This window comes from Paenibacillus sp. FSL P2-0136 (genome assembly GCF_037975325.1).
GTDB lineage: Bacteria > Bacillota > Bacilli > Paenibacillales > Paenibacillaceae > Paenibacillus_AQ > Paenibacillus_AQ silagei.
Map to the genome: position 1 here is coordinate 5,533,538 of NZ_CP150244.1, position 115,343 is coordinate 5,648,880.

Annotated in this window: 95 protein-coding genes, 2 rRNA genes, 2 pseudogenes, 1 riboswitch and 1 other annotated feature (2 of these 101 running past the window's edge); of the genes and pseudogenes, 13 read left to right on the forward strand and 86 right to left on the reverse strand. The window is 52.9% G+C overall.

Going from position 1 to position 115,343, the window contains the following annotated elements; translation table 11 throughout:
- From NYE26_RS23440 to NYE26_RS23615, 36 genes are all read right to left on the reverse strand, one after another.
- Positions 1-441, reverse strand: a 23S ribosomal RNA gene (locus NYE26_RS23440) (it extends 2,486 nt beyond the left edge of the window).
- Positions 442-689: 248 nt separating this feature from the next.
- Positions 690-2,250: ribosomal RNA gene (locus NYE26_RS23445) — 16S ribosomal RNA — on the reverse strand.
- Together the 16S and 23S rRNA genes form the textbook arrangement of a ribosomal RNA operon.
- 463 nt (positions 2,251-2,713) lie before the next feature.
- Positions 2,714-4,258 carry a LysM peptidoglycan-binding domain-containing protein gene (locus NYE26_RS23450; RefSeq protein WP_339250487.1) on the reverse strand — a complete coding sequence of 515 codons (1,545 nt, stop codon included), beginning with the start codon at positions 4,256-4,258 and terminating at the stop codon, positions 2,714-2,716.
- A 214-nt stretch (positions 4,259-4,472) separates the two neighbouring features.
- A complete protein-coding gene (gene ilvE / locus NYE26_RS23455) occupies positions 4,473-5,354 on the reverse strand; it encodes a branched-chain-amino-acid transaminase (RefSeq protein ID WP_209877020.1) in 882 nt (293 codons plus the stop codon).
- A gap of 4 nt (positions 5,355-5,358) precedes the next feature.
- Positions 5,359-6,246 carry a prephenate dehydratase gene (gene pheA / locus NYE26_RS23460; protein WP_209877018.1) on the reverse strand — a complete coding sequence of 296 codons (888 nt, stop codon included), beginning with the start codon at positions 6,244-6,246 and terminating at the stop codon, positions 5,359-5,361.
- Positions 6,243-7,223 carry a homoserine kinase gene (gene thrB / locus NYE26_RS23465; protein ID WP_339250492.1) on the reverse strand — a complete coding sequence of 327 codons (981 nt, stop codon included), beginning with the start codon at positions 7,221-7,223 and terminating at the stop codon, positions 6,243-6,245. The genes pheA and thrB overlap by 4 nt, the downstream gene beginning before the upstream one ends.
- A 64-nt stretch (positions 7,224-7,287) precedes the next feature.
- A complete protein-coding gene (locus tag NYE26_RS23470; RefSeq protein ID WP_036725890.1) occupies positions 7,288-8,574 on the reverse strand; it encodes a homoserine dehydrogenase in 1,287 nt (428 codons plus the stop codon).
- A gap of 8 nt (positions 8,575-8,582) precedes the next feature.
- Positions 8,583-9,020, reverse strand: a complete 438-nt coding sequence (locus NYE26_RS23475; RefSeq protein ID WP_036698990.1) for an ACT domain-containing protein — start codon at positions 9,018-9,020, stop codon at positions 8,583-8,585.
- 147 nt (positions 9,021-9,167) lie between these two features.
- Positions 9,168-9,926 carry a hypothetical protein gene (locus NYE26_RS23480; protein WP_339250495.1) on the reverse strand — a complete coding sequence of 253 codons (759 nt, stop codon included), beginning with the start codon at positions 9,924-9,926 and terminating at the stop codon, positions 9,168-9,170.
- A 15-nt stretch (positions 9,927-9,941) separates the two neighbouring features.
- On the reverse strand, positions 9,942-10,688 hold the full coding sequence (locus NYE26_RS23485; protein WP_339250497.1) for a hypothetical protein: 747 nt from the start codon (positions 10,686-10,688) through the stop codon (positions 9,942-9,944).
- A 5-nt stretch (positions 10,689-10,693) separates the two neighbouring features.
- Positions 10,694-11,872 carry an SPFH domain-containing protein gene (locus NYE26_RS23490; RefSeq protein ID WP_339250499.1) on the reverse strand — a complete coding sequence of 393 codons (1,179 nt, stop codon included), beginning with the start codon at positions 11,870-11,872 and terminating at the stop codon, positions 10,694-10,696.
- 213 nt (positions 11,873-12,085) lie between these two features.
- Entirely contained in the window at positions 12,086-13,393 is a 1,308-nt protein-coding gene (obgE, locus tag NYE26_RS23495; RefSeq protein ID WP_339250501.1) for a GTPase ObgE, read from the reverse strand.
- A gap of 15 nt (positions 13,394-13,408) precedes the next feature.
- Entirely contained in the window at positions 13,409-14,149 is a 741-nt protein-coding gene (locus tag NYE26_RS23500; RefSeq protein ID WP_036725898.1) for a Spo0B domain-containing protein, read from the reverse strand.
- Positions 14,150-14,388: 239 nt separating this feature from the next.
- Entirely contained in the window at positions 14,389-14,700 is a 312-nt protein-coding gene (rpmA, locus tag NYE26_RS23505; RefSeq protein WP_020429282.1) for a 50S ribosomal protein L27, read from the reverse strand.
- A 17-nt stretch (positions 14,701-14,717) separates the two neighbouring features.
- The gene (locus NYE26_RS23510; RefSeq protein WP_036725900.1) at positions 14,718-15,053 is read right to left on the reverse strand and encodes a ribosomal-processing cysteine protease Prp; all 336 of its coding nucleotides are present in this window, start codon (positions 15,051-15,053) and stop codon (positions 14,718-14,720) included.
- Positions 15,054-15,065: 12 nt separating this feature from the next.
- A complete protein-coding gene (gene rplU / locus NYE26_RS23515) occupies positions 15,066-15,377 on the reverse strand; it encodes a 50S ribosomal protein L21 (RefSeq protein WP_036698983.1) in 312 nt (103 codons plus the stop codon).
- A gap of 201 nt (positions 15,378-15,578) precedes the next feature.
- On the reverse strand, positions 15,579-16,820 hold the full coding sequence (locus tag NYE26_RS23520) for an Rne/Rng family ribonuclease (RefSeq protein ID WP_036725903.1): 1,242 nt from the start codon (positions 16,818-16,820) through the stop codon (positions 15,579-15,581).
- A 34-nt stretch (positions 16,821-16,854) separates the two neighbouring features.
- On the reverse strand, positions 16,855-17,697 hold the full coding sequence (locus NYE26_RS23525; RefSeq protein ID WP_339250505.1) for a M50 family metallopeptidase: 843 nt from the start codon (positions 17,695-17,697) through the stop codon (positions 16,855-16,857).
- Complete coding sequence (locus NYE26_RS23530; protein WP_036725905.1) at positions 17,690-18,556, reverse strand: M23 family metallopeptidase; 867 nt, start codon at positions 18,554-18,556, stop codon at positions 17,690-17,692. The genes NYE26_RS23525 and NYE26_RS23530 overlap by 8 nt, the downstream gene beginning before the upstream one ends.
- Positions 18,557-18,722: 166 nt before the next feature.
- On the reverse strand, positions 18,723-19,517 hold the full coding sequence (gene minD / locus NYE26_RS23535; protein ID WP_036725909.1) for a septum site-determining protein MinD: 795 nt from the start codon (positions 19,515-19,517) through the stop codon (positions 18,723-18,725).
- Positions 19,518-19,522: 5 nt separating this feature from the next.
- Positions 19,523-20,182, reverse strand: a complete 660-nt coding sequence (gene minC / locus NYE26_RS23540; RefSeq protein WP_036698972.1) for a septum site-determining protein MinC — start codon at positions 20,180-20,182, stop codon at positions 19,523-19,525.
- Positions 20,183-20,263: 81 nt separating this feature from the next.
- Positions 20,264-20,794, reverse strand: a complete 531-nt coding sequence (gene mreD / locus NYE26_RS23545) for a rod shape-determining protein MreD (RefSeq protein WP_081751172.1) — start codon at positions 20,792-20,794, stop codon at positions 20,264-20,266.
- The gene (gene mreC / locus NYE26_RS23550) at positions 20,794-21,663 is read right to left on the reverse strand and encodes a rod shape-determining protein MreC (protein WP_339250510.1); all 870 of its coding nucleotides are present in this window, start codon (positions 21,661-21,663) and stop codon (positions 20,794-20,796) included. Before mreC ends, mreD begins: the two co-directional genes overlap by 1 nt.
- Before the next feature lie 67 nt (positions 21,664-21,730).
- Positions 21,731-22,765 carry a rod shape-determining protein gene (locus NYE26_RS23555; protein ID WP_036725912.1) on the reverse strand — a complete coding sequence of 345 codons (1,035 nt, stop codon included), beginning with the start codon at positions 22,763-22,765 and terminating at the stop codon, positions 21,731-21,733.
- Between the two features lie 39 nt (positions 22,766-22,804).
- Entirely contained in the window at positions 22,805-23,494 is a 690-nt protein-coding gene (gene radC, locus NYE26_RS23560) for a DNA repair protein RadC (protein ID WP_036725914.1), read from the reverse strand.
- 26 nt (positions 23,495-23,520) lie between these two features.
- Positions 23,521-24,123 (reverse strand): Maf family protein, encoded by a 603-nt coding sequence (locus NYE26_RS23565; protein WP_209877001.1) that lies wholly within the window; start codon positions 24,121-24,123, stop codon positions 23,521-23,523.
- A 37-nt stretch (positions 24,124-24,160) separates the two neighbouring features.
- The gene (locus NYE26_RS23570) at positions 24,161-24,406 is read right to left on the reverse strand and encodes a DUF4321 domain-containing protein (protein ID WP_036698966.1); all 246 of its coding nucleotides are present in this window, start codon (positions 24,404-24,406) and stop codon (positions 24,161-24,163) included.
- Positions 24,407-24,633: 227 nt separating this feature from the next.
- Positions 24,634-25,989, reverse strand: coding sequence for an SPOR domain-containing protein (locus NYE26_RS23575; RefSeq protein WP_339250515.1), 1,356 nt, complete (start codon positions 25,987-25,989; stop codon positions 24,634-24,636).
- Between the two features lie 76 nt (positions 25,990-26,065).
- Complete coding sequence (locus tag NYE26_RS23580; protein WP_339250517.1) at positions 26,066-27,253, reverse strand: glycosyltransferase; 1,188 nt, start codon at positions 27,251-27,253, stop codon at positions 26,066-26,068.
- 175 nt (positions 27,254-27,428) lie between these two features.
- Positions 27,429-28,610 (reverse strand): glycosyltransferase family 4 protein, encoded by a 1,182-nt coding sequence (locus tag NYE26_RS23585; RefSeq protein WP_339250519.1) that lies wholly within the window; start codon positions 28,608-28,610, stop codon positions 27,429-27,431.
- Positions 28,611-28,838: 228 nt separating this feature from the next.
- Positions 28,839-30,215, reverse strand: coding sequence for a UDP-N-acetylmuramate--L-alanine ligase (gene murC / locus NYE26_RS23590; protein ID WP_036725920.1), 1,377 nt, complete (start codon positions 30,213-30,215; stop codon positions 28,839-28,841).
- 7 nt (positions 30,216-30,222) lie between these two features.
- A complete protein-coding gene (locus NYE26_RS23595) occupies positions 30,223-31,599 on the reverse strand; it encodes a folylpolyglutamate synthase/dihydrofolate synthase family protein (RefSeq protein ID WP_339250522.1) in 1,377 nt (458 codons plus the stop codon).
- Between the two features lie 5 nt (positions 31,600-31,604).
- The gene (locus tag NYE26_RS23600) at positions 31,605-34,241 is read right to left on the reverse strand and encodes a valine--tRNA ligase (RefSeq protein ID WP_339257599.1); all 2,637 of its coding nucleotides are present in this window, start codon (positions 34,239-34,241) and stop codon (positions 31,605-31,607) included.
- Positions 34,242-34,400: 159 nt separating this feature from the next.
- Positions 34,401-34,685: a binding site (T-box leader), on the reverse strand.
- Positions 34,686-34,777: 92 nt separating this feature from the next.
- On the reverse strand, positions 34,778-35,440 hold the full coding sequence (locus tag NYE26_RS23605; RefSeq protein WP_339250524.1) for a stalk domain-containing protein: 663 nt from the start codon (positions 35,438-35,440) through the stop codon (positions 34,778-34,780).
- Positions 35,441-36,045: 605 nt separating this feature from the next.
- Positions 36,046-37,410, reverse strand: coding sequence for a LysM peptidoglycan-binding domain-containing protein (locus NYE26_RS23610; RefSeq protein WP_339250526.1), 1,365 nt, complete (start codon positions 37,408-37,410; stop codon positions 36,046-36,048).
- A 135-nt stretch (positions 37,411-37,545) separates the two neighbouring features.
- Positions 37,546-38,967: a glycosyltransferase family 4 protein gene (locus NYE26_RS23615; RefSeq protein WP_339250528.1), complete on the reverse strand. Its 1,422-nt coding sequence runs from the start codon at positions 38,965-38,967 to the stop codon at positions 37,546-37,548.
- A 195-nt stretch (positions 38,968-39,162) separates the two neighbouring features.
- On the opposite strand from NYE26_RS23615, the gene NYE26_RS23620 reads away from it, so the two are divergent.
- Positions 39,163-40,404 carry a GGDEF domain-containing protein gene (locus NYE26_RS23620; protein WP_339250530.1) on the forward strand — a complete coding sequence of 414 codons (1,242 nt, stop codon included), beginning with the start codon at positions 39,163-39,165 and terminating at the stop codon, positions 40,402-40,404.
- A gap of 667 nt (positions 40,405-41,071) precedes the next feature.
- On the opposite strand, the gene NYE26_RS23625 is transcribed toward NYE26_RS23620, so the two are convergent.
- From NYE26_RS23625 to hemC, 8 genes and pseudogenes are all read right to left on the reverse strand, one after another.
- Entirely contained in the window at positions 41,072-41,932 is an 861-nt protein-coding gene (locus NYE26_RS23625; RefSeq protein ID WP_339250532.1) for a neutral zinc metallopeptidase, read from the reverse strand.
- 194 nt (positions 41,933-42,126) lie between these two features.
- On the reverse strand, positions 42,127-42,678 hold the full coding sequence (locus tag NYE26_RS23630; RefSeq protein WP_339250534.1) for a hypothetical protein: 552 nt from the start codon (positions 42,676-42,678) through the stop codon (positions 42,127-42,129).
- A gap of 182 nt (positions 42,679-42,860) precedes the next feature.
- Entirely contained in the window at positions 42,861-43,280 is a 420-nt protein-coding gene (locus tag NYE26_RS23635) for a hypothetical protein (protein WP_339250536.1), read from the reverse strand.
- Positions 43,281-44,062: 782 nt separating this feature from the next.
- A pseudogene (locus NYE26_RS23640) lies at positions 44,063-44,788 on the reverse strand (RNA pseudouridine synthase); the annotation flags it as partial.
- 125 nt (positions 44,789-44,913) lie between these two features.
- Entirely contained in the window at positions 44,914-46,215 is a 1,302-nt protein-coding gene (gene hemL, locus NYE26_RS23645) for a glutamate-1-semialdehyde 2,1-aminomutase (RefSeq protein ID WP_339250538.1), read from the reverse strand.
- Between the two features lie 18 nt (positions 46,216-46,233).
- On the reverse strand, positions 46,234-47,232 hold the full coding sequence (gene hemB / locus NYE26_RS23650) for a porphobilinogen synthase (RefSeq protein WP_339250540.1): 999 nt from the start codon (positions 47,230-47,232) through the stop codon (positions 46,234-46,236).
- A gap of 142 nt (positions 47,233-47,374) precedes the next feature.
- On the reverse strand, positions 47,375-48,922 hold the full coding sequence (cobA, locus tag NYE26_RS23655) for a uroporphyrinogen-III C-methyltransferase (protein ID WP_339250542.1): 1,548 nt from the start codon (positions 48,920-48,922) through the stop codon (positions 47,375-47,377).
- Positions 48,923-49,013: 91 nt separating this feature from the next.
- Positions 49,014-49,958, reverse strand: coding sequence for a hydroxymethylbilane synthase (gene hemC / locus NYE26_RS23660; protein WP_339250544.1), 945 nt, complete (start codon positions 49,956-49,958; stop codon positions 49,014-49,016).
- Positions 49,959-50,001: 43 nt separating this feature from the next.
- Here hemC and NYE26_RS23665 point away from each other — a divergent pair, with 43 nt between their 5' ends.
- Positions 50,002-50,448 (forward strand): hypothetical protein, encoded by a 447-nt coding sequence (locus tag NYE26_RS23665; RefSeq protein WP_339250546.1) that lies wholly within the window; start codon positions 50,002-50,004, stop codon positions 50,446-50,448.
- On the opposite strand, the gene NYE26_RS23670 is transcribed toward NYE26_RS23665, so the two are convergent.
- The 5 genes from NYE26_RS23670 to hemA form a co-directional block, all read right to left on the reverse strand.
- A complete protein-coding gene (locus NYE26_RS23670; protein ID WP_339250548.1) occupies positions 50,445-51,170 on the reverse strand; it encodes an NAD(P)-dependent oxidoreductase in 726 nt (241 codons plus the stop codon). The genes NYE26_RS23665 and NYE26_RS23670 overlap by 4 nt on opposite strands.
- An 82-nt stretch (positions 51,171-51,252) precedes the next feature.
- On the reverse strand, positions 51,253-51,402 hold the full coding sequence (locus tag NYE26_RS23675; protein WP_339250550.1) for a hypothetical protein: 150 nt from the start codon (positions 51,400-51,402) through the stop codon (positions 51,253-51,255).
- A gap of 5 nt (positions 51,403-51,407) precedes the next feature.
- A complete protein-coding gene (locus NYE26_RS23680) occupies positions 51,408-51,557 on the reverse strand; it encodes a hypothetical protein (protein ID WP_339250552.1) in 150 nt (49 codons plus the stop codon).
- Between the two features lie 51 nt (positions 51,558-51,608).
- Complete coding sequence (ccsA, locus tag NYE26_RS23685; RefSeq protein WP_209877043.1) at positions 51,609-52,436, reverse strand: cytochrome c biogenesis protein CcsA; 828 nt, start codon at positions 52,434-52,436, stop codon at positions 51,609-51,611.
- Between the two features lie 5 nt (positions 52,437-52,441).
- A complete protein-coding gene (gene hemA / locus NYE26_RS23690) occupies positions 52,442-53,833 on the reverse strand; it encodes a glutamyl-tRNA reductase (RefSeq protein ID WP_036725939.1) in 1,392 nt (463 codons plus the stop codon).
- Between the two features lie 331 nt (positions 53,834-54,164).
- Positions 54,165-54,267: riboswitch (purine riboswitch) on the forward strand.
- 124 nt (positions 54,268-54,391) lie between these two features.
- Between hemA and NYE26_RS23695 the strand changes: the two genes are divergently transcribed.
- The 3 genes from NYE26_RS23695 to hpt are packed head-to-tail and all read left to right on the forward strand — an operon-like array spanning position 54,392 to position 57,059.
- Complete coding sequence (locus tag NYE26_RS23695) at positions 54,392-54,952, forward strand: phosphoribosyltransferase (protein ID WP_209876966.1); 561 nt, start codon at positions 54,392-54,394, stop codon at positions 54,950-54,952.
- A 34-nt stretch (positions 54,953-54,986) separates the two neighbouring features.
- The gene (locus NYE26_RS23700; RefSeq protein WP_339250555.1) at positions 54,987-56,501 is read left to right on the forward strand and encodes an IMP dehydrogenase; all 1,515 of its coding nucleotides are present in this window, start codon (positions 54,987-54,989) and stop codon (positions 56,499-56,501) included.
- Positions 56,502-56,531: 30 nt separating this feature from the next.
- Positions 56,532-57,059 (forward strand): hypoxanthine phosphoribosyltransferase, encoded by a 528-nt coding sequence (gene hpt, locus NYE26_RS23705; protein WP_036725945.1) that lies wholly within the window; start codon positions 56,532-56,534, stop codon positions 57,057-57,059.
- 133 nt (positions 57,060-57,192) lie between these two features.
- Here the strand turns inward: hpt and NYE26_RS23710 are convergent, their stop codons facing one another.
- From NYE26_RS23710 to NYE26_RS23810, 21 genes are all read right to left on the reverse strand, one after another.
- Entirely contained in the window at positions 57,193-58,056 is an 864-nt protein-coding gene (locus NYE26_RS23710) for an IS3 family transposase (RefSeq protein ID WP_084648871.1), read from the reverse strand.
- Positions 58,053-58,385, reverse strand: a complete 333-nt coding sequence (locus NYE26_RS23715) for a transposase (RefSeq protein WP_036732259.1) — start codon at positions 58,383-58,385, stop codon at positions 58,053-58,055. The genes NYE26_RS23710 and NYE26_RS23715 overlap by 4 nt, the downstream gene beginning before the upstream one ends.
- A 391-nt stretch (positions 58,386-58,776) precedes the next feature.
- Entirely contained in the window at positions 58,777-60,339 is a 1,563-nt protein-coding gene (locus tag NYE26_RS23720) for a glycoside hydrolase family 76 protein (protein WP_339250556.1), read from the reverse strand.
- A gap of 56 nt (positions 60,340-60,395) precedes the next feature.
- Complete coding sequence (locus tag NYE26_RS23725) at positions 60,396-61,454, reverse strand: glycoside hydrolase family 76 protein (RefSeq protein ID WP_339250557.1); 1,059 nt, start codon at positions 61,452-61,454, stop codon at positions 60,396-60,398.
- A gap of 18 nt (positions 61,455-61,472) precedes the next feature.
- Positions 61,473-62,549: a glycoside hydrolase family 76 protein gene (locus NYE26_RS23730; protein WP_339250559.1), complete on the reverse strand. Its 1,077-nt coding sequence runs from the start codon at positions 62,547-62,549 to the stop codon at positions 61,473-61,475.
- Positions 62,550-62,591: 42 nt separating this feature from the next.
- A complete protein-coding gene (locus tag NYE26_RS23735) occupies positions 62,592-63,479 on the reverse strand; it encodes a carbohydrate ABC transporter permease (RefSeq protein WP_036725951.1) in 888 nt (295 codons plus the stop codon).
- A 34-nt stretch (positions 63,480-63,513) separates the two neighbouring features.
- Complete coding sequence (locus tag NYE26_RS23740; protein ID WP_339250561.1) at positions 63,514-64,401, reverse strand: sugar ABC transporter permease; 888 nt, start codon at positions 64,399-64,401, stop codon at positions 63,514-63,516.
- 75 nt (positions 64,402-64,476) lie between these two features.
- The gene (locus tag NYE26_RS23745; RefSeq protein ID WP_339250562.1) at positions 64,477-65,778 is read right to left on the reverse strand and encodes an ABC transporter substrate-binding protein; all 1,302 of its coding nucleotides are present in this window, start codon (positions 65,776-65,778) and stop codon (positions 64,477-64,479) included.
- A gap of 49 nt (positions 65,779-65,827) precedes the next feature.
- On the reverse strand, positions 65,828-67,114 hold the full coding sequence (locus NYE26_RS23750; RefSeq protein ID WP_339257601.1) for a glycoside hydrolase family 125 protein: 1,287 nt from the start codon (positions 67,112-67,114) through the stop codon (positions 65,828-65,830).
- 248 nt (positions 67,115-67,362) lie between these two features.
- Complete coding sequence (locus NYE26_RS23755; RefSeq protein ID WP_339250564.1) at positions 67,363-68,520, reverse strand: GntR family transcriptional regulator; 1,158 nt, start codon at positions 68,518-68,520, stop codon at positions 67,363-67,365.
- A 95-nt stretch (positions 68,521-68,615) separates the two neighbouring features.
- Entirely contained in the window at positions 68,616-69,776 is a 1,161-nt protein-coding gene (locus NYE26_RS23760; protein WP_339250566.1) for a glycoside hydrolase family 88 protein, read from the reverse strand.
- Entirely contained in the window at positions 69,769-71,136 is a 1,368-nt protein-coding gene (locus tag NYE26_RS23765; RefSeq protein WP_339250568.1) for a hypothetical protein, read from the reverse strand. Before NYE26_RS23765 ends, NYE26_RS23760 begins: the two co-directional genes overlap by 8 nt.
- A 71-nt stretch (positions 71,137-71,207) precedes the next feature.
- Positions 71,208-72,983, reverse strand: coding sequence for a sensor histidine kinase (locus NYE26_RS23770; protein WP_339250570.1), 1,776 nt, complete (start codon positions 72,981-72,983; stop codon positions 71,208-71,210).
- Positions 72,980-74,596 (reverse strand): response regulator, encoded by a 1,617-nt coding sequence (locus tag NYE26_RS23775; protein WP_339250572.1) that lies wholly within the window; start codon positions 74,594-74,596, stop codon positions 72,980-72,982. Before NYE26_RS23775 ends, NYE26_RS23770 begins: the two co-directional genes overlap by 4 nt.
- A 50-nt stretch (positions 74,597-74,646) precedes the next feature.
- The gene (locus NYE26_RS23780; protein ID WP_339250574.1) at positions 74,647-76,245 is read right to left on the reverse strand and encodes an extracellular solute-binding protein; all 1,599 of its coding nucleotides are present in this window, start codon (positions 76,243-76,245) and stop codon (positions 74,647-74,649) included.
- A 100-nt stretch (positions 76,246-76,345) separates the two neighbouring features.
- Positions 76,346-77,212 (reverse strand): carbohydrate ABC transporter permease, encoded by an 867-nt coding sequence (locus tag NYE26_RS23785; protein ID WP_339250576.1) that lies wholly within the window; start codon positions 77,210-77,212, stop codon positions 76,346-76,348.
- An 11-nt stretch (positions 77,213-77,223) separates the two neighbouring features.
- The gene (locus NYE26_RS23790; protein ID WP_339250578.1) at positions 77,224-78,183 is read right to left on the reverse strand and encodes an ABC transporter permease subunit; all 960 of its coding nucleotides are present in this window, start codon (positions 78,181-78,183) and stop codon (positions 77,224-77,226) included.
- 269 nt (positions 78,184-78,452) lie between these two features.
- On the reverse strand, positions 78,453-78,719 hold the full coding sequence (locus tag NYE26_RS23795; protein WP_339250580.1) for a hypothetical protein: 267 nt from the start codon (positions 78,717-78,719) through the stop codon (positions 78,453-78,455).
- A gap of 129 nt (positions 78,720-78,848) precedes the next feature.
- Positions 78,849-79,181: a DUF3139 domain-containing protein gene (locus tag NYE26_RS23800; RefSeq protein WP_339250582.1), complete on the reverse strand. Its 333-nt coding sequence runs from the start codon at positions 79,179-79,181 to the stop codon at positions 78,849-78,851.
- Positions 79,182-79,583: 402 nt separating this feature from the next.
- Positions 79,584-80,363: a glucose 1-dehydrogenase gene (locus tag NYE26_RS23805; protein ID WP_339250584.1), complete on the reverse strand. Its 780-nt coding sequence runs from the start codon at positions 80,361-80,363 to the stop codon at positions 79,584-79,586.
- Positions 80,364-80,479: 116 nt separating this feature from the next.
- Complete coding sequence (locus NYE26_RS23810) at positions 80,480-80,797, reverse strand: hypothetical protein (RefSeq protein WP_339250586.1); 318 nt, start codon at positions 80,795-80,797, stop codon at positions 80,480-80,482.
- Between the two features lie 187 nt (positions 80,798-80,984).
- Here NYE26_RS23810 and NYE26_RS23815 point away from each other — a divergent pair, with 187 nt between their 5' ends.
- Entirely contained in the window at positions 80,985-81,395 is a 411-nt protein-coding gene (locus NYE26_RS23815; protein ID WP_339250588.1) for a hypothetical protein, read from the forward strand.
- A gap of 110 nt (positions 81,396-81,505) precedes the next feature.
- Here the strand turns inward: NYE26_RS23815 and NYE26_RS23820 are convergent, their stop codons facing one another.
- Positions 81,506-82,696: a hypothetical protein gene (locus NYE26_RS23820; protein ID WP_339250590.1), complete on the reverse strand. Its 1,191-nt coding sequence runs from the start codon at positions 82,694-82,696 to the stop codon at positions 81,506-81,508.
- A gap of 206 nt (positions 82,697-82,902) precedes the next feature.
- On the opposite strand from NYE26_RS23820, the gene NYE26_RS23825 reads away from it, so the two are divergent.
- On the forward strand, positions 82,903-83,082 hold the full coding sequence (locus tag NYE26_RS23825; protein ID WP_036697495.1) for a hypothetical protein: 180 nt from the start codon (positions 82,903-82,905) through the stop codon (positions 83,080-83,082).
- Positions 83,083-83,155: 73 nt separating this feature from the next.
- Here the strand turns inward: NYE26_RS23825 and NYE26_RS23830 are convergent, their stop codons facing one another.
- From NYE26_RS23830 to NYE26_RS23850, 5 genes are all read right to left on the reverse strand, one after another.
- The gene (locus NYE26_RS23830) at positions 83,156-84,034 is read right to left on the reverse strand and encodes a sugar phosphate isomerase/epimerase family protein (protein WP_339250593.1); all 879 of its coding nucleotides are present in this window, start codon (positions 84,032-84,034) and stop codon (positions 83,156-83,158) included.
- Between the two features lie 56 nt (positions 84,035-84,090).
- Positions 84,091-85,113: a LacI family DNA-binding transcriptional regulator gene (locus NYE26_RS23835; protein ID WP_339250595.1), complete on the reverse strand. Its 1,023-nt coding sequence runs from the start codon at positions 85,111-85,113 to the stop codon at positions 84,091-84,093.
- A 65-nt stretch (positions 85,114-85,178) separates the two neighbouring features.
- Positions 85,179-86,753 carry a DUF3502 domain-containing protein gene (locus NYE26_RS23840; protein ID WP_339250597.1) on the reverse strand — a complete coding sequence of 525 codons (1,575 nt, stop codon included), beginning with the start codon at positions 86,751-86,753 and terminating at the stop codon, positions 85,179-85,181.
- 79 nt (positions 86,754-86,832) lie between these two features.
- Positions 86,833-87,729: a carbohydrate ABC transporter permease gene (locus NYE26_RS23845; protein WP_036725974.1), complete on the reverse strand. Its 897-nt coding sequence runs from the start codon at positions 87,727-87,729 to the stop codon at positions 86,833-86,835.
- Between the two features lie 27 nt (positions 87,730-87,756).
- The gene (locus tag NYE26_RS23850; protein WP_036725975.1) at positions 87,757-88,692 is read right to left on the reverse strand and encodes an ABC transporter permease subunit; all 936 of its coding nucleotides are present in this window, start codon (positions 88,690-88,692) and stop codon (positions 87,757-87,759) included.
- Between the two features lie 407 nt (positions 88,693-89,099).
- Here NYE26_RS23850 and NYE26_RS23855 point away from each other — a divergent pair, with 407 nt between their 5' ends.
- Both NYE26_RS23855 and bglX read left to right on the forward strand, forming a co-directional pair.
- The gene (locus NYE26_RS23855; protein WP_339250600.1) at positions 89,100-92,453 is read left to right on the forward strand and encodes a cellobiose phosphorylase; all 3,354 of its coding nucleotides are present in this window, start codon (positions 89,100-89,102) and stop codon (positions 92,451-92,453) included.
- Entirely contained in the window at positions 92,422-94,656 is a 2,235-nt protein-coding gene (bglX, locus tag NYE26_RS23860; RefSeq protein WP_339250602.1) for a beta-glucosidase BglX, read from the forward strand. Before NYE26_RS23855 ends, bglX begins: the two co-directional genes overlap by 32 nt.
- Positions 94,657-94,741: 85 nt before the next feature.
- On the opposite strand, the gene NYE26_RS23865 is transcribed toward bglX, so the two are convergent.
- The gene (locus NYE26_RS23865) at positions 94,742-95,512 is read right to left on the reverse strand and encodes a DeoR/GlpR family DNA-binding transcription regulator (RefSeq protein ID WP_339250604.1); all 771 of its coding nucleotides are present in this window, start codon (positions 95,510-95,512) and stop codon (positions 94,742-94,744) included.
- 888 nt (positions 95,513-96,400) lie between these two features.
- On the opposite strand from NYE26_RS23865, the gene NYE26_RS23870 reads away from it, so the two are divergent.
- From NYE26_RS23870 to NYE26_RS23880, 3 genes are all read left to right on the forward strand, one after another.
- Entirely contained in the window at positions 96,401-97,369 is a 969-nt protein-coding gene (locus NYE26_RS23870) for a metallophosphoesterase family protein (RefSeq protein WP_339250606.1), read from the forward strand.
- A 25-nt stretch (positions 97,370-97,394) separates the two neighbouring features.
- Positions 97,395-98,267, forward strand: coding sequence for an EamA family transporter (locus NYE26_RS23875; protein ID WP_036725981.1), 873 nt, complete (start codon positions 97,395-97,397; stop codon positions 98,265-98,267).
- Between the two features lie 69 nt (positions 98,268-98,336).
- Positions 98,337-101,492 (forward strand): ATP-binding protein, encoded by a 3,156-nt coding sequence (locus NYE26_RS23880; RefSeq protein ID WP_339250608.1) that lies wholly within the window; start codon positions 98,337-98,339, stop codon positions 101,490-101,492.
- Positions 101,493-101,587: 95 nt separating this feature from the next.
- Here NYE26_RS23880 and NYE26_RS23885 read toward each other — a convergent pair whose 3' ends face one another.
- The 5 genes from NYE26_RS23885 to NYE26_RS23905 all read right to left on the reverse strand — a co-directional run bounded on the left by NYE26_RS23885 (position 101,588) and on the right by NYE26_RS23905 (position 111,753).
- On the reverse strand, positions 101,588-106,858 hold the full coding sequence (locus tag NYE26_RS23885; protein WP_339250610.1) for an S-layer homology domain-containing protein: 5,271 nt from the start codon (positions 106,856-106,858) through the stop codon (positions 101,588-101,590).
- Between the two features lie 261 nt (positions 106,859-107,119).
- Entirely contained in the window at positions 107,120-108,904 is a 1,785-nt protein-coding gene (locus NYE26_RS23890) for an aminopeptidase P family protein (protein WP_339250612.1), read from the reverse strand.
- Positions 108,905-108,981: 77 nt separating this feature from the next.
- On the reverse strand, positions 108,982-109,134 hold the full coding sequence (locus NYE26_RS23895; RefSeq protein WP_155991469.1) for a hypothetical protein: 153 nt from the start codon (positions 109,132-109,134) through the stop codon (positions 108,982-108,984).
- A gap of 165 nt (positions 109,135-109,299) precedes the next feature.
- Complete coding sequence (locus NYE26_RS23900; protein WP_339250614.1) at positions 109,300-110,661, reverse strand: helix-turn-helix transcriptional regulator; 1,362 nt, start codon at positions 110,659-110,661, stop codon at positions 109,300-109,302.
- Between the two features lie 165 nt (positions 110,662-110,826).
- Positions 110,827-111,753: a YafY family protein gene (locus NYE26_RS23905; protein ID WP_339250616.1), complete on the reverse strand. Its 927-nt coding sequence runs from the start codon at positions 111,751-111,753 to the stop codon at positions 110,827-110,829.
- Between the two features lie 174 nt (positions 111,754-111,927).
- Here NYE26_RS23905 and NYE26_RS23910 point away from each other — a divergent pair, with 174 nt between their 5' ends.
- Positions 111,928-112,623 carry a nuclear transport factor 2 family protein gene (locus NYE26_RS23910; RefSeq protein WP_339250618.1) on the forward strand — a complete coding sequence of 232 codons (696 nt, stop codon included), beginning with the start codon at positions 111,928-111,930 and terminating at the stop codon, positions 112,621-112,623.
- A gap of 252 nt (positions 112,624-112,875) precedes the next feature.
- Here the strand turns inward: NYE26_RS23910 and NYE26_RS23915 are convergent, their stop codons facing one another.
- The 4 genes and pseudogenes from NYE26_RS23915 to NYE26_RS23930 all read right to left on the reverse strand — a co-directional run.
- Positions 112,876-113,526, reverse strand: coding sequence for a YdcF family protein (locus tag NYE26_RS23915; protein ID WP_339250620.1), 651 nt, complete (start codon positions 113,524-113,526; stop codon positions 112,876-112,878).
- Positions 113,527-113,529: 3 nt separating this feature from the next.
- Positions 113,530-113,706: pseudogene (locus tag NYE26_RS23920) on the reverse strand (dTDP-glucose 4,6-dehydratase); the annotation flags it as partial.
- A 111-nt stretch (positions 113,707-113,817) separates the two neighbouring features.
- A complete protein-coding gene (locus NYE26_RS23925; protein ID WP_339250622.1) occupies positions 113,818-115,329 on the reverse strand; it encodes a hypothetical protein in 1,512 nt (503 codons plus the stop codon).
- Positions 115,330-115,340: 11 nt separating this feature from the next.
- Positions 115,341-115,343 carry the end of a hypothetical protein gene (locus tag NYE26_RS23930; RefSeq protein ID WP_339250624.1) on the reverse strand. Its footprint extends 1,272 nt past the window's final position, so only the last 3 of its 1,275 coding nucleotides appear in the window; the start codon falls outside the window, past its right edge; it ends in the stop codon at positions 115,341-115,343.

Below are 115,343 nucleotides of genomic sequence, written 5' to 3' on the forward strand. Positions count from 1 at the left end.
GGGTTTCACGTGCCCCGCACTACTCGGGATCCGTCTCGGAGAGAACACAGTTTAGGCTACAGGGCTTTTACCTCTATCGCGGGCCTTTCCAGACCTCTTCGCCTACCATATTCCTTTGTAACTCCATGTGAGACGTCCCACAACCCCAAGAGGCAAGCCTCTTGGTTTAGGCTGTTCCGCGTTCGCTCGCCGCTACTGACGGAATCACTATTGTTTTCTCTTCCTCAGGGTACTTAGATGTTTCAGTTCCCCTGGTCTGCCTCTGCGTATCCTATGTATTCAGATACGAGTAACTGCGAATTACCACAGCTGGGTTTCCCCATTCGGACACCCCCGGATCAAAGCTTGCTTACAGCTCCCCGAGGCAGTTTCGTTGTTCGCCACGTCCTTCGTCGGCTCCTGGCGCCTAGGCATCCTCCGTGTGCTCTTAGTAGCTTAACCAATGCGTTTTCCCTAAGAAAAATCGCTAGTATCGCCATTAATATGAAACTTGTGTAAACAAGTTCAGCTTAAAGGAATGTTCTAAAACGCAAATTCGTTTCGGTATCCAGTTTTCAAGGATCAAGTTAAAGATGAGAGCTTAAACTCTCAAAACTGACCAACGAGTGAGTATTCGAACCCAAGGGTTCTATTGTGGAAGCAAAGCTTCCGATTTGAATGTTTCCGTTGCAGGAAACGATTCTCCATAGAAAGGAGGTGATCCAGCCGCACCTTCCGATACGGCTACCTTGTTACGACTTCACCCCAATCATCTACCCCACCTTCGGCGGCTGGCTCCCTTGCGGGTTACCCCACCGACTTCGGGTGTTGTAAACTCTCGTGGTGTGACGGGCGGTGTGTACAAGACCCGGGAACGTATTCACCGCGGCATGCTGATCCGCGATTACTAGCAATTCCGACTTCATGCAGGCGAGTTGCAGCCTGCAATCCGAACTGAGACCGGCTTTGCTGGGATTGGCTCCACCTCGCGGCTTCGCTTCCCGTTGTACCGGCCATTGTAGTACGTGTGTAGCCCAGGTCATAAGGGGCATGATGATTTGACGTCATCCCCACCTTCCTCCGGTTTGTCACCGGCAGTCACTCTAGAGTGCCCAGCTTCACCTGCTGGCAACTAAAGTCAAGGGTTGCGCTCGTTGCGGGACTTAACCCAACATCTCACGACACGAGCTGACGACAACCATGCACCACCTGTCTCAACTTTCCCCGAAGGGCACCTGATGCATCTCTGCTTCGTTAGTTGGATGTCAAGACCTGGTAAGGTTCTTCGCGTTGCTTCGAATTAAACCACATACTCCACTGCTTGTGCGGGTCCCCGTCAATTCCTTTGAGTTTCAGTCTTGCGACCGTACTCCCCAGGCGGAGTGCTTACTGTGTTAACTTCGGCACCAAGGGTATCGAAACCCCTAACACCTAGCACTCATCGTTTACGGCGTGGACTACCAGGGTATCTAATCCTGTTTGCTCCCCACGCTTTCGCGCCTCAGCGTCAGTTACAGCCCAGAAAGTCGCCTTCGCCACTGGTGTTCCTCCACATATCTACGCATTTCACCGCTACACGTGGAATTCCACTTTCCTCTTCTGTACTCAAGTCACCCAGTTTCCAGTGCGACCTCAGGTTGAGCCCAAGGTTTAAACACCAGACTTAAATAACCGCCTGCGCGCGCTTTACGCCCAATAATTCCGGACAACGCTTGCCCCCTACGTATTACCGCGGCTGCTGGCACGTAGTTAGCCGGGGCTTTCTTCTCAGGTACCGTCACTCCGGCAGCAGTTACTCTACCGGACGTTCTTCCCTGGCAACAGAGCTTTACGATCCGAAAACCTTCATCACTCACGCGGCATTGCTCCGTCAGGCTTGCGCCCATTGCGGAAGATTCCCTACTGCTGCCTCCCGTAGGAGTCTGGGCCGTGTCTCAGTCCCAGTGTGGCCGTTCACCCTCTCAGGTCGGCTACGCATCGTCGCCTTGGTGGGCCGTTACCCCACCAACTAGCTAATGCGCCGCAGGCCCATCCCCAAGCAGCAGATTGCTCCGCCTTTCATTCTTCTCTCAGGAGAAAAAAGAAATTATCCGGTATTAGCTACCGTTTCCGGTAGTTATCCCAGGCTTGAGGGCAGGTTGCCTACGTGTTACTCACCCGTCCGCCGCTAAGTCTGAAAGGAAGCAAGCTTCCTCTCAAACTCCGCTCGACTTGCATGTATTAGGCATGCCGCCAGCGTTCGTCCTGAGCCAGGATCAAACTCTCCAAATTGGTATTTAGAAAGAGCGATTGCTCATTTTGAAACATCTGACGAGAATTTACATTCTCATTTTTGGATCTCACCGAAGTGATCTCCAGATACTCACTCGTTGTTCAGTTTTCAAAGATCAAGCTCGTTGTTAGTGTCGATTATCTCGTCACCAGCAACTCTTATAATATAACATGTTCTTCTTCTGAATGCAACACTTATTTTCGATGAAGCAAAGTGTGTATTCATCAGAGCAACATGTCCAACCTTGTGCAAGGCACCCGCCTTGCGATTGGATATATAATATAACATTATATATCCCTGCTAACAACCCTTAATTTCTACTATTTTCGAGATAGTACTATAGACTTTCATAGATATCCTATACAAGCCTCTGTACCTGTATAACCATGCCCCAAAAGCACATGCCGGCCCTCATATCTAGCAGGACCTGCATGTGCAACTCTCATCTTAGGGACTATCCTCTTAATTGGGAATCCAAGGAGTCTGATTCTTCTTATCTGTACTTGAACGTCCGCTTGAGCTCGAACGCGGCTTGGAGTGGGCCTTATCCTTGGCGGCAGAGTTCTGGCTGGAGGTTTTCGCTTTTGCCGCTGCCGGTTTGGATTTCCCTGGTTTTGTATCCTTTGCTGTTGTGGCCTCAGTGCGCCCCTTATCCGGCACCTCCTCCGCTTCCTCCACTACAGGCTCAGGAATCTGAATCTCGGGTACGCGGTTGTGGGCGAAATTCTCCATGCCCGGATAAGCCGGATATGGCGGAATATTCGATAGCATAGGCTGTTCATACATCGGTGACACCGCGTTAGGCATGGCATTCATTCCTCCAGCATAAGGAGAAACCATCCCCATCTGCGGCATGCCGTACACCGGATACCCGTTATACATCGGCTGCTCATAAGGATAGGGCTGAATCGACATTGCGCCGCATCCGCAGGAAGGCCACGGAAGATTAACCTGCTCACTCTGGTACTGCGGAGCAAACGCAGCATTGTCACTGACAGGGCTGACTGCTGACATATTCACATTGTTATAATCCGGTTCTGCATTAGGATACCATGCTCCGGGGTATTGTCCAGGCGGACAAGGATTAACCGGCTGAGCATAGAACGGCGGGCATTCCGGCATAAACGCTGCAGGCTGAACATAACTTGGAGCGTTATTCATATTGTTCATATTCATATTGTTCATATTCATATTGGCCATTGGCTCATATACGGGATACACGGGTGCATAATTCATAAAATACGGATTCTCGCTAAGGCCGGGATAGCCATCGCTCTTTCCCAAGGGCGAGGTTTTACCCTCATCCCAGGCGGCAGGCTGAACCTCTGACTTATGATGCACTTCTTTGGTTTTCTCTTCCTGCGCGGGAACAGAGATTTGCACATACAAGCTTTGTTTCTCATAGACGGCTTCCTGAACGGGCTTGACTTCCGGCGCTTTGTTAGGTGCAGGGTTAGGTGCAGGAACCGCCAACGGAATAGGGACTGCTTCTGCAGCAGGTGCAGGAATTGGCGCTGGTGCGGGAGCCGGCTTTTCGATGACACCAGTGTAGGTTTTACCGCCAATCGCCGTTTTATCGACCACTGCCGGAGCGGTGGACTGAGCCTGAATTGGGGTCGTATTAGCTTTTACCGGATCGATGGATTGGGCCTGGATTGGAGAGGTACTGACTTTCTTAGGGATATTCACGACTTCACCCGTCATCAGTGCATTAGGGTTCTTAAGCTGCGGGTTGGCATCAATCATATCCTTGAGTGTAACTCCCCAAGCCTTGGAGAGCTTCCATAAGGTATCGCCTTGCTTGACTGTATGCTTATAGTAGATATCGTTGTTGTCCGGAACAGGCAGAGCTACGGGCGCAGCCGGGATCTTGACCTTGTCTCCTACAGCAAGCACATCTGGATTGGTGATTTGCGGATTGGCCTCGATTATTTTTTGCAGCGGCACTCCATACTTCTGTGATAACGCGAACAGCGAATCACCTTGCTTAACAATGTGTATTTTCACGCAGCATTTACCTCCTAAAAGTATCTATTGATCGGCACTGCACCCCGGTTCAGGGATGATAGCCCTCCAGATTCGGTAGTTGCGGTACAGCCGCCTCCTTCGTTACTACATCTTATGCAGCCCATGGGCGAATGACATCCCTATATGCAAAAAAAATCCTTCCATGCTTGGCATGAAAGGATTTTTCTCTATTCGCTCACGCGAAATTTCTGTACTATTCCCAAACCTTATATCCGTCTTTATCAACCACATTGCGGAATTCTTCCAGCAATTGCAGGGTAATCGGCCCGGCCTGGCCGGAACCAATGACTCTGCCGTCGATCTCACGGGCAGCAATAACTTCAGCCGCTGTTCCGGTGAAGAAGACTTCATCGGCAATATAGACATCATGCATGGTGAACGGCTCTTCCTTCAGCGGCAGTCCCAGCTTCTCACACAGCTCAATGATCGCCAGACGGGTGATTCCCTCCAGGGCACCCAGGTAACAAGGCGGTGTATAGACTACCCCTCTTTTGATAATGAAGATATTATCGCCGGAGCCTTCGGTTACATATCCTTGAGCGTTCATCATGATCGCTTCATCGGCTTCCGCCAGATTCGACTGAATCTTCACCAGAATATTGTTGAGATAGTTCAGCGATTTGATCTTCGGATTCAGCGCATCCGGGATATTGCGGCGCTGGGACACCGAAACGGCACGAAGTCCGTTCAGATAAGCCTGTTCCGGGTAGATCGCGAGCTGCTCAACAATGATGATCACACTTGCTTTGGGGCAGCGGCGCGGATCAAGACCCAGGTTGCCGGGACCGCGTGATACGATCAGCCGGATGTAGCCGTCCCTCATTTCGTTCAGGCGGATTGTCTCGGCCATGGCCTCCAGCATCTCATCATAGGCCAGCGGAATGTCCAGCATAATCGACTTCGCCGAATCATACAGCCTGTCCAGATGCTCCTTGCACTTGAAGATGTTGCCGTTATAAATACGGATACCTTCAAAAATTCCGTCTCCATATAAAAAACCGTGATCGAATACGGACACCATTGCCTTGTCCTTCGTTACATGTTGTCCATCCAGATAGATCCATTGCTCAGCCATGAACTTACTGCACCTCCGCTTTCTCTTCCTCATAGGTGTATGTGGGATAGGACCCCAGAATCCGTACCTGACAGCCCAAGGCTTTGATCTCTTCAATCGCACCCGGGAGCAGTACCGATTCTATCGGTTCCAGCACATCAATATAGAAATAATAAGTACCCAGCTTCTTCTTCGTCGGCCGTGATTCAATACGGGACAAGTTCAGCTTACGCCAGGCAAAAGCAGCCAGCACCTGATGCAGTGCACCAGGGAAATCCTCGGGCAGCGTAACAAGAATACTCGTCTTGTCTCCACTGCTCTTCTGTGGAAGCTCCAGCTTCTGCGGACCAACCAGCACGAACCGTGTGTAATTGTTATTATGGTCTGTAATCTGGCGTTCCACAACCTCCAGCCCGTGCGTAGCGGCTCCAAGCGCGGTACCGATGGCAGCCCAGCCTTTGCCGGGATTGCCCTTCACAATCTCCACCGCTTCAGAGGTGCTTCCCACAGACTCCAGCTCAGCCCAGGGCATAGCCTTACGGATGAACTGCGTGCATTGCGCCATAGCCACCGGATGGGACAGGATCTTGACAATCTTGGTATAATCCTTGTCCCCGTTCTCCTTCGTGAATTCCTGCGGACAGCTGATCAGATTCTGTATCGACGGGAAAATCCACTCCGCCTGCATCGGCAGATTCACTTCATTAATGAGCCAGTCGATATGCAGGCTGACCGAGCCCTCTATCGTGTTCTCAATCGGAATGACACTGTAATCGGTGACTCCGCCAGCCGTGGACAGAAAGACATCGGATATGAGCTTATGATGCTCCAGTTGAACAGGGTTACCGCCAAATAAATGCAGCAGCGCTTCATGCGAGACGGAGCCCTGAGGCAATAACGCTATTGATTTCATGACTGTAATTCTCCTTTTATCATATCCAAAAATGATTCGTTTTGCATCCCGTTTCTTTCAAGCAGCTCTGCCGTGACACCTGTGGTGCATGGGGACAGCCATACGGTACGGGCAGAGATTCCGTTCTCCTGCATGGTCTCTGTCAAAAACAGCTCCAGCTCCTGCTTCCGCGCCTCCTTGCGGTCCACCATGCACAGCAATGTCGGGCCTGCACCACTAAGCGCAATGCCCAGCGCACCATGGCCGGGCGCTTCCGCCAGCAGCTTCTCCATCCCCGGCACCAGCGGTGCACGGTAGGGCTGATGCAGCCGGTCCTGCATCGCGGTGCCAATCAGGTCCAGCCGTCCTGCGGCTAACGCTGCGGTAAGCAGCGAGGTATGGCTGATGTTGTGAACCGCATCGCTCACCGTTACCTCCGCAGGCAGCGCCTCTCTGGCCTTGACGGTCTCCAGCTCGAATTCAGGAATGACTACCAGGAATTCCAGCTCCTGCGGCGGCTCAATGCGGATGTAATCGGCATGTTCGCCGTCCCACACGGCCGTAATAATTCCCCCGAAAAGCGAGGCTCCGACATTATCGGGATGCTTCTCGATCGCTGTAGCCATATCGAACAGCTTCGCCTGACTCAGCGGTGAACCTATCATAGCATTCGCCGCAGCCAGCGCGCCAATAATGGCCGAAGCACTGCTGCCCAGCCCGCGGGTGAGCGGGATTTCCGAATACATGGAGATGGACAACTCCGGAACCTGGACCCCGGCCTCTGCAAATACCATTTGCGCAACCTTGTAGAGCAGATTGCTTTTGTCCCGGGGAAGACCGGCCATCTCATCTCCATACAGATGAAACACCGTTTCAGCGGCTTCCTCCATTTCAATCCAGGCATACAGCGACAGAGCCATGCCCAGCGTATCGAAGCCCGGACCGAGGTTGGCCGTGCTCGCAGGAACCTTCACTCTAGACCTTCCGTAAATACTCATGGCGGGTAAATCTCCTTCATTATATTTGCGCGCAAGCCCTGTGTTCCATGGACACCTGCGATAGTTAGCCTTCTACACGGTAATGGCTTTTGATGCGGTGAATGACATTCAGTTGCTCCAGATGGCGCAGCACTTTGTTCATACTCGCTCTGCTGGCGTTATGTGTGACAATGATAATTTCGGCATCAGGATTATTAGGATTGGCCTGTTGCACAACGGAATCCAGACTCACATCATATTCGGCAAACACCTGGGTAATCTTCGCCAGTACACCCGCCTTGTCATCGACATGAAGCAGCAGGAAGTTCTTGTAATAAATATCCTCGTCGCTCTTCAGCTTCTTCTGCTTGTACGGCACAATCTGCTTAAGCCCGTTGACCCCCAGCTTCAGGTTCTTGATGACCGCTACCAGATCCGCCACAATCGAGGTTGCCGTAGGCATCGCCCCTGCCCCCGCACCGTAGAACATCGTCTCCCCTACAGCCTCACCATATACATATACCGCATTAAAGACGCCGTTCACGGAGGCAATCGGGTGGTTCGTACGGATCATTGTAGGCTGGACGCTAATACTGAATTCTTCATCCTGGCGTTCTGCAATCCCGAGCAGCTTCATCTCGTACCCCAGCCGTTTGGCAAAAGCCATATCCTCCTTGCTGACGCCGGAAATCCCGCTTACACTGACGTCGCTCAGCTCTACATTGGTCCGGAAGCCCAGCGTGCCCAGAATGGCCATCTTGCGGGCTGCATCCAGTCCCTCCACATCGGACGTCGGATCAGACTCGGCATATCCCAGCTCCTGCGCTTCCTGCAGTGCGTCGAGGTAAGATGCGCCTTCCTGGCTCATTTTGCTGAGGATGTAGTTGGTTGTCCCGTTCACAATCCCCATAATCTTCATAATCTTATCCGAGGAAAAGCCTTCGATCAGCGTGCGGATAATCGGTATGCCTCCCGCCACGCTTGCTTCATAGAACACATCGCACTGCTTCTCCTGTGCCTTGGCCAGAATCTCCGAGCCGTGCAGGGCCATCAGGTCCTTGTTGGCTGTTACGATATGCTTGCCGCGCTCCAGTGCCTCCAGAATGTACTCCTTCGTCCCGGCGACCCCGCCCATGACCTCAACAATGACATCAATCTCCGGGTCGCGGATAACGGCCCATGGATCATCGGTAATCTTGGACGGGTCCACTTCGATATCACGCGGCTTCTCCGTATTCTTCACGGCAATCCGTTCAATCAGGATCGGCGAGCCGACCTGGCTGCTCAAATCCTCCTGATTTCCTTCCACAATACGGACAACGCCCGTACCCACAGTACCCAGACCCAGCAGACCTACTTTAACCGGCTTCATTCGTATTCTCACCCCTGACCAATAATTAACGCACGCTTCACACCGGGAATTGCCTTGAGACTGTCCAGCAAGTCGCCCAGCTCTTCATTCAGATGGGAGATCTCGACAGAGATCACCACGTTCGCCCGTCCTTGCAGCGGGATACTCTGATGGATTGTCAGCACATTCGCCCCGTGAACAGCCACCGAACCGAGCACCTTGGACAACATGCCCGACTCGTGCTCCAGATCAATCGAGATCGTCACAATGCGCTCGCGCTCCAGCTGATGAATTAAGTGTATCCCATCTTTGTATTTATAAAAAGCACTGCGGCTAAGCCCGACCTGTTCCACGCCCTCGTGTACGGTTTTGGCATCTCCTGCTTCCAGCAGCTGCTTGACCTGCATGGTCTTCAGCACCGCATCGGGCAAAATGTCCTCCCGGACCAAATAATAGCGTTCTTTCACGAACGTCCTCACCCCAAAGACTTTTGTATGTACATAGTGGACATTATACGGGATTGAAGGCTTTTATTGCAATAACTTTCTGCAAACATGCGGAAAAGGCTGTTCCCCTATCAGCTAGGAGGAACAGCCTTCACCTGCAGAACCCGGTCAGCTGTAGGCAATGGTCGTCCCGCAGTAATCACAGCTGGTAGACTGGCCCGGAGCGACCGTATTCTGTGCCCCGCAGCCGGGACAGCGCACAGATTTCGGAAGCTGCTGCGTTCTCGGCTGCTGATAGGACGGCTGCCCTGCAGGCGGCGTGAAGGGCGATGCTGCTGCTGCCTGCCCCGCCTGGGCCTGCGGCGCTGCATCCGCTCCCTCATGGAAGAGAAGCCCGGAGTCTAGCACCCCGTACTTCTGCATATAGAGAAGGTCTCTATTCACATCCCCTTCACTTTGCCCGGTACGGTCCGCCAGATTCCCGGTATAACGGACTCTCTCCACCGTGATCAGATGTACATACTGATTGGCGAGCTGCGAGAAGCGGAATCTGGCTTTGGCTGCGCTTCTGGCAAATACGGCCGCAGGCAGAAGCGTTATCAATGAGAACATAATTAACATTCCAATTAACGTACCAGTATCAACGGCGACTTCACTGAAGATGGAATTGACGACAATTCCCATCAACTGCACGAAGCCGCCCACAAATACATGGAACAACAGACTAAAATTGACGGGCTTGCGGTAATTTTTATAATGGGTGCTCAGCATGCGTACCAGCGCAAGCGCAAGTCCCAACGGCATAAACAAATATCCGGCGCCGATAGTTACAATATCAAAAGTAGTCCGCTCATACTTAGGCAGACTATCAGAGGGCTGTCCTTCCCGGCCCGGCAACAGTCCCCCCAGCTCATTCCCTATCCCCATTACTGTCTATTCCTCCTATTTAAGCGCCGCCAGCTCCAGATTACGCCGCTGGAGCGTGCCGGCAATACTCTCCGTTAATTCCTCTGTCTCCGTGTCCCAGCGGGCCGGCAGCTCCTTCAGGACAAGCAGCAGCGCCACATGGTCATGCAGCAGAGAGATCTGCTGCCTAATGATGTCTTCCGTGGCATACAATCCCGGTCTCGATACCGGGTCACTGTAGCGGAATTTCTCCTCCAGAGAATCAATCAGTTCTACCAGCCTGCTTGCCTCAGAATGCTTCCAGGTGCCGGCAATCCCTCTGATCTCCTGCAGCTCCTGCATGTGAGTACGCAGACTCCGCGAAGCGTCCGCAGCTCTGCGCTCCCCGGATGCGGCATTCCGCCCATATCCCCCTGTAGCCACAAGTACGATGGAAGCTACAATCAGGATCAGCAGCTGCTCTCCCGCATACCAGAGCGGACTCAGCTCCAGAAGCCAGTCCAGCAGAATAGCCGAAGCAAGTACCGCAGCCAGATAGAATGCTATAATTACAGCTCCGCTTATGAATACCGGTGAAGTCCGGCCCGCTTCAGGAGCACTGCGCAGCCAGAGCATGCAATATACATAGACCACAGTCTCTGCCATACCTACAGCAAGCAGAGTCACTACGAAGCGCAGCAGCGATTCCGAGAATCCAAACGTGAAGAAGGTACCCGCAGTAACTGCCAGAACAGCAACATAAATGCCAGTAACGAGACCCGTATATGACCTCTGCCTCTGCATCCCGCTCACCCGTTAGCCGCTCTGGTACCGCACTCTGGACAGAATTTCTGTCCAGGCTTCAGCTCATGCCCGCAGCCCGTACACTTCAGGATCAGGCCCTCTCCACAATGCGGACAGAATTTGGCACCTGGGATGACCGCCTTACCGCAGCTATGACATACCTTATCCTCCACCGCCGGCGGGGATTGCAGACTGCGGCCGCAGCCGGTACAGAAGCGTGCATCTGCCGGATTAAGGGTTCGACAGTCCGAGCAAGATTTAGAAGCAGCAGGAGGTGCCGGCTGGCTGCCCGTACTGCCGTCCAGAGACATGCTACGGGTCATCCGGGTAGCTATCTCAGCGGCAGGCCCGGCCAGCCCAAAGCCCATGCCGAGCCCCAGCCCCGCATTCATCATGCCCACGCCTGCATTGCCCGGATTGCCTGCTGCCTCCTCCATAGCATCGAAGCTTCGTTCCTGCTGGTAGGTGAAGCCGATAATGTCCATCTCCGCTTTTTTGGCCAAGGCTTCCTTGAGACGCTGGGTTGCCGGATCATCATCGGGAATATTGATCGAATCAATATAGAAATTATTAAGTTCAATACCGCTGTCCAGGAACGAGGAGGACAAGCGCCCCTGAATATGCTTGGAGATTTCAACCACGTAGGCGTTGATCTCCAGGATGCTGATTTTTTTGTGCACCAGATAAGAAGAAATAAGTTCGTTAATATTAGACATCAGCAGACCGCGGAAATAATTAATCATCGTATCCTGATCGAAGACCGGCAGCGTCCCTACCAGCTTCAGCAGGAATTTACGGGGATCTTCGATCCGCACGCCAAACTGACCGAAGGCCCGGACCGCTACCATGATCTTGTACTTAGGGTCCTGCAGCTGCAGCGGTGCACTGGTCCCCCACTTCACATTCATGGAGTTCAGCTTGTTCACAAACCATATCTCTGCGGTGAACGGAGACTTGCCGCCGAACGGCAGGTTCACCACATTCGACAGAATCGGAATATTCGCTGTGCTTAAGGTATGGCGTCCGGCTGTGAAGGAATCCAGCGCCTCTCCACCCTTGAACAGAATCGCTTCCTGGGATTCATTCACAATCAGCTGTGTCCAGGTCCCCAGCTCCTGATTCGGATACTTCCAGGCGAAGACACCCGGAGGTCCGTCATATTTGACTACTTCAATAATTGCCATCTGTCCATTCCCTCTTTCCTGACAGGTATGTATGATATACGCAGATTACACCCTTTGGATTCAACTTAACGTCACTTATATAATGATTGTAGTAAATTAATTCAGATATATAAAGAAAACTTTATTAGCAAAAATAGCTTTGCCACCTGTTATGCAATAAAAAAAGGCCGCATCCCCCTCTCGGAAGATACAGCCGGTAACCTTGCTTCTCTATTAATAGTAGCTGCTGTTCTCGACAAATTCGAATTCAAAATCAGCAATGCGCACGATCGTACCTTCCACAGCGCCGCGTCTGCGCAGCTCGGCATCCACACCCATGTGACGCAAAGTACGGGCCAGCCTGAGAATGGCATCATGTGTGCTTAGCTGCATCCTCTTAATCATCCGCTCAATCCTCGGACTGTTGACTACAAAGGCCTCGTTGTCACGGGTAATCGTGAATGAGTTATCCTCTTCCGCTTCCAGCTTATACACCTTGCGCTCTTTGCCGGCCACTTCTTCCACCACCGGAGCCACAGGAATACTGTCAAGAATATCTGTAGCACGGTAGAGCAGCTCCTGAACGCCCTGACGGGTCAGTGAAGAGATCGGCATAATCTCAAGGTCCGGGCGAAGCTCCGCGACACGCTCACGGAAGGAAGCCAGGTTCTCCTCGGAATCAGGCATATCCATCTTGTTCGCGGCCACGATCTGCGGACGGTCAATCAGCGCCGCATTGTACTGCCTCAGCTCATCGTTAATCAGTACCCAGTCTTCAAAAGGATCGCGGCCTTCCGAGCCGGACATATCCACGACATGAATGATGATACGCGTGCGTTCAACGTGGCGCAGGAACTCATGCCCCAGGCCCACTCCTTCACTCGCGCCTTCAATCAGTCCAGGCAGATCCGCCATGACAAAGCTGCGGCCGTCTCCGACATCCACTACACCCAGATTCGGGGTAATGGTGGTAAAGTGGTACGCTCCGATCTTCGGCTGGGCAGCAGACACGACCGACAGCAGCGTAGATTTACCCACGCTAGGGAAGCCTACAAGGCCTACGTCGGCCATGACCTTCAGCTCCATTACGATGTAACGCTCCTGACCCTCTTCCCCATTCTCAGCCAGCTCCGGTGCCGTATTGTTCGCCGTCGCAAACCGGGTATTCCCCCGGCCGCCACGGCCGCCACGGGCCACTACAACCTGTTGTCCATGACGGGTTAGATCGGCAAGGATCTCCTGGGTATCATCATCAATCAACACGGTTCCAGGTGGAATCCGCACGATCATATGATCGGCGTTGGCCCCGTGCTGGCTCTTGTTACGCCCCTTAATTCCCTTATCAGCCTTGAAGTGCCGCTGATAACGGAAATCCATCAAGGTCCGTAAGCCTTCATCCACGCGGAAGATCACATCTCCCCCGCGGCCGCCATCTCCGCCGGCAGGACCGCCATCCGGCACATACTTCTCCCGGCGAAATGCTACGAGACCATCTCCGCCGTCTCCGCCTTTTACATAAACCTTAGCCTTATCTACGAACATAAATGTTCACCTTCCTTACATCTCCAGCGGTAACCGCAGTTCCACATTACCCTTGGCAGGCTGAACCTGCTCCGCCTTCATGATTTTTCCTTGTACTATATTATAAATTTGCCCCTGAAGCAGTTCGGGATTGTCTTGCTCTCCCTCACCTTTGAAAGAGATCAGAATGTCTCTTCCCTCCTGTGAAAAGCTGAGCTCAAGCTTCCGCGTGTCTCCATGCTGTGTTATTCCGCTGTACTGGTACGCTCTAACCGTCTGCATAACTACCGAAGTCAGCTCAGCTCCTGCCTCTGGACTCAGCTTGTCCTCCAGCTGGAGCCCTTCCTCTACCTGTATGTCCAGCTCCAGACTGCTTCTGAACGTACGGAAGGATTGCAAATAGAACACCAGGGAAGGTACTCCCAATTTGGCAATACGGCTGTCCAGCGCAATACGCTCCTTTATTCTTTCCACACATTGTACGGATTTATCAGGCTTGCCCAGCTGGATATATCCGTAAAGCACCTGCAGATCATTCATCCAGTCATGACGATGATGATTCAGTGTCCGGTTTGCCGCCTGCTGCAGAGTATTCTCCTGTATACGCAGTTCCTCTTCATATTGACGCCGGTTGTAAACAAAGCTGAATGCAAGCACTGCCGCTACCCAGACTCCGAGCAGCAGGCATGTGAAAAGGGAGGTTTGCCAATACACGAGACCTAAAGGAAACACTGCGGATAACATGACTGCCCAGACCTTACTTTTCCAGGATTTCATTCTTTCTCCCCGTCCCTTGGTTCGCAAAATTGATTCCAATGTAAGCACTGCTTATCTTGCTTCATATTCACCATTTCCCAGTATAACACAGGCTTTCTCCGCAATCACCAGAATCCCACCACAAAGTGAGGCTTAAGCTTCGATGCTTACTCAGGTACTTTGCGGGACCCCGAAACAATTTCAAAAAAAGCCCCCGGCACTGATGCCGGAGGCTTCTCATCTTCATAGGTTCCGTAAGCTTACGCTTCCAGTGCCGCTGCTACCGGAGCGACATCCACCGGATACACGCTCACTTTTTTGCGGTCGCGTCCCCAACGTTCGAACTTCACTACGCCGTCCACAAGTGCGAACAGTGTGTCATCTTTACCGATGCCCACGTTCGTGCCCGGGTGGATTTTGGTTCCGCGTTGACGAACCAAGATGTTGCCGCCGGTTACTGCTTGACCGTCAGCCCGTTTCACGCCAAGACGCTTAGAATGGGAATCACGTCCGTTCTTTGTGGAACCAACACCTTTTTTCGATGCGAATAATTGAAGATCCAATTTCAACATGTTGTCAACCTCCTTCTTCAAATGATGACTTCCTGTATCTGAATATATTTCCTGTAGGATTTAGCAATATCCTTGAGCATCAGCACCATGGATTCCAGCAAGAGCTGCACCTTGGCGGAGACTTCGGGATCATTCACGGGAACCAGGGTTCCGCTTAAGAATCCATCCTTCATCGAAGTATCCAGAACAACTCCGGTCAGGCTTTCAATCGCATTCACAGTTCCAACGGTAACCGTCGAAACACCCGCGCAGACGATATCCTTGCCATTCCTTGCGTATTCCGCATGCCCCTTGACGGCAAAACCGACAATGACACCTTGAGCAGAAGCCCGTGTAATCCGCACGTTAATCATTAACGCACCTTCTTACGCTTGAATCTTCTCGATAGTTACTTTGGTGTACGGTTGACGATGGCCTTGTTTCTTGTGGTAGTTCTTCTTAGGTTTGTATTTGTAAACTACAACCTTATGACCCTTACCATGCTTCTCGACTTTGGCTGTTACAGACGCGCCGCTTACCAGCGGAGTTCCTGCAGTCAAACCACCTTCGTTAGAAACAGCCAAGACACGGTCAAACGTTACGCTTGCGCCGTCTTCAGCTTCCAGCTTCTCAATGAACAAAACATCGCCCTCTTGGACTTTGTATTGTTTACCGCCAGTTTCGATAATTGCATACATTGTACTTGCACCTCCTCATGTCTCAGACTCGCCTAGTCAAGGTGGCAATCCCCGTAGGAATTACGCTTCATCTACCCGATCGGAGCGGTTACAGCATGTGCAGGAATGGAACAACCAAACACATACTTGAAGATATTATCATACATATGATCCCTAGTCAATATCCCCTTACAAAACATATACAACCTGACCATCTCTTCCCTACTCCAGCCACGTCCCAACCTTGCCTGTACCGCCGCAGCACTGGCAGATCACCGGGGCAAACCCGGCGGAATCATGTCTGGCCTTCTTACGGGTCATCTCCAGCAGACCGAGATGGGTCCAGCCGAGAATATGCGTCTTGGTCCGGTCCCGGCTGATAATGCTCTCCAGCTTGTCCGTCACCTGCCTGCGGTGCTCTTCCCGCTCCATATCAATGAAATCAACAATAATAATACCGCCCGTATCCCGGAGCCGGACAAGCCGCCCGATCTCCTCCGCAGCCAGCAGGTTGGTCCGCGTTACCGTATCCTCAAGGTTCGTCCCGCCAGTGTACTGCGCTGTGTTGACGTCAATCACAGTCAAGGCCTCTGTCTCATCCCAGATGAGCGTAGCCCCGCCTTCGAGGATGATTTTACGGCTGAAGCTCTTGTGCAGTTGATCTGTCACCCCGTAAGCAGAGAAAATGGACTCCTGCCCCCTGTAGAATCCCACAGGCTTGTACCCTTCAGGAGCCATATCCGTCAGGAAGGCTTCCGCCTCCTTAACCGCCTTGGCCGAATCAATCAGCAGCTCATCACGCTGCGGATTGAAGGCATCCCGGATGAACCGCTGGACGATACTCAGATCGCAGTGCAGCAGAGCGGGTGCCTCCACTTCCTTGGAACGCCGGGTAATCATTTCCCACTGCGCCCGCAGAAAAGCCAGATCTCCCTCCACGGCATCCAGCGGCTCGTCCTCGGAGACGGTGCGCATAATGAGTCCTTCCTCACCCTGGCGCAGCCGCTCACCGATACCTTTGAGCCGGCTGCGCTCCGATTCCCGGCTTATTTTCTTGGAGACCCCGACATATTCGGCAAAGGGCATGTACACCATCCAGCGTCCGGGCAGTGTATAATGCGTGGTTACCCGCGCGCCCTTGCCGCCCCGCGGTTCTTTTCTCACCTGGACGACAATCTCCTGACCGGGCTGCAGCAGCATCTCAATCGAAGGCTTGACGGCCGGCTGCTTGTCCAGATGGGGATGCAATACATCATCTACGTATAGGAACGCATTCTTTTTCTGTCCGATATCTACAAAGGCCGCCTGCATACCAGGCAGCACATTCATTACCCGGCCTTTATAATAACTCCCGACCAGACCTTGCTGCTGATCGCGTTCAGCCGCATATTCCACCAGCCTCCCGTTCTCCAGAAGTGCCATGCGGGTAATATGCTGTGTACAGTGAACGATCATTTGTTTCATGGCTTCACCTCTGGTTTGAATCGTTACTCGCTTGTTACTTTCCGAAATACGAAGCAATCAGACGCTGCTCCGGCACAACGGCTACGATATCTCTGTCGTTATTCATCACATAGATATAATGATAATGGTTACGTTTAAATAGACGCAATATCTCATCCAAAGGTTTCGCGAGCGAGGCAACTATTGGGCGGGCAATGTTCTCCGCCACTAGATACCGCTCATAAATCCGCTCACGGTTCATCAAAAAACCAACAAACCGGTACGGCAAATTGCGCTGATCCGTCCAATTAGAATAGAGCAGAAACGCTCCGATCATCAGCAGGTTAAGGCGGAGGCCGTCCCCGTTCCCAAGCGGAAGCAGGGCGTACCCTATCACAAGCAGGCTGGCCGCAATACTGACTCTGCCGGTCCACAGCAGCGTGTAATAATACGGAAGCAGCAGACTCAGGGCTGCCTGAAGGATTTTGCCACCGTCCAGCGGAAGCACCGGCAGCAGATTGAACAGAGCGATCATGGCGTTGGCTCCGATAAAATAATCCAGATAGGCGATATTTCCATACTCCACCTGCTTAAGCGCCAGCGCCATCAGAATCATAATTCCGTTCTGCAGCGGACCGGCCAGGGCAATCCCGATCTCACGGACAGCCGTAAGCCGCCCATGATCCTCTATAACCGCAACGCCGCCGAATGGCAGCAGCTTCACCGATCTCACGTTAATTCCGGCCAGCAGCGCCGCACATACATGTCCAAGCTCATGAATGAATACGATCAGGAACAAGGTTAGCAGCTCCAGGAACTGTCCGGTAAGCACGGATACCATGAGAATCAGCACAAAGAGCGGATGCAGTGACAATTCAATGCCGCAGACCCTAATCAAACGATACCACTTCGGCCGGATCAATATAAGTCTTGTCTTTCATAACTGCAAAAAACAGCAACGGAACCCGGGCATCCTCCGTCCCCTGAATCCAGCCTATTTCGTCTCCGCTCTGTACCCAGTCATCCACCGCGAGCCGTGTCCCGCTCAAATGACCGTATTCTGCCGTGATCTCCCCGGTATGCCGGACCGTAATACGGATGCCTCCCCGGGCTTCTTTTGAAACGGCCAGCACACGGCCCGTATCTACACTTTTCACCGTGACACTGGCACTTGAATCGTCTGCCGGGATAATTTCAATGCCATTAAGCGAAGTGGCAAAAGGACGCACAATACTTCCCGCAAGCGGAGCGCTAAGCTCATGGGCGGCTGTCACCTTCTCCGCCGGTACCTGTTCATCTCCGAAAATCGGAATAAAGGACGGGGCTCCATTGAAATGTTCCTCGTACCACACCTGTGCTGCTGCAAAATCCATATCATTGCTAAGGATGTCTGTAATAAAGTACTGTGCCTTCACGGCCCATGGCTCCTGCACGGCAAAAATGCCCCATACTGCGCCGAAGACCAGAAGACTGGCCACCGTCCGCCGCAGCAGACCAGCACGGAAGCCCTGCCCCGGTCCCCTCCCGTCTTCCTCTTCCCAGTGGTTACGCTGCTGCTTCCACACCGTCTCGGGGTCAGGCTCAGGGGAAGAGGCCAATTCATTCCTGTCCCCAGCCCCCCATTCTCTGAAGGAGGGAGGACTGTCAGACAGCCGGAACCGCTCTGGTGCTGGTGCTGCTCCGGCTGCCGGCTTCTCCTCCAGCAGATTTTGTATACGCTTCTTGCGGCGGTTCTTGGACTCTCTCGGGTATTCCATAATGATCCCTCCGGCGGGCTTGTTTTACTTCCATTTTATGAGTGGCGGAAGCCGCTTTAGAACAAGCCCTGTCCAAGTTACTGCACAACAAAAATAAACCCGCTGCTGATGTCTCAGCAGCGGGCTCTTAACAGAAGATAGCCGTGTATAAGTGCGTGGCCGGGATTCAGCCCATTCCAAAAAATTTCTTGAGCTTCTTAAAGGCGCCCGTCTTCTGGTCAAGCTGCATCAGCGGCACCGCATCGCCAAGAATACGCCGGGCAATATTACGGTAGGCGATCGCTGCTAAGGAGTCCGGGTTCATCACGGTAGGCTCCCCGTTGTTCGCCGCCCGGATGACCTGTTCATCATCGGGTACAATCCCGATCAGATCAATATTAAGCACCTGCAGAATATCCTCGATATCAAGCATATCCCCGGACTTGATCAAGCCCTGACGAATCCGGTTGACCACCAGCTTCGGAGATTCTACCGATGACTGCTCCAGGAGACCGATAATCCGGTCCGCATCCCGCACCGCAGCATGCTCCGGAGTGGTAACTACAATTGCTTTGTCAGCACCGGCAATTGCATTGCGGAAGCCGTGCTCAATTCCCGCCGGACAATCGATCAGAACATATTCGTACTCCTTCTTAAGCTCAAGAATGATATCCCTAACCTGCTCCGGTGTAACGGCTGTCTTGTCCTTGGTCTGGGCTGCGGGCAGCATGTACAGCTCATCAAAGCGCTTGTCCTTGACCAGCGCCTGATTCAGCCGGCAGCGGCCTTCCGCCACATCGACCAGATCATAGATGATCCGGTTTTCCAGCCCCATGACAACATCCAGATTCCGCAGTCCAATGTCGGTATCCACCAGACATACTTTTTTGCCCTGCAAGGCGAGTGCGGTACCAATGTTGGCTGTTGTGGTTGTCTTGCCAACTCCGCCTTTGCCCGAGGTTACGACAATCGCTTCTCCCATGGAGGCTACACCCCTTTAAACACATTTAAATCCTGACGTAACTTCACTATATTATGAATTTTGTCGATTTGCATAGCACCGCCTGATAAGTAGGCAAATTCCATGCTGCTCTCCCGGGTTCCCCATTCATCCGGAGGCCTGCTGATAATCTCAGCAATCCGGAGCTGGGTAGGCGCGAGCAGCGAAGCGGCAATAATGGCCTCCTGATTACCGTTGATTCCGGCGTGTGCCATCCCTTTGAGTGCTCCAAGAATATAGATATCCCCTGAACAGGTAATGGTCCCTCCCGGATTCACATCCCCGAGGAACAGCAGATTGCCCTCATGATGCAGCACCTGGCCCGAGCGGAGCATTCCGCTCATCATGAACAAGGCTTCCGTATCCTTCTCTTCAGGATCTTCAATAGCTTCAACCGAACGGATTAACAGATTCCCCTGACTCTTGAGGATCTCCAGTACCGCCTCTTTATCTTCTTCAGTAACAGCACGGTTGCCCAGCTTAATATCCACATGCACAATCGGTCCGGTCAGAATATTTTGATGGCTGTGCTCCAGCTTGTAGCGAAGCTCGCTTAAGAGATCTTCAAAGGGACACTTGTCGTCTAGCAGGAATACCAGGCCATCCTTGATGCCCTTAATCCTTACGTGCTTGGATTTAACTGTCATATGCCTGTCCCCCTATCCTCATTCATTCGTGCCGGGCCGGGCAAACTCCTTCTTTGGGTGATAAGAAAATGCTGCTGCAGCTTAGGCAGCCTCCTCATCGATAGTCTCTTTCTTCAGCAGCTCCAGCTGGCGCCGGAGCGGAACGTAGAGAAGCAGGCCTGCAGCAAAATGAATGAGCATGGTAGGCAGCATATGATGCAAGAGTGCCCAATTATATGGCTCCTGGCTTAGATTAAACACATTATAGATAGCAAAAAGAATACTGTCTTCCAGCAAACTGCCCAGCAGCACCACTGTCATCATGAGCGGCAGCGGAGCACGGGGAATCTGGAATATCAGCCCGATCAGGTACGCAGATAAACCCATAGCGAAGGAATGAGCACCCAGTATGCGGCCATAGAAGACCACATCATGCAGCATTCCGAACGACAAGCCCAGAATAAGTGCTGTATGCCGGTGATGGTATACCGTTACGAACAGAATGACGATGAAGACGAGATTAGGAATAATCCGCATCTGCCAGCCGTCAGGAATCAGCCAGGGAAGCACTGTGCCTTCCAGAACAAATAAAAAGAATAACAAAAGTATCAGGACAGGTCTGCGCATCCTCACTATTCTACACGCTCCTCCGTATAGACAACGAAGAGTTCCTTCCAGTCCTGGAATTCTGCCGCCGGCTTGATAATCGCTGTAGAGGTTAATCCGAACTGTCCGATCTTCACTTCTTCCACCGTGCCGATAGGCATACCGCGCGGATAACGTCCGCCAATCCCAGAGGAGATAATGATATCATCCTTGGCAATCGGATCGCCTACGGGGATTTTGTTCATCAGCAGCATTCCGGTCTGCTGGTCATAGCTCTCAATCATTCCAAAGGTTTTGCCTTCCTTGTTAACAGCGGTTGCTGCTATAGGAGGCTGTGAGTTGGGGTCGTTGATATCCATCATCGTCATCAGCTTCACGGTAGAGGTGAAGTTACTCACATTGCTTACAACTCCTACAAGCCCCTCAATAGAAGTTACGGACATATTCAGCCTGATGCCATCTTTTGCACCTAGATCAATAACAAGTGTATTATTGCCCGGTTCTGTCGTTACACTGACCACATTAGAGATAAGATATTCATAATTATATATGTTTTTTTGGGCTTCCGTGAATTTAAGATCCTTTTGGTAGCGCTCATTCTCAGCTTTAATAAAATTTAACTGCGCCTTATCCCGGGCATACTGCGCAGCCAGAATCTTAAGCTGCTTGTTCTCTTCGGCCAGCTCATTCAGAGTCCCGATATCTTGGAAGAAGCCCGCTACGTATCCAGCGGGCTTGTAGAACAATTTCTGCACGAATCCGGTCGTATCTCTGAGGAAGTTCTCCGGCCAGGACAGGGTCTTCCTCTGCCCCAGGCTGAAGCCCATCAGAACGATAAACGTAACCAGTGTAATCAGCAATATAAACAGTCGTTTATTGTTAAACAGCTTGAACAATCTCGAGCACCCTCTAATAACCGTATTTCTCCAACCTCAGGGGTTGACGTTCACAGTCCGCATGATCCTAGCGTTTGGAGCGGAGGCCCGAACTGCTGCGGCTCTTGAATAAGTGGATATTCTCCAGCGCCTTGCCTGTGCCGATTGCAACACAGTCCAGCGGATTCTCGGCTACAATCACCGGCATTCCGGTCTCACGCGCCAGCAGCTTGTCCAGGTTGCGCAGAAGTGCGCCGCCGCCTGTAAGCACAATGCCGCGGTCCATAATATCGGCAGCCAGCTCCGGCGGACATTTCTCCAGCGTAACCTTCACGGCTTCAACAATTGCATTCACAGTATCGGACAGAGCTTCACAGATTTCATCGGAGGTAATGGTCAGCGTCTTCGGCAGACCGGTTACCAGATCGCGTCCGCGGATCTCCATCGTCTCAGCCTTCTCAAGCGGCAGGGCAGAGCCCACATCCATCTTGAGCTGCTCGGAGGTACGTTCACCGATCATAAGGTTATACTGGCGCTTGATGTATTGGATGATAGACTCATCTGCATCATCCCCTGCCACACGTACAGAACGGCTGGTAACAATACCGCCGAGTGAGATTACCGCCACCTCGGTAGTTCCGCCGCCGATATCTACAACCATACTTCCGGTTGGCTCCCATACAGGAAGATCTGCACCGATGGCAGCAGCAAAAGGCTCCTCGATAATGTAAGCTTCCCGCGCTCCGGCCTGCTTCGTAGCATCCTCTACCGCACGCTGTTCAACGGCTGTAATTCCGGAGGGCACACACACCATGACATTCGGATGGCGCTGGAACATCGAGCGCTGCTTCTGGGCCTGGCGGATGAAATATTTGATCATAGTTGCTGTAGTATCGAAATCAGCGATGACCCCGTCCTTCATTGGACGGATGGCACGGATGTTGCCCGGTGTGCGTCCGATCATTTTTTTGGCGGATTCCCCTACTGCTTCTATCGTCTTAGTATCGGTATTAATAGCAACCACGGACGGCTCTCTGACAACAATTCCTTTACCGCGCACGTAGACAAGCGTATTCGCTGTCCCCAAGTCAATTCCTAAGTCTTTCGTAAAACCACCTAACATCTTGTATGCTCCTTTTCCATGTGAATCTAGACAATTGTATTACATGTAGCCTTTCTCTTTCAAACTTACGTAGCTGCTGTCTCCGATCACCAGATGATCCAGCACATCAATGCCGACAATCTCGCCTGCCTGCATCAGCCTGGAAGTCAGTGAGATGTCTTCAGGGCTTGGTGTAGGATCACCGCTCGGATGATTATGTGCGCATATAATTGCTGCGCTGCTGCATTTCATGGCTGCCCGGAACACCTCGCGGGGATGCACAATGGAGGCATTAAGGCTACCCATGGACAATGTTTCCTGCGCAATAACATGATTCTTCGTATTCAGGAACAGACAGATAAAATGCTCCTTCTGCAAATAACGCAGCTGCTCAGTCAGAATCTCCGCCGCGTCCTGGGGACTGCGGATAATGACCGGTTCGGTAAGCCGGGAATTCGCCATACGTCTTCCCAGCTCTATGCCTGCTTTGAGTTGCACGGCCTTGGCAGGGCCGATGCCGTTAATTGTTGTCAATTCTTCAATGCTCAGATCCGCCAGTCCGCGGAGACCGCCTGCATGGCTCAAGAGCCGCTGGGCGATAAGAAGGGCTGATTCACGGTGCGCACCTGTGCGCAGCAGGATAGCCAGAAGCTCCGCTTGACTTAATGATTCCGCCCCATAATGCATCATGCGCTCTCGTGGTCGTTCTTCATGGGGGAGGTCACGCAGCATAAATGATTGCGACTCCATCCCTAACCTTCTTTCTTCGGCTACCCTTACCGGTTCAGCACCGAAATGCCAAACCCGGACAACATACCGCTCAGCAGTGACAACGGCAGACCGACCACGTTAAAATAGCAGCCTTCAATTTCTTCCACCAGGGTGGCGCCCAGTCCTTGTATCGCGTAAGAGCCGGCTTTGTCGGCAGGCTCCCCGGTCGCTATGTAAGCGGAGATTTCCTCTTCGCTCATTGCTCTCATAGTTACAGAGGTTACCCTATGATCTACCAGGGTACGTCCCTCTGCGGAACCGATGCAGGCCACCCCGGTGTATACCTGATGCGTCCGGCCTTGCAGCATGCCCAGCATTCTGGCGCTGTCCTGCTCGTCCGCCGGCTTGCCGAGCACCATTTCGTCAAGCACAACGATCGTATCGCTGCCGATAATAACGGCATCCCGGTCTCCTGCAACAGGAATCACAGCTTCTGCCTTACGCAGCGCCAGATTCCGTACAATAGCTTCAGGGCTCCATTCAGGCGGCGTACTCTCATCAGCATCGCTGGACAGCACCTCAAAGGGCAGGCCAAGCGAGGCTAACAGCTCACGCCGCCGCGGCGAACCTGAGGCCAGAATAATATGCCGCGAATTGTCATGCTCCACTGTAACTAACGTCCCTTCTTGATGCTGCCAGCTAAGGCTACAGCCTGCGGTACAGCCACACGGCTGTAATAATCCCGGCAAGACTGAGCAGGCACAGTTTCAAATGGATTGTGATGTCATAGGTTATGATGTCTAAATCGGCTTGCGGCGACCACTTGAGAACAGTCGAAGCTGTAAGAAAAGACAGAGCTTGTACAGGTTCCAGCAGCTTGGCAATCCAGGCTCCGGCCAGCCAGCCCAGAATAAGAAATAACAGCAGTGTTCCTACATTTTTCTTCTTCATTCAAGTCTTCCCTCGCCATTTTTTGACACCCTAATTATTATACGGTGAAACGGAGTGCAATACAAACTCAAAATCCATCCAGGGAATGTTTACCACGTAAGCAGCCTGCGGATCTTATCACACCGCAGGATTACGTCTGGAAATACAGCAATCCCCCGCCGGGCAAACGCCTGGTACGGGGGATCATTTATTTAGCCTATAGTCAGCAGTGAAGTAGGCCTCAGCTGTCAGCTCATGGCGGACAACAGGCTTTTCTGGCCGGTCAGGAAGCTCATCATGGCCTCCTGCACCTCCCAGAGCAGCCCCTCCGCCTTATTCTTATTGTATTCGTTCAGGGCGGCTATCCCCTGGCTCATGGATTTCTCCAGCCCGTCAGCGATTCTCTGCCCTTCCGGTGTGAGGCCCGGCTCCAGTGTTTTGACTGCCTGGGTCCACTGCATATGGAGATCGCTTACCGCTCCGCCAGCGTTCCCGCTGTCCACCCCGCCAAGCAGGGAAGCAGACAAGCTGCTGAGCTCGCTTAACAGCTGGCTGCTAAGCTTGAAGTAGCTGTCCACCGCCGCCGCCGTTCCGGTATAGCGGACCTGGTTCACCGCTGGCAGGGCCACTTCTCTCACGTACAGCTCGATGCCCTGCCCCTTAAGGCCATTGCTGAGCAGCTTGGCCTGCTCACGGTCAGGAGACAATCCGGCGTATACACGGTTGCCGTCTGCCGGGTCAAGACCTGCGGCAAGGCCGGCGGTCAGCAGCTCCTGCCGGGCCTGCTCCGCTCCTGCCGGTGTACTGAAGACGCCATATTGCAGCAGATAATAGCTCTGCGGCGCAACCTGAACCGGAATCTGCGTGCTCACCGCTTCTCCCGTCTGCTCAGGAGGCACGCCCGTAATGTCTGACGCGTTACCGCTGTTTGCCGCCTTCTGCCCTTGAGTAATCCCTGTCTTAACCGCTGCATTGCCGGGAGCTTTAGCAGTCTCCCCCGTCCCTCCTGTGATGAACGACAGGGCTGCGTATCCGAGCAGAATTCCCGTTCCCAGCGCTCCAGTGATGGACAGTGCGAACTTCCACCAATACGAGGGACGGCGGGTATGATAAGAGCCGCCGTAGCTATTCCCTTGAGCTCCGGATGGATCATGACTGTCTGTAGCGGATTCACGGTTATCTTCATACAGCGGGTAGTACTCATCTGCTGAATGCAGACCTTCTTCATCTACCCCTCCATAGAAGGATTGATCCTCCGAATCTTCACTCTGTTCCCATAGATGCCTTGCAGAAGCAGGACGGACAACAGAATACAGCCCCAAATCATAGTTATCCTCAGGAGCTTTCGGTTTCCGGCGGCCGGAGCCCGGGGGCTTCAAGTAAGCTGCCTCTACAGGCCGGGGCAACTCCACCTTCTCCAGATCCACAATATATTCATCAGCCTTGGAATAGGAGGATGGCTTAATTTCCCCGCGCTGCACCTTGTCAGTGTCCTTATTCTCCAGAACCACACCGGTTTCGTTCACTGCCCGGCGCTCTGCCGTCTCTGTCCGCTGTCTTCCCTGGTTCCCGTCGAAGCGGAATGTCATTCTTCCGTTATTCAATACCCTCACCTCGCGATCTTCAGTTCTATACTGAAAGATATGAAAGATGCGAGAGAGATATGCTATTTTAATATATTTACACCAGACTAAGCAGCTTCGCCTTCACGCCGTCTGCTGCATAATGCCTGCTCAGTGTCCGGTAGGCCTGATCTGCAATAATGGAGCCAAGCTCCGGCGTGGTCAGCAGCCTGATCAGATGATCCGCAGTGTCAGCCGTCGTTCCTGCCAGCAGGATATTCCGTCCCGGCTCGCAGAGCAGCTCCTCCGAGCCCTTCAGGCTGCTGACCACCGGCGTGCGGAGGGCCCAGGCCTCCAGAATGCTGCTTTGAGCGCCGCAGTCCTCGCAGCATGAGGCAACCACAGCTCTTGCCCTGCGGATATAATCGGCTGTCTGTATAGCTTCACTAATAATTAAAATAGAAGAGTCCTTCCGGACGGCAGCTGCGACCTCTGCGTGCACCTCTCTGCTAATAATGCAGCAGCGGATATCCGGCACCGCCGCCCGAATCAGCGGATATACCTTCTTGAAGAACAGCAGCGCTGCATTCTTGCCGTCAGTGGAATACATGTTCCAGTGCAGAACGATGGAGTTATCCTTGGCAGTATCTCCCGCAGCTGCATAAGGGGGGGCACTCAGATTAATGTACGGCGGAACAACATGCACCTTGCCTGCATCGGCAAAGGATAGCGCCTTAAAGGACAGCGCCTCATCTTCTGAAGCAGCCAGCAGCAGGCTGGTCTTGTTCATTAACCGGCGCTCTTCGCGGCGGATCAGCGCATCATTCAGCTTGCGGTAGCCTGTACTTATTCCCCGCTTGCCAGCCGCCCGGCTCTGCACCCGTATGCCACCGGCACGGCGGGCGTCGGTGACGATAACAGCCCCGGGAAGCAGCGAGGCGACCAGATCCAGCCCATTGCCGAGCATGGCATATGAGACAAACACATGGCTGTAGGCATGCTGGCTGCACATCTCGGTTATTACCGCCCGCAGCGACTTGTCATTGCCGATCATCGAGGCATCCTTGCGGAGCCTGTTCAGCGGAAACAGCAGGCTTCTGCGGGTGGACGCAGGCCGCTTCACCTGATGCACGGTCAGGGCAGGACTGCGCAGAATCTGCGTCTCGCGGCGGTGGTAGCAATACTCCAGCAGATCAATATCAAACCGCTCCAGCAGCATATTAAGGAAATTCTCTGTTCTGATGTCTCCTTCCCGGTCTCCCGGTGTGTGATTACGGGCAGAAAGGAACAGCATTCTCTCTCTCATGGCTATAGCTCCTTGGTTCTATGTAAATGTGTATGAATATGTACGAAACAAAAAAGGCCGGATGACATCCAGCCCAGAAATGTGAAACTTTCGATGTAGATCTATAGTAACGCAATCCCCCTGAGAAGGTTGTCGATTTATGGGGAAAAATAATTTTTTCACCTTCCACATCCCTTCAGACCAGACGAAGCAGCTTATCCTTGACACTTTGCGCCTCATAATTCGCCAGCAGAATCTCGTATGCACGGTCCGCAAGCACTACTCCTCTTTCATGATCCTGAAGCAGCAGTGTCACACTATCGGCAAAGGAAACCGGGTCATCGGCAATCATAATATTCTGCGAATGCTCATAGAGCAGCCCTTCTGCCCCCTTGGAACTGGATACGACAGGAGTCCTCAGCGCCCAGGCTTCCAGAATTTTCAGCCTTGTCCCGCTGCCTTCCAGGAGCGGAGCTACGACCACCTGCGCCTTGCGTATATAATCCGCCACACTGTCCACATACCCGGTGATGACGATAGAGGAATCCTTCAAGGCCAGTGCCGCTACCTCCGGATGCACATCCCGTCCGACAATATACCACTTAATGTCCGGTACCCTCGCCTTAACCAGAGGATATACCTCACGGTAGAAGTAGAGGGCTGCGTTAATATTAGGGAAGTAGTTCATATTACCCGGAAGAATAATCCACTGCTCCTTGGACAGCAACGTCTTGGTCCGGTAATCCTCCATGCGTATGAAATTGGGAATGACATGAACCTTCTGCGACCGGCTTGGAGCCAGTGCCTTGAAGGCCAGAGCATCCTCTTCCGAAGTAGTCAGCAGCAGATGGGTCTTGTCCATCAGCTTCAGCTCATCCCTGCGCGTCCATATAGCATTAAGGAAATAGTAGGCCTTGGCGATCCCCTTTTTACCGCCTGCCAGCTGTGCAGACAGTCCGCTCTCGAAATTATGCGCATCGGTAATGATCACAATGTCAGGCAAGCAGCGCTGTACAATGTCGATGCAGCAGCCCAGCAGGCTGTGCGAAATAAATACATGACCGTAGGAATTCCGGCTGCAGAGCTCTATAATCTTGGCCTTCATGTCCACATCAACATGGCTCATATACGAGCAGTTCCGCCAGGTATAGAGGGAACGGAGAAGCGCTCTGCGGTAGCTGACCGTACGCTCTACTTCATGCACTGTAAGTGACGGAAGTCCCTCCGGCATCCCTGTCTTCCGGGGATTGGCATAGGTGATAAGCTCTACCTCATATTTGGCGAGCAGAAGCTTCAGAATATTGCCTGTTCTCAGCTTGCCCCCGCTATCCTGCGGATATGGATTCTCTGCGGAAATGAATAGCAACGATTCCTTCATGGCCTCTTCTCCTACTCTCCAATGATCAATTCGCCCTGGACTGCCCGGGACATCTAGGATCTATTACCCAAGTTCGGGTGCTTGACCACGCAGTTCCTTCCCCGCTGCCGAGCTGGCGCTCAATCCTGCGATTCTATGGGGAATATAGTAACTTCGTATGCAAAAAACGGCCCTACACTCCCTATTAAAGGAATGTAGAGCCGTTTCTGTAATCAATGCGATGCTATCTTACCGGTTCTTCAGGCTGTCTGCCAGCGCATAACCGACCTTCCAGATATCGCCTGCACCCATGGTGATGACCAGATCACCGGGAGCGATCCGGTTCTGCAGATCTGCCAGCACAGCTTCCTTCGTCGGCAGATGCCGCGCACCGGCGTTGCTGTTCTGTACGATCAGCTCTACCAGCTTGGCGGAGGTGACGCCCTCAATCTGCTTCTCACCCGCAGGGGAGTAGATATCGGTAATAATCACTTCGTCCGCCTCGCTGAACGCACGGCTGAACGCATCCAGCAGGAAGAAGGTACGCGTGTAGCGCTGCGGCTGGAACACGGCGATAATGCGTTTGCCGGTTGCCTTGGCGGCGCTGATCGTAGCCTGAATCTCTGTGGGATGATGCGCATAATCATCAATGACGAGAATCTCGTCAACCTCGCCCAGCACCTGGAAGCGCCGTTTGGCGCCATGGAACTTCACAATCGCAGCCGCAATGGCTTCAAAGGCAATGCCCGATTTCAGACAAGAAATCACTGCCGCCATGGAGTTATACAGATTGTATTGTCCCGGAATAGAGAGCTCAATCCGGCCTAGCACCTCAGTTCCATGGTTCATCGTATAGGATACCTGCCGGTCGCCGAGAACAATATCAGTCGCTGTATAATCAGCCGTCTCTGATTCGATCCCATAGCTGATCACTGTACCTTTTACCTTAGGCAGCAGGGATTTCAGATTCTCATCATCCGCACATACGATAGCTGTCCCGTCCTCGCGCAGCTGATTCATGAACTGAACATAAGCATCCTTCAGCTTGCCGAAGTCGCCGCCGTAGTTCTCCAGATGGTCAGCTTCTATGTTCGTAACGATTCCCAGCCAAGGATGGTATTGCAGGAACGAGCCGTCACTCTCATCGGCTTCTGCCACGACGAATTCCCCTTGTCCCGCTTTGGCATTCGTGCCGACATTCATAATCTCCCCGCCGATAATGTAGGTAGGGTCCACGCCGCAGTCTTCCATCACCAGAGCAATCATGGAAGAGGTGGTAGTCTTGCCGTGCGCTCCTGCCACCGCAACGCCCTTGCGTTCATTCAGCAGCCGGGCCAGCATCTGCGAGCGGTGCAGAATCGGAATTTTCAAACGCTCCGCTTCCACCCATTCCACATTATCCGCGGCAAGCGCCGTGGAATAGACGACCAGATCCGCGCCTTTTACCTGCTCCGCCGTATGCCCGATGAAGACCTTGGCACCTTTGGCAATCAATTTCTCCGTTAACTCCTGGGCAGCTACGTCAGAGCCTGTAACTGTATATCCCATCTCCAGCATCACCCGGGCAATCGCGCTCATACCATAGCCGCCGATCCCTATAAAATGCACACGTTCAGTAGTATCCAACAGTTCGTCACCAGCCTTTTTCAGAATCGGGTTGCCGTAAAAGCGTACTGCGCACATCAGAAATCAAATACAGCGTTCCGGACACAACTGCAAGGTCATCGTCCGCTGTGATCGTCTGCAGCTTCAGCAGCGCTTGGCCCCAATTACGTTCTACTATGATTTCCAAGTTTTCCTTGGCATATTTACTCCGCAGACTTTCTGCGATCGCCTGCAGATCTTCCGCGTCCATTTTCTTACGGAAATCCGGTTCGGTCAGGATGAGCGTATCCACTATAGGCAGTATATGCTTGAGATACGACTCGTGATGCTTATTTGCCAGCATCCCCATGAGCAAATTTAATTTACCGTAAGGCTGGAACTGCGGAAGGCTCTTCGCAAGGCTCTCAGCCCCTTCCGGATTGTGCGCGCCGTCCAGAATAATTCTGGGCGAGACGCTCACTTCCTCCAGTCTTCCGGCCCAGAATGTGCCCCGGAAGCCCTCCAGCACATCCTCGTCCTCCAGCATGAAGGCCATATACTGCCGCAGCACCTCAAGCGTCATCATGGCCCCGGCCGCATTCTCCAGCTGGTGCTCGCCTTTCATAGCAATATCCAGCTCAAGCCCGCGGAATGGCCCATTGAAGGTAAAGTGCTGGCAGCCGTCTCTCTGCTCAACATTACTATAGCTGAAATCTTCTCCCGCTAAATAGAGTGTCGAGCGGGTAGCCGCCGCCTTGGCCTTCAATACAGCTACAGCCTCGGGCTGGCTTACACAGCTGACTACAGGAACGCCCGGCTTAATAATCCCGGCTTTCTCGCCGGCAATCAGCGTAAGCGTATCTCCCAGCACATCGGTATGGTCATGTCCCACATTGGTAATGACCGACACAACCGGAGTAACGATATTCGTTACATCCAGCCTTCCCCCAAGCCCCGTCTCCCATACGACTACATCGGGATAACAGACTTCGCCGTAATAGAGAATCGCGAGCGCCGTCGCCACCTCGAACATGGTCGGTGAGCCTAGCTCAGTGCCCGCAATCTCCTGGACCAGCGGACGCAGCTGATTGGCAAGCGCAAGCAGCGTCTCCTCAGGAATATCCGTCCCGTTGTACTGGAACCGGTTCGTGAACTTCGTGATATAAGGAGAGGTGAAGGTCCCCACCGAATATCCGCTCTGAATAAGGGCCGAGGTCAAAAAGGCGCAGGTCGAGCCCTTGCCGTTGGTCCCCGCCACATGAATGAACTTAAGCTTCCGGTGCGGATGTCCGAGCTTCTCCATTAGCAGCTCTATCCGCTCCAGACCCGGCCGGATTCCAAAAGGAATCAGGCTGTTGATCCAGTCTACGGCTTCTGTATAAGAACTTAAGGGAGTGGCAGCGCCGCTCCGGGTGATCTCTTCCATGTCTGTTATCCTCTCAGTTCTGCAATACGGGCCAGCACCTTCTCGCGTCTGTCGGAATAATCCGCCTGCTTCGCCCGTTCCTCTTCGATGACTTTCACCGGAGCTTTGGCCACAAAGCCCTGATTACTGAGCTTCTTCTCCACACGCTCCACTTCGCTGTTCAGGGTCTGAACTTCTTTTTCGAGACGAATAATCTCCTGATCGATATCAATCAGACCGGACAGCGGCAGAAGCAGCTCCGCTCCGGTAACCACGGCGGACATCATTTTATCCGGCGTCTGCGGCGCAAGGCCTGCTTCGAAGGAAGAGGTGTTGCAGAAGCGCCCGATGTAATTGTCGTTGCGGGAAATAATGTCCAGGGTGTCCTGGCTGCCGGCCTTGATAATCAGCTCGACCTTCTTGCTCATTGGCGCATTCACTTCCGCACGGATACCGCGAACGGCCCGGATAATATCCATCAGCAGGTTCATCTCTGATACTGCCTGCGGATTCTCAAGCGCCGCATCGTACTTCGGCCACTCGGCCAAGGTGATGGATTCGCCCTGATGCGGCAGATGCTGCCAGATCTCCTCCGTAATGAACGGCATGAACGGGTGAATCAGCCGCAGTGTGCGGTCCAGCACGTAAGCCAGAACAGACTGAGTCTTGGCCTTGGCAGCTGCGTCCGCTCCGTATAACGAGAGCTTGGCGAATTCAATATACCAGTCACACAGATCATCCCAGATGAAGTTGTAGAGCAGGCGTCCGGTCTCGCCGAACTCGTACGAGTCAATTAGACGCGTAATATCGCGGGAAGTTTCGTTCAGGCGGTGCAGAATCCAGCGGTCCGCTGTGCCAAGCTCACCTGTAATGTCAATATCTTCAAAGGCTACGCCTTCCAGATTCATCAGCGCGAACCGGGAGGCATTCCAGATCTTGTTGGCAAAATTACGCGCCTGCTCTACCTTTTCCATACGGAACCGCAGATCCTGGCCCGCTGTACTGCCGGTAGTAATCATATAGCGCATGGCGTCAGCGCCGTACTGCTCGATAACATCCAGCGGATCAATACCGTTGCCCAGAGACTTGGACATCTTGCGTCCTTCGGCATCGCGTACGAGTCCGTGCATCAGCACATCGGAGAACGGCTTCTGGCCAGTGAATTCCATGGCTGAGAAAATCATGCGCGCTACCCAGAAGTAGATGATATCGTAGCCGGTAACCAGTACATTGTTCGGATAGTAACGCTGATAGTCGCTGCTGTCCTGATCAGGCCAGCCTAAGGTAGCGAACGGCCAGAGGTTCGAGCTGAACCAGGTATCCAGAACATCCTCATCCTGCTTCAGGTCGGACAGCCCGCTGATGCGGCGTGCTTCTTCTTCATCATGTGCAACTACAAGCTCCCCGGTGGATTCAGAGTACCAGGCCGGAATACGGTGGCCCCACCACAGTTGGCGGGAGATACACCAGTCGCGGACATTCTCGATCCAGTTCAGGTACGTCTTCTCGAAGCGGTCCGGCACGAAATGGACCCCGTCACCGTCCTTCTGTGCAGCGATGGCTGCTTCTGCCAGCGGCTGCATTTTGACGAACCACTGGGTGGACAGATAAGGCTCTACTACGGCCCCGGAACGCTCACTGTGCCCAACCTGGTGTACATGATCCTCAATGGAGATCAGCACGCCTTGCTCCTTCAGGTCGGCTACGATGGCCTTACGGCAGTCGCTGCGGTCCATTCCCTGGTAAGCGCCCGCTTCCTCATTCATCACTCCGCCTTCATCCATTACGTTGATCTGCGGAAGGTTATGGCGGACTCCCATCTCGAAGTCGTTCGGATCATGCGCCGGTGTAATCTTAACTGCACCGCTGCCGAAATCCTTATCTACGTATTCATCGGCAATAACCGGAATCTCACGTAAGGTAATCGGCAGAATCAGCGTCTTACCGATCAGATCCTTATAGCGCTCATCCTCCGGATGTACCGCTACCGCTGTATCGCCCAGCATCGTCTCGGGCCGCGTGGTAGCCACCGTGATATGGCCGCTGCCATCCTTCAGCGGATAACGCAGATGGTACAGATGCCCGTTCACTTCCTTGTATTCAACCTCGATATCTGACAGCGCTGTACGGGCAGCCGGGTCCCAGTTAATAATCCGCTTGCCGCGATAGATCAGGCCCTTCTGGTACAGCTCCACAAATACCTTGCTTACCGCCTTCTTCATTCCATCATCAAAGGTAAAGCGTTCGCGGGAGTAATCGAGGGACAGGCCCATCTTGGCCCACTGGTCATGAATAGTCTCTGCATACTGGTCTTTCCAGGCCCACACCTGCTCCAGGAACTTCTCGCGTCCCAGATCATGGCGGGAGATTCCCTGCTGGCGCAGCTTCTGCTCTACCTTGGTCTGTGTAGCAATCCCTGCATGGTCCGTACCCGGCAGCCACAGGGTATCATATCCCTGCATCCGCTTGGTGCGGATCAGCACATCCTGAAGCGTGAAATCCAGCGCATGTCCGATATGCAGCATTCCTGTTACATTCGGCGGCGGAATCACGATGCTGTAAGGCTCTGCATCCGGCCGCTTGCCGGCTTCGAAGAAGCCCTTCTCCATCCAGTACGCATACCATTTCTTCTCTGCCGCTCCCGGATCATATGTAGTCGGCATGTCGCTCTGCTTGTGATTAGCTGAAGCGGTAGCTTCTGCCGCTTCCTGCTGGTTCGGCAGCTCTGCTGCCGCATTGTTGTTATCAGCCATTGTGAACCCTCCACTGTTAAATGTATTGAGTAGCTAGCGGTTTCTGAGAATACAAAAAGGCCCTTCGTCTCAAAGGACGAAAGGCCATTCTTTCGCGGTACCACCTTTGTTTCGCGCCAATAAAAAATAAACCACTGCCTTAAGTTCCCTTACAGGTTCCTGAAGCTTAGCGCGACACTCATGCAGGGTAACGGCTGCAACCGGCCGCATCCTAACCCGTCTTCATGATGAAGACAAGCTCAGAAGGGCAACTCCGGGGCGACTTCGGGGGCTGCATCCTGCGGGAATTCACACCAATGATAATCCCGCTCTCTGAAGGGCTGACCGCCTACTCTTCCCGTTCCCAGTCTTTATGCTAGTTATTACTTAGTTCAATAATACATTCAGTGTTATCCCTAGTCAACCAGCATATACACAAAGGGCGCGCAGCAGACGTACATTGATGCCTACTCCCCGCTCCAGATCACTTGAACCACATTGAAGCCCTGATGGCTGCCCGTTCCGGGAGCGCCATCCAGCGTAACAGAGAATGTGCTTCCGGCATCAATAATCGAGAAGGCTGAGGCGGAGACTTCCTCAGACTTGGAGGTAGCTCCTTTTTGCACAAAATAGTCCTTGTACGTATTGCCGAGCGTCTCCAGGCTCTGCTTCGTACGGTAGCTGAAGGTTGCGGACGGCTTACCGGTCGCCGAGCCTTCGATCAGATCAAATATCTTCGCGTCCGCCGGAAGCGGGAAATCCGCCGGCAGGCTCTTCGGCCGCTTCACAGAATCTGCTGGTGTTCCAGTGGACGAGCCGCCGGAGGAGACAGCCGGAGCTGCAGCATCACCGATGATGACCCGGCTGGTTGAAGCATCGTAAGTAACAGCAGTGTTCAGCGCTTCGCCGATGGAGCGTACAGGCAGATAAGTGATGCCGTTATAGGTAATCGGGGCGAGGGTTTTGCCGTTGCCGTCTTTGGGCGTGTACGCCTGGCCGTTCACGACGATCCCGATTTTGTTGTTCAGGAGCGCCTTGATCTCCTGCAGATTACTGGCGGCGTAGACACCGGCCGAGACTGTGAGCGTCAAGCTTAGTGCGGCCGCAGTGGCTGCCACTTTTCTCTTCATGTGATATATCATCCTTCCAGAAGTAGTGTACCAGCGCATAGCTGCCTGAATGTGTAATGTATGTAGGCCGGTAGTGACTATTACCCCCGGCTGAACGGTTTGTAAACCAGAAGCGGAGATCGTATATACAGGCCGCATAATAAAAAACGCTTGGGAAGTGGAAACGGCTTACCTGCGCGCCAGCAAAATGTATGCTGTTTTCCGCATACATTCGGGACATATGCCTGCGTGCCAGCAAATGTATGCTGTTTTCCGCATACATTCGGGACATATGCCTGCGCGCCAGCAAATGTATGCTGTTTTCCGCATACATTCGGGACATATGCCTGCGCGCCAGCACAATGTATGCTGTTTTCCGCATACATTCGGGCCATATGCCTGCGTGCCAGCACAATGTATGCTGTTTTCCGCATACATTCGGGGCACATGCCCGCGCGCCAGCAAATGTATGCTGTTTTCCGCATACATTCAGGGCACAAGTAAAAAACACTTATCTACAACAGAAGAGAATCATAATTTCCTATACAACAAAGAAACAGGAACAGCCCCATCCGTAAGGCAAGGGCTGTTCCTGTTAAGCCTGAATTCTCCGCACAGCGTCAATCTCAAGGAATGTATAATACCTGTCCCTCTTCTACAATCTGACCGGACAGCCGGTTATACATAGTCAGCTCCCGGGTGCTTAGCTGGTATTTCTCGGCTATGGTATCCAGCGTCTCTTCCCGCTGCACGATGCAGAGCCGTACCTTGCGGAACAGCTCTGTCCCGCCCATCCCGCCGATGAACCGGCTCTTCCACGCTGTATCATTGCCTGCCTCAGGAACAGCCTGCGCTACAGAGTCTATATTGCCCGAGAGCAGCTCCTCCTGCTCTCTGTTGGCGCGGCTTGCGCTGAGCAGCGAGGAGAAGGTGAGCGGCTCCTGCTCGGCGGCTCCCGGTTCTTTTTTGCTGCCAAGGGCAACCTTGAGATCCTGCTTCTCCTCCTGGGGAGACAAAGATTCCGCAGACAGGAAGACTTCATTGTCTGTGGCCTGGATCTCCTCTGCCGCCTCCCCTCCTTCGTTCCCTTCAAACAGCGCAGCAGCATCGTTGGCAGCGGAGGTAAACACCGGCTCCGGCTGCGACACGGCATGAAGCTTCGCATTGCCCCAATGATCCACAGTGTTCAAGGCAGCGGTGCCTGTCTGAAGCGTGGTGTCCTCCTGAACCGAGCCGTTCACAGCCGCTGGTGCCGTCTTCTCTCTGGAGGTGAGGAAGTGAGCGGAGGCCTTATCAGCCGCCGGCTTGCTGCCTGCCGAAGAAGCCGTATCCAGGCTATGGGTCCTTACTCTGGGTTCCTTGTCCTTCAGGGGTGTGGAGAGATAGGCCGCGGGCTGGCTGTAAGAAGTATCTTCCGCGTACAGCGGCTCAGCTGCTGCCTCAGCCGGAGCAGCGGAGTTCTGATCTTCCGCAGAGCCCTCTGCAGTCCCTTCGCCATAGGTCCAGAGCGAATTCTCATACAGGGTATCATTCTCGGGATTGCGGATTATCTCCTCAGCCGCCCTGCTGTCTCCTGCCTCCGGCGAATACGCTACCGTGTATTCCTCCTGCTGCCAGGCCGGCTGTACATCTGCACTTCCGATTCCGCGTAGCGAGAGCACTCCGGTAATGTTGACGGTTCGCATCGTCAGCAGATCAATATCGAAATTCTCGATCTCCACCCCTATGTCATCAAGTGAGCTGACCCGGGTCAGCGGAACAGTGATTTCAACAGGAATTGCATGCTCCAGACGCTGTGTAAGGTCATCCTCCCCCCGGTAGAGTCCGGTGAGCAGCAGTTGTCCGTGCAGCTCGGCCCGGTCCTCCCGCTGGATGACCTGGATGTCGGGAACCAGCTCGACTTCCTCCAGCTCTGCTATTCCCGGAAGCTCTTCCGAAAGGTGAATGCGTTCATAAATATCAAACCGCAAGCCATGGGACTGGTCAAACACGGGAAATGTCCTCCTTCTTGGCATAATCTATCCCTGAGACAAGCCCAGAGTATAAGCCCAAAATGTTACTCCCCTCATGTATATGCTTCAATCAGGCAGGCATGACAACTTTGCCGCTTCAATTGCGGACAGCGCCTATGCCAGGGGAGGAAGGGCCGTACGTGCATCAGGAATAGAGTAGTGCTGCGGAAGCTTGACACGCATCGTTACGGCAAGCGGATTCCCCGGATCACCCTCGTTAAGCACATCTGCCGGATGAAAAGCTGCCGGCAGCGCACCCGCGCCCGGTTCTTCCCCAAACCGGAGGTGATCCGGAATTCCCGGCCGGCCCGCCCGCAGATTGACCGCTCTCTGGTATACATGCAGCGTACCCGCAGCCATGACATCCAGCGAACGGGTCTGCTCTGCCCAGCGCTTAGCCTGGAGGCCGGTGCGTCTTCTCAGTCCCTCATCCCCCAGCAGCTGCTCCATCTGCAGGGCGAGCTGAGCGGCATCTCCGGGAGGAACAATCCAGCCCGTCTCTCCCTGCCGGACCATCTCCGGCATGCCTGCGGTTCCGGCGACAATCGGCGCGATCCCGGCAAGCTGCGCTTCTGTAACCGAGAAAGGCTGCGTATCCTGGAGTGAGGGCTGCACATAGATGTCGGCAGCCCGGAGTGCAGCCGGAATATTGTTCAATTTCCCGGTGAAATGGACCTTCCCGGCGATACCCAGCAGGCGGGCCTGCTCCATGAGCTCCTCCAGGAGGCTGCCGATTCCGGCCACCGCACAGATCCACCGCTGACAGCGCTGCTCCAGAATGCCTAGCGCCTCTATCAGCACATGGACGCCTTTAATATATTCAAGACGTCCGGCATACATGATTACAGGGATTCCTTCTGCAAATTGAAGCGGCGGCGTCTCTGCGGCCCTGGCTGCATATTGATGCAGGTCCAACCCGTACGGCAAGGTATGAATACGGTCCGGGCTGACCCCCAGGCTCTGCGTAAGCTGTCCGATCCACTCCGAAGAGACCAGAATCTGGTCAGCCGCCTGGGCACCCAGTGTCTCAAGCCTACGGAAGTAGCTCCAGATCGGCCGCTGCTCATAGGCCTCCCGGGTCAGTCCGGGCTCAAGTCCTTTGTACTCATAGTAGGTCTCCTTGGTCAATGCCCCATGAACACTTGCGACCAGCGGAACAGGACGGCGCATGATCCGCCGCAGTGCATATGTGGCTATAGGGTCCTGGGCATGAATGACATCATATTCCTCCAGCCCCAGCACAGCGGCGCCGCCCTCGAATACGTAACGCCCCAGCTCAAAGCTGAAGATGCCATGCTCCAGATGCAGCGAGGGGAACCGGCCGATATCAAGCTGGGGCAGCAGCAGCGAATAGAAGGCTTTTTTATCAAAAGACTCCGTCCGGTTGAGCAAATACAATGTATTGTTCTCCACATGGCTGCCCATCAGTGTAACGGAATGGCCCTGCTCGCCCAGCTTGTCGGCCAGCTGCTTCATATACGTCCAAATTCCGCCCATATTGGTGAGGCCCCAGTAGGTGACCAGCAATATCTTCATGCATTCCTCTCCCCGGCTATAGATGTATTTAGGTACAGGAGCAGTCTGCTCCACCCTAATCAGAATAGTATATGTAGGCTGCGGGCAGGCGGAAAGGGATATATGATCATTCCCTGCAAATTTCAAAAATATCTTTTAATCAAGAATCATCTTTTCGGGTATAATCGGTATAAATCCTGAAAGGAAATTTCCGACATGTCAAAAGCGAGGGTATTTGACCTTTTTCTATTTGTCGCATCCCTGGCTATAGCCTTCATTCCCGCGCATGCTGTAGTCCTGGACGCTACCTATATAAAAGCATTACTGCTATACACTATCTTCTCCAGCATCTACTTTCAATTGCGGATTGTGACCCGGAGCGGGAACTCAACAATCGATTATGCCATCAGCTATACCTCCTCCTTCGGGATTTTTGCCGGTCCGCTCGGCACGCTCCTGTTCGAGACTGTATACCGGTTCATCGTATATTTCTATAAAAAGAAAACAAAAACCGCCGATCCCGGAGAGTTCCTGGATACCTTCTACAATATCGGTTCGTTCACACTGGGCGGCTCTGCTGCGTACTATCTGTATACGGCGCTCTCTCCCCTGGCGGACAAGCTTCCTCTCGGATACTGGCTGTTGTTCCTGCTCGTGGTCTGCGTTACCACCCTGCTGTCCTCCACCTTCCTGGTGCTGACCTTTGCCTTGTCGGGAGATATCAAGACACGCCGGGAAGCGAGGAACCTACTGTTCCGAAGCCGGAATCTGCTGGATTTCAGCAAGGTGGCTCTTAGTAATGCTCTGCTGCTGCGGCTGCTGCAAATGGAGAAATGGGAGATGCTGATCGCCCTGTTCCTGCTCAACTATGTAGTCAGTATCTCGTTCTATTCCAAGTCGCAGAGTGCCCAGCACAAGTATGAACGCGACAAATTCGAGCAGATGGCTTACCGCGACTTCCTGACCGGAACCTATAACCGGGCGCATATGGACAAGATGATGAAGGAGCTGAACCAGGGCGGGGAGTACATCGGGATTGTAGTGGCGGATATCGACCGGTTCAAAAAAATCAATGACAGCTACAACCACGCCGTTGGTGACCGGGTCATTGTTCATTTTGCCAAGACGCTGCAGAAGCATCTGCAGGAACAGGATGTTCTGTTCCGCAGCGGCGGGGAAGAGTTCACGCTCTTCCTAAGGGGCAAGACCTTCGAGGAGTGCAGAACGCAGATTCAGGAGATTCTGGACAGCCTTCACGGTCACACCGTAAGTGCAGAATTCGAGGAGCAGATCATACGCGTGCCCTATTCGGCATCCTTCGGACTCTTTTACTATAAGGCAGACCCGGATCAGAAGACCTCTATGGAAAAAGGGTATGTCTACGCCGACCAGCTCCTGCTGGAGTCCAAGAAGCTTGGCCGCAACCGTCTGTCTTACCGGAATGATGTGCAGCCGTAAGCACATGTTCCCTCCCAGGGGGACTGCGTAGGAGGGACGGGCAGAACCCGCCAAATGTATGCTGTTTTTGGCATACATTTGATCCGTGCGCCTGCGCGGGAGCACATTGTATGCTGTTTTTGGCATACATTCGGTCCGGGCGCCTGCGCGGCAGCACTTTGTATGCTGTTTTTGGCATACATTTAGCCCGTGCGCCTGCGCGGGAAGCACATTGTATGCTGTTTTTGGCATACATTTGGTCCGTGCGCCTGCGCGGCAGCACATTATATGCTGTTTTTGGCATACATTTAGCCCGTGCGCCTGCGCGGGAGCACAATGTATGTTGTTTTTGGCATACATTTGGTCCGTGCGCCTGCGCGGGAGCACAATGTATGCTGTTTTTGGCATACATTTAGCCCGTGCGCCTGTGCGGGAGCACATTGTATGCTGTTTTTGGCATACATTCGGCCCGTGCACCTGCGCGGCAGCACAATGTATGCTGTTTTTGGCATACATTTGGTCCGTGTGCCTGCGCGGGAGCACAATGTATGCTGTTTTTAGCATACATTCCAGCTTCCCCGGCGGAGCAGAAACGGCTCCTCATAATAATGTCCCTAATAAGAACAAGAGCCGCTCTCCGTCAAGCGGATGGGCGGCTCTTAGTGTCCCTATTTTGGAATGCCGGCGGCTACAGTTCAGCAGCCTTAAAGGTATCTCCACCGGCAATCGTGCCGGAGTTAAAACCCTTGTAGAACCAGCGCTTGCGTTGTTCGGAGGTTCCGTGTGTGAAGCTGTCGGGCACCACATACCCTTGGGATCGCTTCTGGATCGTATCATCCCCGACTGCGCTCGCCGCGGTCAGCGCCTCATCCAAATCTCCTTCCTCCAGCAGATTCTGGCCCTGAACATGATGGGCCCATACCCCGGCATAATAATCGGCCTGCAGCTCGAAGCGGACCTGATATTTGTTGAATTCGGTCTCGCTGAGGCGCTGGCGCAGCGAATTCAGCTGCTCGGAAGCGCCCAGCAGGGTCTGCACATGATGACCCACCTCGTGGGCAATCACATACGCCATGGCGAAGTCGCCCGGCGCATTGAACTGCTGCTTCAGCTCATCGTAGAAGCTGAGATCGATATACAGCTTGGCATCCCCCGGACAATAGAACGGTCCGACGGCGGAGCTTGCGGTGCCGCAGGCAGAATTCACGCTGCCGCTGTAGAGCACTAGCGTCGGGTCCTGGTAAGTCATTCCCTGCTCCTTGAAGATATCGGACCAGACATCCTCGGTATCGGCCAGCACCACGGACACGAACTCGGACAGCTCCTTCTCCTGGGCGCTCTGTTCATAGGGGACGCTTGAGTTTGTGCCCGAACCGGTTGAGGTCAGATTCCCCATAATATCGCCGATGTTCCCGCCGCTCAGCAGCGTAACAATTACTATAATCACAATCCCGCTGATTCCGCCGCCAATCAGCTTGCCCCCGCCTCCGCCGCCGCGGCCTCTGCGGTCTTCCACATTAGAACTGCCTCTTCTACCCTGCCATTTCATGGCCTTCCCCCCAGTTATGAATACTCGCGCATGCTGATGTATTTGTACTTATTACTGTTATACCCATAATTGCAGGGGTGCCACTCTCTTTAACAGCGGAGCCGGTCTGTCGACAAATGGAAACAGCATAGCAAAACCCCTCCACAGCCGCAGCCATGAAGGGGTTAACATCGTTTAAATGATGGAACAGCTGTTTATTTTGCAGCTTTGGCCGCACTTAGAATGGCCTTCAGGTAACCTTGAGTATCCACCAGAGTTGCACCGCTTACAGCGTCAACAACTTGCTCTTTGCTTTTGTTAGTCAGTGTAGCTTCAAGGGATTTTATAGTTTTGCCTGTTGCGAATTTCTCGATAGCCGCCAGGTTCTTGTCATAGGCTACTGTCGATTTGGCTTCTTCCGTCATGTGCTCGCTGTAATATTTGGCGTTGGTCTTCTTGGAGGCCAGCACCATATTCGGATCTTTGTAATTCTTGCCGAAGTCCTTGTCCGAGTTCGGTACGCCAGTAGCTACATCGCTACCCAGGAACTGATAATCATCCAGCGAAGCCGCAACGATTACGCCATTCTGGACTACAGCAACCGCTACGGTGAAGCATTTGATGCCATGGGCAGCCGCTTCCACCCGGCCCACCTTAAGCGGTGCACTCGCTGCCGAAGTGACATTGTTCAGAGCGCCGCTGTTCCCTACCCCGACAAGTGCCAACGAGATGCCGGCCACGAGCATTAACTTAGTAACTTTTTTCACAAATATTCCCCCAGTTCATCAAATAGACTGCGCTTACATAATATTTTTATCAATATATTGGAAGCCCGTCAGTTACAAATGTTACTGGAAATCTGCAAATATCTGGATTGTAAATGCGCAGAGGGAAATTAAAGGGGATATTTGGAGACCAAGCTGCCAAAATAGCAGTCAGCCTCCATAGATTAGCTGCACTTCTCTTTAACCGTCACCTTGTCATTCGTGATTATGACCTTGGAATATCCGGATAAAGTTTCGGTGTAGGAGCATACTCCGATGGTTTTGGGAACGTCCGGTTCTCTCGGGTCCGAATACTTCAGATAAACTCCGCCTTCACCGCTTAAGCTAAGCCGGGGCTTAATTTTTACTGTTTTTCCGCTTTTGAGTATCTTGCCAACTTCGTCTACTGAGGCCTCCGCTGATGCGCCGGTTACCACTCCCGTCTCCAGAATACTCAGCTCAAAGTCCGATTGATTGTCCACCGTCACCCGGAAGCTCTGAAGCTGGGCAACCAGACCCAGTACACCGTAGTTGTTGTTCAGTTGCACAACCGCCATTATTCCGGCGGCAATCACCAGGGTCGAGAAGGCTAAGATTCCTAACACTCTGCGATTCCATCTCAATCTCACAGCCAGATCATCTCCTCATATTAGTAAGACGGGCTTGAGCGCGGAAATGTATCAGAGGACACGTGGGCTAACTGGTGGCTACAATGAAATAAGTGGAAAAAGGGCAACTGTTCACCAGTAAATCTACGAATATCCGGCAACAGTTGGAACAACAACACTTATATAACCTGAAAATAAACATATAGGACATATTGAGGAAATTAGATGCCCTAAATCCACTTAACGTTCCCTGGAGAGTAATAGTGCGTAAATTAAATAACATAAATCCACTTCTTGTTCGATGTTTCGGCTGGGGGAGGTCGCACTGAACAACAACTAAAAAGCCGGGCAGCAATCCTCCAGATATCAGAGAAATGCGGCCCGGCTGGGCATGGCATCTATTGAGTTACTTACCTTCACGGAGCCGATTAGGTAATGGCCTACTCCTGATCTACGCCGCCGATTTGCTCGCGCAGGCGGCGCAGATCCTCCGGCCAGGGATCAGATACCTCGATCTTACTTCGGGTCCAAGGGTGGGCGAAAATCAGCTTCTCGCCATGCAGTGCCTGGCGGTCGGAACTCTCCTGCTTCGCCTTGACTCCCGGCTTCGAAGGTGGAGCTGGCGGCTGCTTGCCTTGGACTTGCAAACCAGGGGTAAGGCCTGCCTTCTCCTGCTCTTCGAACCAGGCCGTAATGGCAGATTTCACCTGACCAGGCTCCGAACGAAGGGGCTGCTTCTCCTTAAGGCTGTGGCCGGAAGGAATACCCGCAGTATGCCAGGCCGATCCTCCATAGAGGTCGTCCCCGAAGAGCGGATGCCCCGCATGGCTGAGGTGGACACGAATCTGATGCGTCCGGCCCGTCTCCAGTTGCAGCTTCACTACGGTCCCGCCGGGCAGGGCTTCGCGTCCCACAATCCGTGTTACCGCCTCCTGCCCTCCCGGGGATACCCGCCTGCGCGCCGCATGATGGCGGTCACGGCCGATCGGGGCATCGATCACCGTAAGCTCCGGCGGCACTATGCCTTCAACAATCGCGGCATACAGGCGGGATACGTTCTTCTCACGCATATCCTCATCCAGCACAAGCTGGGCGTATTCATTCTTCGCATACAACACAGGTCCAGTAGTATCCTTGTCCAGCCGGTGGATATGGCGGACGGCAATCCCTCCGCCGGAGGCCGCATAATGCGCGGCTACGAGATGATCCAGCGTCACTTCCGTGCTGCTTCCGTCCGGATGAACCGCCTGACCCGCAGGCTTGTGGACCACAAGGCAGAAGTCGTCCTCGAACAGCACCTCAGCCGCAGCCTCCTGCCATACCGGCTCTATTCCGGCTTCCCGGTGAGGGAACAGGGCCAGCCGCAGCCGGTCGCCCCGCCACTGGATGCCGTTCTCGCGGCGCAGCCGGGCGTGCAGCTTCGCTGGCATCCCGGCTACGCCCAGCAGCCAGGCATCGATGGCGGCCTGCTTGTCGGCAGCCGCTGTAATGACCCGGCCAGGCATGGCTTCCAGCCATTCGCCGCGCCGGGTCCACTTGCCGCCGCCCGCGAAGGGGCCGCTGGCGCCATCACTTCCGTCTTGGATCTCGCCGCCGCCATGCTGGCCGGACAGCTCCTCCGGTCCAGCCGTCATAGCGATTTCAGGGCCTGATAATGGCCCGCAATCGTATCGTCAATATCCTGCTCGCTATGCGCAGCGGATACGAACATGCCTTCGAACTGGGAGGGCGGAACGCTGATGCCCTGATCCAGCATTTTGCCGAAATAACGCTTGAACAGCTCCAGGTTACTGGTCTTGGCCGTCTCGAAGTTAATGACCGGCTCCTCCGTGAAGAACGGACATACCATCGAGCCCACGCGGTTAATCGTCAGCGGAACTCCCGTCTCCTGCGCATTGCGCTTAAGTCCGGCTTCCAGTCTCGCTCCAAGCGACTCCAGACGGGTGTAGACCTCAGGGGTCAGCAGCGCAAGCGTGCTGTAGCCCGCCGCCATCGCCAGCGGATTCCCGCTGAGTGTGCCCGCCTGATAGATCGGGCCGGACGGGGCGATCTGCTCCATGATCTCTCTTTTGCCGCCGTAAGCCCCTACAGGCAGACCGCCGCCAATCACCTTGCCGAAGCAGGTCAGATCCGGATCCATCCCGAACAGCCCCTGCGCACATCCCCGGTCCACACGGAAGCCGGTCATCACCTCGTCAAAAATCAGCAACGCCCCGTACCCTGTCGTCACCTTGCGGAGACCCTCCAAGAAGCCCGGAAGCGGAGGCACTACGCCCATATTTCCGGCGATCGGCTCAACGATGATAGCGGCAATCTCGTTGCCGTAACGTTCAAACGCGATTTTGACCCCGTCCAGGTCATTATAAGGTACCGTGATCGTATTCACGGCCACACCTTCCGGCACGCCCGGACTATCCGGCAGCCCCAGGGTCGCCACCCCGGAACCGGCCTTAATCAGCAGGCTGTCGGCATGGCCGTGATAGGAGCCTTCGAATTTGAGGATTTTGCTGCGTCCGGTATAGCCGCGGGCCAGTCTGATCGCGCTCATGGTTGCTTCCGTTCCCGAGTTCACCATGCGGACAATGTCCACCGAGGCTACGCGTTCTACCACGGTTTTGGCCATAGCGGTCTCAAGCAGGGTCGGCGCGCCGAAGCTTGTCCCTCTGGCCGCAGTCTCCTGCAGCGCCTTCACCACCTCAGGATGGGCATGTCCCATAATCAGCGGTCCCCACGAGCAGACGTAGTCAATGAAGCTGTTGCCGTCAATATCGTAGATCCGTGAGCCTTCGCCCCTCTCCACATAGACCGGGGTCAATCCTACGGATTTGAATGCCCGGACCGGGCTGTTCACCCCGCCGGGAATATATTGTTTTGCCTCTTCAAAAGCCATGCGGGAAGCCTCTTCCCGGCGGTTCAACGGCATATTGCCCATGCTTGTTCCCTCCTGATCCTAGCCGCGCAGCCAGCGGGCTGCGTCCTTGGCGAAATAGGTAATAATTATATCTGCTCCGGCGCGCTTCATGCCGGTCAGCATCTCCAGCACAACCGCCTGCTCATCGATCCAGCCCTGCTGCGCAGCCGCCTTGACCATCGAGTACTCACCGCTGACGTTGTAGGCTACAAGCGGCAGATCGAACTGGTCGCGGATGGTGCGGATGACATCCAGATAAGCTAGCGCAGGCTTCACCATCAGCATGTCCGCACCTTCCAGTACATCGGAATCCGCTTCGCGAACGGCTTCCCGCAGGTTGGCCGGGTCCATCTGATACGTCTTGCGGTTGCCGAACTGGGGAGCGGAATCCGCTGCTTCGCGGAACGGACCGTAGAAGGCGGAGGCGTATTTTACCGAATAGGACATAATCGGCACCTGCTCGAAGCCATTCGCATCGAGTCCGGCACGGATCGCCTGCACGAATCCGTCCATCATGTTGGACGGCGCGATAATATCCGCCCCTGCCCGGGCCTGCGAGACCGCCGTGCGGGTCAGCAGCTCAAGCGAAGCATCGTTGATTACATCCCCGTGCACCACACCGTCCACCGTATGGGTATGCACCATGCCGCAGTGGCCGTGGTCGGTGAATTCACACAGGCAGGTATCGGCGACAACCAGCAGGTCGGGATACCATTTTTTGATCAGACGCGTGGCTTCCTGCACAATGCCATCGTCTGCGAAGCCGGACGAGCCAACCGCATCCTTCGTCTCGGGAATACCGAACAGCAGTACCGCCGAAATGCCGAGGGAAGCAATCTCATCCACCTCCGCCTTCAGCGTATCCAGCGAGAAATGATAGACGCCGGGCATGGAGCTGATCTCATTCTTCACACCTGTTCCATAGGTTACAAAAATCGGCTGGATGAAATCCAGCACATTCAGAACGGTCTCGCGCACCATGCCGCGAATACCGGCCGACCCGCGCAAACGGCGGTGTCTGGTTATTGGAAAGCTCATTTGTTGTATCCTCCTGTTCAGTAAGTATATAATCACATCTATTCGTCTTAAGCAGTATTGAGATGTTAAAGTTATCGCTGCCAGTAGGCCAGACCCGATTGCAATGCTCAAAGACAATGCTGACAGATCCGGCAGGAACAGGCTATCTCAGCCTCGTCGATTCATTCCAGCGGCACAGCTCCTGCACCAGTCCTTCGATGGTGGCTTCTTCCGGGAGCAGTCCCGGAGTGAGGCCCGCTTCGACTGCGGTCTGCTCGGTAACCGGGCCGATGCAGGCAATCTTGACGCCCGCCAGCAGAGTAAGCGGATCTTCCAGGCCCATCCGCTTGAGTATGCCGAGGAAATTGCGCACCGTGGACGAGCTGGTGAAGGTTACCGCATGGATGCGCTTCTCCTCCAGCAGCTTCACCAGCTCAATATCATCCTCCCCGGTGACAATCGTCTCATAAGTATCCACCTCGGTCACTTCCAGCCCCAGCTCCCTCAGCTTCGCCGGCAGCCACTCACGCGCCAGGTCGCCGCGCGGCAGCAGCACCTTCTGCCCGGACTTAAGCTCGGGGCCGAAGGTTTCGATCAGCCCTTCCGCCTGAAAGCGTCCGGGCAGCTCCTCGGCGATCAGCCCGCGCTCTGCGAGCGCCGCGGCCGTACCGGGTCCCACTGCGCACAGCCGCGCCCCGTGCAGGCTGCGAATATCCAGCTTCTGCTGCGTCAGATGACGCATGAAGAAGTCTACGCCGTTCGGACTGGTGAAGAACACCCAGTCGTACGCCGCAAGCCCGCCAAGTGCCGCAGCGATCTCCGCCTGCTTGTCCGCATCCCGCTGCATCACCGTCTCAATGACCGGGAACTCATACGGCTCGCCGCCCAGCTCCTCGATCCGGTCCACCAGCTCACTTGCCTGTGCGCGCGCCCGCGTCACTACAATCCGCTTGCCGAACAGCGGCAGCACCTCCACCCACATCAGGTGCTCCCGCTGGAGCACAACATCACCGACCACAATAACCGCAGGCGGCTGAAAATCCGCTGCCGTAACCTTCGCCTCAATATCGGCCAGCGTGCCGGTCAGCGTCTCCTGATCCGCACGGGTCCCCCAGCGCACCAGCGCCACCGGGGTTTCCGGCGGACGGCCATGCTTCATCAGCTGGGCGCTGATGTAGCCGATTTTGGCGACACCCATCAGAAATACCAGCGTGCCTGTCGCATTCGTTACTTTATCCCATTGAATGGAATGATCCAGCTTATCCGGGCTCTCATGGCCGGTAATAATCGACAGGGAAGACGACGCCTCCCGGTGGGTCACCGGAATACCGGCGTACGCCGGGACGCTGATGGCCGAGGTAATGCCCGGCACAATCTCATAGTAGATGCCATTCCTGCGCAGCAGCTCCGCTTCTTCACCCACCCGGCCAAAAATCACGGGGTCCCCGCCCTTCAGACGCACCACCGTTTTGCCCTCCAATGCGAGATCTACCAGCAGCTGATTAATATCCTCCTGCTTCATCGTATGGCGGTCCGAAAGCTTGCCTACGTATATTTTCTCACCGCCGGGCTTCATCCATTTCAGCAGCCTTGGACTGGCCAGCCTGTCATAGACCAGCACATCGGCCTTCCGGATACACTCCAGCCCCTTGACTGTAATCAGCTTCGCATCCCCCGGACCTGCACCTACCAGATATACCTTCCCCGCCATCTCCGTCATCCCCTTATCCCTCTACACATGCGATTCTGGCTTGCATAAGCTTCTCCCCAACGCGCACTATTCCCTGTCTAGCCCTTACCCCTTATTCCCTTACATCCGCCAAAATCTTCTCCGCACCTCTTGCCACCAGCTTACGCGCGACCTCCGAACCCAGCTCCACCGGATCATTGCCGGTGCAGGTCTCCTTCAGAATGACTGTGCCGTCCGGTGTTCCGACCATTCCGGTTAACGTTATGGACGGACCTGCAGCTTCGCCTTCCAGCTCAAGGATCGCGTAAGCGCCGATCGGCACCTGACAGCCGCCGTTCAGGGCGCCCAGGAAGGTCCGCTCCGCTGTCACCGTGAGTGCCGTGCGCTCATCATTATACAGCGCCAGCAGCTTGCGCAGTTCCTCATCGTCCTCACGGCACTCAATACCGAGTGCTCCTTGGCCTACAGCGGGCAGGCAGACCTCAGGCGGCAAATATGCCGTAATCCGGTCCTGCCAGCCCATCCGCGACAGCCCCGCTGCTGCCAGCAGAATCGCGTCATATTCGCCGCTCTCCAGCTTCTTCAGCCGCGAATCAATATTGCCGCGTACCGGCTCAATAAGCAGATCCGGCCGGAGTGCAGCCAGTTGGCTGGAGCGCCGCAGACTGCTTGTTCCTACGCGCGCGCCTTGCGGCAGACCCTCCAGGCCCACTCCGCTATTAGAGATCAGAACGTCGCGCGGATCTTCACGCTTCGGCACCGCACCATTCATCAAGCCTTCCGGCAATTCGGAAGGCATATCCTTCATACTATGTACCGCCATATCTATGTCCTTCGCCAGCATCGCCTGTTCAATTTCCTTGACGAACAGACCTTTGCCGCCCACTTTGGACAGGGTCACATCGAGAATCCGGTCACCCTTGGTCACAATCTTATGCACCTCAAAAGTAAAATCAAACCCATGCTCTCCGCTAAGCCGCTCCAGATCGGCAATCACATGCCCCGTCTGCGTTAAAGCCAGCGCACTTTGTCTGCTGCCCACGATAATCTTCCGCATGCCCACTCCCCCTGTTCAAGTCACCTCTACCCGCCATACTCCCATGCTTGCTGAATTCAGTCGATTTCCGCTAAAAATGAGGGGCAGTTCTGCCCTTCATTTGGCCGCTCCAGCCACTTTGGCTGAAATGAGGGGCACTTTTGCCCTTCATTTGGCCGTTCCAGTTACTTTGGCTGAAATGAAGGGCACTTTTGCCCTTCATTTGGCCGTTCCAGCCACTTTGGCTGAAATTAGGGGCACTTTTGCCCTTCATTTGGCCGTTCCAACTAATTTGGTTGAAATGAGGGGCACCTTTGCCCTTCAATTGGCTGTTCCAGCCACTTTGGCTGAAATGAAGGGCACTTTTGCCCTTCATTTGGCCGTTCCAGCCACTTTGGCTGAAATGAAGGGCACTTTTGCCCCTCATTTGGCCGTTCCAGCCACTTTGGCTGAAATGAGGGGCACTTTTGCCCCTTCATTTATCGGTCTATGCTGCATTGCTCACCGCTAGATCTCCCGGTTGCGCGCCACCCAAGCCTCAATCTCCTCGGCCGTCCATGGTATAAAGGTGCCCTGCCGCAGCTCATTCAACACATCCAGCTTCCCCAGCCGCCGCAAGAGCCGCGACCGGTTCTCTGCCGCTGGCTCCAGCTGCTTAATCGCTGTCCGCAGCTCATGCAGGAAATCCAGATACGGCTCGTATTCCTCGCCGAGCAGCCCCGCAATCTGCTGCGTAATATCCGCAGCCGCAGACGGTCCCGCCCCGGAGGTCGAGACCGCAACCGTCAAGCGCCCGCGGCGGAGCACGCCGGGCGTAATGAACGTGCCCGCCTCCGCATGGCTGGCCACATTAACGGGCAGCCCCAGCTGCCGGGCTTCCGCGGCAACGGCCTCGTTCACCGCCCTGTTATCGCTGGCGGCATAGACCAGAACCGCTCCCTGGAGATCCCCGGGAGCATAGGGGCGGCTGATCCATTGCAGCCGCCCCTCATCAGCCATCGCAGCCAGCGTCCCGCTGAGCGAGGGGCTGATCACCACCAGTTCCGCGCCTGCTTCCAGCAGCGGACCCGCCTTACGTGCAGCCACCGCCCCGCCTCCAACGATCACCACGCGCCGGCCTTCCACATCCAGCATAATCGGCAGATACTTTTTCATCCCGCTCACTCCAGCTCTCCCCAGCACTTCCAACTCGCTCTCATCCATCGTCCATCCCGCTGGCAAGCTACTCTCCATCCTGCTCACTCCAGCTCTCCCCAGCACTCCAACTCGCTCTCATCCATCGTCCATCCCACTGGCAAGCTATTCTCCATCCCGCTCACTCCAGCTCTCCCCAGCACTCCAACTCGCTCTCATCCACCGTCCATCCCACTGGCAAGCTACTCTTCATCCCGCTCACTCCAGCTCTCCCCAGCGCTTCCAACTCACTCTCATCCATCGTCCATCCCACTGGCAAGCTACTCTCCATCCTGCTCACTCCAGCTCTCCCAGCGCTTCCAACTCGCGCTCATCCATCGTCCATCCCACTGGCAAGCTACTCTCCATCCCGCTCACTCCAGCTCTCCCCAGCGCTTCCAACTCACTCTCATCCATCGTCCATCCCACTGGCAAGCTACTCTCCATCCCGCTCACTCCAGCGCTTCCAACTCACTCTCATCCATCGTCCATCCCACTTTACTCCCCGCCCCAGCCATGGAACTCCGACCAGGAATTCAGCAGGAAATTAAGAATAATGAAGCCGTAACCCGCAATCGCCCAGCGGGCCATGACTGTACCGCTTCGGCGGCCGGAGAACTTCAGCACAAGGTAGACGATGTAGACGCCCAGGCCCGTAAGTGTAGTCAGGACCTTCGTATCCTGAAAAAGCGGTATCCGTCCTTCCGCGACAATCGACAGTCCCGCCAGAATCAGCGAAGCCAGCAGCAGCGGAACTCCGGCCAGGATCGCCGTGTAGGAATATTTGTCCATCGTCTCCAGGCTGGGCAGCCTGCGGACGCGGTCATCCCACTTCTTATTCTTCAGCTTCGTATGCAGGAACAGATACATTATCGCAAATACTGTCCCCAGTGTCAGTGCGGCAAAGCTCAGATTCGCCAAAATGACATGCATCGCCAGCCACCCGTGCACCGCACTCCAGCTCTGCAGCGTATGATCCTCTGCCGTCAGCCATACCCGGTTCAGCAGAAATACGCTGAAGCCCGCCATGCTGAGCAGCAGCACCGTGAACTCACCACCGCGTGTATACGTCACGGCAAACGAGGTAACCACCATGCTGAAGGAGAACCAGAACAGGAAATCATAAGGTGTGAAAATTGGCAATCCGCCCTCCTGGGAGAAGCGGATCGCAAGGCCGGTCAGCTGAAGCAGGCCTACGACAGCAAGAAGCCCTGTGCCCAGCCGCTTTCCGCCCGGATTGCGCCGAAGGCAATCCGAGAAAACAAACAGCAGGCTCAGGGCATATAGCAGCAGAGCGGCATCATATATTCCGTTCAGCAGTAGCATGTGGCTCACCCGCCCAGCAGACCGGCTGGGGTAAGCACCGCTCCCGGCCCCCGGATCTCTCCGCCGGAGGGCCGTTCAGCAGAGCTGCGCTGATGGGGTTCAACACTTCCACCGGCCGGAGCTGCATCCAGCTGCTCCTGCAGAGCGAAGATTTGAGTGAAATACTCCAGTGCTTCATTGCCCTGCTTGCCGCCGGACATCTCCTTGATCACATTGATCGGATCATGCATCATCTGGTTGACGATGCTCTTGGTCAGCCGGCGGATCACCTTGCGCTGATGCTCATCCAGCTCAGGCAGCTTGTTGAACAGGCTATCCATCGTTTCTTCATATATTCCGTTGGACTTGTCCTGCAGTGCACGGATCACCGGTCTGACGCCCAGCGTCTTCAGCCATTGCTGGAAATCCGCCATCTCGCCTTCAATCATAACCTCGATCTTGGCAGCTTCACTGCGGCGCATCTCCAGATTGCTCTCCACAATGCCTTCCAAGTCATCGATATCATAGAGGAATACATCCGGCACACTGGCAGCAGCAGGGTCAATATCGCGCGGCACAGCAATGTCGATCATGAACAGCGGCCGTGAGGGGCGGCGCTTCATGCCCTCGGCTACCTGGGCCGCCGTCAGCACATAGCCGTCTGCACCCGTAGAGCTGATCACAATATCCACTTCATCCAGAGACTTCAGCGCCTCTTCAATCGTGCTGGGCTTACCCGAGAATTTCTCGGCCAGCTCGATAGCACGGGACAAGGTACGGTTGGCGACAATCACTTCCGCCGCGCCGCTGCTGTACAGATGCTTCACCGTCAGCTCGCTCATTTTGCCGGCGCCGAGAATGAGCACTCTTTTGCCGGTGAACATGCCGAAGATCCGCTTCCCCAGCTCCACCGCCGCATAGCTGACCGACACCGCGCTCTCGCCAATCGAGGTCTCACTATGCGCACGCTTGCCGAGCGTCACCGCCTGCTTGAACAGCCGGTTGAACCAGGTTCCGGTAACCCCTTCCGCCTGAGCCGTCAGGAAGGCACTGCGCACCTGACCCAGAATCTGCGTCTCGCCAATCACCATGGAATCCAGACCGCAGGTGACACGCATCAGATGGGCAATCGCCTGCTCGTCTTCATATATATACATATGTTGCGTAAATACATCGCTTCTTACTCCGAACCACTGCTCCATGAAGCTGCGGATGAAATATCCGCACATATGAAGGCGGTCCACGACCACATAAATTTCCGTCCGGTTACAGGTGGCGACAACGACCCCTTCCAGAACGCTCTTCGTCTGCAGCAGCTGATGAAGCGCAGCAGGCAGATCCTTTTCGGCAAAAGCGAACTGTTCCCTCACCTCTACGGGAGCCGTACGGTAATTCAGGCCAACGACGACAATATGCATCGCTTGTTCACCATCCTAATCTATATTCATTGGTGTAGGCTCTGTTACTGCTTAGCAGCAAATATTAGTATCAATTTCACAAGATCTCAAATCGCTGTGTTAAGTATATCACATCAAAATACGGCTTTTAACAAAACCTTTGAACTATTTATGAATTGCAGATAATAATTATTATAAACAAGTGCGAAAGTTATGGAATATAACATATTGATGAAATATTGACACACTTTATTGCGGATGATAGCATATAACAAATGATCTGAGTTAAGTTTTATAACATATGTAGCAAAAATAATCTGATTATCCGTATCCAAGTTAGTATCACGTCAGTTATATCTCTTCAAACCTCTCTTGTATAAGCCCGTTAATCCGGAATGGGCGTATCTACAGGCAACCGTAAATTGCCCCAGGCTACAAGAGGCCAGACCCCCTGCTGGATTAATCAGTGTGAGCTCACGGGCGAAACCGTGCTTTTCTCCGCTGATGTATCCTGCTTTGGACTGCGCCTCCTTTAGCCTGGGGTTTTTGACATCCATTATAATAGAAGGAGTGAGGGCAATGAGTCCATCCTACGCAAGCTTAAGTGAATCGATCCGTGAGGCCAAGAATGTGAGGATCTACAAGAACAAGGACACCGCCTATGACTTCAAGCTCTACCCCTTCGGAGAACGCGGTACGTACATTGCCCCCGAGCTGATCCGTGAAATCACTCACAATCTGGCGGATGCTGTAACGGAGCAGTTTCCCGATTTTGATTACATTGTCTCCCCTGAACCCGGCGGTCATACCTGGGGGATGCTGGCTGCCTATAAGCTGATGAAGCCGATGAATATTCTGCGGCTCAGCACGGAGCTGTATGAGAATTATGAGGTTAGTGTCAGACGCGAGACGGCGTATAATGAGAATTATATCTATTTTGACGGCTTCTCTGCCGGTGACCGCGTGCTGCTGCTGGATGATGTGATTAGTTCAGGTGCTACGATCCGCTGCATTGCTGCTCAGTTGTCCGTGATGGGCATAGAGCTTGTCGGTGTGCAGGCAATTCTGGCCAAAGGAGAGCATTACAAGCAGCTGGAAGCGGACATTGGAGTACCCGTCAGATTTTTGTCCCAGGTATGAGTTGTCAAAAAAATAGCAGGGGGAGTGACAAGCCATGGCTTTTTATTACGAGCAGCCTTCAAGAACCTTCAGTGAGTTCCTGCTGGTACCCAGCCTGACCACCAAAGATTGCATTCCCGGAAATGTGGATCTTAGCACACCGGTCACCAAATTCCGCCGGGGAGAGACCCCGGCACTAACCATGAACCTCCCCGTGACTTCGGCGGTAATGCAGGCGGTATCCGACCACAACATGGCGATTGCGCTGGCGAAAAGCGGGGGCATCTCCTTCATCTACGGCTCCCAGTCCATCGGCCAACAGGTCGAAATGGTCCGCCGGGTCAAAAAGTTCAAAGCAGGATTCGTCCTCAGCGACTCCAACCTGCGCCCGGAAGATACGCTTCAGGATGTGCTGATGCTGAAGGCGCGCAGCGGCCACTCCACCATTGCGATCACAGACAACGGAGAACCGACAGGCAAGCTGATGGGCATCGTCACCAGCCGGGATTACCGCGAGAACCGCCTCCCGCCGGATTGTCCGATTACGGAGTTCATGACCCCGCTCGCTTCGCTGATCTACGCCGAAGAAGGCATCACGCTGACCGAAGCGAACGACATGATCTGGGACCACAAGCTGAACTGCCTGCCGATTGTAAATGCCGGCGGACATCTCGTCCATCTCGTCTTCCGCAAGGATTATGACAGCCACCAGGAGTATCCGCTGGAGCTGCATGACGGCAACAAGCAGCTGATTGTCGGCGCGGGTATCAACTCCAGGGATTACAAGGACCGTGTACCGGCGCTGGTCGAAGCCGGGGCAGATGTGCTGTGCATTGATTCCTCGGACGGTTACTCGGAGTGGCAGGCGGAGACCATCCATTATATTAAGGAGACTTTCGGGGAGAGCGTGAAGGTCGGCGCGGGCAATGTTGTTGACAAGGAAGGCTTCCTGTACCTCGTAGAGGCAGGAGCAGATTTCATCAAAGTCGGTATCGGCGGCGGCTCCATCTGCATCACCCGGGAGCAAAAGGGCATCGGCCGGGGCCAGGCCTCCTCTGTCATCGAAGTGGCGGCGGCCCGCCAGGAATATTATGAGCAGACCGGCATCTATGTCCCCATCTGCTCGGACGGCGGGATTGTCCATGATTATCATATTGTGCTGGCGCTGGCGATGGGCGCTGACTTCGTGATGCTTGGGCGCTATTTTGCCAGATTCGATGAGAGTCCCGGACGCAAGCTGCTGGTCGGCGGGAACTTCGTGAAGGAATATTGGGGCGAAGGCTCCAGCCGGGCCCGCAACTGGCAGCGTTATGACTTCGGCAATGCCGATAAGGAGAGCAAGCTGGAGTTCGAGGAAGGCGTGGATTCTTTCATTCCCTATGCGGGACGGCTTAAGGACAATCTCGATCTCAGCATCAGCAAAATCAAGTCCACCATGTGCAATTGCGGCTCGCTGACCATCCCGGAACTACAGCAGAAGGCCAAGATTACCCTGGTCTCCTCGACAACGATCTTTGAAGGAGGCGCACATGATGTTATGCTTAAGGAAAAGGACAGATCATCCTCGTGATCACATCCTAATCCATAAGGAGCGTCAACCATGACCCAAATTACCAAAGTTCTGGTCAGCAAGGACCAGCTGCAGCAGCGAGTACAGGAATTGGGCGCTGAAATATCGCGTGACTATGAAGGCAAGGAACTGGTGCTTATCGGCATTCTTAAGGGCGGGGCCGTCTTCATGTCTGATCTGATGCGTGAGATCACCTTCCCGGTCGGCGTCGACTATATGTCGGTGTCCAGCTACGGGGCAAGCTCCACCTCCTCCGGCGTCATTACGATCAAGAAGGATATCGACATGGATATCCGCGGCAAGCATATCCTGCTGGTCGAGGATCTGATCGACACCGGCCTGACGCTTCAGCATCTGAAGGAGCTGTTCGCCCTGCGCGAGGCGGCAAGCGTGCGTATCTGCACCATCCTCAGCAAGCCTTCCCGCCGTCTCGTCAATGTTCCCATCGACTACAGCGGGATTGATATTCCCGACGAATTCGTCGTCGGCTATGGCCTGGATTACGCCGAGCAGTACCGCAATCTGCCGGAGGTCTGGATCGTAGAGACCGGGGACTAACAGGGTCAGATTTAAAAAGTTGGAGTGGGCGCGATGAGTGGGCTCTAACGGACCTGATAGACCCTATTCCCAGGAAAACGCCCCTTTTTGAGGTTTAACGGACGGAGTGGACCTCTGTCAAGAAAGTAGATACTCACGCAACGGATGCCGTCGTAAACTGCTTAGCGAATCGGGCGGGGGAAAGATACCCCAGCGTGCCATGCATTCGCTTGCGGTTGTAGTAAAACTCAATGTATTGGTAAATGTCCTGGTACGCCTGCCCGGGAGTTTTAAAACGCGGGTTACAGTAAATGAGCTCCTTCTTCAAGATACTGTGCCAGGATTCAATACAAGCGTTATCGTAACAGTTTCCTTTGCGGCTCATACTTGATTCCATCTGGTACGTCCTCAACTGCTCGGTATATTCCTTGGAGGTATACTGCGATCCCCGATCCGAGTGGTGGAGCAGCCCCGGGCCGGGTCGCTTGGCTTGATAGGCAGCCTGCAAGGCGTCTAAGACCAAGCTGGTTTCCATGTGGTCCGATAACCGCCACCCTACAATTTCGCGCGTGCACAGATCCATGACGCTGGCCAGGTACAAGCGGCCTCCACGGCAGGGGATGTACGTAATATCTGTCACCCAGGCGGTATTGGGCTTATCGACGGTAAACTCTTGATTCAGTGTGTTCGGGGCAATAGGGTTGTTGTGCTTGGAATCCGTGGTCTGTACACGGTACGGCTTAGAGACCACCGAGCGGAGCTTCATTTGCCGCATGTACACACTCACCGTACGTTCGGTGAGGGTGTAGCCTTCCTGGTGCAGCAGTCGAGTGATTTTCGGACTTCCATACCGCCCCTTATGGTCATTAAAATGGTAGCGGATTCGCTCCTGCACGGCCGCTTTACGGAGAGCCTGTGCACTGGTTTTAGCTCCGAGCCACTTGTAATATCCACTCCTGGATACCTGCAAGGTGATGCACATCTTCTCCAAGCGAAACGCGGAGCGATGTTCCTTCATGAACTGGAATCGGCGTTCCTTGGTTTGCTGAAGATGTGCACTGCTTTTTTTATGATGGCCAGTTCTTCCTCCCGGTCGGCGAGCTGATCTTGGCGCTCCTGGAGTTGACGGCGCGCTTCCTTCAACTCGGCTTCGAGCTCCCTCACCCGATCCACACTGGCTACAGGTTCATTCTTGAGCTCCCGGTATTGTCCCATCCATTGATGAAGCGTGCTCTTGGGGATGTCCAGCTCTTCCGCTAACTCCCCGAAGCTCTTCGTCTGTTCTTGTAGAAACTTTACCGTCTGCTTTTTAAACTCTTCATTGTACCGTTTTCGTTGTTCACCCATGGCCACACACCTCCGTGATCCTTATTATCCCTCCGTCCGTTAAGTGGCGTCTACTATCTATTCTAAACCCAGAGTGGACCTTATCGTCTCTCTACGAGATGGTTAAGATTAGAAATTCCAAGAATAAGCTCCATGGGGTCCGTTACTTTGCCCAAGCGGAAGCTTTCATCTGGAATAAGCGCGCCTCCGTCCGTTACACCTTGCCAAACGCCGCAATGAACAACTCCCATCTTCATCTTTAAATCTGACGCTGTACTAGAACTAATAAGCAAGCAGAAGGGAGCGCCAATTACGGCGCTCCCTTTGTGCTGCAATATTACCTCAGGACCCAGAAACTCCTGCGTGCCCTTGCTTTTTGCTTTAACAATCCGCCTGTTCTGCCGCCCCGCATTTACAGCCCGCTCAGCAAATCAACATTCAGATAATTCGTATTTCCGAGTGCACTGTTATACCCGAGTTGAATAGTGTTCGAGCCTGCATTCAGCGGAATCGTGACGGATACCGTTCCGTAGGTGCTCCAGCTGGAGGTAGAATTGAATACCAGATTGGAGGCTGTTACCACGCCGTTCACTTTCACGTAGCGTGAAGCACTGCCGGCCGCCGCCGCGTAGCGGAAGGTGACGGTTCTGGTTCCGGCCGTATTCTGGTTGACATAGAAATCAATGGAGGTGCCGCTTGTGTTCCATCCCCCGACATACCCTCTTCCGCTAAATCCGGCATTGGTGCTCTCATTGATCATCCCGCCTCCCCCAACCAGCGTCCGCACTGCGTTCTCCGCTTCATAAGCCCCGTTGCCCGCAATGTACCCGGTGTAGCCGTCGGCGGGAACGAGCTGCAGAATAGAAGCGCCCGCAGCGGCGGCCAGGCTCTGCACATAGGAGGAGCCTGTATTGCGCAGCCAGTCGCTGCCGATGATTCCATCGCTTACGCGGCGGTGATTCCAGGCCTGCGTTGCATTCTGCTGGAGAAAGTTCAGGTATTGCGGCTGTCCGCCAAGCGTACGGAGACGGTTCAGGTTGCGGGCGAAGACCATCTTGAAGCCCGCGGCATCATTCTCCCCTTCATACATCAGAGTCTGGGCTGATACCATTTTGTTAACGGCATACCCGGCTGCATTATTGGCATCCGTAAGGTAAGCAGCAGTTCCGGTAGCCTGATACAGGGACACAGCCGCCCCCAGGAACGTTCCGTAATTGTAAGTGAAGTCCCAATCCTTAACGATACCGCTGCCTGCACCTTCAATATGATCGTTGATTTTGCTGCCGCCAACCAGGGTAGATTTGATCCAGTTATAGATTTGAGTAGCCTTGGTCAGATAAGCAGGATCATTGTAGGCACTAGACAGCTTGACTGCGGTCATAACCATCGGGGCATTCGTGGCCATATTCTTCTGGGCGTTGGCCTGACCCGGCACATGGGCGTCCCTTCTCCACCAGATCCCGCCGCCGTACGTGCTGTCCCATTCGCTGTAGATTTGGCCAAACAGGAAGCTGGCGCGGTTCAGATACTCCGTGGTTCCAGTCAGTTCATAGGCTCTTGCGCAGGCCAGCGCCCACCAGCCCAGGTCATCGTTGAACGGATTTGTCATCATATCCGGGTATTTGGCGTTGAATCCGGTGTAGATCTCATCGATCATCGTGCGGTAGACATTGCTGCCCGTGCGCTCGTAGGCATCCATTACGGTCTCCCAGAGCTGTGCCTCCCACCAGAAGTCGGTGTAGAGACCCCCGTTCGGCCCATGGGCATGTTCAGAATGAATCTGGTGATCGCTGTTGGTATAGAAGTATTTGGCGGAAGAATCATAGAATACTTGCACAAAAGAGTTCATTGCAGCATCAGCATTGGAGACGGTGAAAGCCTCTGCCGTACTTCCCGCACCGGGAGACGGTACAGACAGAGACAGGGACAACAGACAGAGAACTGCGGCCGTTCTTACTTTCTTCCAGGTGAACATTTCCAAATACCCCCTTCATTTATACATCCATTCCACAACCGTCAGGCGGCAGCGGGCTAATGGCTAAGCTTGGCTGCCCCCTCAAGCAGCATCAGACCGCTGAGCTGTACACTAAGCTGTACCGGCAATACAGGAACCTGCTCCCAAGAGGGTCCGCACAGCCCCAGCGTCCGGTCCAGCCCTTGCGCCCATAGCGTACGGGCATTGGCCCATATGACTTCACGGACCCGGTCATTTCCGGGGAAATGCTGCTCCAGCTGTACCAGATAGCGGATCAGAATTCCCTTGAACAATCCGGTGTCGTCAATCCCTTCATCCGGCAGCAGCAGCGAATCAGAATGGCATAAGCGGCCGATGCAGGCCTCAGCGGTCCGGCGGGCATCTGCGGCATAGCCGGAATCGCCGGTGACACGGCAGAGCTCTATCCCCGCTCCCACGAACACGCCCTGACAGTAAGTGAATTCCCAGTCGTAATCGATCTGCCCATCGCCCTGCCGGTTCATTCCATCCCATACGAACCCGGTGTCAGGGTCAACCAGATTGGCCTGGTTCCAGCGGTAAATCCGGATCGCCCAGTTCAGATCCTCTTCATGCCCAAGCAGCGAGTATAGGCGGGCGGCCAGAATAGCGGCCGGGGCATTCGCCGGCGTGTTCTTGTAATCCAGCTGGTCTTTTTTCCAGGCCATGCCGCCCCCGCAGTGCTCATTCCAGGCCGTCTGAATATCCGCCCATAATTCAAGTACAGCATTCAGATATTCCGCTTCACCGGTAGCCTGATGCGCCCGCAGCAGCGCAAGGGCAGTCCATTCCATATCATCATAATAATTATGCTTGAACGTCCCGCCGTTATAGGTTTTCAAGCTGCGGCTCAGGCCGCGGATGCGTTCGGCATATCCAGAATCCCGCGTCCGTTCGTAAGCATCGGTCAGAGCATCAATGACATGCGCCTGCCACCAGTAGTAGAAATTGTCGCCTGCCCTGCTGTATTCCCGCGGATACCACTGGTTCATAATTCCGCTGTCCGCATTATAGTAGTGCCGCCACAGGGAGTCCTGGATCCAGTCTGCACGCGCTGCCCAGTCTTCTGCTGATGATGTCCCGTTGTAATGATCCATACGCCACCTCCTCCTATTCTAAAATGAGGTTCGAGTTTTCGGCTGCCCGGTCCTTGCAAGCACAGCCATCCGCTCCAGCAGCTTCAGGCCGCTCAGCTGGGTGCTCAATTGAACTACGCCTGAAGGCACCGCAGTCCAATCAGGTCCGAACAGAACCCGGTCTGCCGGCTTCCCCTGGTCCCACAGCATCTCTGCGTTACTGCGCAGGAAGGCCGCAGCGGCTCCGTCTTCCGGCACGGCTTGTGCCAGTTCTGCCGCATAGCGGACCAGAATGCCCTTGAAGAGACCGGCATCGCCGCCGCCCTCATCCGGGAGTATACCGGAATGCGGGCCAGCCAGCTCCTTGACCGCTGCGGCGAACGTGCGCCGGGCCTCCTCAAGATAGTCACGGCTCCCGGTAACCCGGTACAGCTCGATAGCCGCACCGATATAAACACCCTGATTGTACGTATATTTCCAATCCTTATCGATCCGGCCGTCACCGGTACGGTTCATCCCATCCCAGACGAAGCCTGTGTCCGGGTCCACCAGACGGGATTGCTGCCAGTTATAGAGCGCGTGCGCCCACTCCAGGTCCTGCGGATCTCCGAAAGCCTGATACAGGCGGGCGGCAAGGATGGCCGCCGGTGCATTGGCTGGGGTGTTCTTGTAATCCAGCTGCGATTTCTGCCAGGCGATGCCGCCCCCCGAATGGCTGTTCCAGCCGGTTCTGATATCCGTCCAAAGGATAAGAACCGTCTCTTTGTACAGCTCATCTCCCGTTGCCTGATAAGCGCGAAGCCAGGCCAGGGCCATCCACTCCATGTCGTCGTACAGCTCATTGGGCCATACTCCGTCATTGCGGCGGAGCAGCCCCCCATGTAGAGCGGACAGTCGTTCGCGGTACTTAGCAGCCCCAGTCCGCAGCAGGCCGTCGACCAGCACATCCACGGCATGGGCCATCCACCAATAATGAAAGACTGTATTACATGCGCCTTCCGGACATGGTGTCTCAATGTCATACATTCCGATGTCTTCGTTCCAGAAGAATACATCCAGCGCTTCCTGCGCCGAGTCCGCCCGTTCCGCCCATTGTTCAAGCTCTATTTGCTTCATATGGTCTCTCTCCCCGTCTATAATTTGCCTCCCTTAGTTGGCTCAGCCTTTGATGCCGCTGAAGGCAATCCCCTGTACAAAATAACGCTGCAGCGCCAGGAACAGCACCAGTATCGGCAGAATCGCCACCAGCGCCCCGGCCATCATCGGCCCGTAATCCGTCTGAAAATTATAAGAAAAAGCCTGCAGGCCCATCTGAATCGTCGCCTTGTCCGGATCATTCAGCACGATCATCGGCCACAGGAAGCTGTTCCAGCCGGCCTGGAAGGTGAAGATGCTCAAGGTAGCCAGCGCCGGACGGGTAAGCGGCAGATAGATCCTCCAGAAAATTTTGAATTCCCCGCAGCCCTCAATCCGGGCCATCTCCAGCATGTCAGTGGGGAGCGTAAGAAAAAATTGCCGCATAAAGAATACAGCGAAGCTCCCGGAAGCGCCGGGAAGAATAATGCCCCAGAAGGAGTTCATCAATCCATTGCCGCCCCCGCCAAAAAGATCATTGCCCCCGGCGAACGGAATATGGCGCATCACATACACTGTCGGGATCATGGTCACAATGCCGGGAATCATCATTGCCGCCAGCAGCACGCGGAACACCGGCTTGTTCAGCCTGAATCTCAGCTTCGCAAAGGCATAGCCGCTAAGTGATCCGAAAAACAGGTTAGCCAGGACGCCCGACACGGCAAGCACGAGCGAATTCCAGAAGAATAAAGCAAACGGCACCGTTGAAAAGGCTTTGCGGTAATGCTCGAAGGTCAGATGCTTCGGAAACCACTGGATCGGCATCGCAAAAATCTCATCATCCGGCTTGAGTGAGGTTAGCAAACTCCAGTAGAATGGCAGAAACATAACAACCGCTATAAGGATACATACAATATAGAAAATGAGCTTGTAGAGGCCCTTCTTCAAGGCCGAACCCCCAGTAACACCCATCCTGCAAACCTCCTTTTTCCTGGACAAGCTGCCCCTAAATGATCGATTCCTCCGCTTTGGAGACCCGCATATTAATCAGCGAGAAAATAAGAATGGCTACAGCAAGCACAAAGGCCTGCGCCGAGGCATAGCCCATCTGCAGCTGATTGAAGCCCTGCTGATAGATTAGGTAGACCGGGGTCTTGGTCACATTGGCCGGACCGCCCTGCGTCAGTACAAAGGCCTGGTCAAACAGCTGCAGCGCACCGATAATCGCCATCGTGCTGACCAGAAAGGTAGTTGGCCGCAGCTGCGGCCAGGTGATGAAGCGGAAGCTGTCAAATGTATTCGCCCCATCCAGCCGTGCCGATTCATAGAGATAATCCGGGACCCCCTGCAGACCGGCCAGATAAATAATCATATTGGAGCCGACGGATTGCCAGAGGGTGAGCATTACAATGGACAGCATCGCCGTACTTGTCTCGGACAGCCAGGCAGGACCGGTAATGCCCACATAGGACAGCAAGCCGTTCACCAGACCGAATTCCGGATGCAGCAGCCAGATCCATACGGTGGCCGCAGCTACAGCCGACGTCAGCGTGGGCAGATAATAGAAGGTGCGGAACAACTTGACTCCCCGCCACGCCCTGCTCAGCAGCATGGACAGCAGGAGGGAAATGATAATATTCAGCGGAACAAAAATAATCGAGTAGAAGAACACATTCTTGAACGTTTTCCACAGCAGGCTGTCTTCAATCAGGCGGCGGTAGTTGTCCAGGCCGACCCAGTCATTCTGGCTAAGCACATCATAGTTGGTGAAGCTTAAATACAGGGCCATCACTACAGGTATAACTGTAAACACAGTGAACAGCAGCACCGTAGGCGTAATGAATACATAAGCCGTCCGGGCTTCGTGCCGTTCCACTTTTCTCATGGAAGCCATACAACTCCCCCTCTCATCATCCGGCAAGGCTCCATGGCAGCAGGGAGGCACCGCCTCCCCGCGGCATCAGGCTGGTTACTTAACAACCGCGTTATCCTTCAGCATCTTGTCGCCTTGTTCCTGAGCCTTTTTCAGCGTGTCTTCAATGCTCTGCTTGTTCTGCTGGTTCAGCTGAAGATTAGGCGCAAGCGCATCGGTCTCCATCACGGAATAGCCGGGATGAGTCGGGCGGATTTTGGCAAATTCCAGCGTATCCAGAAACGGCTTCCACTGCGGGTCATCCTGGAAAAACGGATCTTCCATCGAAGGCTTGAAGCCCGGAAGATTCAGGCTGGTCTTGGCCCACATCAAGGCATTATCCTTGTTCGCGGTCCACCATTTAATGAATTCCCATGCCTCATCATGATGCTTGGAGCCCTCCGGAATCACGAGTCCGAAGCCGCCCATCACACTGCCCTTGTCGCCGTTCGGCCCGGCAGGAGGGGGTACAATGCCATATTCGAGATCTTTACCGTATTTGTTATAGGTACTGAGCATCCAGGGGCCGGAATAGAGCATGGCGACCTTGCCTGTAACGAAGGCATCCTGCCCTTCGCCAAGTCCCAGCTCAAAGCCAACCTTATACACCTTGTCTTTGTTCATCAGGCGGTCCCAGAATTCAAGCACCTGCTTGCCCTGCTCATTATTGAAATTGGTTTTGCCGTCCTCTGTAAGCATCTGGCCGCCTGCCTGCTGGAGATACATATTGAACAGGCCGAGGTCGCCCATGGAGAAGCCTGCCACCTCCAGCTTGTCGCCGTTCCACTTGGTCAGCTTGGCAGCAGCCTGCTCCAGCTCATCCCAGGTAGTCGGAGGCTGAAGCCCTGCTTCATCCAGCAGCTTCTTATTGTAGAATAATGCCCGTGCATCAACGGTCAGCGGAAGCCCGTATAATTTATCGTTATAGGAGAGCTCGGTCAATGACTCGCTGTAGAAATCATCCTTGGAAATGCCATCACGCGTTAAGTACTCATCCACCGGATGCAGCACGTTCTTGGGAGCATACAGCGAGGTCCGCCAGCGGTCCCAGAACAGCACATCAGGTGCACCGCCATTGGTGGCCGCCGTCAGGAATTTGGTAATCATATCCTGCTGCAGCACATATTTGACATGAATTTTGTCCTGTGATTTGTTGAAGGCATCCACCATGGTCTCGAACTGCTTCTGGCCTTCACCGCCCCAATCGCCCCAGAACGTCAGCTCCGTCTTCTTGCCGCTGCTGCCGCTTCCGGCTTTGCCGTCATTCGCAGCGCTCTCTTTTCCCGAATTGCTGCTGCACCCTGCCGCCAAGGAAGCGACCATCATCACCGAGAGTACCGTAACCCATCCTTTTTTCATTGTTACATCCCCTTCATTTGTATTTGTCTGTTATTAGAGCCCGGGCTGCTCAGCCTCTACTCACTTCAATTCCGCAGCGCATAAGCAGCAGCTCGCAGAACATCATATTGGCCCAGGAAAACCAGGGTCTGGTATACTCTTCCGGATGATCCGCATGAAAAGCCTCATGCATCAATCCGGTTCCGGCATCCGTCTGTTGCAGCAGCTCAAGCATTGCCTCCTGCTCCTCCCTCTTCCCGGAGGTCATTCCCTGAACCGCCAAGGCGATAGGCCATATATAATGCGGAGGGGTATGGGGACTGCCAATACCCGCTGCCGCCTTGCCTTCATAGAAATAGGGGTTGGTCCGGCTTAGAATAAGCTTGCGGGTGTTGAGATACACCGGATCCTCCGCAGATGTATAGCCAAGGTAAGGAATAGACAGCAGGCTGGGCACATTGGCGTCATCCATAAGGTTCACGCCTCCCAGGCCGTCGGTCTCATAGGCGTAGACAAGACCATATTCAGGGTGCTCCACAATGCCATGCCGCCGGATTCCCCCGTCAATCTGCTCAGCCAGATCTTCCGCCGCCTGTGCAAGCTCCGGGTTGCCAAGCACATCGGATGCGATTTCGCTGACGTACCGCAGGACAACGACAGCGAACATATTGGCAGGCACCAGGTAACCGTATTCGCAGGCATCATCGCTTGGACGAAAGCCTGACCAGGTCATTCCGGTATAGGCGGTTACAGAGCCTTTGCCGTCGCGGACAAGCGTATCGGTTGGCACACAGTTCACGCGTTCAAAAACATAATCGGAACCGCTCTCATGACTCTGCTCCCTGATCCACAATTGAATAATCTGCCACACTCCGGCTTCAAACGCTGAATTGAACTGCGTGACCCGCCCGGTGTTTTTCCATAGCAGATAGCTAAGCTGAATGGGATAGCAGAGGGAATCGATTTCGTATTTCCGTTCCCAAATCCATGGACTCATCGCCGTTTTGTCTTCCTGGTGACCCCGTCCATCCGCTTCCCGGTTGAACGCATTCGCATAGGGATCAAGGGAAATATAGGCAAATTGCTGTGCGATAAGCCCTTCAATCATGCCGGCGATTTCTTCATCCCCGGAGGCGGGGATCAGGAAGGGACGGACTTGTGCGGTGGAATCCCGCAGCCACATGGCCGGTATATCACCGGTAATGACAAAGGTTGTTCCATCCGGGTTGCGCTGTATCGTTGTGTTCCAGGTATTGAGCATGCACTGTTCGAACATGTCTGCCAGGTGCGGATGGCCGGGCAGTTTTTGACGTACACGGCCAGCCAGCTCCCGCAGGGAATCAGGTGTTTCCTTCATCGCTTTCAATCGGAATGACCTCCTCTGTAATGAATGAAGCGCTTTCACAAATGAGTATATTGGTATGTAAATGATATGTCAATATGTATTTTTAGATAATAATATATTAACATATGAAATACACTGATATTGACTAGACTAGGCTAACTTGCAAGCTTAATCTTCCGGCCGGAAACGGATCACATTGGACACAGCAAAAAACCCATCCGGCGGAATATCCGGCGGAATGGGTCTTTAGATTACAGCAGTTAGTTGTGACGGACAGGGCCGGTCGAATTCCCGGGCACCAGCTCAGCTTCCAGCATCACCTTATGGGGAACGGCCTCCCCGTTCATAATACGTAGCACATTCTCCAGGGCAATCCGGCCCATCTCCTCTTCATTCTGCCGCATATGGGTGAAGGCATACCCGCCTCCCAGATGGGTCGGCGGACTGTCGAAGCATATAATGGAGATATCCTCAGGTATGCGCAGCCCCAGACGTTCCACCGCAGTCTTCGCGAGCAGCGCGATATTGTATTCTATGGCAAATAACGCAGTGACGGACGGATGGCTCTGCAGATGGGTGACCAGCCGCGAGATGTCCCGTTCAATATTATCCGCATTAAAAAACTTAGGCAGCGTCGAGGTCAAATCGCTGACCCACAGCTCCTTGTCAACCATGACCCCCCGCTGCGCATGGGCCTGAATGAAGCCCTCAATCCGGTCCTCCACCGCAGTGGTGTCCACGGGAGGCGGAGACAGAAACGAAATATGTGTATGCCCGAGGTCAAATAAATACTCCGTCGCTTCAAGGGCCGCCTGCAGATTATCGGTGCTGATGGAGGCCGCAGCTACTCCTTTTAGATGTCTGTCTACCAGCACGAGCGGAAAACGCCCGATGACCAGCTTCAGAATTTCCGCATTGAAATACTCGCCCTGGGCCGGGAAAATAATCAGACCGTCTACACCCAGATTCAGCAGCTTCTGGATCGCCTGCTCTTCATTCTCCGGAATCCCGAAGGTTCTCCGCAGCACCAGAAAGCAGTCATTATCGCGCGAAGCCTGCTCCATCCCGTAGATCAGCCCCGTCCCGTAGCTGTTGCCGAAGTCGGTGATGATCAGGCCGATTGTTTTCTCATCGGAATGTATGGTAGCTGGGGCTGTACTGATCATCCCCGGGTCAGACTGTTCAGCAAAAGCATCGGCCACGAACGAGCCCCGGCCGGGCTTGCGGACAATCAGCCGTTCGGCGGCCAGCATCTCAAGTGCTTTTTTGCTGGTTATGCGGCTGACACTATAGGTCTCAGCCAGCTCTTTCTCGGAAGGAACCCGCTCGCCGGGTTTATAAGCCTCTGTAAGGATACTCTCCTTCACTTCATCAAAGATCTTCTCATACATCGGCTTGGAAGAGGTTGTTTCAGCCATAACGTTCCTGGTCCCCTGACGTTCATTTTTCGGTATCATACATAATAATATATCATGATATATTGAATTTGTCGATCCGGGTCACCAGAACTTGTCTACCAATAACTCCGCCACTCTCTAAGCACCCGTATCAGGGCCTCACAGTAGAAATAATCCCCCCAGAGGGTGCACTCGTCGATTCCCCAGCCCCGCGGTTTATTATAGACACCATGCAGCAGAATACCGTTGGAATGCAAATGGTCCTTCGTCGTATACCCTTCTGCGAGTGCGGCCAGCATCTCCAGGGCAACTTTCCTGTACCCGGCTGCACCCGGATCATCAGCCGGTAATTGCCGGCAGAGCTCCAGCAGCCCGCAGACGGCAATAGCAGCAGCCGAGCTGTCCTTCTCCTGGCCGTCGCCGTCCGTAAATATCAGATCCCAATACACAATGCCGTCCGCCGGAAGTTTGGCCAGGAAATAGTCGGCCAGCTGCCTGGAGGCATCAAGCAGCGATGAATCGCCTGTATGGGCGTAGGCAAGCGCGAAACCGTAGATGCCCCAGGCCTGACCTCTCGCCCAACAGGAATCATCGGCATACCCCTGATGAGTGTTGCCGTACAGCGGGTTGCCCGTTTCCGCGTCCATATAATAGGTGTGATAGGAGGTATGGTCGGGGCGGACCAGATACCGGGCCGATTGCCGGGCATGTCTGTGGGCTATGGATGCCAGGGCGCTGTCCCCGGTCTCTTCAGCAGCCCAGTGGAGCAACGGAAGATTCAGCAGGCAGTCGATAATCATCCGGCCGCGCTGCGCCGGGTCATTCAGATCTCCCCAGGCCTGGATGATTCCAGCCTCCGGAAAGTAACGGTCCGCCAGCAGTCCGGCCGCTTCCAGCGCCATCTCCCGCGCCGCCGGATTGCCGGTAATCCGGTGAGCAGCAACCGCCGAAAGGCTGTACAGAAAACCCAGATCATGCGTATCCACCGCGATCCGCTCCTCCACCCGCCGCCGGAAGCTAGCCAGCTGCTCTTCTGCCGCTTCCCGGTACCTGCTGTCTCCGGTCCATTCATACGCCAGCCAGACCATGCCGGTCCAGAAGCTGGCCGTCCAGTCCGTATTCTCTATCGCGGGATAGACCAGATCTTGGCTGGCCGGCGCCGGATACAGATCTGTATATACGGGCAGGTTCTGCTCAATTATACCCATCGCATACTTCAGGGCCTGTTCGAAGAACAGCCGCTCATCCTCCTTGAGTTCATGCAGCGCTTTATGCATGGCCTTCCAGCCTCCTTTTTAAGCGGAGTGTAAGTCCGATTGTCTGCCGGCCGCCGGTCAGATTGAATCTGAGGAAGGCTAGCTTGTCCTTGATCAGCTTAACTTCAGCCCCGCCTGAACAAGCGCTGACTTCATAGCCCGCCAGATCATCCCAGTATACTAACCCGAACGGAACAGCGCTGCTGCTCCCAATCTCATATTCAAGTTCAATCACCGCATCCGTCTTCAGATACTTCGTCACGAACACCGGCGGAACAGCTTCTGTGAAATCATCGTTCATATTCAGCTTCCCGATGTAATTGCGCAGCAGACGGGGCCTGCATTCTCCCTCCACGAAGGACAGCTGGCACTCTTTATCATAGTACAGGAAGGTTTCCGGCCAAGGGCCGAAGCCTACTCCGCCCAGAGTCATGGTGTATTCGTTAACCTCCGGCCGTACCGGATAATCATGGGTCAGCATATAGGATGCTGCCGTATATTTATTCTGCTCTTTGTACAGGCGTACAGCATGAGGTAAAGTCGTTAAGGTAATAGGATAGCCGGTAATATATTTGAAAAAGAGATCCAGCATTCCCGCACATTCCCCGACATGGGAAGCCGGGAATACAGTGAACCGGTCAGTGAACTCCATCTCATGGCCTTCCTGCTGCTGGAGGAAAAACACCTGCCCGTTATGATCCGTATTGAACAAATATTCATCGAACAGATGCTTCCAGTAGTCGATATTCTCTCCCGTACACAGACCGGCGCGCAGCACATCGTTGGGGTCCGTGGAATAGATGACCGGGCTGCCGGTATGGTAGGTGGCGTGCAGGTCACGGGCGGTCCATTCACAGGCCACCACCTGGCCCCGGCCGGGATGCGGCACCTTGAAGCTCCCGCTGTCCACATACCATGACCCCCAGGGAATGCCCTTATGGGTGATGCCATCCCACCAGAACTGCTCAAAGCAATATCCCCACATGCCTTCAAAATCCAGTTCCTCCAGCACTTCAATCACTTCATTGTAAATCTTCCCCCTTGCGGCCACCTTGGTGGTGGCCCATGGGAAGGCCTCCTGCAGCAGCGACCAATCCTCTTCCAGCCGCTGCTTCAGGACCTCCTTGGAGGAGCCGGCCTCCTCTTCAAAGAAAGGACATTGCAGGATGACATCATCGCCGAAGGCGATATGCCATTCCCCGATCCGCTCCCGCAGAACCGGAATCGAGCCCCGGTTGACAATCCAGGTTACGGGAATGCGGTATTTATGCGCAAGCTCCGCAGTCAGCTCAATCCCGTCAAGGGCAACACCCTTGCCCCAGTCTGCATCATAATGGGCAGCGTAGCTGACAAAGGTATAAATAAGTCGTTCCGGTTTCAACACAATCCCTCCAGGTAATCATAGTTTGTTTCCTGCCGGCCCCTGACCGGCGCGGCTTCTCCGCCGCTGCCCTAGCTATCCGCATACCCCCCCGGAAACCGGAGGGTTACGGAGGTAAGCCTGTAAGGCTCACTCTCCAGCTCCATTACGGCCTTGTCCCCATAGTGCAGGCGCAGCCGGGTGTAGACATTCCGCAGAGCATAGCCGCCATTCTCCTGCCCGGCTGCTGAGACAAGTCCGGCTTCTACCCGCTCCTTGTCGAAGCCCTCCCCATTGTCCTCCACCTTACAAACGAGGAAGGCCCCTTCCCGGTACACGCGGATGTTAATCCGTCCGGTATAGTCCTCACTTTGGAATCCATGGAGAATCGAGTTCTCCACCAGGGGCTGGAGCAGGATTTTTAGCAGCGGCTGCTCTTCCAGCCCTTCCTCCACTGTTATCTCATAGGTGAACAGCTCCTCGTAGCACTGCTGCTGCAAGCTTAAGTAACGGCTGACATGATCTACCTCCTTGGCTACGGTTGTCAGATCATGGCCGTTATTAAGCCCAAGCCGGAACAGCTGGGACAGGGAGACAATCATCTCCTTCACATCCTCCTGCTTGCGGGATTCCGATTTCCAGAGAATCGTATTCAAGGTATTGTAGAGAAAATGAGGATCAATCTGCGCCTGTAGCGCCTTGACCTCAGAGACACGCTTCTGCTTCTCCGCCTCGGTGACGTTCTGGATGAGCTGCTCAATTTTGACCAGCATGATGTTGAAGCGTTCACCCACCTGTGCTACCTCATCCCTGTAATCGCTGGAGAAGCGCACGGAGAGATCGTTGTCACCGGCTCTGGACATCAGACGCTGCAGCCGGTAGAGAGGCCGGATCAGCAGGCCGGTAATCCATTTCGACAGAATCAGCGCCAGCGGAATGAGCGCGAGTACGATAATAAGCGTGGCCCACCACATATAGCGGATATCCTTCAGCAGCACAGCCTTGGGCTGGAAATAGAAGATCATCCAATTATCCGGAAAGGTCACCTTGGCCCAATTGACCAGATATTCCTTCCCTTCGAACCTGTATTCAAAATGATTGCGCCCCGCGTTAACCTCGCGCTGGAAGGCCTCTTCCCGCATCGGGGCCACGAAGCGGGAATGCTCATCCATCACCGGATTACCCGCTGCGTCAATGACTGCAATGCTTCCTCTGTCGCCGACCACATTCGTCTCGGCATATTCTTTGATGGCAGACTCCCGCACATTGACGACCACCTGCACATCGGTTCCCCGATAGGCGGAGATCGGCTCGATCAGCAGGCTGAGGACACTGCCGCTGTTCTCGAACAGCTCGTCACGATGGGCAGGAACCCATAGCGGCAGCGTCTTCTCCTGCATAATCCGGCTTAGCGGAGTGTCCGCGAAATCCAGATTCGTCCGCTTCGCCCCGGTGACGGAATAGAATTCACCGATGGGCGTGGACACAAGCACCGAATCAATGGATGGCTCGATCAGCTGCATCTGGACCAGGGGCACCTGCAGCGCATTGTTCAGCGCGAAATAAGAGTAGTAGCTGGCTTCTGTTCCCGGCGAGGCGCGGAGAACATCCTCGAAGGGCGGACTCATCATAAAGGTCAGGACCGACAGCCGGACCTTGCGCAGCTTCTCCTCCAGCGCCTGGGCCGATTTGCCGATCATCATCTGGCTGAGCTCTGCCGTCTTTCGCTCCAGAAGCCGTGAAGCCAGGTATTGCGAGGAGACGCCTGTAACCCATATTGCCAGAATCACGATGGACACAATACCGATCCAGAGCCTGGTCTTGAAGGTGGAATTGTGCAGGAATGTCCGCAGAACAGGCTTTCTCATCGGTTGCCCTGTCTGGGTCCATAGGCCGCCCGGAATTCCGTGGGCGTCATGCCGGTCGTTTTCTTGAATACATCGCTGAAATAGGAGCGCTCCTCATAGCCGAGGTTTTCGGCAATTTCGGCAATGGGCTGGTCGCCGGCCAGCAGCAGCTTGGCCTGTTCCATCTTCTCCTGGATGACGAAAGCGCCAACGGAGAGCCCGGTCACCTTCTTGAACAGGTTGGAGAAATAGCTGGTGCTCAGGTGAACATGGGCAGCATAGTCGCCGACCATCAAATTGAGATGCAGATGCTCACGCATGTAACGGATAACCGCCTGAATCGTCTCCTGGGCGCTGTATTGCAGCCGGGACTGGACCTGCACACAGCTCAGCTTGCACAGCTGCTTCAGCGATTCGCGCAGATCGTTCAGCACCGCCCGGGGCGAGGTCAACACCTTCATTAACTCGGGCAGCTCCGGACTCTCGGCCAGTTCAGGCACCGCATTGCGGATCAGAGCGGCAAGCTCTACACAGAGCGCCTTCGCACTATCCGGCGAAGGCAGGGCCTCTGTCTTCCCGGCAGTCTCCAGCAGTGCTAGCAGCGACTTCTCAGCCTGCCCGGCATTGCCGGAGCGCAGCGCATAGACCAGCTCCTTCTCCAGATCGGCATCAGGACGCGGAAGCACCTCGGGGCGCTGCGTGATATGCTCCCAGAAGAACACACTGTTGCCCCCGGTATAGAACGTGTAGGTTAGTGCTTCTACTGCCTGCTGATAGGCAACGGGAAGCTCATCCAGCTCCTGAACCGTCCGGCTTACGCCTGCCGAGACCGTGCATTTGGAGTAACGCTCGGCGTTCTCCCGGCATTCCTCGGCGATTCCCAGCGCGCTGGCCCCATTCCCTGTGTTGACAATGAGCACGAAGCGGTGAACCGATTCGCGGAACAGGGTTCCCTTGGCCACCCGGAGTACAGTCTCCTCTACGATGTTCTGCACGGCAAACCGCAGCAGCTCCGCATCATTGACCGGAATCTCCTCGCTCTTCTGTACGAAATGGTCAATCTCCAGCACCACGACGGCGAGCGGAGAGGACTGCATATCCATCTGCAGAAATTCCCAGCGCCTGCGCAGCGTCTCCGGTTGGGCCGAGAAGCGGACCAGCAGGCTGAGGTATTCCTGGCGCAATAACGGCATGCTCTCCCGCAGCTTCTGCTGCATGTCGCTCAGCTCCTCGCTGTGCTGCCGCTCTCTCTCCAGCTCCTCCGCAGCCTTCTTCACCACTTCGGCCAGCTGCTTCGGGGTGAAGGGCTTGAGGATATAATCGAAGGCGCCCAGACGAAGCGCTTCCTGCGCATGATCGAAATCGGAATAGCCGCTGATGAAGATAAATTTGGCCTGCGGGAGCTGCGGCCGCAGCTCCCGCATCATCTCAATGCCGCTCAGTCTGGGCATACGGATATCCGTCACAATGATATCGGGCAGCTTCTTCTTAACGAGCGCCAGACCTCCCTCGCCGCTGGATGCCGTGCCCACGATGTCTATCCCCAGTTCGCTCCAGTCCATATCCCGGGAGATCCCGTTCACGACAGCGCGGATATCATCAATTACGACCATGGTATATGTCCGCTTGATCATAGGTGCCTCCTCCTTCAAAAGCCTCCTCCAGACGGAGGAGGCGGAACCGGTTATTGTTGTTCCAGGTAACGCGCGTAAGCCGTATTATAGATTTCCAATACTTCATCCAGCTTAAGCTGCTTAAGCTGCTGAACGAAGGCGTCATAGCTGCTTTCCACTGCCTCTCCGCCCATGAACCACTTCTGTGAAGTCTCCATCACATAGGTTTCAATCGGCGGGAACAGCTCCTTAATCTTCTTGTCTTCATCCAGGGTGAAGTTCAGCTGCGGCACCTGGTACTCAGGGGCGAAGTAGTTATTGTCCACATACATTTTCACGCCTTCCAGTGCAATCTTATTCGTCCATTGCTCTTCGTAGGCGAAATCCTGATGTCCGCCGATGATTAACTGGGCACCGGTAGTCTTGATCAGATAATCGACTACAGCGGGCTCATTCAATACCTTCTCGGTGAATACCGGCTTGCCGTCCACCATCGTGTACGTTTCACCTTCGATTCCAAAGTTATGCAGACGGCGCCCTTCTTCAGTCCACCAGAAGTCCATATAGCGCAGTACAGCCGCCGGGTCCTTGGCGTTCGCAGAAATCGCCCACCCGGCATTGTTGCCCAGCGGATTGCGCTTGGTTACTTCAAATACCTTGCCGGAGATGCTGGCCGGAGGTGCAATTGGACGCAGCGAGAAATCAGGCAGAGTCGGCTGAAGCTTGTTATTGTAATTGGCGGTGCTGGCGAACCAGTCATGTACAGAACCGCCGGTATCATTCGCAAAGAGAATATCACGTGCGGTATTGCCGCGGGTGAAGATCTCCTTATCAATCAGCCCTTCCTTGTACCACTTGGCTGTCTCCGTTGCAGCCGTCTTATACTCCGGCTCGTTCGGCCCGTATACGATCTTGCCGTCCTTCAGCTTGAAAGACAGCGAGGCATCCCACAGCGGAAACAGGGAAGCGAAGCCGGAAGTGGCATTACGGGAGAAGAAAGGCACCTCATCCTTCTTGCCGTTTCCGTTAGGGTCTTGTTCACGGAACGCCTTCAGCACCTCATAGTACTCCTGAACCGTTGCCGGAGCCTTCAGTCCCAGCTTGTCGAGCCAATCCTGACGGATATACCAGCCCTCCTGGGCTTCCCCGTCAGACACGAACGGCACGACATAAATTTTGCCGTCTGAGGCAGTGATAGCACTCTTAATCGCCTTGTTCTCGTCCAGGAACGCCTTGAAATTCGGAGCATTCTCGGCCAGCAGATCATCCAGCGGCACAAGCGCACCCTGAACAGCGATATTATTAAGTCCGGACAGCTGGTAAGCCACAATATCAGGCAGTTCACCCGAAGCTAGCAGCAGATTCCACGCCTGGGCATCGTCGCCTCCGGTCGGAGCTACATTCTTCAGTGTGACGCCGGTAGCCTTGGCCGCTTCCTGAAAAATTGGCATATCGCCGTTAATCTGAAGCGCCTGGCTATAATAGTAGAAATTAAGGTTAAGCGGCTCCACATTTGCCGCCGGTGTTGCGGCAGGTGAAGCAGAGGCGGCAGGCGAAGCGCCTGAATTATTCGCTGACGGGGATGGGGCTGCCCCCTGGTTGCCCCCGCAGCCTGATACCAGGATCGCCATAAGCGCTGGTGCAAGCAACAGGCTTTTCATTTTTTTCATGTACAATAATCCTCCCTTTTATCTATTATATCGTATCCCTTTTCTATGCAAACAAGTACGCCTCCGGTTCAAGGCTTCCCTGGCGGCACCGCTATTGTCCTTAGCCTTTGATGGAGCCGATCATGACTCCGTGTACGAAATACTTCTGGATAAACGGATAGAAGAGCATCATCGGCAGAACAGCAACCACAATCGTGGCATAAATGACCGTTTCTGCAATCAGATAGGAGCTGTCCGTGACCATCATGGAATCGCTCGGCTTCATCTGTACCACCAGACGATTCAGCAGCACCTGCAGCGGCACTTTGTCTTCACTACGTAGCAGCACCATGGCCCAGAAGTATCCGTTCCAGCGGCCTACCGCATAGAAGAGCGTAACTGTCGCCAAGGCAGCCTTGGACAAGGGCAACATGATCCGCAGCAGAATCGTGGCCTCGCTCGCCCCGTCAATGCGGGCTGCCTCCTCCAGCTCTTCGGGAACAGACTGGAAGAAGGTGCGCAGAATAATAACATTAAAGGTCGAAATGGCGAAGCCGAAGATGATCGCACTCCGCGTATCCAGCAGGTCCAGACTGCGGAAGTTCATATAGATAGGGATAATACCTGCATTGAAGACAAGCGTGAAGGAAATCATCAGATTGATCGCCTTCCGGCCTTTAAGCCTGCGCTTGGACAAGCTGTATGCACCGCAGATCGTAAGTATCATGCTGACCAGTGTACCTGCAACAGTGTAAAAGAGTGTATTGGCGTACCCGAGCCAAATGGTCGGTTCCCGGAAGACCGCCTTATAGGCGTCCAGTGTCGGCTCGACGGGAAACAGAATCACCCTGCCGGACACTACCGCATCCGGAGAACTGAAGGAAGCGGACAGCACATAGAGTACAGGGAACAGTACAATGATCATCAGAAGCGTCAGGAATACATAATTGAAGCGGTAAAAAAGCTTTTCGCCGCGGCTTTCTGTCATAATTTCTTCACCTACCAGAGACCGTTGCCGGTGTATTTTTTGCTGAGCCGGTTAGAGATTACAATGAGGAGCAGTCCCACAACCGAGTTGAATAATCCGACTGCTGTAGCCATGTCGTAACGGCCGTTCAAGATCCCTTCCCGGTAGACATAGCTGTTGATGACATCTGCCGTCTCGTAGGTTGCAGGCTGGTAGAGCAGAATAATCGCCTCATAGCCGACCTCCAGCAGACTGCCGATCTTCAGAATCAGCATGATCATGATCGTAGGCAGAATTCCTGGCAGCGTCACATTTAGAATACGCTTCCATTTATTAGCTCCATCTACCACCGCCGCCTCATAAAGATCCGTATTGATGCCTGCCAGCGCTGCAATGTAGATAATGGCAGAGAAGCCAATTTCCTGCCAGATACCCATCGAGACGAAGATGGTGCGGAAATACTCCGGCACGGCGAGGAAATAAATTTTCTCGAAGCCCATCTGCTCCAGCAGGAGGTTAACGATACCGTTGCCGGGTGCGAGCAGATTGGTTACAATGCCGCATACAACGACAACAGAGATAAAGTGGGGCAGATAAGTAATGGTCTGCACCGTTTTTTTGAACATGGCATTCTTCACTTCATTAAGCAGCAATGCCAGCAGGATCGGCGCCGGGAATGCGAATAACAGGCTGTACAGGCTGATCAGTAGTGTATTCTTCAGCACCCGCAGGAAGTAATCGCTCTGCAGGAATGTTTCAAAGTGGCTGAAGCCTGCCCACGGACTGTCCGCGATGCCCTGAAAAACGCTGTAATCCTTGAAGGCAATCTGCAGCCCGTACATCGGCTTAAAGGCAAACAGGATATACCATAATACAAAAGGCACAAGGATCGCATACAGGAACCAGTCCCTGCGCAGTGTCTTCCCCAGCCCCCCGGTCTTGACCGGTAATGCCGGCAAGCCGTTCTGACTCTCCTTAATCCGAAGTTTCATCTCTCTTCTCTTCCTTCCTTGGCTGCCTGCACGGCCGCCGCTGTCGTAACTTCATTATAAGTAACGGCACTGCAGGCCATAAGGCAAAATCCGATTGTGAGGGACGGTTATTCTACTGTAACCGGATTCACCCGGATCGGCCCCGGTTATCCGAAGAAGGGGGTAAGCCACCTTCTGCCCACAGCAAAAAACACCCGCAGCAGGAGAACTATCTCCAGTCTGCGGGTGTTCGGGTAATATCGTTTATTCCTGCCAGGATCAAGTGCAGGCTAGTAGCTGCGGCTGTCCTGAATATGGATATAATTAACGCCCTGCGCAGTCAGTTTAGAGCCGCTTGTATTCGCGACGCGGACTGCCTTCTTGCCTTTCCCGCTAACAGAGAAACTGATATTGCTCGCCAGCTTGTTCTCTGCGATCTGTTCCAGCGCGCTGTGGTAGCCTCCGATGGTCACGCCCTCCAGGTTCTCCAGCACCGGTTCCTTGCCCTCTTCAATCGTCTTGAGAATTTGATAGATTAACGACTTGCTTCCATCCATCCTGATTCGCCTCCTGCATCAATTGTGAGCGTTTACACAACAATAACCTTACATGCGAACTTTTCCCTCTGTATATCTATTCTCTTATTCGACGGCACAGACCTTTTACCTCTTATTGGAATTCAATCTTCAATAAAAAGTCTCATCTATATGATTTCCGTACACGCTGCTGACCCCAACCAGTCTGAACGCTCCATTTACTTTGGCGTATGTATAATTCTGATCAGGTTCATCCTTATACCGTACCTCCGCTTCATAAACGCCCGATTTCAAGCTATAGACTCCACGGATCTCTTGAATCTCTGCTTCGGGATACGCTCTAGTATGAATCAGGTATGCTTTGACCTCATTAGCGATGTGGCTTCTTTTATAAGGTGACCCGGTTAGCGACAGGTAGATCCCTCCTGCAACAACAACGAGTACCAGCACAGCAATTATCGTCCCCCGGTTAGTAAGCCTCATGCGGATAACCTCCGTTCAACATTAGTTTTTGCTCTGAGTGGGAATAACATAATTTTACATGTGTCAGTTCATTTTACCACACTGATGAATGCCAGCACATTGTATGCGGTTTTTCTGTGAAAATACGTCTGGCACTGCGATAAAGGTACGGCTTACGCGGCGCTCCCAGTCCAATTGTGTTCGGTTTTTCGATTACATTCGGCTTATGCGCTGCACGCGGTCCCATTGTGTTCAGTTTTTCGCATACACTATATCCGCCTCCGCACTAGACGAATATCATAAATCCCCTATACAAAAGGCACAAAAACACCCCGTAGGTGCTTTTGTGCCTTTTTGTAGCTCGTAGCTCGTGGCTTGCAGCTTATAGCTCGTAACTTATGGCTTGTAGCTTATACTTACGCGTTATGCATTCTGCCGGTATACCGGCGCGCCCAGCGGCGAGCTGCCTGCACCGCCGTCCACGGCGATATCTGCACCTTGGATATACGAAGAATCATCGGAGGCCAGGAACAGGGCGACCTTAGCGATCTCTTCGGGTACACCCGCACGGCCCAGAGGAATCGACAGTGCCATGCCTGCCTCGACCTGCTTCCAGTTATCCATCGCCGACTCTCCCCAGATCGGAGTGCGCGTTACGCCAGGCGCGATGTTGTTGACGCGGATGCCCAGCGGAGACAGCTCGGAGGCCAGCACCTTTGTCATGCTGCTGACTGCTCCTTTGCTGGCGGCATAGGCGGAATTGCCGGGTCTTCCGGCCTTGGCTAACACGGAGCCGGTCAGAATGACGGAGGCTCCGGCCTTCAGATGAGGCAGTGCAGCCTGGACGGTGAAGAAGGTACCGGTCACATTGACCCTGAGCACTTCCTCGAAGGTGGCAAGCTCTGTGCTGCCCAGCGGTGTATAGCCCGCGATTCCAGCATTCGCATAGACCACATCCAGTCTGCCGAAGGCCTCTATTGCTGCATTCACAGCCTTCACCGCACTCTGCGGATCAGTCGCATCCGCCTGGACAGCAACTGCATGCTCCGCACCCAGCTCTTCTACCGCCGCCTGCAGGGATACCGGATTACGGCCGGTTATGACCACTCTTGCGCCCTCCGCCACAAATAGCCTGGCACTAGCCAGCCCAATCCCGCTATTTCCTCCAGTAATCAATGCAACTTTCCCGTCAAGCTTCCCCATCGTTAACACTCCTCATCTGCTTCATTTGAGACCGTTCGTTCTACTATAATCAAAAAAATAAGCTGCCTCGTACCAGCATTTTAGCATATTCGAGAACGATCAGTAAAGTATTATTTTTACCAGACGTTCTCGAATAGCATCAGCCTTGCATAAAGCAGAAAATATCCCCCAATCCACAGCAGTGCCCCTATCATGATGAAGATTCCTATGTACCCCGCCCAGCCTGGCGGCTTCCTTGTGTACTTCAACAGAAGAAGCGACGCAACAGCCAAAACCGCAGAGGGGATGCCTAAGATCTGCAGCAGCATTATATTTACGATATCCAGGATAAACCCTTGGCTGAACCCCGGGCTCGTCTGTAACAGAAAGAGGGCCAACCCTATGATATTCACCACTACAGCGCTGATCCAGAGTATTCTAACGGGTCTGACCATACTTCACCCCCTATGCTATCCCATTACCCGCTAATCACAAGTATTACACCAAAGCAAACGTTATTCTCCACAATACCTGTCCTTCTGCTGCACCACAATAGAAACGATACCGTTCATTTAAAGGACGGTATCGTTTCAGCCGAACACAACGTATGCTGTTTTTCGCATACATTCAGGCCGGGCCTGCTTGCGAGCACCGAATGTAATCGAAAAACCGATTACAACGGGACGGCGAGCGGCGCGTGGGCCGATTGTAATCGAAAAACCGATTACCATGGGACGGCGAGCGGCGCGTAGACCGAATGTAATCGAAAAACCGATTACAATGGGACGGCGAGCGGCGCGTGGGCCGAATGTAATCGAAAAACCGATTACAATGGGACGGCGAGCGGCGCGTGGGCCGAATGTAATCGAAAAACCGATTACAATGGGACGGCGAGCGGCGCGTGGGCCGAATGTAATCGAAAAACCGATTACAATGGGACGGCGAGCGGCGCGTGGGCCGATTGTAATCGAAAAACCGATTACAACGGGACGGCGAGCGGCGCGTGGGCCGATTGCTCCTATTACAACAATCAAGACGGGCCCGCCCCCATAGGGAGAAGACCCGTCTTTGTCTTTGTCTTTGACCTTCGTCATTTGTCATTTGTCATTTGTCACTCATCTTTGTCATTCATCTTCGCCATTCGTCATTATCTTACGAACAATCTACCGCCCTGCCGTCTCAAAAGAAAACCGCGCTGTCCACGTAGCACCTGCATCCTTCGTCACGTAGAGGGTGGAGCTATTCATATCCTTCACAGCCATCCAGCCCTGATTGGCATCGGTGAACGAGATTGTTCCTTCGAAGCCGGGAACGGTCTGCTGATTCTTCCAGCTCTGTCCGTTGTTCTTGGTGAGCCCGATGCCCACTTGCTCCGCTGCCGGCTGGTACCCAGCCAGGAAGGCTGCCGATTTGCCGATCAGCACCATATTGCCGGGGGTGCCCGAAGCGGGACCCTTCTTCGCTACAGCTACGCCGCTGCCGGGAGCCGGACCGCCGCCTGCGGTCTCCTGGGCAATCACCCGGGTCCAGCTGCCGCCGGAGTTAGAGCTGCCGTAGAGGGAATAGGAGGTCTGCGACATGCCGACGCCGCCGTACAACAGCGCATACACCTGACTGCCCTTGGCGTAGATCTGTCCGTAATTCGCCTCAGGGGTGGAGGCGCTAAGTACCTGCTTCCAGGCTGCTCCGCCGTTAGTTGTCTTCATTACCCGATAGCTGCTCCCGGGAACAACTACCACAGCCCAGCCGTTATTCCTGCTGGTGAATTCTGCTCCGCGTGTGTTGGCAGGCGTCTTGATCAGACTCCAGCTCTCCCCGCCATCCTTCGTATAATATGTAGATGCGCGGTTGTAGCCGAAGCCCTGGTTGCTGTCCAAGAACTCTATCCGTTCAAAGGTTACTGCCTGGTTCGACAGCCTTGTCCAGGTAGAGCCGCCGTCTGCCGTTCTTAACAGATATTTAGCCTGTCCGTCCTTGACAGCGGCAAGCGCCCAGCCGTGAACATTATCCGGGAAATCAATCTGCTGGAAGCTCCACTGTCCTTCATAGATCTTTTGGAAATGGCAGCCGCCGTCCGAGGTTCCAATCAGGAACCCATTCCCGGCTGCCCGCCCCGTATCTGAGCTTAGGAACTCTACATCCGAGAAGGTGAGCGGAACGCTGTCAGCTCCGCTATGTGCCTTTTGTAAATCCTGAAGCAGCCCATGGTCTCCGGTGCTGCATCCCTGCGGCGGAGTTGGGGCCGGTGCTGCTGCCTGAACCTGGGAAGCCGCCGCTCCCCAGCCTGACAGGGTAAGCAGACCTGCGGTAAGAAGAGTTACGGTTATCTGCTGTAATCTGGTCGTTCTATTCATCGGTAACACCTCCTAGAATATATATACCCTCTGAGCAGAGCATTACTCTGACAGTACATGAACATGTTACTCCATCTGAGGCCAACTATGTAGGTGTGAAATGGTACAAAACTGTAACCAATTTCGCTGTTAAAATCTCCTATTCGTGTTTAATAATAAGTAAAGAGATTTACAAGCATACTGCATTCAAGGAGGAAGTGAAGAGTATGATTAAACAGGATATTCAGCATGCACTTCTCTCCAATCTATGCCAGCGCGTGCATTTGATCAGCGGAGAAACGTACACCGGAGTATGCCAAATCGATCATTCCGCAGATGCACTGCATATTGAAACGAATAAAGGGACCTTCACCGTCCCCTATTGGACGATCAAGCGATTCATCTAATCACATACCTACAACCCAAAAGACCTCACGGCCACATCAGCAGATGTGAACCATGAGGTCTTTCTTTTTATACTCATACAACCGGATTTGGGATCATATTGCCGCCCCGGCAATGCTTCAAGTAATTCAACGCATGGACCTGGCCAGTCATCTCCAGCTCCCCTTGATAGACCGGATCATGCCAGCCTTCAATATCAATCGTGCCCTGATAGCCGCCCTGCCGGAGAATGGTAATAATATCCGTCCAGTTCGAATCCCCGAAGCCCGGTGTCCGGTCCCATACATAAGACTTCGGTCCATGAATTCCGTACTCCTTGATGATATCCCAGGCGATAGTGACATCCTTGCCGTGCACATGGAAGATCTTATCCACCCATTTGCGCAGCTGCGGGATAGGATCGATCAGCGCAGTCAACTGGTGGGCAGGCTCCCATTCCAGCCCGAGATTGTCTGCCGTAACGGCGTTGAACATCTTTTCCCAAGCTGTAGGGTTATGCGCGATATTCCAGTCGCCCTTCTGCCAGCTCCCGCCCATCGCACAGTTCTCAAAAGCAATCCGCAGACCCTTGTCTGCCGCCCGCTTCGACAATTCGCCGAATACCTCAGCGAATCTCGGAAGCGACTCGTCAATCGACGAGCCGGGCAGCCGTCCGGTGAAGCCGCCGATAATGTCCGTCCCGAACAAGTGAGCGTGCTCAATCAGCTGCTCCCAGCCCGCAAGGGTATCCCCGCTCTCGGGGTTGCCGCCAAGCGGATTACCATAGATGCCGACAGCAGAAATGACGAAGTGATGCTCCGCCGCCAGCTCCCGAATCCGGGCCGCCGCCTCCACCAGATCGGTATCGCCAATCGTCTGCCAGAAATTCAGTTGAAAGGATTCGAAGCCATGCTCCACAATCTGCGGAATGACCTGGACGGCTTCGCCGCCACGGACCAAAGTGCCTATTCTCAAAGATTCTTGCATCCTTAATATCAACTCCAGTTAGTTTTATAGTCAGCGCACTGCTGTTACCGGCCCTTGATCATCTTGCAAGAACCCCGTTTGAGCAATACCGCATCATAGACAATATGCTGATGGGCTGAATGTTTGGTGATCAGGTCGAACAGAACCCCCACACTCGACAACGCCATTTCAGTGCCCGGCTGGCTGATCGTATCCAGCGCAGGATGATAGTATTCGGCCATCTCAATACCGTCGAAGCCGATGATCGAAATATCATCGGGGATAGATAAGCCTGCGGTAAGCACAGCCTTGGCCGCACCGATCGCAATCGTATCGGAGGCCGCAAAAATAGCGGTTACGGTTCTGTCGCGGTTCAGCAGTCTGCGTGCAGCGTTGAAGCCCGAGCTTGGGCTGTATTCACAATCCTCTACGAATCCCGAATTATAAGGTATGTTATGTTCTTCCAGCGCCATCTTGTAGCCAAGAAGGCGGCGGCTGCCTGTGGTGTCTTCCAGTAAAGGGGATTTGGCGAGAAAGCCGATGTTCCGGTGTCCAAGTGAAAGTAAATAAGAGGTTGCCTTATAGGCTTCCTTGGATTCATCGATCGTTACGCTTGAGAAGATAGACGGGTCCACTTCCTGTGAGGTGGTGATGGTCGTGAGTACGAATGGAACCGTTAACTGCTTGAATTTCTCTTCGGAGTGGTTATAGGTACCGCCCATGAAAATGATACCGCTAAGATTCTTCTCCTTCACCAGCTGAATGGCGGCGTTGATCTCATCGGTGCCGTCCTCTACCTGATGGATGAGAAACGGATAGCCGCGCAGATTGACCTGACGTTCAATCTCCTTAATCATAATGGAGAAAAACGGGTTAGTAATCCCTTTTACCATGAGTGCAATATTCTTGGATTGGGTTGTCTTTAGATTTCGGGCATTGGAATTGGGAATATAGTTATATTCCTTGACGACACTCAGTACCTTCTCCCGGGTGGCATCGCTCACCAGACCCTTGTTATTGATCACTCTGGACACTGTTGAAATGCCGACACCGGATATCCTGGCGATATCCTTAATGTTTACGTCCACTCTACTCCCCCATTTATAGGTAAGGGAGCTATAAGATATAGCTCCCCTGTAACCTATACATTCTTTTAGTTAACAGGTGTAAAATCTGCCAATTGTTTCTCTACTTCGGCAATGACCTTGTCAACTCCTGCTTTTTTCAGCTGATCGCGGTATTCTGCTACAGCCGTTTTTGGATCTTTGTTTGTTTTACCCAGCATGAGCTGAATACCAAGCTGTGCATTCACGTTCGAGATCGAGGCAATTTCAGTAGTTACATTAGCCGGGTCGAAGCTGAAGCCGTTGTACGGATCATCGATCGCTTCTTTATCCCATGCCGTGAACAGGTCTTTACGGACCGGGTTCTCAGTATCACTAGGAATCACGAACTTGTCGTTTCTGAGCGACCAAGCCGAGAAGCCGCCGCCGTCTGTTTTCTCATTGAAGCCTGGAGGCTGTTTCTTCACGCCGTCTTCAATGATATAGTGTTTGCCTTCAATACCGTACTGCATCAGGTTGTAGTAGCTTTCATCTGTCATGAATTTCTCAATAACCATCAGAGAACGCTCTGGATTATTGGAATTGGCGCTAATAACGGTTGAGTTGTCTACACCCATCTTACGTTTGATTTTCTTATTGGCTTCAGCAAAAGTATAGAAGGCTGTAGGAGCATCAGGCAGCGCCTTGATATCTCCGCCATACTGGCCGATCCAGTCCTGTGCATGAGTCAGATAACCCGCAGAGTTCGCGGCTCTGAAGTTGTCTTTGCTGCCGAGGGAAGCGGACAGAACGTCTTTGCCCCAGTAGCCCTTGTCGCCCCACTCACGCATTTTCACAGCCCAATCCTCGAATTCCTGGGTGAAGGCTGGATGGAATACAGTCTTGTAATCCTCTGGGCTCTTAGTGACCAGGTTCAATTCATTAAGCGAGATACCAGGTGCGTTCAGCCACATGCCTGTAGTATCTACGAGCATTCTGTACATGTTCTGTGCATCCTCAGCCTTACCGTTAATTGGCGGGAAGGATTCATTGGCAACCACATTATCCATGTATTTAACCATATCATCGATTGACTTAATTTCAGTCATGCCGTATTTCTTCAGCAGGTCAGTACGGTAGGCATAACCGGCAGGCGTGTATTCACTGAACAGACTCGGTACGCCGTAGATTTTGCCATCCACCTTCGTGTTCTGCCAGGAGGATTCTGGAATCTCCGCTTTCAGCTTAGGCGCTACCTTGTCCAGCATGTCGGTAATGTCGGTCAGCGCACCTTCAGTAGCCAGAGTGTAGTAAGACACAGGAGCACCCGGAGAAGCATGCGACAGATCGAACGATTCGCCGGAAGCGAACAGCAGCGGATACTTGGTCGCTACGTCACCCCAGTCAATATATTTGATTTCAAGCGTAGTATTCAGATCGGCCTTAAGCTTCTTGTTAATCTCAGCCAGAATGTCTTTATTGGTAACTCCTTCACTGCCCCACAGGTAGTACGTCAGCTTCGCTTCCTTAGAAGTGTCTACGCCTCCGGAATTAGTGGAAGTGGATGGAGTGTTCGACGAGCCTGTATTTCCACCATTTGCATTATTGCTTGACGAACAAGCGGATAGCACTCCAGTAAGCATGAGGACAGCGGCTAGAGAAGAAGCAATCTTTTTACCTTTCATTCGGTAAGCCTCCCTTTTCTTTTCTATATTATGGTTTTTGCATCTATAACAAACACCCTTCATTTGAAGCAGGCGTCCATTAACCCTTGACAGCACCGATGGTAAGACCGGTTACGAAGTAACGCTGAATGAATGGATACAGGAGAATGATCGGGCCTGTGGCCAGCACGGCTGTAGCCATTTTGATCGATTGGGTCGGCAGATCGGCTGTATTAATGACCGCCCCCGAGTTGATGAGACTGCCCATATTCGCCTGGTTGATCATGCGCTGCAGGAAGTACTGGAGCGGGAACTTGCTCTGAGTGTCCATGTACAGCATTCCGTTGTACCACTCATTCCAGAAGCCCAGTGCCGAGAACAGTCCGATCGTTGCCAGTGACGGAACCGCCAGCGGCATGAAAATCCGCCAGTAGATGCGGAAATCGCCTGCGCCGTCAATCGTCGCTGATTCATACAGGGAATCCGGGATCGCCTTCATGAAGTTACGCATCAGGAAGATCGACCACGCCCCTACCACCGCCGGCAGGATCATGGCGAACAGATTGTCCTTGAGGTGCAGATGCTTAACCATCAGAATGTAAGTCGGAATCAATCCTCCGCTGAACAAGGTGGTGAAATAGATCAGGAAGGAGAAGAAGTTACGGTATTTGAAATCCTTGCGGTTCAGGACAAATCCGGCCATGGACATCATGAACAGCCCGAGCACCGTACCGACGACTGTGATAAAGATCGTTACCTGATAAGCATCCACCAGCTTGGAGGAGTTACTGAGCAACAATTCATAGGCCTTGAAAGAGATCTCATTCGGTATCAGCTTGTACCCCTCGCGGATAATCTCCTGCTCATTCATGAAGGAGGATGAAATCATCAGCGCAAAAGGAAACACACAGAACAGGGCAAATACGGAGATGCAAATGTAGCTGATCACCTTAATGAAAATGCTGCCTGAATCCTGTTTAATAGTATTACTTGCCATATTAACACCCCTGTTTCTTATCTTGTCTTAGAACAACGCGCTGTCCGGTTCAACCTTGCGCACAATAAAGTTAACCACAAGCACCAGAACCAGACCGAATAAGGATTGGTAGAAGCCTACCGCAGCACCCATGGAGAAGTTAAATTGTCCTACGAGCGACCTGAAGACATACGTATCTATAATATCCGTCTGCGGATACAGCACGGAGTTTGTTCCAATCAGATTGTAGAAGAGGTCGAAGGAGCCTTTGAGAATTCCGCCCATACCGAACAGGAGGAGCAGAATGAAGGTTGGCTTCAGAATCGGCAGAGTCATATAACGGATACGCTGCCAGGTAGTGGCACCGTCCATATAGGCTGCTTCATAAAGATCATGGTTGATCCCCGTTATAGCTGCCAGATAGACAATCATACCGTAACCGGTACTTGCCCAGATCTTGAATGCTACAATGATGTATTTCCAGATTCCAGCGTCGGAGTAGAACTCAATCTTGTCTAAGCCCGTACTGGTAAGCATCGTATTGATAAACCCGGAGTTGAAATTGAACAGGTTATACGCGAACACACCGACGATAACCATCGAGATGAAGTTCGGAAGCAGAATAACCGACTGGGAGATCTTCTTGAACCACTTGCCTGCAATCTCCGACAGCATGATGGCAAATACAATCTGGATGATGTTACCCAGTGCAAGGAACACCAGATTGTAGAGCAAAGTATTCTTGGTGATATTCCAGAGGTCTCCGTTCTGAATCAGGAACTCGAAATTCTTGAGTCCGATAAAGTCACTGCCAAAGATCCCTTTGTTGAGCTTGTAATCTACGAATGCCACGTAAGCGCCAGGCATTACCGCGTAATGAAACACAGCAAAATACACAATGACAGGCAGCAGCATGAGATACAGCACTTTGTTCTTCAATAATTCCCGGACAACATTTCCGCCCGATTGTACAAATCTTGCCAATGAACCCACCTCCAAATTAAACATTGCATTCCACTGCAACTAATTAAGCATTCTACTGCAACTAATTAACCCTTTTCGACCATATAGAAACGTTTCCATTATTTCTTTGTGTTTCCCCTGCTCAGAGCATACTCCTTCCTTGTATACGCTGTCAAACATTTTTTATTTTTAAATAACAAGTAATAAAATTACATTTCGCTGTACATAATAGATGAAAAGCCGTTTTTTTTATAGATAATTGACTTTTTTCAGTCAAAAGTCTAAACTCGAAATGTATCGCCTATGGAAACGTTTCTATTTATTCTTTACATGGACATGTCAGCCATTTTTTGTGACATCTGATGATGAATTCCCCCGTTCTGATCGATTTCATGTCCTAACTTAAGCACTGGAAAGCGAGGCTCGATATGATATTCAAACAACAAATGAACATGATTACCTTAACCCGGGATGACCTGTCGTATACATTCCTGCCTACAGGAGATATTTTTGAATTCACGCAGGGCTCCACTCTTATTAATCTGTTCCAGGGTAATCCGGCAGAAGGCTCTTCCAATAATATCTATCTGCGCGTATATACGGAGCAAGGAATCCAGAGCTATCCGCTGCTAGGTATTAAGTCGGGCTCCAAGCTGTCCCGTACCGATGACAAACTGATTTTTGAAGGTTCTATAGAAGCAATCAGCTACCGCGTTACCTTCGCACCGGCCAAGGACGGCATCTGGTTCTGGCAGCTTCAGCTCTCCGGCAACGGCGAGACTGTAGATGTAGTGTATGGCCAGGATGTAGGCATTGCAGACAAAGGCGGCATTCTCGCTAATGAGCTGTATATGAGCCAATATCTGGATCACAGCATCTGGGAAGGCCCGCAGGGCTACGCCGTCTGCTCGCGCCAGAACCAGCCGCAGGGAACTAACTTCCCTTATCTTCAGCAGGGTGTAGTCGGCTCGCGGACAGTAGGCTACTCCACGGATGGTATGCAATTCTTCGGCATTTCCTATAAAGGCAGCTATGTGCCTGAGGCGCTTGCTGGCAATCTGCAGAACCGTAATTATCAATACGAGCTGGCTTATACCGCACTCCAGACCGAGACTATGGTCCTGTCGGCTCCCGTTGAATTCGCCTTCTACGGCCTGTTCCGTCCGAATCATCCGGCTGCTGTAACCGGGCTTGAATTCCAGGCTGAGCTGCAGGCAGCTTATGCAGAGATCGACTGGAGCAGCAAGGAAGCCGTGCCAAGCCGGGATGTTCCTGTGCTGAGTGACGACATCGGCAAGCCTTATGTCTCCCCACAGTGGTCACAGGCCGAGATTGATGACACCTTCCCTAACCGGAAGCTTGAGGAGATAGAGAACGGCCAGCTGCTCTCTTTCTTCACAGACGGGCATGTCCATGTGGTTCTGCAGCCTAAGGAGCTGCTTGTGGAACGTCCGCATGGCCATATTATCACCTCGCTGCTGGGCGACAAGCAGGTAGACAACAACCTGATCTCCTCCACTAACTATATGTACGGTCTTTTCAACGGTCAGACCGTGGTGGGGAATACCTCTTTCCATAAAGGGCTCTCTACGCCGCGCGGCCTGCTGAACATTCAACGCAATAGCGGTCAGCGGATCTATGTCCGCATGGACGGGGTTTACCGGATTCTTACACTGCCTGCGGCTTACGAGATGGGCGTGAATTTTGCGAAATGGCATTATCAGCTGGAAGACGATGTACTGACCGTTACTTCGATCGCAGCAGCAGGCCAGCCGGATGTCGCGCTGCAGGTACATTCGAAGCTGGGCAAATCCTATGATTATCTGATCACGAACCAGCTGGTCATGGGCGAGCATGAATTCCAGCATCCGGTACGGGTGGAAGAGAAGGACAGCATCCTGCAGCTTCTTCCTGATGAAGCATTACTTCAGAAGCTTCCTTATCCGGGCCTGCATTTCGATATCCAGCTGCCGGGAACCGCATATACCTACAGCGATGACCGGATGTTCTTTGCCGACAGACAACCGCGCAACGGCACTCTGCTCACCTTGTCGGTAACGCAGTCCTCCGGCTTCCAGCTTGTGATTCAGGGCAGACTTACAGCAGCAGATGCTAATCCACTGGCGGCACCTTACACACTGGAGAAGGAACAGGCAGCGTTTAACGAATTCTACGCTTCGTTCACTTCCGGCTTCCAGCTGGAGCTGGATGGCGCGGAGCAGTCACGGATCGACATTCTGAATGAGACCGCATGGTGGTACACCCATAATGCGATGACCCACTTCATCATGCCGCATGGCCTTGAACAGCCGGGCGGAGCAGCCTGGGGTACACGCGATGTCTGTCAAGGGCCGATGGAATACTTCCTGATGACCCAGCATTATGAGCTGGCCCGCAACGTTCTGCTGAAGATCTATTCGCATCAGCTGTGGGAGAGCAAGGAATGGCCGCAATGGTTCATGTTCGACCAGCATCCGGTTCAGGCTCATGAATGGCATGGCGACGTCGTGCTCTGGCCGCTGAAATGCATCAGCGATTACATCATGGCTACCGGAGACTACACGATTCTTAACGAGAAAATCGGTTATCACCATCTGGCGGATGCTCAGCCAAGCCAGCAGACCGAGACAGTCCTCGAACACGTGAAGGCTGCTGTAGAGACAATCCGTGAACGCTTCGTACCGGGCACAGCTCTGATCAACTATGCCGGCGGCGACTGGGATGACACCCTGCAGCCTGCCAATGAAGCGCTCAAGACCAAGCTGGTTAGCGCATGGACGGTCGCACTCGCCTTCCAGGTGATCCGCAATCTGTCCCAGGTGACTTCTGCCGATCCTGAATTCTCCGCCAGCCTGTCAGCTATGGCCGAAGAGATGAAGGAATCGTTCCGTACCCTTCTGATCAAAGACGGCGTGATCGCCGGCTTCGCTTACTTCCAGGAGGACGGCAGCATTGATTATATGCTTCATCCGCTGGATACAGAGACCGGCATTCATTACCGGTTACTACCTATGACCCGCAGTATTATTGCGGAGCTGGTTACTCCGGATCAGGCGGCAGAGAACCTGCGCCTGATCGACGAGCACCTGAACTGCCCGGACGGCGTGCGCCTGATGGACCGTCCTGCCCGCTATGAAGGCGGCGTAAGCACCATCTTCCGCCGTGCGGAGCAAGCAGCCAGCGTCGGCCGTGAGATCAGCCTGCAATATGTACATGCCCATATCCGCTATATTGAAGCTTCCGCCAAGCTGGGCGAAGCGAAGCGTACCTGGGATGGCCTGTTCCAGATCAACCCGATCAACATCCGGCAGAGTGTGCCTAATGCCCAGCTGCGCCAGAGTAATATGTACTTCAGCAGCTCGGACGGCGACTTCCCTGACCGCTACAGCTATCAGGAGAACTTCGACCAGCTGCGTGACGGCAGCGTAGAAGTGAAGGGCGGCTGGCGGCTGTACTCCAGCGGTCCCGGGATCTATCTTAATCAGCTGATCTCAGCCGTTCTGGGTATCCGCTTCAGTGAAGAAGAGCTGATTATCGATCCGGTCCTTCCGGCCAGCCTTGACGGCCTGCGCTTCACTTATGAGTGCTTCGGCAAGAAGATGACCTTCGTCTATCACATTAGCGCAGGTGAGGCCCGCACCCCGGAAGTGCAGGCAGCAGGCGTTGCTGTTACCGGTCAGGTACTACCGAATCCATACCGCCCGGGCGCGGTAAGCATTGCCAAGAATCACCTGCTGAGCCTGCCCGGCGATGAGCTGCATATCAGCTGCATATCTATGTAACACAATAACTTTCAGTACGCTTACGAAGGAGTTAGCCATGACTAAACCGTTTATCCAGGATCTCGTGAACGATATGACACTAGACGAGAAGTTAGCCCAGCTTACCCAGCTTGGTCCATACTATTGGGGTCTGGATGATACCGTGGATTTGACGGGTCCATTCAAAGAACTTAATATCGAGCCGCAGGTAATCAAAAGCATCGGAAGCGTTCTGAACGGCATCGGCGCACGGAATGTCATTGAGCTGCAGACCCGGCATCTGGAATCCAGCCGTTTGAAGATCCCGCTGATCTTCATGGCCGATGTCATTCACGGCTACCGGACCATTCTGCCGATTCCGCTCGCCATAGGCTGTTCTTTCGATCTTGATGCCTGTGAGCAGTTCGCTGAAGTAGCTGCGCGGGAGAGCGCTGCCGCCGGCATTCACCTCACCTTCTCTCCGATGACCGACCTCGTACGCGATCCACGCTGGGGCCGGGTCATGGAGACCTCCGGTGAGGACCCTTACCTGAACGCCCGGGTGACTGAGAGCATGGTCCGGGGCTACCAGGGCAAGGACCTGAAGGAGCCGGGGCGGATCGCTGCCTGCGTGAAGCATTTCGCCGGCTACGGCGCGCCTGAAGGCGGCCGTGAATATAACACGGTGGACATGTCCACCGGCGTGCTCCGCGAGTTCTATCTTCCTGCCTACAAGGCGGCAGTAGATGCCGGTGTCGCTATGGTGATGGCTGCGTTCAATACCATTGACCGCATTCCGTCCAGCGGCAACAGCAAGCTCCTGCGCGGTATTCTCCGCGAGGAATGGGGCTTCGATGGCGTAACCATCGCCGACTTCAACTCCGTGAACGAGCTGGTGCCCCACGGCGCAGCGCAAGACGGACGTGAAGCTGCCCTGAAGAGCCTGGTAGCGGGACTTGATATCGAGATGATGTCCACCCACTATCTGAACCATGCTGCCTCGCTGGTCCAGGAAGGTCTGCTCGACCTCCGCCTCATCGACGAAGCGGTTACGCGGGTACTGGAGCTTAAGGATGCCCTCGGCCTGTTCGACAATCCGTTTAAGGATGCCGACCCTGTAGCTGACGAAGCCGATAAGCCAAGTCCTGAGCACCTTCAGGCGGCACGCGAGATGGGCGCCCGCTCGATCGTTCTGCTGAAGAACGAAGGCGGAGTCCTGCCGCTGAAGCGCGGCATGAAGATCGGCCTCGCCGGTCCCTTCGCTACCTCGATCAATGTTCTTGGCGGCTGGGCCGGTACCGAGAAAGACCCTGCGGTCTCCCTATACACGGGCATCACCGGCAAAATCCCGGCAGCGGACCTGCTCACAGCCATGACCGGCGAGCTGGGAAGCATGCTGGAGGGTGTATTCGATGTGGAGGATGCTTCCGAAGCGGCTTACGAACAGCTGAAGGACTGCGATGTCATTCTTGCCGCAGTCGGCGAGAATCAGCAGGATACCGGGGAAGGCGGCAGCAAGGCCAGCCTGCGGCTGTCCGCCAATCAGGAGAAGCTGATCCACCGCCTCAAGGCAACCGGCAAGCCGGTGGTCACCATTGTGTTCAGCGGACGTCCGCTGGAGCTTGCGCCAGTGCTTGAGTCAAGTGACGCGCTGGTACAGGCCTGGTTCCTCGGCACCGAGTCGGGGAATTCCATTGCAGATGTGCTGTTCGGCGATTATAACCCGTCCGGACGCCTCTCCATGAGCTTCCCTTACTCCGTGGGACAGATTCCGGTGTACTATAACGCTTATCAGACAGGACGCCCTTATGATCCCCAGTATCCAAATGTGCGTTATGTAACCCGTTATCTGGATATTCCAAATGATCCGCTGTTCTGCTTCGGCTACGGCCTGAGCTATTCCGCCTTTGCCTATAGCGGCTTCACGGTAGAAACTGCGGCAGACGGCAAGGTGCTTGCCTCCATCCAGGTGGAGAACACCTCGGAGGTTACCGGCAAGGAGACCGTTCAGCTCTATATCCGCGATGTTACCGCAAGTGTGGTCCGTCCCGGCAAAGAGCTGAAGGGCTTCAAGCAGATTACCCTTGCCCCGCATGAGAAGCAGACGGTGTCCTTCGAGATCACCAGAGACATGCTCATGTTCTATGGCCAGGATGATCAGCTCGTGTTCGAGCCTGGAGACTTCGATATTATGCTCGGTGCCAACTCCGGCGACCATAGCATGCAACGGATCTGGATCGGCTGACCCTACCCATAGTCATAACAAATAGCGCCAATCCTACACTTCATAAGTGTAAGGATTGGCGCTATTTATATTGCACAGCTCTGCGTTACGCCCCGGTCAGCAGCTCGATATCCAGCCGGGCAAAGGTATCCTTCCATTCCGCAGAGCAGCCGCTGTCCGTCAGCACCATGGAGATATGCTCCAGCGGAGCGATCTGGGCAAAGGTAGTGATGCCGAATTTGGAATGATCCGCGACCAGAATGGATTCCTCGGCCCGTTCCATCATTTTGCGGGAGATGAGGGCTTCCTCCAGGTGGTAGTCGGTGATTCCCTCCGAGAGCGAGATCCCTCCGGCAGAGATGAACGCCTTATTCACCTTGAACTGCCCCAGCAGATCATGCGCGGTGCCCCCTACTGCCGCCTGATACCCTGCATTCACCTCACCCCCGGCAAAAATAACCTTCCCCGCAAACTGCTCCAGCGCACAATTCAGCACGGGAACAGAGTTCGTAATCACCGTCACCTGTGTACGGTCCTTAAGCGCGCGCATAATCTCAAGGGTCGTTGTCCCGTTGTCGAGGATGACCGTCTCACCGTCTTGAATGAGCGAGGCTGCCAGCTTGCCGATAGCCTGCTTGCCCGGCAGATGCATCTGGGCGCGCTTCATGAACGTAGGCTCGTGATTCTCCGAGCGGATTCGCACCGCTCCCCCGTACACCTTGCGCAGCCGCCCTTCCTTCTCCAGCCGGTCGAGATCGCGCCGGATCGTCTCCGTCGTCACCCCGAACCGTTCCGCGAGAAAATGCACCTGCACCTTCCCCGCAAGCTCCAGCTGGGACAGAATCGTGTGCTTGCGTTCTTCATAGGTCAGCGACATCTATGCTTCCTCCAATCGTTGTAGATTTTATAGTGATTGTACTTTTAATTACTTTAACTAACTAATGGCTTGCTGAGGGTTTACCGCGCCCGTTTAGTGTGCAAGGGGGAGGCTTAATTGCAATTTGTACAACTAAATCGCCTTATGTGCTGCCAAATCTCCGTTTAGTTGTAGTTCCTGCAATTAAAATGCCTCTATATCTGGATTTTCGCCCATCCGGGAAAATTTAGTTGTACGAACTACAATTAGAAGAGGAAGCCCACCCGTTCCACTGTTTTTAGTTGCACAGAATACACTTATCCCTGTTGCTTTGCTATGAACGCAGCTTCATACCATATTTATGGAATGAAATCACTTATTTATTTCTGATTCTCTACTAGTTAGTACAAAAAAATGTATGTTGGGTAGCTCTAGTTGGAATGTTGTTTCTAGTGCATTGATGTTGTTTTCACCAGTATATGAATCTGAATTCCACTTGTCAATGTGGACCCCTTGCCACAGAAACATCCTTGGTAGGCATGTCGGTGTGACACACATTGTACTTTATACAGCAGATTACTCCAAAATCTTCCGAAAAATAGCCTCTGCTGCACTTTGTACACTAGAATTCTGCTAAGAAGAGGTTTTGAAGCTATATTAGTGAAATCTAATGTATGAACTACAGCAGAATGAGCTTTTGCCTAATCTCGTGCTAATTCTATTGCAGAGAATACAACCAGCACGAAATGAAGCTTGACAGAATAACCATCCGAGCCTAAAATCAACATGAAACAACATAAAGAAACACGAATCAACAACACAGTGAATCAACAAACACCGCACTATTACATCACCACACGCCTTACCGCTTAACCCATAATCGGATTGACAAGAGAGGGGATTTTCCGCATGAACAGTAAATTATCATTTCGGCCAGACGGTACCTTCACCATCGTACAGTTCACCGACCTGCACTGGATGGATGGAAGAGCAGAGGATCAGCAGACCCGGGAGCTGATGGAGCTGGTGCTGGAGGCGGAGCAGCCGGACCTGGTTATTTTCACAGGGGATACGATCTATACGGGGCCGGTCCGTGAAGGCGAGCTGACTTGCCAGGACCCCAAGCAGGCCTTCCGCGATGCCGTGGCTGCTGTAGTGAATTCCGGTGTGCCTTGGGCGTTCGTATTCGGCAACCACGACACGGAGAACGGAGTGACCTACAGCGAGCTGATGGAGATTGCGCAGGAGTCTCCGCAGTGTCTGGCTGAGGCTGGTCCGGCGGAGCTTGCCGGTTCAAGCAATTACGTCCTGGAGATTGAGGGCGCGGGCAATCATGCGGGAGCCATCCTCTATATGCTCGATACGGGTGCCTACTCTCCGCTGGAACAGATTCCCGGGTATAGCTGGGTCCGGCGCAACCAGATGGATTGGCTGGCAGAGCAGTCTGCGCGGCTGAATCCCGGAGAAGGTCAAGCGAAGCGGCCTGCGCTGGCGTTCTTCCATATCCCGCTGCCCGAATATGACCAGATGTGGAACACCGAAGTCTGTTATGGACACAAGTATGAACGGGTCTGTGCTCCGGTTCTGAATTCAGGGTTATTCGCTACGCTCGTAGAGATGGGCGATGTGGCAGGCACCTTTTGCGGACATGACCATATCAATGATTTCACCGGTACGCTGCATGGCATCCGCCTCAGCTATGGCCGGGCAACCGGCTATAATACTTACGGGCACGACAACCTCAAGCGGGGCGCGCGCGTCATCCGTCTAGAGCAGGACCATCCGTCCTTCGATACCTGGCTCCGGCTGGCAGACGGCTCCAGGTGCACTGAACAGCCTGCCCATACACCTCTCTCTGCTGCCGATTCACAACACTAACTACTTCCTGAGGGGTTGACTATCCATGCTGCTGCCAATTCTTTTGGTGCTGGCTTCCGGAATGTGCCACGCGGTGTGGAGCATGTTCACCAAAAGAAGCCTGAATAAAAGCATCTTCCTGTGGTCGATCATGATGGTCTCCACAGTGCTGCTGCTGCCGGTCCTGCTTATCGAGCTGTGGACACAGCCGCTGGCCGCCGGTGCTTACGCCCTGCTGCTGCTGTCTGTGGCGCTGCAGGCCTTATATTCCTGGCTTTTATCCATAACCTATGAGATGGGCGACCTGTCCCAGATCTACCCGGTAATGCGGGGAACGAGCACACTGCTGATCCCGTTGATCGGCGTTATTTTTCTGAAGGAATCATTGTCTGTCTACGGCTGGATCGGGATCTGCTGCATGCTCGGCGGCTTCGCTGTCCTCAGCGGAATCGGCGCAAGAAGAAGCCTCCCGGCTTCCTCCGGCTCCGGCACCACCTTAGGCTACTACACACCGATACTCATGGCCCTCTGCGTAGGATTATGCACCACCTGCTACGTGTTCGTCGATAAGCTGAACCTTCAGCATATGTCGCCGCTGGCGCTGCTTGAGGTAACCAATATCGGCTTCGTGGCCGGACTGACCCCCGCGGTCCTGAGATCGCGGAAGCTGCTTGAAGAGTGGCGCCGCAACAAATTCACCATCCTGCTGGGCAGCGTGCTGAATCCGGGCTCCTATCTGCTGTTCCTGTTCGCACTTCAGCAAGCACCGCTCGCCCACATCAGCCCGCTGAGAGAGATCGGAACCATATTCGCTACGCTCCTCGGTGTGCTGCTCTTGAAGGAGCGGCAGGGCCTGCGGCGGATGATATGCTCGGTCGTCATTTTCTGCGGAATTCTGCTAATTGGCATCTGGGGGTAAGCAGGATAACTATCACAGATGTCGAATTGAAACCGTATGATGAACATAACCTCGATGAGTACACACCTAATGAAGGCAAAAGCCAGATTCAACCCTAAGCATGCCCTATTGCTGCTTCTCTACTTAACCATTCTGATCAGTCTGCGCTATCTGTGGTTCAATGCCAATACGGCGTCTGAGCATCCCGAGGCACAGCAAGGTGTGCTGGATATGCGGGGCTGGGACTTCGTGAATTCCCCGTCCATCCAGCTGGATGGAGAATGGGAGTTCTATCCCGGCCAGCTCCTGGGCTATGAGGATTCCGCCCTACTTGCTGCGGCCACACCGCATGTTGTCCTGGTTCCCGGTGACTGGAGCAGCGGCTTCCCGGAAGGGGAGCAATCCTCTCTGGGCTATGGTACATACAAGCTGCGTATCCTTATAGATCCGTCACAGACCGAGCCTTACGGCTTCTGGATTCAGCGGATTCAGGCCACCTCCAGCATCGATATTAACGAGCAGAGAGAGACCAGCTTCGGGAAGCTGTCCACGGATAGCGGGGACTATATCCCTAAGGCGGTCTCTTACACCGCAGCCTACGAGAATCCGGGAAGACAGGAGATTGTTCTCCTCGTCCGGGCAGCCAACTACGACCATCCGCTGGAGGGCGGGATTGTGAGGTCGATCCGTTTCGGCTCCCAAGCAGCGGTGGATAGCGAGCGGATGTATTCACTCGGCTTCCAGCTGGTGGCGTTCATGATCATGCTGCTGCATGCGCTGTATGCGGGGATTTTATTCTTTTTTAACCGGAAGCAGCGGGCGTTCCTGCTCTTCTTCCTCCTGCTGATGGCAGTAGCAACTACCATTGTAGCCGATAACGATACGATTCTCCTGCTTTGGTTCCCCATTAACTATACCTGGGCACTGAAGCTCAAAATGCTGGCCTATCCTGCGTTGTCCCTGTTCATGCTACTGCTGACGCGCAGCTTCTCTGCCTACGAGCGCCCCGGCCGTCTGTTCAAAATCTATCTGCTGGGTCTCCTGGTCTATACCGCCTATGTTCTGATCTTACCGGCACATTACGTGGTCTATGCCAGACCCTTCTTCTCCGTCTTCTACCTGTTTCCGGTAGCCGGAGTCATCTATTCTATCGGCCGGATGGTGATGCGGCAGGAGCAGGATTCCTTCTTCCTGCTGTTTGCTGCCGCCGCTATCGGCTCCAGCGTCATTGGCGGGGCCATGGAATCCAATGCCAAGGGAAGTATCCTATATTATCCTATAGATGTCATTGCCGCAATTATTGGCTTCTCCTCCTACTGGTTCAAGCGGTACTTCCGCAATGCAGAGGAGAACCGGCTGCTCAACCAGCAACTGAAGGAGAGCGACCAGAAGAAGGACGAATTCCTGGCGAATACCTCCCATGAGCTGCGGACACCGCTGCACGGCATTATCAGCATTGCCCAGACTGTAGCCTCCAAGGAACAACAGGTGCTGGACGAACAGAGCTCTAAGGATCTGGAGCTGCTCATTACGATCAGCCACAGGATGTCCCTGATGCTTAACGATCTGCTCGATGTGACCCGTCTGCAGGAGAAGCGGATTGTGCTGCAGCGTGAGCCGCTGGCCATGGGTTCACTGGTCTCGGGCGTACTGGGGATGTTCGAATTCATGATCGAAGGCAAACGCCTGCAGCTGCGTAATGAGCTGCCCGCTTCATTGCCCCCGGTCTGGGGCGATGAGAAGCGGATTGTGCAGATTCTGTATAACCTGCTGCACAATGCCATCAAATACACGCAGGCCGGAACAGTCACCGTCTCCGCCGTTAACGACGGCAAGCTTGCTTGGATTAGTGTAGCCGATACCGGGGCAGGGATCGACAAGGAGACGCAGGCGCGGATCTTCTCGCCCTATGAACAGGGCAGCAAAGGCATCATTGACGGAGGCGGCATCGGTCTGGGCTTAAGCATCAGCAAGCAGCTGACGGAGCTGCACGGGGGAGACCTTACACTAGACTCTGAGCCGGGAAAAGGGTCCGTGTTCACCTTCACTCTTCCACTGGCCTCCTCTGCCGGGGCCCGGGAGAGGACGGGTCAGGATACAGATGCCGCAAGGCAGCCGGACAACCCGGATCTGAAGGGACTGCTGCTTGAGGAGAACCGGCTGCTATTACAACAGTCCGATATCCGCAATCTCACAGTCCCTATAGAGTTAACGGCTCCGCCGCAGATACAGGACGCCACTCAGTCGGCCAAGTCTCTGATCCTAGCTGTCGATGATGATCCGGTCAATCTGAAGGTGCTCTCCAGCATGCTCTCGGCAGAGCATTATCAATTGGTCACCGCCACCAGCGCCGGGGAAGCCTTGGAGCTGCTTGGCACCGAGCCGTGGGATCTGCTGATCGCCGATGTGATGATGCCGTATATGTCCGGCTATGAATTAACACGGATCGTCCGGCAGCGCTTCTCCCTCTCGGAGCTGCCGATCCTGCTGCTCACCGCCCGCAACCAGCCGGCGGACATCTACACCGGCTTCCTGGCCGGAGCCAACGATTATGTCGCCAAGCCGGTGGACGCGCTGGAGCTGAAGTACCGGGTCCGCTCGCTGACCGGACTGAAGCAGTCCATCAACCAGAGCCTGCGGATGGAGGCAGCTTACCTGCAGGCTCAGATTCAGCCGCACTTCCTGTTCAACACGCTGAACGCGCTGATGGCGCTGAGTGAATTCGACCAGCCGAAGATGCGCGATCTCGGAGAAGCCTTCTCCTCCTACCTGCGCATCAGCTTCGATTATATGAACTCCCAGCAGCTCGTCGGATTATCCCATGAGCTGGAGCTGGTAGAATCCTATCTCTTCATTGAGAAGGCCCGCTTCGAGGAACGTCTGCAGATCGAATGGGAGGTTGATCCCGGCATCGAGCTGCTGCTTCCTCCGCTCACCCTACAGCCGCTGGTGGAGAATGCGGTCAGACACGGCCTGCTGAGCCGCAAAGCCGGAGGCAAGCTCCAGGTCCGCATTCACCGCCAGAAGGGATACACCTCCTTCGAAGTGGAGGACAACGGCAAGGGCATGAGCGGGGAACAGGTGGCCCGTCTGCTCGACGACACCTTCCGGGCCCACCGCGGCATCGGCCTGCTGAACACCAACCGGCGCCTGACTCAGCTCTACGGCGAAGGCCTCGTCATCCGCAGCCAGCCCGAAGTTGGCACTACGGTATCCTTTGTGATTCCTGAGCGGAGGCGGGAGTGATCCTGTAGTTATACAGCTCAGACTTTTGACCACAACACAAAGCAGCGATTCTCCAATACCGGGAGAACCGCTGCTTTTTTGAGTTTAGATATCATTCAGTATTTCAACTGATATAACCGGTAGATCAAGGCCGCAGCCTCTGCTTTACTGGCGGTCTGGGCAGGACGGAAGCTCTGATCCCCGAAGCCTTCGAACAGATGCATACTCTTGGTCAATGCCACACTGGATGCCGCCCATTTCGATATTTTGGCTCCATCTGTGAAGGAGGCAATCAATGCTTCCGGCTGGGCAACAGCCGATTTGCCGTTATACGTTGTAAGTGCCCGTGCAAGCATCGTTGCAATCTCCTCACGGGTGATGGTTGCCTCAGGGTCAAAAGCTGCCGGTGATTTACCGTTAATGATCCCTGCTGCGTAAGCTGCAGCAATCTCATCCGCATAAGGATTCGTTGTCTTGATATCCTTAAACGGCAAGACCATTCCCTCACCATTCAGTCCGTAAGCTCTGGCGATCATTGCCGCGAACTGCTCACGGGTAATCTTGTCAGATGGAGCAAATGCTCCGCCTTCGTCCAGGACTCCCTTGGTCAACAGGTAGTTGATCTCTTTCACTGCCCAGTGACTGGCAGGCACATCTGTGAATACAGCAGCTCCAAGCATCACAGTGTACTTGCTGAAGTGTCCTCTCGGCGCAGTTACAGTTTGAGTAACAGGATCATATTTACCCCCAACCGCTTCCCAGGTAAGACTCTCCTCATTCAGGACGTACACGGTCAGATTCTCCAGATTCGCCTCCGAATATTTCGAAATATCAATGGCTGACACATCAAAGGTCACATCGATCGGCTTAGCGAAGCTCTTCACCGGCTGGCCGTCAACAGAAGCACTGAATTCCATCACTGGGATGTTAGCCAGCGGTTCTGCCTGACGGGGTTTGTTAATCACAGCATTCTGTACAACTTCTGCTGCCAGATTAATCTTCTGGCCTGCCTCAACCTTACCGAAGGTATCCGGCTCAATGGTAAATGCCGTCTGATCCATTTGAATCTTCAATCCGGCAATATCATTCTCCCGCACCAGGGTAAGAATCTCGGAGGGAAGCGTGGTGTTGAGCTTATGAACCCCTTTATCCACCGGAGGTACCTTCACCGTCAGGCTCAGCTTCAGGTCAGCAGCTGTTCCGGCCCCAAGCTTGCTTGTCAGCTCTCCAGCGACTGATGCTAATGCCTGCTTGGCCGTTTCAATATGTGCGCTGATGAATCCCGAATCCAGCTGTGAAGAGACGGCATTTCCTTCTACAGTTACATTTTCTTTGGCAATTGTAACTTCGCCAGCCTTGTTAAGCGCGGCCTGGCTGGAATGAATAACAGCATCCTTCAGCTTCTGAACCTCTTCAGCCTTGATGCCCTGCGCGTTATTCAGCACCGCAGCCGCATTATTAATAAGGGCCTGGGCAACCTCTACTGCCTTGCTGGAGCTATCCAGCTTGTTCAGTAAATAAGGCGCACTTCCTATCAATTGAGTAATTGAACTCACAATCTTCTGTTTCTCTGCGGAATCCTGAATAGTTCCCAGCAGCTGCGCTGCTGTATCCATGGCCTGAGACAGACTCTTACTGTTCTGTTCAGCTTGTGCAGGCGTATTAGCCGATTTGAGTGACTCGGCAATGCTGGACAGCGCATTCTGTGCTGCCGTGGCTTTCTCTGCTGCAGAGCCGGAAGTATTCTTCAGCAAGTCTTGCAGCTTGTCATTCTGCTGCTGAACATTCGCGTCATTCCCTGTTACCGCAGCCGGAACGGGAGCAGCCGGTGTTGCTGCAGGTCCAGGTGCTCCTGGCCCGCTTCCTCCTGGTGCCGGTGCAGGATTTGGATTCGTACCGGTGTTGCCGCCGCTACCACCATTATCGCTTCCCGGCGGGTTCGGGGCCGGATTAACCACAGTACCTCCAGACGACTCCAGGATTACTTTTTTGTCCAGGGTATAGGTCTGTCCATCAATAGTCATCGAAGCTTTGATCACATAAGTACCGTCCGTCAAAAATTTGTTATCTGCATAATTATAAGAGACCGCCATTAGCGGGTAGCCTTGTATCGTCTCTGTAGAGAGCACTTTCCCCGCTTCGTCCTGAAGCTCATAGGTAGCCTTGTCCGGGGACAGACTCTTGCTGCCTCTGCTTGATCCGCCATTGGCAACCAGAATTTGCGGCTTCTTGATTTGTCCGATGGAGTTGCCTGCCGTATCGACCAGTCCAATCTCAAGCAAGGTCGTACCTGCGGGCCGGATTAATTTTCCATTCTGCAACCCTACAATATCCAGCCCTTTCAAGGCCGGTGGCGCAATCTGGGTTAGTGTGCCTGCTTGCAGCGTTCCAGGTGCGAAATGAATATCGTACTGGTATTCGATGGCACCCTTGATTTGGTCTACAGATACTACTACATCGCCAGGGGTAACTTGTACCTGATTGGCATTGAACGCATAGCCCTGGAGTGTCGATTGGCCCGCAGTCGTATATTTAACCGCATAGATGGTCCCCGATTCAGGCGCCACCAGCGTAGCCAGCGCGGACGCACTATCATCCATCGACAAGCTATTGTCTCCTGCACCGATTACCACCTGATCATGGTATACAAAAGTGTCCGACCGGGTATGTGCCAGCATGCTGTAGGTTCCTTGAGTTGCGTAGAAATAATTCTCACCTGCAGGATTACTGTCGATCACATAAGGAATGTAATCAGCTCCTGGCAAATCCCTGCGCACTACATACAGCTCGTCTGTCGGCTGATCTAATAGAACCTTGCTGACTTCCTGAAGCTCTTGTCTTGCATCCAGCACCAGCGAATAATCCTTGCCGGGTTCTGTGTTAATGGAGCCATACATGTAGTAACCATATTTGGACTCAACTCCATTATGGCTTCTGTTGTAGCGTATGAAATCAACATCTACGGCAGAAGGAGAATCTACTACCAGGAATCCCTGTGATCCGGGAGTGCGAATGTAAGAAGAGGCGGTAGCAGAAGTTCCGTCGCTTCTTTTCACTATAGCCTGGATATTCGCATTATCGAGCGGAATCCCGCCCGCATAGTTCCCGCCTTCCGCCTTATCGAGACCCCGTACACGGATGACAGCCTGCGATTGCGGATCAATGATCGCTACGTACACACTTTTAGCTAAATAATCAGTCTTCTTAAAATACAGCTCACCTATATAAGAAGCCTTGTCAGCCGGAATGGTGAACGTTCCCTGCTCATCGGTGGTGCCAAGCACCTCCTCATAACGGCGGATCTGCACTCCTGCCACCGGTTGCCCCTGGGCACCCGTATCATGCTGGCGTACAGTAATCGTTACCTTCTGCGCCTGGTCAACGGTCAGGTATGGCTTGTCTACCAGATCCACCAGCTTGCCGTCATTGCCTCTAATCTCAATATCCAATTCGTTCTTCGGCAGAACCTTCAGCTCAGCCTCACTCAGTAAGTCCCCCTGAACATAACCATTATTTATCCAGGTGTTTGGGAATAATTGAACCTTATACGTGCCTGATTTGGCAGGCTTCCAATTCCGCATGTTGATTCGCTGCGGATTGCCTTCCTGTTCCTCAGTAGACCAATACAGAGAGTCATCCGAGATCACTGCACCGCTCTCATCTGTGATGACCAGCTTATAATTACTGCTGAGATCAAGACGATTCTCGTACTCATCTGTCACCTTCACCAGAACATCTACACTCTCGCCCAGAACTACCTGATTGCGGAGTTCAGCCTCGTCATAATAATTGGAACCCGGAACCCGGAAGCTGATTCCGGCCTTATAAGTACTGCCTCCACGGATCGTATACTCATCGTCAACCGGAGTGAAGTATGAACTCAATACAAGTTCATTCGGGTTGCTGTTAGAATCCGCACCGCCAAAAGTAGTGTTTGCCGTCAAGCGGTGAATTTCTTCACCCTTAGGTACATACAGATGATCGCCTACAGCAAGATTCATACTGATCTGGTTATAGTTATATCTTTCGTTCAGATAAGAGATGTTTATTTTACCACGTCCCATCCCCATAGCCGGTATCTGAAGTTGCAGCTTGCTGAAATCCCGGGAATGTCCATCATAGAATATTTCATGTTTTGCTTCAGTCGGCGTGATTTTATTGCGGAATAAGATATTGACGCCGGTATCACGATTTCTAGCAAGCGACGTGAATTCATATTCCTTATTCTTCTCAAGATAGATACTTTGCCCGAAAAAGAGCTTAGCACCTCTCGCATCGCCAATCTGCTTGTACCTGGTATTATCAATGAGAGAATAGTTCTCTACATATACAGGCTCACCGTCCAAGGAGGCACGGAAGCTGATCCGGCTGTAGTCACTGGCATCTTTGATGATTTCTTTGTGTAGCCCGTCTTCCGTTGCGTACAATGAAGAGGCAGGAAGCTGGAACATGTAAGCTTCACGGTCCTCAGTGGCTATATAAGCTTTATAGTCTCCAGACACCTCTCCCGTTCTGAATACCAGCACCGTATATCCCGGTACAGCAAACTGATTCACCATTCCACTGAGTCCGGAGTTAGTCAGGAACGGCTGAGTGAACAGCTTCCCCTTGGCATCCAGATAACGGACAGCCACCATATATGTACCCGCTTGCTCCCGGTCAGTTACATAGATAGGCTTAGCCTCATACTGTTCGCTTCCCTGCTTAAGCAATACGAACATTACCGGACTATTCATAGATAATTGATGATTATCCCTAAGCTGAATCTGTCCGTTCGCATCCGTGGTATAGTTGTAAGACTGATAATTCATCCATACCGCCACAGACCCATTCACAAGCGGAACACCATTATTCAGGATGGTAAGCCTTACATTCTTATCATCGCTGCGGATCTCCGATTGTGTAGCACTTTCATATGTATTGGAATCCTTAGTCATCCGTTCTACAGAGATTTCAATCCCCGTAGCTGAAGGCACCCGGATGCTCTGCGGGGGTGTCACCACCAGCCCCTGCTCGCCCGTATATTCGGCATGAAGAGAATATTCCTCACCGGCAGCCAGCCCTTCAAAAGAAAGATAATTGTACTCCATAGAAGTATACACTGCATCCAGCACAGTCAGCTTGGCTTCACTTCTCGCCTTCACCTTACTGGCTATCTGGGCATCTTCTTTCATAAGTACGAACTTAACCTCATTTAGAACCTTAAGATCGCTATAAGTCACATCTACTACACTATTGACCGTAATCCTTTGTGTCCCGTCCGGGAGCCTGTCGTTAGAGACTACCCCTGCCCTGAACGGGGCGGCTGATACCTCAAGCACACTTAAAAACGATAATAATACGACCATAACCATGGAAACTGCCGTTCTTAATTTCTTCGAATACATATTCCATCTCCTTCTCCCCAGTTCAATCCATACACTTTAACTTATAGTTAGATTATTACTCCCTCCCCAGTTAATCCTATTCAGAAGACTCACAACAAGGATGTTACATTTTTTTCGCGAAAATGTCTATTACTTCCTTAACAGGGTCCCGGAAAGTTAACTTTACGCCGGGTTTTTGTCATATTTTGTCTGAAACAAATTCCAAAAACATATAAAAAAGACGAAGACCCCAAGGTCTCCGCCGTTCAATTCTGCTATTCCTCACAACACCAAATCCCCCGTCTCCCGCTTCAGCCACGCCCGATGCTCCTCATCCAGCAGCGGAGCCAGCTTATCGTACACCTCAGCATGATAATGGTTCACCCAATCCAGCTCCTCGCTGTTTAGCATAGACGGCTCAATCGCCCGGAGGTCTATCGGTAAATAACAGAGGTCTTCAAATTTCAGGAATCTTCCGAACTCCGTAGTCACATCCTCCGTAATCAGCAGCGTGTTCTCCGTACGGATCCCATGACGGCCTTCCTTATAGACTCCCGGCTCTACCGTAATAATCATCCCAGGCTCCAGGCGGACCTCATTCGGCTTGAAGCTGAACCGCTGCGGCTCTTCATGCACATTGGAGTAATAGCCCACACCATGTCCGGTTCCACACTTATAATCCAGGCCATTATCCCACATCGGCTTACGGGCAAGAATATCGAGCGTAGATCCGGTGGAGCCATAGAGGAACTTGGCCGTAGAGAGCGCAATCACAGACTTCAGCACTAGTGTAAAATCTCTCTTCTCCTCATCCGTCAGCGCGCCAAGCACCAGCGTGCGGGTAATGTCAGTCGTCCCGTTCAAGAAGTGTGAACCCGAGTCGAGCAGATACAATCCCTTAGCTTCCAACAGCACCGGATGGTCGGCGGACGGCGAGTAGTGCATCATCGCAGCATTCGCGCCGTAGGCAGAGATACTGGAAAAGCTCAGCTCAGCGAATAACGGCTGCTGCCGGCGCAGCTCCAGCCCCTTCTGGTCTGCTTCCACCTCTGTCACCGGACGCACGGGGACGGTCTCCTGCAGCCATTTGAACAATCCTACAAGGGCAACGGCATCCTTCAAATAGACATCACGGATATTACGGATCTCCACCTCGTTCTTAATCGATTTAAGGGCCACCACAAGACCCGGCGCTTCCATAATAAAAGCGGATTCCGGGATGGCAGCCGCCAGGCTATATCCGGTTTTATTCGGATCGTACAGCACCGAAGCCGCTTCCGGGAGCGCCTGCAGGAACGGAAGGATGTCCTCATACTCCTTGATCTCCACTCCATCCCTGGCCAGCGTATCCTTATCTTCCGGGGTGGCCTTATGTCCTCCGGCGAACAATATTGCGTTATGTACCCCTACTATGGCAAAAGCAGTCACATACGGATTGAACGGGATATCCCGTCCCCGGATGTTGAACAGCCAGCACAGATCATCCAGCGCGGACAGCACATAATAATCAGCGTCCTTACGCTTCATCGCCTGCCGGACCTGCTCCAGCTTATCTACCCGGCTGAGGCCCGCATACTGTTCATCATGCAGCATTAGCGGCTCGGCCGGAATGGCCGGTCTGTCCGTCCAGATCGCCCCTACCGGGTCGACGTCTGTAATCGCCTGAATCCCTTTCTCCGCGAGCTTGCCCTGCAAGCCCTTCATAGCGGATACGGACAGCGTTCTGCCATCTACCGCCATACGTGCGCCTTGCGGCAATTGCTCTGCCAGCCATTCATCCCATTGCGGGACGCCCGGTTCAGCCATACGGAACAGACGGATGCCCGAGCCTTCCAGCTCCCGCTCCGCCTGAATGTAGTACCTGCCATCCGTCCACAAGCCAGCATCCGTTAGCGTGATCACAGCCGTTCCGGCGGAACCGGTGAAGCCGGTAATCCAGCGGCGGCTTTTCCAGTGCTCCCCCTCATACTCACTGATGTGCGCATCCCCGCTTAATACCACACAAGCCTCTATCCCGCGCTCCGCCATCCACTCTCTTAACTTATGTACTTTCTCCTTAGGCAACATATCCGCCACTCCTTCTCTCTATCTAGTCTACTGAATTATCATACACCTGCATTTCCTATAAAAAAAGATGAAGACCCTCAGGTCTCCATCGTCTCATTATCCTCTTTCCGTACCAGCTTCCGCCGCTGCTTCCCCTTCTTCACCCACAGCCGGTCCTGGTCATCCCGGTAGAATCTGATCCCGAACAAGCGTAACGGTGTCCACACTTCCCTAAAATAATAATTAGGCATGGTCCATTTCTCCCAGACTATAAATAGATTTGCTCCTAATTATAGACCGGGATACCTGGTTTGTTTGTCGCATTGTGGAAGGAGAGCCTTAAGGTTACCGCCTATTTCCCAAAATCGCCTTATCTGCGGAACCAGCGCATGATCTGCTCTAGCGAACCCATAGACTTATAGGTATGCTCCAATTTGAACTCTGTATTGTTGATTCTCTTCTTCATCTGCTTGATTCCGATGCTGCCCAAACAGATCGACACATTTGATTACATTGCTCTCGTTATTGATTCTAACAGACGATTCTAAACTTTGCAGGACAAATCTAATTCCTTCTTTGCGTTTGTTATGTAAATAGTAGGCTGCTAATTCAGCAAGGAGTTGGGAGTACTGGTTGGTTATGATTTGTTGGTTATGATTAATCCCATACTCTGCAAGATTTGTCCGGTAAGGGAGATAGGCAGCAAACCGCTCCAGAATATTATCAATATTCCAACCATAGCGGTTAGCCGACAAGACAATACTGTATAATGCTGTAAATATCTCATCTGGCCGGTGGGAGATAAATTCAATATATTCAGAGAGAGCCTCGTATTTTCCTGCCATCACCCGATAAAGCAGTCTGTTTGCGAGCCCCCACTCCTGGAATTGAGCCACAGTACGCTTCACTTCTTCATCGTCTTCCCTTATCCAGCTTCCGTCCATATAGAGGGATACCCAATCTAATGCCGCTGAATAGTCTCCTAGTTGCTCACACACATTTGAACGGATAAGCTGTGCGTACAGGATATAGAAGTACAGGGGTTTCTCAGGTTTTCTCTCGTTACTCTCTCTACGGTTTGACTTCCACTGGAGATTATAACGAATAGTTGCTAATTGCAGCATCTTCTTCGCGAGTTCATCCACCTTATGCCATCGATCCAATGAACCATAGACATGACCCAAGTGCTTCAAGCCGTCCAATTGATCCGCTTCATCCAGCCGGTCCAGGTAACCTTCGAAGAGATGCGCCGCCTGTAAATTCCGCGCCTGGTCATTACCAATGGCGATTCGGAATAGACGGTATTGACACACTGCGAGTCTCTCGGAATTCTGATACTTCTCGCTGGCACTCACATTCTTATAGAGTAATTCGGCAGCTTGCCACAGCCCCTCTTGAAATAGGCCTTCAGCCACTTCAAACAGCATGGGGGCATAGACCAGATTCTCCAGCAGATTCTGAACCACCTGTTCAACGCAATCCAGACGGCCAAGCTCAGCGGAGCGCACAAGAAATGGCCTTAGACGCCGCCAGGTGGGTGACGAGAAAAAGAAACATTCATCCACATATAAGCTATAAAAATGATCCTCCGGCAGATCCATCGCCTTGGTGATTCGCTCCAGATGGTTCATAGCAATGGGCTGGTGACCACTGAGTATCCTGCTGAGCGTTCCTGAATTAATTCCGGATTGTCCCGAGAATTGATTAATAGGCATTCCCTTCTGCGACAAATACAACGCTAATTGATCGCGAATCATCGTTCTAGTAGTAGGGACCACGCAAACACCACCTAACTGGAATCCAATATAATTTCTTTTATAGTTGTAATAATATGTCACATTATTCCAATGGTCAATAACGCAGACTGCTGCAGATTAGTCTAATCCGTGAACTACAGGCAACCCATTTGCCATGAGGGCAAAAAAATAGAGACTCTAGTAGTCTCATAAGGTAAGTCCACCCTTTCGATTCAAATTCCCCATCATCACCTCTATCTTGCTCATAACAGCATCCCGTAGACTTTGAGGCTCCATCGCTTCAATAATCGGACCATAAGAGAGAAAGTAATTTGAAAGCCAATCTCCTTCGGGCATCGATGCGATAACAGTAAAAGATCCATCTTCATGTTTTGTTATTTCTTTTTCACTAAAGTCATCATATATTCTATACGCTCCAGCCGAAGAGATTTTTAACCGAATATCAATAAATTTCTGAACTTGATTATCTGTCACTTCAGCCGCAGATTCCACTGATGTCTCTTGCTCAAAAACCTCTTCAGTGATTTCAATATTAGCCATACGGGATATTTTGAATGTTCTGTATGTTCTTTTATCATAGCAATACGCTTTCAAATACCATGCCTTATCCTTAAAAATCAACTTAAGCGGCTCAACCCTGCGCAAGCTTTTCACACCTGAGGTATTAAAATATTCGAATATAATAATATGTTTGCTTATAATTACCATTTTTAGTGCATGGAAATTTTCTTTGTTTCGTTCATCACTTCCCCAGGGTGAGAAGTCCAATTCAATCCAATTAACATCACTCTTTTTGAAAAGGCTGCTTAATCGTAAAAGAATAGTCTCAATTTCCGGATACCGCGCTGCTGATAGATTCTGCAAGGCGAGCAGTATTTCATCCTGTTCTTTTTCAGAAAGTAATGACTTATTGAGTATAAATTTGTCAAGAATGACGATTCCGCCGCCTCTGCCTTGATTCGTATAGATAGGTATGCCAGCGCTGCTTAATGTCTCAATATCGCGATATATTGTTCTAACCGATACTTCAAAACGGTCGGCAAGCTCTTTCCCCGTAGTTTCTTTTTTCTCAAGTAAGTAATAAACAATGCCGAAAAGTCTGCTGATCTGCATTAAAGCACCTCAATTCAAGTACAGTATATCTTTCTAAACACGACACCCGTGTGTCATATTTACATATTTATTAACACAAAACCAGACGGACTGTTGTCAGGTTTTGTCCTTTATATTAAGAAGTGTACAATCAACTGCGGCGTTGTCCGCACATTATAAAGGAGAATGATGATTATGATAAACAAAATTCAATTACCCCAACCGGTTGAGGAACATTTTCATGCGACAAATACAGATGATCCCGCGGCCTTCCTTTCGATCTTTGCCGAGGATGCCGTTGTTTTTGACGCCGGCAAAGAATATCACGGGAAAACCGCTATCAAAGAGTGGAGCGACCACGATTATTTCGAAGTAGGCTTAAGACTAGAAATCATAAATGTCGTTCAGAATGCCAAGCAGATCGTTGTTACCGCAAAATCAGACGGAAATTACGACAAAACCGGACTACCGGACCCCCTCTATCTTGATTTTCATTTTACTGTGGAAGGGGATAAAATTACACGCCTGCACAATGTTCTTTCCTCTAACAGTAGGGCAATTCCTTTGCCGCAGCCTATTGCAGCCTATTATCATGCCTCAGATATCTTTGACGGTGACCTTCTCGCTAACTGCTTTGCAGAGGATGCCATATTAGTTGACAATGGAGAAGAATTTCATGGTCCCGAAGTTATCAGCAAGTTCATTGTGAAGGCAAACAGAGACGCTGCGGGTAGGACTGAAATCACCAATTGTGCGGAGAAAAATGACGAAACGGTTGTCACCGCCACCATTTCAGGTAATTTCAAAGGCAGTCCAATTCCACTGGATTTCCGCTTCACGCTTAATAACGGGAAAATCAAAGCCTTGAATATCGTAGTGTCAGGTGTATAAAGATGATGGTGGAGAATTTAATTAAGGTAAATCAAGATAAAGAGCAGGTTATCGAAAAGATAACCTGCTGCATATGAACGTCGTCTATGTCTTCTTTGTTAGAATCCTGTTATTATATCCGGCAAATTCCGGACAGGCAATCCCGCCAGCTTCGCGGCGTTATGATTCAGCAGAAACATCTAGTAGACTCATAAGGTCTCTGTCGTCCTGGTATCACAATTGCAAAGCTGCTGCCCCTACTGTTCCCCTGCTTCACCCACTGCGGAACCAGCGCTTGATCTGCTCCAGCGAACCCTTCGCTTCCGGGCCATTATAGCCGAAGGCATTGCCAATCATCTTAATATATTCGTTAAAAGTCGTCTCCCGGCTATACCGGTCACTCCACCACGCCTTCGCGTTATAGCCCGAGTCCGCCCCGATATAAGTCAGCTCAATCCCCGACTTCTTATACACATGATCGAAAATAAACTTCACCCGCCGCATATGGAAGTCAGAAGAGACCACAATGGCAGACTTGAACCCGTGCTGCTTCATGATCGGGAGCGTAAGCTGGGCGTTCTGGTAGGTGCTCTCGGCAGCATCTTCCGTCAGAATAGCGGATTCCGGGATGCCCAAGGAAAGGGCTGTTTCACGCATGTCACCTGCGGGGCCGGTGATCTCTTTAGCGTTAGACAGCAGGAGCTGCGGCGCGTAGCCTTTTTGATACAACTTAACCCCTTGCTCCACCCGTCCTCCGCCACCGCTAAGGATGATGATGACGTCTGCTTGCTTTGGAGTCTCCGATACGGGAAGGAAACGCCCGGCGCACAGGAGCAGCAAGACCATTAGCAGAAGGGGCAAGTACAGAAAGGGAATTCTTTTTCTGCGCTTGCCCATCTTAGTTCTATTTAGGTTACGGCTCATAAGCTAATTCCGGTACTCGCCGCTAAGAATCTGTTCCCACCACTGTGCATTCTCCGTATACCACTGAATGGTCTGGGCAATTCCGGTCTCGAACGTATACGTAGGCTTCCAGCCCAATCTCTCCAGCTTAGCCGGATCAATCGCATAACGTTTATCATGACCCAGCCGGTCGGCAACGAATTAAACCCACATTTTGTTAAATAGTGAATAGTAATCCAAACCCCTTCTGATAAGCAACCTTATAATTAATCTTTCTAGAATTCATTCCATTCAACATAGTTTTTGCTTATATCAAAGAACTATATCTTTCATTCTTGTAAGAATAGGTTTCATTAATTTTTTATTAAATAAAAAATTAGTAAGAATCAAAAGAAAGAAATTTATTATTATTAATAATAATCCTTTAATCATAAATGCAAAATAATGGTCAATATTTAGTGTGAAATTCAACTCAAGAGAAATTAAAATTATACCTACAATTATATTTGGATATAGTATCTTCCAATAGGTTTTTAGGCCTTTTTTAAAAAAGACGCAATGAGTATAATATATTTCTGCAATTGCTAAAAATAATGCCGTTAACAAAACCCCAAATAAAACCCCATATATCCCAAAAATAATTGAACCTACGATTGTAACGGTTAACAATATACCACACGCAATAATTTGAAATATTTTGCTTATTTTAAAATTTCCAGACATATTAATTATATGCCCACTCGGAATATGTAATATTTCTAAAAATGTAATTATTATCAAAAGAAGAGAAATGTAATAATCAGTATAATTTATATCATTTATACCTTTAGTGTAAATATTTACAAAAGGAGTTATCAAAGTAGATGTAGAGATCAAAAATAAAATTAAAATCAAAAGGGATATTAGTTCATATTGCAAATATATACTGTATGTCTTTTGACTCTTATCTTCACTTATAGTTTGCCCCATACTTAAACGAGGGGCATTTGTTATTGCATACAACATACTTTTAACTAGTAAAAAAACACTATTGTAAACAGCATAGACACTTGCAGCTGCAGTCCCTGAAGCAGAAAATATGGATATAAATATAATAGGCAATGTACTATAAAATGCTCCAGTTATTTTCTGTATAAATACATCCTTAGTCCCTCTAATAGATAAATAATCTGGCTTGACACTTTTGTCAAGAAAACTATATTTCCTCTTACAATATACTATAATAATTACGCTATTAAGTATTGAGCAGATCATAACTACTAATCTAACTCCCCACATAACATTAAAATCACAATAAATCAGGAACATATTAATGAGGTGACCTAAAGTGATTGTTAAAATAGCTATTGAAGAGATAATGTACTCCTTCTGCTCTGCTTGTATTAAAATACGATATTTCATAGTGAAATAAAGATTAATAGCTGCTGGGACAAATGTCATTAATAATACCAAGACTACAATTATATTGTCTAAAGATGTTCTTACTATGTAACTATATATTATAGTAACAACTACTCCAAGGATAAGAAAAATAACACCAATTTTCTTAAATATGTTACCTGTTGCTATTATTATGCTACTAATTGCTTTAAATTCACGATTTCTATATGGTTTTAACAATGCTACATTAGTAGCTAAAGTAATCCCTCCCTCAATTATAAGCATCATATTTATTATTTGTGTTGCTACTGAGTTTAAACCATTAAACTCTGAACCAAATCTTGATAAGACAAGTCTTGTCACTACCAAGCCTAATACTCCATTAACCAAAGATAATACTAATGCACTGATAGCATTAAATACACTAATTTTACTTTTACCCATAAATTCCATCCTCA

What these genes read in the sequence shown, in the direction of transcription:
- ilvE (WP_209877020.1), bottom strand. Translation starts at nt 5,354, where the DNA reads ATGGCTGAGCAATGGATCTATCTGGATGGACAACATGTAACGAAGGAC.
- pheA (WP_209877018.1), bottom strand. Translation starts at nt 6,246, where the DNA reads ATGAAATCAATAGCGTTATTGCCTCAGGGCTCCGTCTCGCATGAAGCG.
- thrB (WP_339250492.1), bottom strand. Translation starts at nt 7,223, where the DNA reads ATGAGTATTTACGGAAGGTCTAGAGTGAAGGTTCCTGCGAGCACGGCC.
- NYE26_RS23470 (WP_036725890.1), bottom strand. Translation starts at nt 8,574, where the DNA reads ATGAAGCCGGTTAAAGTAGGTCTGCTGGGTCTGGGTACTGTGGGTACG.
- NYE26_RS23480 (WP_339250495.1), bottom strand. Translation starts at nt 9,926, where the DNA reads ATGGGGATAGGGAATGAGCTGGGGGGACTGTTGCCGGGCCGGGAAGGA.
- NYE26_RS23485 (WP_339250497.1), bottom strand. Translation starts at nt 10,688, where the DNA reads ATGCAGAGGCAGAGGTCATATACGGGTCTCGTTACTGGCATTTATGTT.
- NYE26_RS23490 (WP_339250499.1), bottom strand. Translation starts at nt 11,872, where the DNA reads ATGGCAATTATTGAAGTAGTCAAATATGACGGACCTCCGGGTGTCTTC.
- obgE (WP_339250501.1), bottom strand. Translation starts at nt 13,393, where the DNA reads ATGTTCGTAGATAAGGCTAAGGTTTATGTAAAAGGCGGAGACGGCGGA.
- NYE26_RS23500 (WP_036725898.1), bottom strand. Translation starts at nt 14,149, where the DNA reads ATGAAATCCTGGAAAAGTAAGGTCTGGGCAGTCATGTTATCCGCAGTG.
- rpmA (WP_020429282.1), bottom strand. Translation starts at nt 14,700, where the DNA reads ATGTTGAAATTGGATCTTCAATTATTCGCATCGAAAAAAGGTGTTGGT.
- NYE26_RS23510 (WP_036725900.1), bottom strand. Translation starts at nt 15,053, where the DNA reads ATGATTAACGTGCGGATTACACGGGCTTCTGCTCAAGGTGTCATTGTC.
- rplU (WP_036698983.1), bottom strand. Translation starts at nt 15,377, where the DNA reads ATGTATGCAATTATCGAAACTGGCGGTAAACAATACAAAGTCCAAGAG.
- NYE26_RS23520 (WP_036725903.1), bottom strand. Translation starts at nt 16,820, where the DNA reads ATGAAACAAATGATCGTTCACTGTACACAGCATATTACCCGCATGGCA.
- NYE26_RS23530 (WP_036725905.1), bottom strand. Translation starts at nt 18,556, where the DNA reads ATGGAATACCCGAGAGAGTCCAAGAACCGCCGCAAGAAGCGTATACAA.
- minD (WP_036725909.1), bottom strand. Translation starts at nt 19,517, where the DNA reads ATGGGAGAAGCGATTGTCGTAACCTCGGGCAAAGGCGGAGTTGGCAAG.
- minC (WP_036698972.1), bottom strand. Translation starts at nt 20,182, where the DNA reads ATGACAGTTAAATCCAAGCACGTAAGGATTAAGGGCATCAAGGATGGC.
- NYE26_RS23555 (WP_036725912.1), bottom strand. Translation starts at nt 22,765, where the DNA reads ATGTTAGGTGGTTTTACGAAAGACTTAGGAATTGACTTGGGGACAGCG.
- radC (WP_036725914.1), bottom strand. Translation starts at nt 23,494, where the DNA reads ATGGAGTCGCAATCATTTATGCTGCGTGACCTCCCCCATGAAGAACGA.
- NYE26_RS23570 (WP_036698966.1), bottom strand. Translation starts at nt 24,406, where the DNA reads ATGAAGAAGAAAAATGTAGGAACACTGCTGTTATTTCTTATTCTGGGC.
- NYE26_RS23580 (WP_339250517.1), bottom strand. Translation starts at nt 27,253, where the DNA reads ATGAGAGAGAGAATGCTGTTCCTTTCTGCCCGTAATCACACACCGGGA.
- NYE26_RS23585 (WP_339250519.1), bottom strand. Translation starts at nt 28,610, where the DNA reads ATGAAGGAATCGTTGCTATTCATTTCCGCAGAGAATCCATATCCGCAG.
- NYE26_RS23595 (WP_339250522.1), bottom strand. Translation starts at nt 31,599, where the DNA reads ATGGAAGAGATCACCCGGAGCGGCGCTGCCACTCCCTTAAGTTCTTAT.
- NYE26_RS23600 (WP_339257599.1), bottom strand. Translation starts at nt 34,241, where the DNA reads ATGCCGACTACATATGATCCGGGAGCGGCAGAGAAGAAATGGTATGCG.
- NYE26_RS23605 (WP_339250524.1), bottom strand. Translation starts at nt 35,440, where the DNA reads ATGAAGAGAAAAGTGGCAGCCACTGCGGCCGCACTAAGCTTGACGCTC.
- NYE26_RS23615 (WP_339250528.1), bottom strand. Translation starts at nt 38,967, where the DNA reads ATGAAGATATTGCTGGTCACCTACTGGGGCCTCACCAATATGGGCGGA.
- NYE26_RS23620 (WP_339250530.1), top strand. Translation starts at nt 39,163, where the DNA reads ATGTCAAAAGCGAGGGTATTTGACCTTTTTCTATTTGTCGCATCCCTG.
- NYE26_RS23625 (WP_339250532.1), bottom strand. Translation starts at nt 41,932, where the DNA reads ATGAAATGGCAGGGTAGAAGAGGCAGTTCTAATGTGGAAGACCGCAGA.
- hemL (WP_339250538.1), bottom strand. Translation starts at nt 46,215, where the DNA reads ATGGGCAATATGCCGTTGAACCGCCGGGAAGAGGCTTCCCGCATGGCT.
- hemB (WP_339250540.1), bottom strand. Translation starts at nt 47,232, where the DNA reads ATGAGCTTTCCAATAACCAGACACCGCCGTTTGCGCGGGTCGGCCGGT.
- cobA (WP_339250542.1), bottom strand. Translation starts at nt 48,922, where the DNA reads ATGGCGGGGAAGGTATATCTGGTAGGTGCAGGTCCGGGGGATGCGAAG.
- hemC (WP_339250544.1), bottom strand. Translation starts at nt 49,958, where the DNA reads ATGCGGAAGATTATCGTGGGCAGCAGACAAAGTGCGCTGGCTTTAACG.
- NYE26_RS23665 (WP_339250546.1), top strand. Translation starts at nt 50,002, where the DNA reads ATGCTTGCTGAATTCAGTCGATTTCCGCTAAAAATGAGGGGCAGTTCT.
- NYE26_RS23670 (WP_339250548.1), bottom strand. Translation starts at nt 51,170, where the DNA reads ATGGAGAGTAGCTTGCCAGCGGGATGGACGATGGATGAGAGCGAGTTG.
- NYE26_RS23675 (WP_339250550.1), bottom strand. Translation starts at nt 51,402, where the DNA reads ATGGAGAGTAGCTTGCCAGTGGGATGGACGATGGATGAGAGTGAGTTG.
- NYE26_RS23680 (WP_339250552.1), bottom strand. Translation starts at nt 51,557, where the DNA reads ATGGAGAGTAGCTTGCCAGTGGGATGGACGATGGATGAGAGTGAGTTG.
- ccsA (WP_209877043.1), bottom strand. Translation starts at nt 52,436, where the DNA reads ATGCTACTGCTGAACGGAATATATGATGCCGCTCTGCTGCTATATGCC.
- hemA (WP_036725939.1), bottom strand. Translation starts at nt 53,833, where the DNA reads ATGCATATTGTCGTCGTTGGCCTGAATTACCGTACGGCTCCCGTAGAG.
- NYE26_RS23695 (WP_209876966.1), top strand. Translation starts at nt 54,392, where the DNA reads ATGAGTCCATCCTACGCAAGCTTAAGTGAATCGATCCGTGAGGCCAAG.
- NYE26_RS23700 (WP_339250555.1), top strand. Translation starts at nt 54,987, where the DNA reads ATGGCTTTTTATTACGAGCAGCCTTCAAGAACCTTCAGTGAGTTCCTG.
- hpt (WP_036725945.1), top strand. Translation starts at nt 56,532, where the DNA reads ATGACCCAAATTACCAAAGTTCTGGTCAGCAAGGACCAGCTGCAGCAG.
- NYE26_RS23710 (WP_084648871.1), bottom strand. Translation starts at nt 58,056, where the DNA reads ATGAAGGAACATCGCTCCGCGTTTCGCTTGGAGAAGATGTGCATCACC.
- NYE26_RS23715 (WP_036732259.1), bottom strand. Translation starts at nt 58,385, where the DNA reads ATGGGTGAACAACGAAAACGGTACAATGAAGAGTTTAAAAAGCAGACG.
- NYE26_RS23720 (WP_339250556.1), bottom strand. Translation starts at nt 60,339, where the DNA reads ATGTTCACCTGGAAGAAAGTAAGAACGGCCGCAGTTCTCTGTCTGTTG.
- NYE26_RS23725 (WP_339250557.1), bottom strand. Translation starts at nt 61,454, where the DNA reads ATGGATCATTACAACGGGACATCATCAGCAGAAGACTGGGCAGCGCGT.
- NYE26_RS23730 (WP_339250559.1), bottom strand. Translation starts at nt 62,549, where the DNA reads ATGAAGCAAATAGAGCTTGAACAATGGGCGGAACGGGCGGACTCGGCG.
- NYE26_RS23735 (WP_036725951.1), bottom strand. Translation starts at nt 63,479, where the DNA reads ATGGGTGTTACTGGGGGTTCGGCCTTGAAGAAGGGCCTCTACAAGCTC.
- NYE26_RS23740 (WP_339250561.1), bottom strand. Translation starts at nt 64,401, where the DNA reads ATGGCTTCCATGAGAAAAGTGGAACGGCACGAAGCCCGGACGGCTTAT.
- NYE26_RS23745 (WP_339250562.1), bottom strand. Translation starts at nt 65,778, where the DNA reads ATGAAAAAAGGATGGGTTACGGTACTCTCGGTGATGATGGTCGCTTCC.
- NYE26_RS23750 (WP_339257601.1), bottom strand. Translation starts at nt 67,114, where the DNA reads ATGAAGGAAACACCTGATTCCCTGCGGGAGCTGGCTGGCCGTGTACGT.
- NYE26_RS23755 (WP_339250564.1), bottom strand. Translation starts at nt 68,520, where the DNA reads ATGGCTGAAACAACCTCTTCCAAGCCGATGTATGAGAAGATCTTTGAT.
- NYE26_RS23760 (WP_339250566.1), bottom strand. Translation starts at nt 69,776, where the DNA reads ATGCATAAAGCGCTGCATGAACTCAAGGAGGATGAGCGGCTGTTCTTC.
- NYE26_RS23770 (WP_339250570.1), bottom strand. Translation starts at nt 72,983, where the DNA reads ATGAGAAAGCCTGTTCTGCGGACATTCCTGCACAATTCCACCTTCAAG.
- NYE26_RS23775 (WP_339250572.1), bottom strand. Translation starts at nt 74,596, where the DNA reads ATGATCAAGCGGACATATACCATGGTCGTAATTGATGATATCCGCGCT.
- NYE26_RS23780 (WP_339250574.1), bottom strand. Translation starts at nt 76,245, where the DNA reads ATGAAAAAAATGAAAAGCCTGTTGCTTGCACCAGCGCTTATGGCGATC.
- NYE26_RS23785 (WP_339250576.1), bottom strand. Translation starts at nt 77,212, where the DNA reads ATGACAGAAAGCCGCGGCGAAAAGCTTTTTTACCGCTTCAATTATGTA.
- NYE26_RS23790 (WP_339250578.1), bottom strand. Translation starts at nt 78,183, where the DNA reads ATGAAACTTCGGATTAAGGAGAGTCAGAACGGCTTGCCGGCATTACCG.
- NYE26_RS23795 (WP_339250580.1), bottom strand. Translation starts at nt 78,719, where the DNA reads ATGGATGGAAGCAAGTCGTTAATCTATCAAATTCTCAAGACGATTGAA.
- NYE26_RS23800 (WP_339250582.1), bottom strand. Translation starts at nt 79,181, where the DNA reads ATGAGGCTTACTAACCGGGGGACGATAATTGCTGTGCTGGTACTCGTT.
- NYE26_RS23805 (WP_339250584.1), bottom strand. Translation starts at nt 80,363, where the DNA reads ATGGGGAAGCTTGACGGGAAAGTTGCATTGATTACTGGAGGAAATAGC.
- NYE26_RS23810 (WP_339250586.1), bottom strand. Translation starts at nt 80,797, where the DNA reads ATGGTCAGACCCGTTAGAATACTCTGGATCAGCGCTGTAGTGGTGAAT.
- NYE26_RS23820 (WP_339250590.1), bottom strand. Translation starts at nt 82,696, where the DNA reads ATGAATAGAACGACCAGATTACAGCAGATAACCGTAACTCTTCTTACC.
- NYE26_RS23825 (WP_036697495.1), top strand. Translation starts at nt 82,903, where the DNA reads ATGATTAAACAGGATATTCAGCATGCACTTCTCTCCAATCTATGCCAG.
- NYE26_RS23840 (WP_339250597.1), bottom strand. Translation starts at nt 86,753, where the DNA reads ATGAAAGGTAAAAAGATTGCTTCTTCTCTAGCCGCTGTCCTCATGCTT.
- NYE26_RS23845 (WP_036725974.1), bottom strand. Translation starts at nt 87,729, where the DNA reads ATGGCAAGTAATACTATTAAACAGGATTCAGGCAGCATTTTCATTAAG.
- NYE26_RS23855 (WP_339250600.1), top strand. Translation starts at nt 89,100, where the DNA reads ATGATATTCAAACAACAAATGAACATGATTACCTTAACCCGGGATGAC.
- bglX (WP_339250602.1), top strand. Translation starts at nt 92,422, where the DNA reads ATGAGCTGCATATCAGCTGCATATCTATGTAACACAATAACTTTCAGT.
- NYE26_RS23865 (WP_339250604.1), bottom strand. Translation starts at nt 95,512, where the DNA reads ATGTCGCTGACCTATGAAGAACGCAAGCACACGATTCTGTCCCAGCTG.
- NYE26_RS23870 (WP_339250606.1), top strand. Translation starts at nt 96,401, where the DNA reads ATGAACAGTAAATTATCATTTCGGCCAGACGGTACCTTCACCATCGTA.
- NYE26_RS23875 (WP_036725981.1), top strand. Translation starts at nt 97,395, where the DNA reads ATGCTGCTGCCAATTCTTTTGGTGCTGGCTTCCGGAATGTGCCACGCG.
- NYE26_RS23880 (WP_339250608.1), top strand. Translation starts at nt 98,337, where the DNA reads ATGAAGGCAAAAGCCAGATTCAACCCTAAGCATGCCCTATTGCTGCTT.
- NYE26_RS23885 (WP_339250610.1), bottom strand. Translation starts at nt 106,858, where the DNA reads ATGTATTCGAAGAAATTAAGAACGGCAGTTTCCATGGTTATGGTCGTA.
- NYE26_RS23890 (WP_339250612.1), bottom strand. Translation starts at nt 108,904, where the DNA reads ATGTTGCCTAAGGAGAAAGTACATAAGTTAAGAGAGTGGATGGCGGAG.
- NYE26_RS23895 (WP_155991469.1), bottom strand. Translation starts at nt 109,134, where the DNA reads ATGCCTAATTATTATTTTAGGGAAGTGTGGACACCGTTACGCTTGTTC.
- NYE26_RS23905 (WP_339250616.1), bottom strand. Translation starts at nt 111,753, where the DNA reads ATGCAGATCAGCAGACTTTTCGGCATTGTTTATTACTTACTTGAGAAA.
- NYE26_RS23910 (WP_339250618.1), top strand. Translation starts at nt 111,928, where the DNA reads ATGATAAACAAAATTCAATTACCCCAACCGGTTGAGGAACATTTTCAT.
- NYE26_RS23915 (WP_339250620.1), bottom strand. Translation starts at nt 113,526, where the DNA reads ATGAGCCGTAACCTAAATAGAACTAAGATGGGCAAGCGCAGAAAAAGA.
- NYE26_RS23925 (WP_339250622.1), bottom strand. Translation starts at nt 115,329, where the DNA reads ATGGGTAAAAGTAAAATTAGTGTATTTAATGCTATCAGTGCATTAGTA.